Here is a 113334-nt window from a genome sequence, read left to right on the forward strand (position 1 = left end):
CGAGCAGGGCGACGTGTACCTGCTCGGCGGCGGCGAGGACCGGCCGCAGATCCTGGCGGCCCAGCGGCTGCGCGCCGACGGCGGCCTGAAGCGGGCCGCGGAGGCCGGCGCCGCGGTGCTCGCGGTGTGCGCGGGCTACCAGATCGTCGGCGAGAGCTTCGGCGACGACGACGACAACCCGCTGGCGGGGGTGGGCATCCTCGACGTGCGCAGCGGACGGGGGCAGACCCGCGCGGTCGGGGAGATCGTCGCCGACGTGGACCCGGCGCTGGGCGCGGGGCGGATCACCGGATTCGAGAACCACCAGGGCCGCACCGCGGTGGGCCCCTCGGCGCGGCCCCTGTCGACGACCGCGACCGGGATCGGCAACGGCGACGGCACCGAGGGCGCCGTCCAGGGGCAGGTGGTCGGCACCTACCTGCACGGCCCCGCCCTGCCGCGCAACCCCGCCCTGGCCGACATGCTGCTGAGCTGGCGGGTGGGCGGCGAGCTCGCCCCGCTGCCGCCGGCCTGGGGCGAGCGCCTGCACGAGGAGCGCCTGGCGGCCGCCCTGGGGTGAGCCGCCGCGGCGTCCCTGCGCCCGCCGTCGTGCCGTCCCCCGCGCCGGCTCCGGGCCCCTCAGACCTCCAGCAGCAGGACCAGCCCGGCCAGCAGGGCGACGGCGGCCGGCAGGACGGTGTAGCCCAGCGCCTCCCGTCCGCGGTCGGCGCGCAGCAGCTCGCGGTGGGTGCGGGCGGACAGGGTGAGCGGGGTCTGCGGGGTGGACGCCAGGTGCACCCCGCCGTCCGCGCCGCGGACCGGCGCCCCGCGCACGAACAGGGTCTGGCCGGGCAGCACCGCCCACTCCCGGTAGGCCACCCCCGGGGTGAGGCCGCTCGGGGCGGCGGCGCTCAGCGTCGCCGTCGGCGCGGGCGGACGGGTGGGCACCTCCTCGCGCCCGGACACCGCCGCGGAGGGCACGAACCGGTCGTAGTGCGGCTCGGCCCCTTCGATGTCGGCACCGGCCGGAACGCAGTGCAGGGTGCCGCGGCCGTCGCGGAGGCGGAACGCCGCGTCGGACTCCTCCAGCAGCAGCCGGTCGGGCTGGAGGCGGTCCCCGGCACTCGAGCGGTAGTGGTGGTGCACCGCCTCGATCCGGTACCACACGCAGGGCGTCCCGGAGTAGGGCGCCCTCAGCGGCCCGTCCGGGCCGGGCTCGGCGGTGGCGCTCACCTCCGCCGCGGGCGGCAGGTCGGTCAGTTCCCTGAGCTCCTGTGTGGTCAGGAACGGCGTGTTCTGCAGCCGGAGGCGGTGGCGTCTGGCCTTGAGCGCCCGCAGCAGCAGAAAGGCGCCCAGGCCGATCAGGGCCAGAGCGATCAGGTGCAGGGTCGCCGCGATTCCGTCCACCGTTGCCTCCGTGGGCCTGTGCAGGTCATGGCCCGTCGGCGATGGCGGGCCCGTTCCCATGCGTATACCCGCGACAGGTGACGGGGCAATGAACCGCGGTGTTCAGGTTTCGCTAAGACGCCTGGAGGGAAGAAAGTGAGGCCGTTCGCGCGCCGCGCGGTGCGTCTCCCCGCGGATTCGTTCACCGGTCCGCCCGCGGCGGCCCCCGGCCGGGACCCGGTGGGGCTCGGTGGGGCTCGGCAGGGCCTCAGCGGGGGGAGCGGCGGAGCCTGATGTCGGCGTTGGCGCCGGTGTCCGGGGGCACGACGACCTCCTGGCCCGCGGCGATGCCGTCCACGGTGAACTCGGCGTCCACCGGGACGTTGCGCTTGACCAGGCCCAGCGCGACGGGCCCCAGCTCGTGGTGGCGGGCGGAGGACCCGACGGCCCCGACCGCGCGCCCGTCCAGCTCGATCGCGGCGCCGCGGGCCGGCAGCCGCTCGGCGGTGCCGTCCAGGTGCAGCATCACCAGCCGGCGCGGGGGGCGCCCCAGGTTGTGCACCCGGGCGACCGTCTCCTGCCCCGGGTAGCAGCCCTTCTCCAGGTGGACGGCGGTGCCCACCCATCCGGCCTCGTGCGGGATCGTGCGCTCGTCGGTGTCCAGCCCCTGGCGCGGGCGGTGGGCGGCGATGCGGGCGGCCTCATAGGCCCACATCCCGGCGGCGCGGGCCCCGCCGCCGGTGAGGGCGCGCGCGGCCGCCGACAGCGCCGGGCGCGGCAGCAGCAGGTCGGTCTCCTCGTCGGCGCGGCGCACCGGGGCCTCGGCGAACGCCTCGGGCGCCGCCTCCCCGGCGGCGGCCAGGGCGGCGTCCCGGTCCGGGCCGGTCACGGTGAGCACGGCCCGCTCGCCGGTCAGGTCCTCGACCTCCACCCGCATCATGAAGCGCATCCGGTCCAGGAAGGCGGCCAGCTCGGCGGCCTGGCCGGGCTCGGTGTGCAGCCACACCGCCGCGCCGTCCTCCAGCACCGCCATGTGGTGCCGGATCCGGCCGTTGGCGTCCATCAGCAGCGCCTCGGAGGCGGTTCCCGGGGCCATGCCCTCCATCGCCTGGCTGGTGAGGCTGTGCAGCAGGGTGAGGCGGTCGGCCCCCGACACCCGCACCACGCCCCGGTCGGAGCGGTCGGTCCAAGCCGCCGCGCGCTCCATGGCGCGGCCTTCCTGCACGGGTTCGCCGTAGTGCGCGGCGACGTCGGCGTCGGGTGCTTCGGCGGGGACCGCCCCGGGGCGGGCCAGCAGCGGAGAGCTCATGTCCCCGAGCCTATGCGTTCGCGTCCGGACCGGCGTCCGCGCACCCGCGGCACAGCCCGTAGACGGTCAGGTGCCGGGCGTCGGCCCGGAAGCCGCTGCGCTCGGCCAGGCCGCGCACCAGCCCGTCCGCCAGCTCCAGCGGCGCGTCGGAGGCGGTGCCGCAGCCCCGGCACACCATGTGCAGGTGGTCGGCGTCCTCGGTGAGGTGGTAGGACGGCGCGCCGTGGCCCAGGTGGGTGTGGGTGACCAGGCCGACCCGCTCCAGCAGGTCCAGGGTGCGGTAGACGGTCGAGGTGTTCAGCCCTTCGGCGGTCTCGCGCACGCGGTTGCCGATGGCCTCGGGGGTGGCGTGCTCCAACTCGCGCACCGCCTGGAGCACCAGCTGCCGCTGGGGCGTGACGCGGTAGCCGCGGGAGCGGAGCTCTTCCCGCCAGGTGCGGTGGGACATGTCACCGAGTCTACGGCGCCCCCGGCACCGCCGGAGCTGCGCGCGGGACGCCGGTCGAGGGGGCGGGCGGGGGCCGGACGCGGCCGGGGAGGGGCGGGAGAAAAACCCTTTGCCCCGCCGAGAACCCCGGACGTAGTGTCGGTCCCACGCAAGAAAGGAGGTGGTCCTGGAGTGGTTTCTTTGAGGACTTGCGAGGTGGCCGCCCGCTAGGGCGAGTCGTTCCACGACGGATCGCCCCGGCGAATCCACAGCGGACACCGAGGCCCCCGGGAGGCCGGACATTGTCCAGCCGACCCCGCCGCCCCAGGCGGAGGAACCCCGGGGGCCTTCTCATGCCTCCTGAGCGCCGCCGTCGGCGCTCTGCGCGGCCTTCCCGTCCTTCCCGTCCGCACCCGTCCGCCGGAGCTGGGCCGACATGTACGAGCGCAGCTCGTGCCCCTGCGCGGCCATGTCCCAGGCGTAGCCCAGGATCTCCCGGTCCTCGCCGAACAGCCCGTACAGGCGGTGCCCCGCGGTGACCTCCAGGCCGGTCTCGGTGCGCAGCACGGCGTCGGTGGACATCTCCACCCGGTTGGCGAACACGTTGCCCAGGTAGACCTCGTTGAAGCCCTCCGGGTGCGCGATCAGCGCCTCGACGTGGACGGGCGGCACGTCCTCCCCCGCGCCCTCGGGGCGCTCGGTGCCCGGCGGGCGCGCCCGCCAGTAGCCGCTCTCGGAGGTGACGTACTCGCCGAGCGTGCCGTCCGGGTTCATCCGCCAGGCCTGGGCGCTGTAGGCCAGGAAGGGGCCGCCTTCGTAGGAGAACTCGACCCGCTGGCCGAACTGGAACTCCTCGGTGCCCTCGTAGCCCGCGACGCCCACGCCCTCCCAGCGGCCGATCAGGAAGGACAGCTTTTCGAGATCGGGGTGTAGATCCGGCTGCATAATGTCCGAGAGTAGCGGCGGCGGAGGCGTGCCCCGGTCATGCCGGACCCGGGCGCGCCGCCGCGGGGCCCGCTATGGCCCGCCCCACAGCGGCCTCCGGGCCTCCGGATGCGCCCGGAGCTGGTAAAGAAGAGGGGCACGGCAGCTGGATACGAGCGGAGGACGGGGACCTGACGATGGTGGTGATCGGTGCGGTCCTCATCGCCGCCGCGGCGGTTCTGGCCGTTCTCGCGGCGCGCGCCCTGCGCCGGTACGCGGAGCAGCGGGGCCTGGAGCGGGTCCGCCCGCGCGCGCTGGCGGCGATGCGGGGCGAGGACGTGACCGTCACCGGGGCGGCGGTGGCCGGCCCCGGCGGGCGGGACGAGTCGCCCCTGGCGCGGCTGGCCTGCGTCTGGCACGGGCACGAGGTGCTGCGGCACTACTGGTCGGTGGAGGCCGACGCGCGGACCGGGGAGCGCGAGCGCCGCGCCGACCCCATCGCCGACTACACCAGCGAGGAGCCGTTCGCCCTGGTCGCCCCGGGCGAGGAGGGGACCTCGGGGCCGGTCCTGGTGGATCCGGCCGACGCCGCCGTCGAGGGCGTGGGGCTCGCCCTGCAGCGCGTGGTCGGGCGCCCCGAGAAGGGTGTGAAGGCGCCCGCCGACGACCTGCTGCCCCGGGTCAAGGGGCGCATCTCCGGGCTCTTCCGCGGCGAGACCATCGAGTTCGAGTACCGGGAGTGGCTGCTGGCCCCCGGCGCCCCGGTGGCGGTGAGCGGCCGGGTGGAGCTGCGCGAGGGGCGGCCGGTGATCGCCGCGCCGCCGGACGGCCGGGTGCGCATCGTGCGGCTGGGCTCGGCCGACGGCGCCCCCGAGGCGGCGCGGAGCCGCCGCCAGGCCCTGCTCCTCGGCGGCGGGACCCTGGCCTCGGCCTGTGCGGGCCTGCTGATGGTCCTCGGCGTGGTCTGAGGGCGCGGATCGGAGGGCGGCCCGCACCCAGGTGCGGGCCCTGGGCCCCGCGCTCCGCTCCGACCGCTCCTACCGCTCCTACCGCTCGGACCGCTCGGACCGCTCGGACCGCGCTGCCGGATCGGCCCGGTCGTCCTCCTCGGGGACGAGGAAGGTCCAGGCGCCCGGGAGGACGCGCCAGGTGCGGGCCGTGACCCCCTCGGCGACCTCCCCGTCGGCGCTCGCCGAGCAGGGTTCCCCCAGGGCGGTGACCGAGACGGTGCGGGCGGGCCGGTGGTGCACCTCGGCCTCGGTCGGGTGGGTCCCCCGGCGGAGCCGCAGGGCGTGGAGCGCCCGTCCGGCCAGGCCCCGGGAGCGGGAGACCACGAGGTCCATCACGCCGCTGTCGGGCGCGGCGCCGGGAAAGACGCGCCCCGCGCCCCCGCCGATGAAGCGCCCGTTGGCCAGGCCGACCATCAGCAGCCGGTGGCCGGAGCCGTCCACCTCCGCTCCGTCGGCCACGATCCGCAGGCGGTACCCCCGGGCGGCCGCGCCGGCGATGGCGCCGCCCACCGGGAAGCTCAGCGGCCCGAGCAGCCTCTTCCAGCGCGCCGCCTCCCGGGTGGAGTCCGCGCCCACGCCCAGGTGCACCGCGTTGACGGTGACCTCGCCGGTGTCGTCGACGATGAGGTCCAGGGGCCGGGGCCGCGCACGGGCGAGGGCGGCCACGGCCGCGGGCACCTCCAAGGGCAGGCCGAGCGTGCGGGCGAAGTCGTTGCCGGTGCCCATGGGCACGAGCCCGACCGTGCGGGAGGCGAGTTCGCCGCGCCGGTACAGGGCGTTGGCCAGCGCGTGCAGGCTGCCGTCGCCGCCGGCGGCCACGACGGTGCCGTGCCCGCCCTCCAGGGCCTCCTCCAGCCCGCGGGGGTCCGAGCAGGAGACGACCTCGGCCCCGTCGAGCTCCTCGGCCGCCGCCGCGCGGAGCATGTCGGTCTCCGCGCTGCCCGCCGCGGTGTTGGTGATGATGAGCATGGCCGTGCTCCGTTCGCTCCGTGGGCGGGGTGCCGCCCGCCGCGGGCCCTGCCGCGGTCCCGCCGCGGCCCGGCCGACCGATGCTACTGCGCGCCGGGCGCCCGGACCCGGCGGGGCGGCGGGGACGGCGGCCGGGCCCGGGTCCGGCCCCCTCGCTAGGGTGGCCCCATGACGCGGACGATGGTGATCAAGGTCACGGCGGGCGAAGAGGCCCCCGAGCGGTGCAATCAGGGCTTCACGGTGGCCGCGGCGGCGGCCGTATCAGGGGCGCGGGTGTCGCTCTGGCTGACCGGGGAGGCGGCCTGGTTCGCCGTCCCCGGCCGGGCGGAGGCCTTCGCGCTGCCGCACGCGGCCCCCTTGGCGGACCTGCTGGAGGGCGTCCTGGCCGCGGGGACGGTGACGGTCTGCACCCAGTGCGCGGCCCGGCGCGAGCTGACCGAGGACGACCTGCGGCCGGGCGTGCGCATCGCGGGCGCCCCCACCTTCGTCGAGGAGACCCTGGCCGAGGGCGCCCAGGCCCTCGTCTACTGATCTCCCGCCGGGCGGGCCCCCGCACCCCTGCCGGAGACCGCGCAGTCGGGCCCGCCGCGCAGTGCGCGGCGGGCCCGTGGCGGTCCCGACGGCGGTTTCGGCGGTGCCCCTCCGGCTCCTACTTGCCCTGGTTCTTGACGGCCTCGATGGCGTCCTCGGCCGCCTCCGGGTCGAGGTACTCGCCGCCGCGCTTGCGCGGGGTGAAGTCGTCGTCGAGCTCGTAGACCAGCGGGATCCCGGTGGGGATGTTCAGCCCGGCGATGGCCTCCTCGGAGATCCCGTCCAGGTGCTTGACCAGCGCACGCAGCGAGTTGCCGTGCGCGGCCACCAGCACCGTGCCCCCGGCCGCCAGCTCCGGGACGATCGCGTCGTACCAGTACGGCAGCATCCGGTCCACGACGTCGGCCAGGCACTCGGTGCGCGGCATCAGCTCCGGAGGGAGGTCGGCGTAGCGCGCGTCGCCGGTCTGCGCGCAGGGGTCGTCGTCGGCGATCGGCGGCGGCGGGGTGTCGTAGGAGCGGCGCCAGACCATGAACTGGTCCTCGCCGTACTCCTCGCGCGTCTGCGCCTTGTCCTTGCCCTGGAGGGCGCCGTAGTGGCGCTCGTTGAGCCGCCAGCTGCGGTGCACCGGGAGCCAGTGCAGGTCGGCGGCGTCCAGCGCGATGTTCGCGGTGCGGATCGCCCGCTTGAGGACCGAGGTGTGCACCGCCTTCGGACGGATCCCCGCCTCGGCGAGGAGCTCGCCGCCCTTGCGGGCCTCGGCCTCCCCGGCGGGGGACAGGTCGACGTCCACCCAGCCGGTGAACAGTCCTTCGGCATTCCAGACACTTTCGCCGTGTCGCAGCAGAACCAGCTTGCCCATGGCCGTCAGCCTAGCGACTCGCCGGCCCGGGGCGCTCGACCGCGCTCCCCGAAGGGGCCGCGCCGTTCGCGCCCCCGCCCTCGGCGGGCTCGGAGACCAGGTGCCGGAAGGCCTCCAGGTTGCGCAGGCTGTACCCGCCCTTGACCCGCCAGGCCCACTCCTTGCGGATGGAGGAGGCGAAGCCCAGCTCCAGCGCGGTGTTGAAGTTGTCGTCGGAGTAGGTGAGCACGCACCCCAGCAGCCGGTCGACCTCCTCGGGGGTGACCGCGGCCAGCGGCAGCCGCCCGGTGATGTAGACGTCCCCCGCCTCGTCGGCGGAGAACGCCATGCCGTAGGTGTCCTCGTTGCGCCCCAGGAGCCAGCGGTAGAAGCCGCCCTCGTTCTCGTCGGGGCGGCGGCAGAAGAACGACTTCACCAGCAGGCTGTGCGCGCCCACGTCGAGCCAGACCAGCGTCTTGAGCTTGCGCCGGCCCGGCAGTGTGACCAGGAACGCGCCCGGCCGGGGCCGCTCGCATTCCAGCTCGGCCTCGCGCACCGCCGCGTCGACGGCCTCGGCCGCCCGGCGTTGCGGAGTGTGGGTCCCCTCCATGTCCTGCATGCCCTCCATGGTGCCCGTCCGGGTGCCCGCGCCGGTCATCCGGCCCTCGCCTCGGAGGCGGCGGGGGACGCGGGCGCCGGCGCGGCGGCCGCGCGGTAGGCGCGCAGCAGGCCCTCGGCCGTCGCCGACCAGCTCAGCCCGGCGGCGTGCGCCACGCCGGCCCGGCCCATCGCCGCGCCCAGCCGCGGCCGCTCGACCAGGGTGTGCAGCGCCCGCGCGTAGTCGTCGGGGTCGTGGCCGTCGATGAGCACCCCCGAGGCGCCGTCGGCGACCGCGGTGGGCAGCCCGCCCACCCGGGAGGCCACCACCGGCGTGCCGCAGGCCTGGGACTCCACCGCGACCAGCCCGAAGGACTCCGAGTAGGAGGGGACCACGGTGGCGGTCGCCGCCCGGTAGTACTCGGCCAGCCCGGCGCGGCCGCGCGGCGGCTCCAGCCGCACCGCGTCGGCGATGCCCAGCGAGCGGGCCAGGTCGGCCAGGCGCCGCGGCTCGGCGGCGCCGCTGCCGGACAGTCCGCCGACCACCGCCACCACCAGGCGGCGGCGCAGCGCGGGGTCGCGCTCCAGCAGCCGCGCGGCGGCCCGCAGCAGCACGTCGGGGGCCTTGAGGGGCTGCACCCGCCCGACGAACAGCAGCAGCACGGTGTCCTCGGGCATGCCCAGGCGGCGCAGCGCGGCGGCCCGGTCGCCGGGGGTGAACACGTCCAGGTCCACCCCGGGCGGGACCACCGCGACCCGGTGCGGGTCGGCCCCGTAGTACTCGGTGAGCTGGCCGGCCTCGTCGTCGGTGTTGGCCACCAGCAGGTCCGACCAGCGGGCGAGCTGGTCCTCGCCGCGCACCCGCAGCTCCGGCTCGGGGGCGTCGCCGGCGGCCAGCGAGCGGTTCTTGACCCGGGCCAGGGTGTGCATCGACTGCACCAGCGGCACCCCCCACCGGTGGGCCACGGCCAGCCCGGCGCGGCCGGAGAGCCAGTAGTGGCCGTGCACCGCGTCGTAGTGGCCCATGGGCTGGCCGGCCTCGGCGCGCAGCACCCCGAAGGTGAAGGGGCACAGGTAGCGGGCCAGGTCGAGCTTGTCGAGGGGGCCGTAGGGGCCGGCGGCCACGTGCCGCACGGCGGCGCCGGGCGCCAGCTCGGCCACCGGGGGCAGGCCGGGCGTGGTGGCGCGGGTGAACACGTCCACCTGGGCGCCGCGCTCGGCCAGGCGCTTGGCGACCTCCACGATGTAGACGTTCATGCCCCCGGCGTCGCCGGTGCCGGGCTGGTCGAGGGGCGAGGTGTGCATGCTGAGCATGGCCACGCGCAGGCGGCCGCCGGTGTCGGCGCGGTCCGCGGCGCCCGGTCTGTCCGGCTCCACTGTCCTGTCGTCCCCCTTCTCCCAGCGGCACCGGAGGTGCCGTGCCCCGCGGGTGCGGGCCCTTCCGCACAACAGGGCGCAACCACACGCTGTTCCCATCATGGACAGGGTGCGGGGGCGGGTGTGCACCCGGGGTCGGGAGAGGAGGCCGGAGGGTGCGGTCGCCGAGGGGGTCAGTCCCCGCTCTCGGCCCCGGTCGCGGGCCGGCGGGTCCATCCTTCTGTGAGGAAGTCCACGGCCTGCGGGAACGTGGGCAGCCAGGCGTCGTAGGTGTGCGCCCCCTCGGGGAAGAGCGTCTCCACCTCCATGTCGCGCTCCTCCAGCAGTCCGGCGAAGCGCTCGGCCTCGCCGTGGATGCTGCCCTCCTGGAGCGGGGTGCGGTCCTGCTTCCCCTCGATGAGCATGAAGCGGATGTCCTGCACCTCGGGGTCGTCCAGGAGCCGGTCCGGTGCGTGCTCCTCGGGGGCGTCGCCGAAGGTCCCGCTGGGGTCGTCCACTTTGAAGTACCCGGCCCAGCTGACGGCCTGGGAGTACAGGCCGGGGTGGCGCAGCGGGAGTGCGGCGGCCCCGTAGCCGCCCATGGAGAACCCGCCGATGGCGCGCAGCGCGCGCGGGCGGCGCAGGTCGCCCTCGACCGCCTCGACGGCCTTGCGGGTCACGAACGTCTCGATCCGGTAGTCGTCGTCGACCGCGTCGCCCCACTCGGTGTCGGCGCCCCCGGTCTCCTGGCCGAACGGGGCGGCGATCACGAACTCGACGCCCGCGCGGCACATCTGCTCGTCCATCCGGGGTCCGATGCCGGCGTCCTTGAGGTCGGTGTGGGTGCCGGTGGAGCCGTGCAGCAGGTACAGCACGGGCAGGTCGGCGCTGTCCGGGCCGGGCGGGCGGCGCACCCAGATCGGGCGGCCCTCCTCCGGCGCGGCGGGGTCGGGCACGCGGACGATCTCGTCGGTGCCGGGCTCGTCGCACACGGCCACCGACCCCGGGCGCGGGTGCACGGCGGGGCCGTCCGGCACGGGCCCGTGCAGGGCGCTGCCGGCCGCGGTCCGGGCGTCCTGGGCGGGCGCCGGGCCGTGCTCGCCCTGCACGGCGGCGAGCGTGGCGGCGGTCGCCACGACGAGTGAGGAGGCCGCGAGCGCGGTCGCTCTGCGGGACAGCGAGCTGAACACACCGTGATCCTAGGGCCCAGACGGCGAACTGCGGGCAGGGCGCGGCAAGGCCCGGGCGAAATGTCGGTACATGGGATGAGGGGCCGATCGGCCGGGCCGCGCGGCGGTGCCCGGCGGCGCGTCCGGCCACGGGTTCCGGCGCGCCCGGCGGCGCAGGGGAAGGCGAGCCTGACCGGGGGGTGCCACACGGGGTAGTACTACCCGCCGTAGACTCAGCGGTATGAATCGGCTCGGCGACCTTGAACGCGCGGTGATGGAGGTACTGTGGCAGCGGAGCGCGCCCATGACGGTACGCGAGGTCGGTCGCGCTCTGGCTGAACGGGACCTGGCGCACACGACCGTGATGACGGTCCTGGACCGCTTGGCGAAGAAGGGCGTCGTGGACCGGACCCGGGAGGGCAGGGCGTGGCGCTACCGCCCGGCCGCCAGCCGGGAGAACTACGTGTCGGAGCTGATGTTCGACGCACTCGGGCAGACCGGCGACCGCGACGCGGCGCTGGCCGCCTTCGTGCGCTCGATGAGCGACGAGGAGGCCGAGGCCCTGCGCCGCGCACTCGAGGGAAACGACGAGCAGAGGACGTAGCCGTATGGTCAGTGCCGCACTCCTCTCCGCGATCGCGGTCGGCTGCTTCGCAGCCGCGGCACGACTCCGGCGGGCCCAGTGGCCCTTCCGCGGCCCCTATGTGGCCGTCATCGCCTGGCAGGCCCTGGGGCTGGCCTGGGGGGTGTCCACGATCGGGGCGCTGCTCGCCTTCGGCCTGGACCCCTACGGCCGCGGCGTCTTCGGCGGTCTGGCCGCCGTGGCCCGGGACGCCGCCGAGCACGGGCTGCACCTGGCGGTCACCGCGGCCAGCCCCTTCGGCCCGGCCCAGGTGGCGGCGATCCTGCTGGCCCTGGGGCTGACCCTGCTCCTGTTCTGCTGCCTGGTGGCCTCCTTCGTGCAGGTGGTGCGCACCCGGCGGCGCCACCGCGACCTGCTGCACCTGGTCGGCCGGGACGACCCCGGCGTGCCCGGGGCGCGCATCCTGGACCACCCCGCGGCGGCCGCCTACTGCCTGCCCGGGGTGCTGCGCTCGGAGGTGGTGATCAGCGCCGGAGCCCTGGAGGTGCTGGACTCCAGCGAGCTGGCCGCGGTCATCGCCCACGAGCACGCCCACCTGCGCCAGCGCCACGACCTGGTGCTGCTGCCCTTCTCCTCGCTCAAGCGCGCCTTCCCCCGGCTGGGGATGATGCGCGCCTACTACCGCACCGTCTCGCTGCTGATCGAGATGTGCGCCGACGACCAGGCCCGCCGCGAGCGCTCCGCCCGCGAGCTGGCCACCGCGCTGATGCGGTTCGGCGAGCGCGGCGCCTCCGCGCCGGCCGGGGCGCTGGCCGCCACCGCCGAGCACACCGACGTGCTGGCCCGGGTGCGCCGCCTGCTGCAGCCCGGCCGCGCCCTGACCCGCGCCCAGAGCGCCGCCGTGCTGGGGTCGGCCGGCCTGCTCATGGCCACCACGGTCTCCCTGTGGCACCTGCCCATGTGACGCGCCCCTCCCGCGGGCGCTGGGCACGATCGGGCCCACTGCCGCGTTTACCCTGAGACGACCAGGACGCGACCAGGACGGGCGGGGACTCCCATGGTTCTGATGGGCTATCTGTACCAGGCCATCTACATCGCCATCTTCGTGACGACGCTGTACGCCCTGATCGAGGCCGCGCGCACGCCGGCCGAGGCCTATACCGCCATGGACAAGCAGACCAAGACGCTGTGGGTGGCGATCCTGGGCGTGGGAACCGGCCTGTCGCTGCTGGCGGCGCTGGGCATGGGGGGCTTTTTGACCTTCCTATCCCTGGTCGCCGCGCTCATCTTCATCCTCGACGTGCGCCCCGCCGTCCGCGGCATCGGGCGCGGCGGCGGCAGCGGGCCCTACGGTCCCTGGTAGGAGCAGCGCCGTCGCCTCCCGGACCGCGTCGGCGTAGGCCGGGTCCAGCACGTAGAACGAGTGCCCCAGGATCTCCGGGTACAGCGCCTCCCCGGCCGGGATGTCGTAGCGCCGCGGGTCCGGGATCGGCTCGGCGTCCTCCAGGGTCCGGGCGCCCTCCGGGGCGGTGTGCACCGGGCCGCCGATCGCGTCGGTCACCCGCCACAGGTTCCGCCACCGGGCCACCCGCCCCTGCGCGTCGGCCAGCGCCGCCGGCCCGAAGTAGGCCGGGAAGTAGCGGGTGTAGAGCCGGTGCAGCGGAGAGCCGTGGGTCACCAGCGCCACCGAGGGGCGCACGTGCGGCGGGAGCTGCCAGACCGTGGCCGCGGCCAGCACCGAGCCCTGGGAGTGCCCGGAGAGCACCACCCCCCGGCCGGCCTCGGCGGTCGCGGCCACCCGCGCCACCAGCTGCGGCACCGCCCGCTCGGCGTAGGAGGGCGGGGCTAGCGGGTGGGCCACCCGGGGCCAGAACGTCCCCACGTCCCACAGCACCCCCACCGCCTGGCGGACCGGGCGCCGCCGGTAGGCGCTGAAGCCGACGCCGAACAGCGCCGCCAGCATCAGCGTGCCCAGCCAGGAGCCCGCGGTGACCAGCACCCCCGCGGCGCCGTGCAGCGCCTCCTCGGCGCCCGGCCGCCCGGCCGCGCGGGCGGCCACCAGCACGGCCAGGGCCAGGCCGGGCACGAGCACCGCCGCCAGCGCCACCGGCAGCGACTCGGTCATCCGGCCCATCGCCCGCGCGCGGGCGATCATCCGGGTCCGGTAGGCGTCGCGCCGCCGCCCGTACAGGGCGGCGGCCGCCGACACCTCCTCGGCGGTGCGCCGGCGCAGCCGCAGCCACAGCCACAGCGCGACGCCCGCCACGACCACCGCCTCCAGTGCGAAGGCCAGCTGCAGCCAGGAGTAGGGGGCGGGGGTGGCCAGCGGGACGCATCCGGCCCGCTCGGCGCCGGGGTAGTGGCAGCCGCCCAGGAAGCCCGCGCTCTGGTAGACCACCGCCGAGGAGAACACCCCGCCCAGCAGCAGCCCGACCGCGGCCGCCGACGGCCCGGCCAGGCCGCGCATCGCGGTGTCCCGCTTGAGCGGGGTGCGCGCGTACAGCGCCGCGGCGGCCGCGAACAGCACCAGCACCAGCAGCCCCAGGGCCGCCAGGAGCCCGGTCAGCCCGTCGGCGTACCCGGGCAGCCGCCCCTGGGCGGTCCACCCCGGCCGCGGCCAGGCGGTGTAGAGCACGGTGGCGGCGAGCAGGCCCAGGGCGGTGTCGCGCAGCCGCGCGCACACCCGGTCGGCGCTGCGGTTCCACCGGTGGGCGGTGCCGGGCACCAGGGCCATCAGCGACGCGCCGGCGAGCACCGCGCCGAGCAGGCCGACGAGCCCGGCGCCGACCGGCGGAGCCCCCGCGGCGGCGTCGAAGCGCGCGGCCGGGACCGCCGCCACCAGCCCCACCGCGCCCACCGCCACCGCGATGTGCACCGACCGCAGCCGTCCCATGATCATGCTGTTGCGCCAGAAGTGCGGCCGGCTCAGCGGCGCCGCGGCCGACGGCGTCGGCGCCGTTCCCTGGGCGGCCGCCTCGTAGACGCTGGTGGTGCGCCGGGACAGCCGCCACAGCAGGGCCACCACCGCCAGCGGCAGCAGGGCGCCGGCCGCCAGCGACAGCCCGGGGCGGGCCAGCAGCCCGCCGGGGGCCGAGAGCGCGCCCAGCAGCGGCCGCAGCGCGGCGCAGCGCTCCCCGTAGGCCGGGCACTGCCAGCCGACCAGGTCCATGCCGACGCCGGCCGCGGCCAGCACCAGGAGCACCGTCAGGCCCAGCGCCAGCAGCCGCGAGGCCGACCCGTAGGCCAGGTCGGCGGCGCGGTGCAGGCGGGAGGGCGGGGCGCCCTCCTGCGGCGGCGCCGGGCGCATCCAGTAGGCGATGTTGACCAGGATGAAGGGGAGCAGGAGCAGCCACAGTGCACGTGAGGCCCGCCCGGAGGTGAGGTTGCCCCAGGCGAAGATCTCCCGGGGCACGCCGGGCACCGTCCGCGTGTCGGGGGCGCGGCGCCAGCGGAAGAACCCGGCCAGCCGGTCGCCGCCCACCCGCACCGCGGGCTCGACGTCCAGCAGCTCCTCGGCCTGCCCGCCGCTGACCCCGTGGATCCTCAGCTCCACGACGCTCGCGTCACGGGGGTCGCATGCGTTACAGGCGGGACGGGCGCGGTCCTCGGGCATGCTCGGATTGTCCCACGCGGCCCCCGGCCGCACGGGGCGGTGTGCGGGGACGGGAGCGGCCGGCACCGGCCGCCGCGCCCGGTTCCGGTCACTGCACCAGGGCCGGCTCCGCCGTCCAGGTGTTGCAGGAGCCGGGGGACTGCCCCTCCAGGCCGCGCTCGGTCCACGCGCGGCTGTTGGCCTGCGACCCGTGGGTGCGGTCCTCCTCGGGGCCGTCCGGCCGGTCGGCGGTGGCCTCGGCGTCCTCCAGGACCGCCGCGGTGTCCCGCTCCTCCAGCGGGTAGGAGACCGCCACCGACCCCAGGAAGGCCCCGGCCAGGCAGTTGGCCTGCAGCTCGGACCGGCGCGTCCAGGCGTTCTGCGCCCTGCGGCCGGACTCCCGTCCGCGCCGCTCGTGGTAGTACTCCAGCAGGCCGGACTCGCCCTGCACGTGGTGGGCGTACTCGTGGGCGAGCAGCGAGGCGTACACCGCCCCGTTGGTCTCGCCCTGCCACTTGCGCACCACGTCCTCGGTGCCGATGTACACGCTCTGGTTCGTGCGGCAGTAGAAGGCGCCCGCCTCGGAGGGGTAGTCGCGGCAGGGGCTGCTGCCGGGCTCGGTCCAGAACACCCGGGACGGCGGGTCGTAGGGCAGCCCCGCCTGGGCGAACTGGGTCGACCACGCCTGGTCGAGGCAGTCGGCCACCGTGTCGAGGAAGCGCTCCATGGACGCCGGGTCCTCCACGTCCGGGTCGGGCACAGGACAGGGCAGCGGGGCCAGCCGCCCCGTGTCGTAGAGCGGGTTGTCCACCAGGGCCTCCCGCCCGGCGGGAACCCGGGAGTCCGCGCCGGGCGCGGCGGCCTCGTCGGGGGCGGAGGATCCGCCCCCGGGGGCAGGGGCGGAAGACCCGCCGGCCGCCGTCCACAGCAGCACGAAGAGCGCCACCGACGCCGCGGCCAGGGCCGCGAAGAGCGCGGTGCGCCGCCGGCCCTGCCCCACGTCCACGCTCCTCCTCGCAGCCGCTAGTCGACCAGGCCCTCGTCCGCGCTCCAGGTGTCGCACGCGGCGGGGTCCTTGCGGTCCATCCCGTGCTCGGTCCACAGGGCGCCGCTCTCGGCGGAGCCGTGCGTGCGGTCCTCCACGTCGTAGTCGCCCCGGCGCCCGGCGTCATCGAGGATATGCGCCCGCTCCCGTTCACCGATCGGAAGGCTGGTCTCGACCGACCCCAGGAAGGTGCCGCCCAGGCAGTTGGCCTGCAGCTCGCTGCGGCGGGTGAGCAGGTCGCGCTCCCCGCCGGAGACCGACCCGCGCGCGGCCTGGAAGCGGGCCAGGATCCCGGACTCGCCCTGCACGTGGTGCGCGTACTCGTGGCTGAGCATGAACGTGTAGCTCTCCGGGCGGTCGCTTCGCTGGGAGGAGGCGACGATGTCCTCCACGCCCAGGTAGAGCCCCTTGTTCGCCTGGCAGTAGAAGGCCGCGGTCCCCTCGGCCGGGAAGTCGCCGCAGGGGCTCTGCCCGGAGGCGTACCAGAACACGCGGTTGGGCGGCTCGAACTCCATGTCGCCGGCGGCGAACTGCTCCTGCCACGCCTCGTCCAGGCAGTCGGTGATCTCGTGCAGGAACGCCTCCATCGACCGCTGGTCGTCCGGGTCGACCTCCGGCGCCGGGCACGCCACCTCGGCCATCTCCCCGGTCGCCCGGAGCGGGTCGCCGGCCGCGGAGACGGGCCCGGCGCCCTGCGCACCGGGGGCGGAGGCCTCCTGGGCGGCCGCCGGGCGCACCGGGTCCGCGGCGGCCGGCCGCTCCACCACCTCCGAGATGGTGAGGAACCCGGCCAGCCCCACCGCGCCCAGTCCGGTGAGCAGCACCAGGACCACCGCCGGGCCCATCGGCGGGCGCGGCGGGCGCTCGGGGAGCAGGACGCGCGGCCCCGCGCCCCTCCTGCGGCCCGCGCGTTCGAAGCGCGTCCCCCTGCCGGCCATGCGCCGTCTCACCTCCTGGACCGCCGACGTCCGACGACGACGTCGATTATGACGGGTTTCCGAGGGTCGGCCGGTACGGACCCCCGAGGGGGAGCCGCTAAGCTCGCTTGGCGATGTCCGAGACCGGCCTCCGCGGGCGGGGAGCCCGCCCGGCCGCGGCGGTGTGCGCCGCGGCCCTGGCCGTGCTGCCCTGGACGGTGCCGTCCGGGGCGGCACCGGCGGGAGCGGCGCCGGTACCCGGCCGGGACCGGCAGGAAGAGCGGGACACCACCGACACGCACACCGTCCCCCAGGGGGCCGAGGCCGACGCGACCACCGTCGACATCCGGCTGCGCATCGACGAGGCGGGCGTGGTGCACGCCGAGGAGACCCTCGACTTCGGGGCCGGATCCGGCCGGGAGTTCACCCGCAGCCTGCAGGCCCGCGCGCCCTACGACGCCGACCACGACCGGCTCTACCCGGTCTCCGGGGCCGGCGCCGAGGACCCCTCGGGGCGGGAGCTGGAGGTGCGCACCGAGGAGCGCGGCGACGCCGTGGACCTGGTCGTCGAGCGCGGCGACGCGCCGGCGGCCGTGCTCACCTACACCGTGCGCGGCACGCTGCAGAGCACCGCCGACGGCGTGGAGCTGGAGTGGACCCCGGTGGCCGGGTACAGCGAGGCGGTCACCGAGACCCAGGTGCAGGTGGACGCGCCGCTGCCGCCGGTGGCCCTGTCCTGCACCGCCGGCGACCCGCGCAGCTCCATCTACTGCACCTCCTCGGACATGGGCGGGCACGAGGCGCTCACCGCCCGCTTCCTGCAGGCCAACATGGTGCCCGGACAGCGGCTGTCGATCGTGGCCGCCTACCCGCCCGGCACCGCGCGGGTCGAGCCGGTGCTGGACCGGACCTGGTCGCTGACCTCGGCCTTCGCCATCACCCCGGTCACCGGCTCGGTCTTCGGGGTGCTGCTGATCGGGCTGCTGGGCGGGCTGGCGGCCCTGGTGCGCATCCGCGGCCGGGACGAGCGGGCCCTGCGCACCGAGTCCGGCGCCGCCGACAACGTCCCGCTGGAGCCCGGCCCCGGGCTGCCCGGCGGAATCCGCTTCCGCCCGCCCGACGGCGTGCACCCCGGGCAGATCGGCACGCTGCTGGACGAGCAGGTGGGCGTGGTCGACCTGGCCGCCACCGTGGTGGACCTGGCGGTGCGCGGCCACTACCTGATCGAGGAGCTGCCGCACGAGCACCCGGCCTCGGCCGACTGGCTGCTCAGCAAGCGGGTCCCGCCCGCCGACGAGGAGCTGCTGCCCTACGAGCGCATGCTCATCGACGCGATCTTCGACCGGCGGGTCGAGGTCCGCCTGTCCCGGCTGCGCCGGGACGGCTTCGGCGAACGCCTCGGCGCCGTCCGCGACGAGCTCTACCGCGACATGGTCCGCCTGAAGTGGTTCTCCCGCCGCCCCAACGTCACCCGGAACCGCTGGGCCAGCGCCGGGATCGGGGTGACCGTGGGCGGGGTGGCGCTCACCGCGGTGCTGGCGGCCTTCACCCACGCCGCGTTCACCGGCCTGGCGGTGGTCATCGCCGGTGCCGCCATGACGCTGGGCGCCCAGTACATGCCGGCCAAGACGGCCCGGGGCAGCAGCGTGCTCGCGCACACGATGGGCTTCCGCGCCTTCCTGATGACGGCCGAGGCCGAGCACGTGCCCAAGGAGCGCCGGGTGGAGCTGTTCTCCCGCTACCTGCCCTACGCGCTCATCTTCGACAACGTGGACCGCTGGGCGAGCGTGCTGGCGGCCGCGGGGGCCGGCGAGCAGAGCGCCAACAAGCGCCTGCCGTGGTACGAAGGCCCCGAGGAGTGGCAGGTGGAGGACTTCGCGGAGGCCATCACGTCCTTCGTGCTCACCCTGTCCGGTGTCATCTCCAGCACCCACCACTTCCGGATGCTGGGTTAGGGAGCGAGCGGGAGGAGCGCGGATGCGCGCGGTGCTGCAGCGCGTCGACGGGGCGTCGGTCGAGGTCGAGGGGCGCACGGTCGGGGCGGTCCCGGGGGAGGGGCTGCTGGCCCTGGTGGGGGCGACCCACACCGACACCGGCGGTCAGGCGCGCGCGATGGCGCGCAAGATCTGGAACCTGCGCATCCTGGAGGGCGAGCGCTCGTGCTCCGACGCGGGCGCCCCGGTCCTGGTCGTCAGCCAGTTCACGCTCTACGGGGACGCCCGCAAGGGGCGGCGGCCCACCTGGCAGGCGGCCGCGCCCGGCCCGGTCGCGGAGCCGCTCGTCGACGCCGTCGTCGAGGAGCTCCGCGACCTGGGCGCGCACGTGGAGACCGGCGCGTTCGGCGCCCGGATGCGGGTGGGGCTGACCAACGACGGCCCGTTCACCGTGCTCGTCGAGGTCTGACGGGCAGGCGCGTCCCGCCCGGATGCCCGGGTCAGTCCGCGTCCGGCTCGAACTTGTAGCCCAGACCGCGCACGGTGACGATGTGCCGGGGGGCGCCCGGGTCGGTCTCGATCTTCGCGCGCAGCCGTTTGACGTGCACGTCCAGGGTCTTGGTGTCGCCCACGTAGTCGGCGCCCCAGACCCGGTCGATCAGCTGCATCCGGGTCAGCACCCGGCCGGCGTTGCGCAGCAGCACCTCCAGCAGCTCGAACTCCTTGAGCGGCAGCTGCACGTTGTCGCCGCGCACCGTCACCACGTGCCGCTCCACGTCCATCCGCACCGGGCCGGCCTCCAGGGCGGCGAGCTCGACCGGCTCCTCCTCGCCCTGGCGGCGCAGCACCGCGCGGATCCGGGCCACCAGCTCCCGGGAGGAGAAGGGCTTGGTGACGTAGTCGTCGGCGCCCAGTTCCAGGCCCACGACCTTGTCGATCTCGCCGTCCTTGGCGGTCAGCATGATCACCGGCACGTTGGACTTCTGGCGCAGCGTCCGGCACACCTCGGTTCCGGGGAGCCCGGGCAGCATGAGGTCGAGCAGGACGAGGTCGGCCCCGCTGCGCTCGAACTGCTCCAGCGCCACGGTCCCGGTCTCCGCCACGGCGACCTCGAACCCCTCCTTGCGCAGCATGTACGACAGGGCATCGCTGTAGGATTCCTCGTCCTCAACGACGAGTACACGCGTCACTTTCGCTGCCTCCCAATCGCATTGGGTCGATGCGGCCCGGGGTCATCCGGCGTGTGCCGGGGCCCGCTCCGCGTCCTCGGTCCGGGGCAGGCGCAGTGTGAACGTCGACCCCGAACCCTCCTTGCTCCACACGGTGACTTCACCGCGGTGGTGGGTCATGATGTGCTTGACGATGGCCAGGCCCAGGCCGGTCCCCCCGGTGGCCCTGCTGCGGGCGGCGTCCACCCGGTAAAAGCGCTCGAAGATGCGCTCGAGGTCCTGCGGGGGGATGCCGATGCCCTGGTCGGCGACGCTGATCTCCACGGCGCTCTCGGTCTCCTCGGCCGTGACCGAGATGCGGGTCTGCTTGGGGCTGTAGGCCACGGCGTTGGAGACCAGGTTGCGCAGCGCCGTGGCGAGCAGCCCCTCGTCGCCCAGCACCTCCAGCCCGCCGGCACCGCCCGCGACCAGCTCGATCCGCTTGGCGTCGGCGGCGGTGCGCACCGTGTCCAGGGCCTCCTCGATCACGGCGTCGACCTCCACCTCGGCGGGGTCGGCCATCGGCTCGGCGCCCTGGATCCGGGACAGGGTGATCAGGTCCTGGATGACGTGGGTGAGGCGGCCGGCCTCCTGCTGCATGCGCCCGGTGAAGCGGCGCACCGCCTCCGGGTCGTCGCTGGCGTCGGAGATGGTCTCGGCCAGCAGGGAGAGCGCGCCCACCGGGGTCTTGAGCTCGTGGCTGATGTTGGCGACGAAGTCGCGGCGGACCGCCTCCACGCGCAGCCGCTCGGTCTGGTCCTCGGCCAGCACCAGCACCAGGCCGGTGCCGCCCAGCGGGGCGACGCGCACCGCGAAGGAGGTGGAGTCGGGGCCGAACTTGCGGACCGCGACCTCGATCTCGGTCTCCCGGATCACCCCGTCCCGGCGCACCTGGCGGGCCAGGACCAGCAGGTCGCCGATGACCAGCTCCTCGCCGCGGACGATGCCGTAGGCGCGCGCGGCGGAGCTGGCGCGCAGCACCCGGTCGGCCGGGTCCAGCACCACCGCCGAGGAGGGCAGCGCGGCCAGCACCTCGGCGATCCCGGGCGGGAGGTCGGAGGGTTGCGGAGGGTCGGGGGACGGGGGCGTGCGGCCCCGGCCGAGCGGGAGAGCCAGGCCGGTGCCGAGCCCGACCGCGAGCCCGAGCAGGGCCGCGATCGCGGTCACGAGTTCGCCTTGCACACTTCGATCGTAAGCGGACAGACCGCCTCTTTACCCGTGTGACCATGTGTTACAACCGAGGTTTCGCGAATATTCACCGATGCTTACGGTGACCTTCAACTAGTGGCTGGGACGATTGAGACCATGCGCGACACCTACCACGAGGAGCTGGACGCCCTCGGCGGCCGCCTCATCGAGATGACGCGGCTCGCCCGCCACGCCATCGCACGGGCGACCACGGCCCTGCTCGACGCCGACCTGACCGCGGCCCAGGAGGTGATCTCCGAGGACGAGGAGCTGAACCGCCTCGACGAGGAGATCGAGGCGAGCGTCTTCGACCTGATGGCGCGACAGCAGCCCGTGGCCACCGACCTGCGGACCATCATCACCGCCCTGCACATGTCCGGCGATCTGGAGCGGATGGGCGACCACGCGGTGCACATCGCCAAGATCGCCCGGCGCCGCCACCCCGATTCGGCCATCCCCACCGAGCTGCGCTCCACCGTGCTGGAGATGGGGCACCAGGCCGAGCTCCTGGTCATCAAGGCCGGCGAGGTCGTGGAGAACCGCGACGTGGAATCGGCCCTGGAGCTGGACGGCGACGACGACAGGATGGACAAGCTGCGCCGCAAGCTGCTGCGCCGGATCCTGTCCCCGGAGTGGAAGCACGGGGTGGAGTCGACCATGGACGTCACCCTCGCCGGCCGGTTCTACGAGCGGTTCGGCGACCACGCGGTGCACGTCGCCGACAACCTGGTCTACATGGTGACCGGGGAGAAGCCCAAGGACTTCGAGCCGGAGGCCTGACGCCCCCGGACGGGGCTCCGGGAGGGGGAGCGGACGCGGGGCCGGGAGCGGCCCCGCGGAAAAGTGGCGTATATCACGTCGGAATCCGGCTTCGATCGGAGGGTGTCGCGCGTTGAACGTGTACGCAGGGCGTTCCCTCCCTTCTGGGGCGGGCGGGCGGTGCAGGGCGCGGGCGGACCGCAAGGGGGTCGACGAGGCGGTCCACAACCCGTCGCAGGGTGTGACCGAACAGGCCCGCCACCCCGTCCCCGACCGGCCGGAACCCGTGCGGGCAGGGGCGCACGGGGTCGCCGCGAGCACCGCCCGATGGCTTTGTCAAGACCTAAAATCCGTCGCTGACCTGCGTTGACGTAAACGGAATAGGTACGTTAAGTCACGGATTCGTGGTACCCTTGTGGTAGCGGAAGGGGTACTTGTCACATGGCTTTCAAGGTCGGCGACACCGTTGTCTACCCCCATCATGGGGCTGCTCGTATTGAGGCGATCGAGACGCGAACCATTAAGGGCGAGGAAAGGACTTACCTCGTTCTCCGGGTCGACAAGGGTGATCTAACGGTACGCGTGCCCGCCGAGAACGCCGAAGAGGTCGGCGTTCGCGACGTGGTGGGCCAGGACGGTCTGGACCGGGTCTTCGAGGTGCTGCGCGCCCCGCACACCGAGGAGCCCACCAACTGGTCCCGCCGGTACAAGGCGAACGTGGAGAAGCTCGCCTCCGGCGACGTGAACAAGGTCGCGGAGGTCGTCCGGGACCTGTGGCGGCGCGACAAGGAGCGCGGACTCTCCGCGGGCGAGAAGCGGATGCTCGCCAAGGCGCGGCAGATTCTGGTGAGTGAGCTCGCCCTCGCGGAAAAGACCAACGAGGATAAGGCCGAGGCCCTTCTCGACGAAGTCCTCACGAGCTGATTCCGGTCACAGAGAACGACAAACGTCCATGATGAGAATGCCGAGGGTGGGCGTCGGAACCGACGTCCACCCTTTCATGTCCGGAAGAATTCTGTTCCTGGCCGGCCTGGAATGGCCGGGCGAGACGGGGGTCAGCGGCCACTCCGACGGCGACGTCGCCGCGCACGCCGCCTGCGACGCGCTGTTCTCCGCCTGCGGCCTGGGGGACCTGGGGTCGCAGTTCGGCACCGGCGACGAGCGCTGGAAAGGCGCCTCGGGCCCCGCGCTGCTCACCGAGGCGGCGGCGCGGGTGCGGGCCGCCGGGTTCGAGATCGGGAACGTGGCGGTGCAGGTGGTCGGGAACCGGCCGAAGTTCGCGCCGCGCCGCGATGAGGCGCAGAAGGTGCTCTCCGAGGCCGTGGGCGCACCGGTGACCGTCTCGGCCACCACCACCGACGGCCTGGGGCTGACCGGGCGCGGTGAGGGCATCGCGGCGGTGGCCACCGCCCTGTGCCTGCCGCCGGAGGGCTGAGGGCCCTCGCCGCAGGCCGGGACGGCCGGCGGCGGCGCCGCGACGCGTACACGAGGGGCGCCCGGGGGAGACCCCGGGCGCCCCTCGTCGTCGTCGCGCATCCGGTGCACGGCCCCCGGCACAGGGGGCACAGGGGGCACAGGGCCCTGGAGAAGCCCCGAACGGGGCCGTGGGCCGTCCCCGGCTAGGGGAGATCTCCCTGCGTGTCCGAGAGGGCACGATTCGGGCGGCGACGACGTCCGATTTTCGGTCCGTCTGGCGGGGTCAGTCGTCCTCGGGGGCGTCCGGCGGGGTCGGCCCGCTGCGGACCCGACCGGCCGGGGGTTCCGCGGCGGCCCCGGGGAACTCCTTCATCGGTGCGCGGCGCGGTTTGAGCACCATCGGGCGCTTGGGCATCGGCTCGGCGCCCGGCGGCGTCCCGAACACACGGCCGTCGGCGTCCGGCGGCGGGACGTCCGTGGGCCCTGCGGCGGCCTCGTCACTGGCGGGGTCGTCGGGGAGCGGGGTGTCGACGAAGCCCTCGTCCGCACCGCGTGCACTGCCCGCACCGTCCAGGCCGCCCGCACCGTCCAGGCCGCCCTCCGGGCCGTCCGCACCGGCGACACCGTCTGCTCCGGTCACGTCTTCCAGGTCGGGCTCCGCGTCCGGGACGGCTCGGTCCCGGACGCCCCCGTCCTCGTCGTCGGGGAGCGGTTCGGGAACGGGGGCGCCGCCCTCGGGGACCGGGGGCTCTTCGGCGGCGCGCTTGATCGGGTTGCCGGCGTCGGGGTCGCGCCTGGGCAGTTCGGGGCGCAGGGAGGTGGTCGGCGAGGCGGCGGGGGCCGAGGCGCCGGGACCGGACGCGTCGTCGGGCTCCTCCGTGTCCTGCTCCTCCCCGGGCTGCTCCGCCTCGGCGAGGCCGCCGGCCCCGGCGCGGTCCTCCCCGTCGTCCCCGTCCTCCCCGTCGTCATCGGTCCGGCCGCGCGGCTCGGATCCGCGGAGCACGCGGACCGCCGCCACCGGGTCGGTGTCCTCGTCGTTGCCGGACAGGGCTGCGGACTCGGCGGAGGGGGCCCCGGTGCCGGTGCGCGCGCCCGCGCGCGGCCAGAGCAGAGTGGGCGCCTCGGGCCCGGCGGGCCCGTCGCCGCCCGGCTTCTCGTTCGGCTCCTCGACCGGCTCGTCCGCGTCCGCCGAAGCCCCCTGGCCGGGGGCGGTCGCCTTCTCCGTCCGCTCCCCGCCGTCTTCGCCGTCCCTCTCGTCCTCCCCGTCCTCGCCGGGGCCCTGACCTGAGCCCTCCGGTGCCGCGCCCTCGGAGGCCGGGCGCGCGGCGCGGCGGGCACGGCGGTCGGGCATCTCCCCGTTCAGGTGCCGCCACACCCGGATGAACAGGACGAACGCCACCAGCAGCGCCACCCAGGGCGCCACGGCGGCCACGACCACCGCGACCGCGCCGACCAGCCGCTGCTCGCTCGCCGAGAGCGCCGCGGCTCCGGCCGCCGCCACGATGAGGAGCAGGATCAGCCCGTCGACCTGGAGGCGCTGCGGGCGCGCGGCCGCGCGCAGCAGGAAGCTGGCCCAGAACGCCAGCAGGAGCAGCAGGGTGAAGACGCCGGGGTACAGGTGCGCCCGGTCCGGGGGCACGTTGCCCTGCAGGGCCAGCTGGTAGATGCCGTTGTAGGAGAGGACGACGGCGCAGGCGGCGATCAGCAGCACGCCCAGGGCGGTGAGCCCGATGGCGGCGGTGCGCGGACCGCGCGGAGCGCGCCGGCCGGGCGGCCCGCCCGCGGGAGGGGGGCCGGCCGCGGGGCGCCGCCGTGCCGGAGAAGGAGCGGAAGAGGAGGATTTCACGGCCATCGTGGGCAGAGACTAGCCCAGCGGCGGCGGGGAACACGAGGATCCGCCCGAAAGTGGCCGAAAGGCCCGGCACGTCGGGAAATCGGCGCCGTCCGCGGGGGGGGCGCCGCGCGGTCCGGCCGGGGCGGGCCGACTGCGCCGAGGGGCCGCGGCGGAGGGCGGGGAGCGGCTACCCTTGGGACCGTGAGTCTGCGCTTCCATGACACCCGAGCCCGCCAGGTCCGCGATTTCACCCCCCTGCACGAGGGGTGTGCCTCGCTGTACCTGTGCGGGGCGACGGTTCAGGCGGCTCCGCACATCGGGCACATCCGCTCCGGGGTCACCTTCGACATCCTGCGGCGCTGGATGACCTACCGCGGGTACAGCGTCACGCTGTGCCGCAACGTCACCGACATCGACGACAAGATCCTGCGCGTCGCCGAGGAGCAGGGCGTGCCCTGGTGGGCGGTGAGCGAGCGCAACCAGCGGGCCTTCACCGCCGCCTACGACGCACTGGGCTGCCTGCCGCCCACGGTGGAGCCGCGGGCGACCGGCCACGTGCCGGAGATGGTCGCGCTGATGCGCCGGCTGATCGACCGCGGCCACGCCTACCCGGCCGAGGACGGCTCCGGCGACGTCTACTTCGACGTGCGCTCCCACCCCGAGTACGGGGCGCTGTCGGGCCAGCGCGTGGAGCACATGCTCGGCGCCGGCGACACCGACTCGGACTCGGCCAAGCGCGACCCGCGCGACTTCGCCCTGTGGAAGGGCGCCAAGCCGGGCGAGCCCAGCTGGGAGACGCCGTGGGGCGAGGGCCGCCCCGGGTGGCACCTGGAGTGCTCGGCGATGGCCACCAAGTACCTCGGCTCCGCCTTCGACATCCACGGCGGCGGGGTGGACCTGGTCTTCCCGCACCACGAGAACGAGCTGGCCCAGTCCCGGGCGGCGGGCGACGGCTTCGCCCGCTACTGGATGCACAACGGACTGCTCACCGTGGGCGGCGAGAAGATGAGCAAGTCGCAGGGCAACTCGCTGCTGATCAAGGACATGGTGCAGCGCGTGCGCCCGGTGGAGCTGCGCTACTACCTGGGCCAGGCGCACTACCGCTCGCTTCTGGACTACTCCGAGGAGGCGCTGGGCGAGGCGGCCGCCGCCTACCAGCGCATCGAGGGGTTCCTCACCCGCACCGCCGAGCTGGCCGGGCCGGTGCGGCCGGCCGCGCGCGTCCCGGACGCCTTCGCCTCCGCGCTCGACGACGACCTGGGCACCGCCCAGGCGCTCGCCGTCGTCCACGGGCACGTGCGCGAGGGCAACACCGCGCTGGGCGAGGGGCGCAAGGAGCGCGCCGCCGAGCTGGCCGCGGAGCTGCGCGCCATGCTCGGGGTGCTGGGCCTGGACCCGGAGTCGCAGCAGTGGTCCGCCGGCGAGGGGCAGGGGCTGCGCGAGGTGGTCGACGCCCTGGTCTCGGTGGCCCTGGAACAGCGGCAGGCGGCGCGGGCCCGCAAGGACTACGCGGCGGCCGACGCCATCCGGGACCGGCTCGCCGAGGCCGGCGTGGCGGTGGAGGACACCCCGCAGGGGCCGCGCTGGGAGCTGCGCCGGGGCTGAGCGCCCCGGCATGCTCGGGCGCCCCCGCCCGCGCGGCGGGGGCACCCGCGTGGAGCGCCTATCATCACAGGTCGGCAGGGGCTTCGCGGCGCCCGGTGCGCGCCGGCCCGAGCGGCCGGGGACCGGCCCGAGCCTCGGCGCGTCCGCGCACGAGCACACCCGACACCGAGCAGAGAAGACGGTCCACCATGCCGGCGAAGAAGAACAAGAAGGGCCCCACCAAGGGCAGCGGGGGCAAGAACCGGCGCTCGCTCGAAGGCAAGAAGACCACCCTGCCCAAGGAGGAGCGGCACTGGTACTCGGGCAAGCAGAAGTCCCGGGCCGCCAAGTCCTCCTCCGCCGGGCGGGCCGGGGCGCCGGGGCCGCAGGGGCGCCCGGACGGCGGCGACGCTCCGCGCCAGGCCCCGGGCGGCGAGCTGCTCATCGGCCGCAACCCGGTGGTCGAGGCGCTGCGCGCGGGGATGCCGGCGGTGCGCCTGTTCGTGGCCAACAGCCTCGACCCGGACGCCCGGGTGAACGAGGCGACCCGGCTGGCCGGGGACGCGGGGCTGGAGATCCACGAGGTCACCCGGGCCGAGCTGGACCGGCGCTGCGACAGCAACGGCCTGCCCGGCGCGGCCCACCAGGGCCTGGCCATGCAGGTGCGCCCCTACCGCTACGCCGACCCTGAGGACCTGGTGGAGCGGGCCCGGGCGGCGGGGCAGGCGCCGCTGATCGTCGCCCTGGACGGGGTGACCGACCCGCACAACCTGGGCGCGATCGCGCGCTCGGCGGCGGCCTTCGGGGCGCACGGCCTGCTCGTGCCCGAGCGCCGGGCGGCGGGCGTGACCATGGCGGCCTGGAAGACCTCGGCGGGGACGCTGGCGAAGCTTCCGGTGGCCCAGGCGGTCAACCTGACCCGGGCGCTGGAGGGCTACAAGCGCGACGGCCTGTTCGCGGTCGGCCTGGACGCCGAGGGGGACGTCCGCCTGGACGCGATCACGCTGGCGGAGGACCCTCTGGTGGTCGTGGTCGGCTCCGAGGGCAAGGGGCTGTCCCGCCTGGTGCGGGAGGCTTGCGACACGGTGGCGGGCATCCCGATCACCGGGGCGGAGTCGCTCAACGCGTCCGTCGCCGCGGGGGTCGCCCTCTACGAGGTCGCCCGGCGCCGGTCGCCCGTGCAGTAGGCGCGAACCGGTACCATTCGACTGGGTGTCGGCGGCCCCGCCGACGACGCCGGCCGGCGTAGCTCAATCGGCAGAGCAATCGCCTTGTAAGCGATAGGTTAGGGGTTCGATTCCCCTCGCCGGCTCCGAACACGGCGGACCTGGGACGACGCTCCGGCGACGGAGGGCGGTCTCCCGGGTTCGCCTTACGTGGGCAGGACACCGAAAGCCCGGGTGAGCGGCGACGACGAGGACGCGGGGCGGTTCCCCTGCGCCGTGGGTCGCCCGCCGGGATCCTCGCGCTCCAGGAGAAGACGCTGCCCACGGCCCGACCGCTACCCCGCTCTCGGGCCCCGGCCGGGTGGCGGGCCGCCGGAGTGCCAGGGGGAGGCGGCGGCGACGATGGCAGGGCGGTTCCCCGGTGCCTCCGGTCGGCCGCGGGGCCTCTCGCGGTCCGGGAACAGCGGCAACGACGGGACGGCCGGTGCCCCGCTCACGCCTGCCTGCCGGGCGCCAGGGACCTCCGGCGCAGGGAGATGAGCAGCGACGACAGGGGGAAGCGGTTTCCCGGTGCCGCCGGCCGGCCGCCGGGTGGTCGGTGGTCCGGGGGAGGTGGCGGGGTCGTGTCCGCCGGCGTGGTGGAACTCTGCGGGCCCCAGTCCGCCCCCGGGGGAGCACTGCCCGCCGCCCGCACCGACACCCTTGTTGATCTCGGGGAAGTCGGGGTAATACCCGCCGGTATTACCCCGACTTGCCCGAGATCAACGGCAAGAATGAGGGGGCGCGCACCCGGGGCGGGGTCTCCGATCGCGCCGCAGCGGCCGCACCGCTCACAAGGACGCGGCCGAAAGCTCCACCACTCCACCGGACACGACCTGGGGGAACCGCCCCGCTTCCTCGTCGCCGCCCGTTCCCCTGGCACCGAAGGGCCCCGCCGCCCGGCCGACAGGCGTGAGCGGGGCACCAGCCGTGCCGTCGCCGCCATCGCCCCGGACCACCGGCCACCCGGCGGCCGACCGGCAACACCGGGGAACCACCGCCCCGCTTCGTCGCCGCCTTCCTCCTGGCACTCCGGCGACCCGCCGCCCGGCAAGCAGGCGTGAGCGGGGCACCGGCCGACCGTCGTTGCTGCTCATCGCCGGTACCCCCGGGGCGCCGGCACCCGGCCGCGGCGAGTGAGCGGGGTACCGGCTGCGCCGTCGTTGCCGCTGATCACCCGGACCGCGAGAGGCCCGGCGGCCGACCGGCGACCCTGGGGAACCGCCCCGCTTCCTCGTCGCCGCCCTCCCCCTGGCACTCCGTCGACCCGCGGCCCGGCCGGGGCCCATGAGCGGGGCGCCCGCTGTTCCGTCGCCGCTCTCGACCAGGGCCCCGCGGCCCCGGGGCTTTCCGCGCGATTCCCGGGTCGGGGTGGTGGTGCAGAGGATTCTCCGACAATTCCATGAACTGTTTTCCGATGCATTCTTCCCGCCGCGGAATGTGGCCCCCAGTGTTCGCGGGGCGGCCGCGGGGCGGTCGAGTCCGGGGTGTCTTCCCTGGTAGGGGCCGTGTGTGATCCGGAGACGGTAGGATCGCCGCATGGCCGACCTGGAAACGATCACGAGTAAATCCGACCCCGCCGTGCAGCGGATCGCCGATGTCACCAAAGGCTCGCGGTCGAATATCAAGACCACGCTCATCGAAGACGTGGAACCCCTCATGCAGAGCATCGCCGCCGGGGTCGAGTTCATCGAGATCTACAGCAGCGACGCCGCCCCCTTCCCGCCCGAGCTCCTGGAACTGTGCGAGCGCGAGGGCGTTCCGGCCCGGCTCATGGAGAGCGGGATCGTCAACCAGCTGTTCAAGGGCGAGCGCAAGGCCAAGACCTTCGGCATCGCGCGGGTCCCGCGCCCGGCGAAGTTCGCCGACATCGCCCGGCGCTCCGGCGACGTGGTGATCCTCGACGGGGTCAAGATCGTCGGCAACATCGGCGCGATCGTGCGCACCTCGCTGGCGCTGGGCGCGGCCGGGATCGTCCTGGTCGACAGCGACCTGTCCACCATCGCCGACCGGCGGCTGCTGCGCTCCAGCCGGGGCTACGTCTTCTCCCTCCCGGTGGTGCTGGCCGACCGGGAGCAGGCGGTGGACTTCGTGCGCGGCGCCGAGGACATGTCGCTGGCGGTCATGGACGCCCACGGCGACCTCCCGGTGCGCGGCCTGGGCGACCTGCGCGGCCGGCTGGCGCTGCTCTTCGGCAGTGAGAAGGGCGGGCCGTCCGACCCCTTCCGGGACGTCGCGGCCGCCACGGTCACCATTCCGATGTTCAGTTCCACCGAATCGCTCAACGTCTCGGTGTCGGTCGGCATCACCCTGCACGAGCGCACGCAGCGCAATTTCGCGGTCGGCCGCTGAGGCCCGGCGCCCGGTCCGCCCCGCGCCGCACGGCGCAGCGGCGCGCGGCGGCCCCGGGATGATTGACTGGAATCGTGGAATTCGCCGCGTCTGACTCAGAGCACCGCGAACCGCGGCCCGGGGCCGCGGAGGACGGTCGCGCGACGGAACCGGAGGGCGCGGGCGGGGCGCCGGACGCCCCCGGGGAGCGGTCGCAGGAGGCCTTCGCCCCGCCCGAGGGCACGGCGTGGACCCGGGTCCTGCCGGCGCTCGACGCCTACCGCCGGGTGGTCGCCGCCGCGGTGGCGGTGCCCTGCGGGGTCGTCGGCGCCGTGGCCGCCGGGCTGTGGCTGGGCCCCGGCGCCGCCGCCGTCCCCGCCGCCGCGGCCCTGCTGGCGCTGGCCGCCGCCTGGTTCACCGCCGGGGCGGCCCGCCGGTCCTGGGGCTACGCCGAGGGCCCCACCGACCTGTACCTGACCCACGGCACGGCGGTCCGCCAGCTCGTCGTGGTCCCCTACGGGCGCATGCAGGTGGTGGACGTGACCGCCGACCTGCTGGAGCAGGCGCTGGGCATCGCCACGGTGCGCGTCCGCACGGCGGCCACCACCGCCGACACCCGCATCCCCGGCCTGGGCCTGGACGACGCGGTGCTGCTGCGCGACCGGCTGGCCGCGCGCAGCGAGACCTTCTCGACGGGACTGTGACGCGTGAGCGACCCCGAAGCCGAAGAGCACGCCCGGCCCCCGCGCGGACCGGGGGCGACGCAGGGCCCGGCGGGACCGGAGCCGCGGCCCCTGCGGGAGGTCACCGGTCCCACCGAGACCAACGCGGTCGAGCAGGTGGCGCCCCCGCGGGTCGACCCCGGACGGCTGCGCGGCGGGGGAGCGGGCCCGCAGGGCCGCCCCGCGCCGCTGTGGGCGCCGCACGCCTCGGCCCCGCACGCCGCCCCGCCCCCGCCGGGGCCGCCCCACCCCGAGCGGCACCCGCCGCAGGCCGCGGCCGCCGGGCCGCCCGGCCCGCCTCCGCCTCCGCCGCCCGGCCACGGGCCGTCCCCGTTCGGGGGCGGCGGCAACGTCCGCTTCCTGCCGCCCGGCGCCCCCGGTGGACCGGGCGGCCCCCCGGGACCGCCCCCGCACCCGCCCGGGCCGCCGCCGCGCCCCGGTGAGGACGTGGTGCACGGGCCGCAGCGCCCGCACTGGGGCTCGGCGGCCTTCCGCACCGCCGTGTCCACCGTGGTCTTCCTGGCGGTGCTGGGGCCGGTGCTGCTGCCCTTCGGGGTGGCCTGGTCCGCGCTGGCGGTGCTGGCGGTCGCCTGCGGTTCGGCCGCCCACGCGATGCTGTCCTGGTGGAACAGCGGCTTCGAGCTGCGGGGCGACCACCTGGTGGTGCACGAGGGCCTGGTGCGCCGGCTCTCCCGCGAGGTGCCGCTGAGCCGGCTGCAGGCGGTGGACGTGGTCCGGCCGGTGCTGGCCCAGGTGTTCGGTCTGGCCGAGCTGCGGATCGAGCTCGCCGGGGGCGACACCGGGGAGGTGCGGCTGCGCTACCTCGCCCGCCCCCGCGCCGAACGGCTGCGCGCGGCCCTGCTCGCGCACGCCGCCGGCCTGGCCCGGAACGCGCCCGAGGCGCCCGAGCGCCCGCTGTACCGGCTGCCGTTCGGGCTGCTGCTGGGGGCGCTGGCCTTCCGGCTCCCCGTGCTCGCCGCGTTCCTGGCGTTCATGCTGCTCATGGTCGCCGGGTTCGCGTTCGCGGAGCCGGGGGTGCTGGGCGGCGCGGTCCCGCTGCTGCTCGGGCTGGTGCGGGGCTTCCTCGGGCCGCTCATCCGCTACACCGACTTCTACGCCTCCCTCTCCCCGGACGGGCTGCGGCTGCGCTACGGGGCGTTCCAGGCGCGGATGCAGACGGTGCCGCCGGGGCGGGTGCAGGCGGTGCGCGTGGTCGAGCCGGTGCTGTGGCGGTCGCTGGGCGTGGTGCGGGTCGAGGCCAACGTGGCCGGGTACGTGGGCGAGCGCCAGATGGACTCCTCGACGCTGCTCCCGGTGGCGCCGCGGGGCCTGGCCTACGCCCTGCTCGACGAGGCGTTCCCGGGCACGCGCGCGGCCGAGGTGCCGCTGCGCCCGGCCCGGGGGCGCCGCCCCGCAGGCCCGGCGATGGGCTTCGACGACCGGCTGTTCGCCACCCGGCGCGGGGTGCTGTGCACGGTCACCGAGTACGTGCCGCACGCCCGGCTGCAGAGCGTGCGGATGGAGGCCGGCCCTCTGGGCCGGCGCCTGGGCCGGGCCACGGTGGCGGTGGACACCCCGCCGGGGCCGGTGCGCGCGTGGGCGGCCGGCCGCGACGCCGCCGAGGCGCGCCGCGCGGTGGACGCGCTGTCCCGGCTCGGCCAGGAGGCCCGGACCCGCGCCGGCGGTCCCGAGCGCTGGGCCACCCGCAGCGACCCGTCCTGAGGTCCGCCTGAGGCCCGTTCCCGGCCGGGGCCGCCGACGGAAACCGGCGGAATCGCCGGACCGGAACCGGGTCGGAACTCTTCGAGCCGAAACGCCCCGGAAGGAGGGCGTGAAACCACCCCGAACCGGTGTGCCCTGGATCACATCGCCGGCCGCCACTGCCGGGGAAAGTCCGGAAAAGTCGCCTCACAGTGCGTCCAGAGACAGGTGCGCACGGTGATGAATGCAGGTGGACGCCTATGAAACGCGGCGTTCTCGTGGGTAGATGGTGCTCGAGCCTGCGCAGGACTCGAGCGAAGTACCCACACTCTCGCCGGCCGGAGATCCCCCCGTCCGGCACGCAAAGGAGACAGCCAGTGCTGAAGAAGACCCTCGCCGCCGGTGCCGTCGCCGCCGCCTCCGCCGCCGTCCTGGCCGCCGGCGCGCCCGCCTTCGCCGACGTGAACAGCGGCTCGTCCGGCAACGGCTCGGTCGTCAGCGGCAACGTCGCCCACATCGACGCCAACGTGGGCGCCAACGGCTGCGGCAACGCCACGGCCATCCTGGGACAGGCCAACGGCAACTGCTGGAACTCCGGGGTGATGGTCATCAACGGGTGACCCCGGGCCCGCCGTGCGCGGGTCGACGACCCCCCTCCCCGCGGTGGCGCCCCGCGGGGCGGAACCGGCGCCGGTCCGCTTCGGACCGGCGCCGGCGCCGTGTGCTGGGGCGCGCCGACCGGGCGCCCCGGGAGGAGAAGTAAGCTTGGCCGACAGCGTCCGGTACCCGCCAGGGACCGGAACCGAGCAGGCCAGGTGTTGTGAGGACCGACCATGAGCGCAAGCGAGGACACGCGGGACCGCCCGGCCCGGCTCGCCGTCGGTGTCATCGGCCCCGGGCGGGTCGGGTCGGCGGTGGGCGCCGCGCTGGAGCGCGCGGGGCACCGGGTGGTGGCCGCCACCGCCGTCTCCGAGGCGTCCCGGTGGCGGGTGGCCGAGCGGCTGTCCGATGCCCGGGTGATGGAGCCGGCCGAGGTGGTCGCCGCCAGCGGGCTGGTGCTGCTGACCGTCCCCGACGACGCGCTGGAGCCGCTCGTGCGGGGGCTGGCCGAGACCGGCGCCCCCCTGGAGGGGCGCCTGCTGGCGCATACCAGCGGCAGCCGCGGCCACGGCGTGCTGGCCCCGGCCACCGACGCCGGTGCGCTGCCGATGGCGCTGCACCCGGTGATGACCTTCACCGGCCGCCCCGAGGACCTGGACCGCCTGGCCAGCTGCAGCTTCGGGGTGAGCGCCCCGGAGGCGCTGCGCCCCATCGCCGAGGCGCTGGTGGTGGAGATGGGCGCCGAGCCGGTCTGGATCGCCGAGGAGCGCCGCGGCCTCTACCACGCCGCCCTCACCGGGGGCGCCAACCACCTGGTCACCCTGGTCGCCGAGAGCCGGGAGCAGCTGCGCGCCGCCGGCGTCGCCGACCCCGGCCGGATGCTCGGCCCGCTCCTGGGGGCCGCGCTGGACAACGCCCTGCGCCTGGGCATCGACGGGCTCAGCGGCCCGGTGCTGCGCGGCGACGCCGGCACCGTCCAGGGGCACCTGGCCCGGTTGCGCGCCCACGCCCCCGAGAGCGTGCCGGCCTACGTCGCCCTGGCGCGGCTGACCGCCGACCGCGCCCTGGAGGCGGGCCTGCTCAAGCCGCACGACGCCGAACGCCTGCTGGACGTCCTCCAGGCGTGAGGACCGCCCCCCGCGACCGCACCCCGCACACGACCGTGAGGACTCCCCCATGACCGCACCCGACCGCGCCCCGGTCGTCGCCCGCACCCCCGAGGAGCTGGCCCGCATCCGCGCCGGGCTGGGCCGCACCGCCCTGGTGCCCACCATGGGCGCCCTGCACTCCGGGCACCGCGGGCTGATCGCCGCGGCCCGCGGGCGCGCCGAGGCGGTCGTGGTCAGCATCTTCGTCAACCCGCTGCAGTTCGGCCCCGGCGAGGACTTCGAGCGCTACCCGCGCGCCTTCGAGGACGACCTGCGCACCTGCGCCGAGGAGGGCGTCGACGTGGTCTACGCCCCCGCGGTCGAGGCGATGTACCCCGGCGAGCAGCTGGTCACCGTCGACCCGGGCCCGATGGGGCACGTGCTGGAGGGCGCCTCGCGCCCGGGGCACTTCGCCGGCGTGCTCACCGTGGTCGCCAAGCTCTTCCACATGGTCCGCCCGGACGTGGCGGTCTTCGGCCAGAAGGACGCCCAGCAGCTGGCCGTCATCCGGCGCATGGTGCGCGACCTGGCGTTCGGCGTGACCGTGGTGGGCGTGCCCACCGTCCGCGACTCCGACGGCCTGGCCACCTCCAGCCGCAACGTCTACCTCTCGCCGGCCGAGCGGACCGGCGCGCTGGCGCTCTCCCGCGCGCTGCTGGCCGGGGCCGACGCCTCGGTCACCGGCCCGGTCGGCATCCTGGACGCCGCCCGCGAGGTGCTCCGCGAGGCGGCCTCCGGCGAGGCGCCGGTGGAGCTGGACTACCTGGCGCTGGTCGACGCGCACACCTTCGCCGAGGTCGGGCCCGACCACCGGGGCGAGGCCGTGCTGCTGGTGGCCGCCCGGGTCGGGAGCACCCGGCTGATCGACAACGTGCCGCTCACCCTGTGAGCACCGCCGTCCCAGGAGGAGGCCCGACCGTGACCACCGCACCGCCCCCCGGCAGACTCGCCGCCCCGGACCCGGGGTGGACCGCCGAGGCCGACGCCGTCATCGTGGGCTCCGGCGTCGCCGGGCTCAGCACCGCGCTCGGCCTCGTCGGCCGCGCCCCCGGCGCCCGCGCCGTCCTGGTCACCAAGGACCTGCTGGAGGCGGGGTCCACCCGGTGGGCCCAGGGCGGCATCGCCGCCGCCGTCGGCCCCGGCGACGACCCGGTGGCGCACATGGCCGACACCCTGGAGGCCGGGGCGGGCATGTGCGATCCGCTGGCCGTGCACCTGCTGGCCGAGGAGGGGCCGGCCGCGCTGGAGCGGCTCGTCGCCCTGGGCGCCGGCTTCGACCGGGACGGCGCCGGCCGGCTGGAGCTCACCCGGGAGGGCGGGCACCGCGCCGACCGGATCGCGCACGCCGGGGGCGACGCCACCGGCGCCGAGATCATCCGCGCCCTGGTGGAGGCGGTCCGCGCCGAGCCCCGGATCGAGGTGATCGAGCACGCCCTGGTCCTGGACGCGCTGCCCGGCACCGCCCCGGACGGCGGCCCCGCCGTGCGCGGGGTGACCCTGCACGTGATGGGGGAGGGCGACCGCGACGGGGTGGGCGCGGTGCTGGCCCCGGCCGTGGTGCTCGCCGCCGGCGGCCTGGGCCAGGTCTTCGCCTCCACCACCAACCCCGAGGTCTCCACCGGCGACGGCGCGGCGCTGGCCGCCCGCGCCGGGGCGCCCCTGGCCGACCTGGAGTTCGTCCAGTTCCACCCCACCGTGCTGTGGACCGGGCCGCAGGCGCGCGGCCGCCGCCCGCTGGTGTCGGAGGCGGTGCGCGGCGAGGGCGCCTTCCTCACCGACGTCCGCGGCCGCCGCATCATGGAGGGCGTGCACGAGCTGGGCGACCTGGCCCCGCGCGACGTGGTGGCGCACACCGCCGCCCGCGCCATGGCCGACACCGGCGCCGACCACGTGCTGCTGGACGGGCGCGCCTTCGGCGCCGAGCTCTGGGAGCGCCGCTTCCCCACCATCCTGGCCGCCTGCCGGGCCGACGGCATCGACCCGGTCACCGAGCCGGTCCCGGTCGCCCCGGCCGCCCACTACGCCTCCGGCGGGGTGGAGACCGGCACCGACGGGCGCACCGCGGTGCACGGGCTCTACGCCGTCGGCGAGAGCGCCCGCACCGGCGTGCACGGCGCCAACCGGCTGGCCTCCAACTCCCTGCTGGAGGGGGTGGTCTTCGCCGAGCGCATCGCCGCGGGCCTGGCCGCCGGGCCGCCCGCGCCGGCGGCCCCGGGCGCCCCCGGCCCCGCCGGGCCCACCGCCCTGGCCGACCCCGAGGGGCTGGAGGAGCTGCGCACCCTGATGTCCCGGCACGCCGGGGTGCTGCGCGACGCCGAGGGCCTGGCCCGCATCGAGGAGCACACCGCCGCCATGTTCGCCGCCGGGGCCGCCGATCCGCCCCGTCCGTGCGTTCGGACCTGGGAGGCCACCAACCTGGCGACCGTGGCCGCCCTGGTGGTCCGGGCCGCCCGGGAGCGCGGCGAGAGCCGCGGCGCGCACCGCCGGTCCGACCGGCCCGCCCCCGACCCCCGGCTGCGCGGCCGCCCGGTCCGCCTGGAGCTGGCCGCCGACGGGGTGCGGGCCCGGCTCGGCGAGCGCCCCGCGGACGGCTCGCCGCCCCCGGAGCTGCGCGCCGAACTGGAGGCGATCGGCGCCCCGGTGGCCCCGGGGCCCGCACCCGGGGCCCGTCCGGAACTGGTGCTGCCGTGGCGCACGGCGGCCCAGGCGCACGTGCGCACGGTGCTCACCGCCCTGGGCGAGGACCTGACCCACGGCGCGCAGACCGACGTGACCACCGCCGCGACCGTGCCCGCCGCCCAGATCAGCACCGCCGACGTGGTGGCCCGCGCCGACGGAGTGGTGGCCGGGCTGCCCCTGGCCGAGCTGGCCTTCTGGCTCGCCGCCGAGGGGGCGGTGCGGGTGCGCCGGCGCGCCGCCGACGGCGACCGGGCCGCCCGCGGCGACGTGCTGATGACCGTCACCGGGCGCACCCGGGACCTGCTCACCGCCGAGCGCACCGCGCTCAACCTGCTCACCCACCTGTCCGGGATCGCCACCGCCACCCGGGCCTGGACCGAGGCCGTGGCCGGCACCGGCGCCCGGGTCCGGGACAGCCGCAAGACCCTGCCCGGGCTGCGGGCGCTGGAGAAGTACGCGGTGCGGTGCGGCGGGGGCGAGAACCACCGGATGGCGCTCTCGGACGCCGCGCTGGTCAAGGACAACCACGTGGTCGCCGCCGGCGGGGTGGAGGAGGCGGTGCACGCGGTGCGCGCGGCCTTCCCCGGGGTGCCGCTGGAGGTCGAGGTGGACCGGACGGACCAGATCGAGCCGGCGCTCAAGGCCGGCGCCGAGGAGATCCTGCTGGACAACTTCGGCCCCGACCGGCTGCGCGCCGCGGTCGCGCTGGTGGCCGGGCGCGCCCGGCTGGAGGCCAGCGGCGGCCTGACCCTGGAGACGGCCGCGGAGGTGGCCGCCACCGGGGTGGACTACCTGGCGGTGGGGGCGCTGACGCACTCCTCGCCCGCCCTGGACATCGCCCTGGACCTGCGCCCGGTGTGACCGGGTGCGCCCCGGTGCGCCCCGGCGCGATGCCGCCCGCCCCCGACCCGAGTCCGTGCGACCGAGTGAGGACCCCCCGAATGCTCCTGGCGATCGACGTCGGCAACTCCCACACCGTCTTCGGCCTGTTCCGCGGCGAGGAGCTGGTCGACCACTGGCGGGTGGCCACCGACGCCCACCGCACCGCCGACGAGTGGGCGGTGCTGATGGGCGGGCTGATCGGCGCCTCGGCCACCGGCGGCGGGGTCGAGGGCATCGCCATGTGCTGCTCGGTGCCCGGCGTGCTGCACGAGATGCGGGAGATGTTCGGCCGCCGCCACCCCGGCGTGCCCGTGGTCGTGGTGGAGCCGGGGGTGCGCACCGGCATCCCGGTGCGGATGGACAACCCCAAGGAGGTCGGCGGGGACCGGATCATCAACGCGCTGGCGGCGGTGCGGCTCTACGGCGGCCCGGCGGTGGTGGTGGACTTCGGCACCGCCACCACCTTCGACGCGGTCAGCGCGCGGGGCGAGTACATCGGCGGCGCGATCGCCCCGGGCATCGACATCTCGGTCGAGGCGCTGTCCCGGCGCGGCGCCCAGCTGCACATGGTGGAGATCACCACGCCCCGCTCGGTGATCGCCAAGAACACCGCCGAGGCGCTGCGCTCGGGGGTCGTCTTCGGCTTCGCCGGGCAGGTCGACGGGGTGGTGGACCGGATGGCCACCGAGCTGGCCGACCCGGCCGCGGGGGTCGGCGCCGACGACGTCACCGTGGTGGCCACCGGCGGCCTGGCGCCGCTGGTGGTCTCCGAGTGCGAGACGGTCGACGTGCACGAGCCCTGGCTCACCCTGGTCGGGCTGCGCCTGGTCTTCGAGCGCAACAACGGCTGAGCAGGCGGCCGCGGGGGCGGGTGTGCGCCGGGGCAGTGCGGCCGCGCCGTTAAGATGAAGTGCGTGACTGACGTGCGCTACGACGACCTGCCCGAGCAGATGCGGGTCCGCCGCGAGAAGCTGGACCGCCTGCGCGCCGAGGGCGTCGACCCCTACCCGGTCGGCTACCCCCGCACCGACGCGATCGGCGACGTCCGCCGCGAACACGGCGGCCTGGAGCCGGACACCGCGACGGGGCACCGGGTGAGGATCACCGGCCGCGTCATGCTCTACCGCACCGGCGGCAAACTCTGCTTCGCCACGCTGCGCGACGACTCCGGCGACCTCCAGGTGATGATGTCCCTGGACCGGCTGGGCGCCGAGTCGCTGGAGGCGTGGAAGGGCGACGTCGACCTGGGCGACCACGTCGGCGTGGAGGGGGAGGTGATCACCTCCCGCCGCGGCGAGCTGTCGGTGATGGCCGACTCCTGGGCGCTGACCTCCAAGTGCCTGCGCCCGCTGCCGGAGAAGCACAAGGGGCTCACCGACCCCGAGGCGCGGGTCCGGCAGCGCTACGTCGACCTGATCGTCAACCCCGAGTCGCGGGAGATGGTGCGCCGGCGCTCGGCGGCCGTCCGCTCGATCCGCCGCACGCTGGAGGACCGCGGCTTCATCGAGGTCGAGACGCCGATGCTGCAGCAGGTGCACGGCGGCGCCACCGCCCGCCCGTTCACCACCCGCATCAACGCCTACGATCTCGACCTGTTCCTGCGCATCGCGCCGGAGCTGTACCTCAAGCGGCTGGTCGTGGGCGGCATCGAGAAGGTCTTCGAGGTCAACCGGAACTTCCGGAACGAGGGCGCGGACTCCACGCACAACCCCGAGTTCACGATGCTGGAGTTCTACCAGGCCTACGCCGACTACGACACGATGGCCGAGGTCACCCGGGAGCTGATCCAGGGCGCGGCGCGCGCGGTGTTCGGCTCGACCGCGGTGCGCCGCGGCGAGGAGGAGTTCGACCTGTCGGGGGAGTGGCCGCAGGTCACCCTCTACGGCGCGGTCTCCGGCGCGCTGGGCGAGGAGGTCACCCCGCGCACGCCCCTGGAGCAGGTCCGCAAGCTGGCCGACGGCCGCGGTGTGGAGTGGAGCCCCGACTGGGGCCAGGGCAAGCTGGTCGAGCACCTGTTCGAGGAGCTGGTCGAGCACACCATTGTGCAGCCCACCTTCGTGCGCGACTACCCGGTGGAGACCAGCCCGCTGACCCGGCAGCACCGCGAGGACCCGCTGCTCACCGAGAAGTGGGACCTGATCGGCTTCGGCATGGAGCTGGGCACCGGCTACTCCGAGCTGGTCGACCCGGTGGAGGAGCGCCGCCGGCTCACCGAGCAGTCGCTGCTGGCCGCCGGGGGCGACCCCGAGGCGATGCAGCTCGACGAGGACTTCCTGCGGGCCCTGGAGTACGGCATGCCGCCCACGGGCGGCGTCGGGGTGGGCATCGACCGGCTGCTGATGGCCTTCACCGGCCGCAACATCCGCGACACCATCCTGTTCCCGCTGGTCAAGCCGGAGTGAACGGTCCGGGCCGCCCCCGCCGGGGCGGTCCGCCCTCCGCGCCCACTGTTACGCCATCGTGATGTAACGAGCGGGTGGCACCGTGCTGACCTGGGGCGGGAGCCTCCCCGGGGGGCCGTGCGGTGCTCCGGCGCCCCTCTCTAGAGGAGTCGCAGGTCACGGAGGTTCTTTGCGCAGGTCAGTCCCGCGCTGGAAATGATCTGCGGCGTGCTGTGTTCACGTTGCGCCTCTGTGGTGTCGCTTAGGGTGATTTGATGGACCTTGACGCCCTCTCTCCCTCCGCTTAGCGTTTTCCAGGCGAGCGGAGTTGTCCGCGCGCCCGACGCAGCAGAAGAGTTCGACGCGAGTGGGGATGGCCGGGAGCGGCCCGTTCGTCACCGTCCCTCCCCAGGTGCGCGCCCGTCGCGGTCTGTCCGTCCCAGACCGCGCACACCGGGGCACGCGCCGCCGGGCTTGTGCTCCGTGTGCCAGGAGGGCACAGGCACGGTCCCTCGTCCGGGCTTTCGTTGCGGCGGCCCGATGTTCCGCGCTCACCACGGATGAGGGAGGACGGAGTGGAACAGGCAACACTGGAACGGCGTGCCGTGAAGGCCCCTGGGGCCCATCTGCGCGACGGGGGGATGGTGCCCGCCCCCGCGATGCCCCGCGACACCGGCCAGCACCTGCCCGCGGCGCAGAGCCTCACCGAGGACGAGATCCAGCTCCTCGCCGAGATCGCCACCGGGGTCACCACCGACGTCGCCGCCCGCCGACTCGAACTCAGCGCTCGGACGCTGCGCCGCCGGCTGCGCGCCATCTGCGACCAGCTGGGGGTCAACACCCCGATCGAGGCGGTGGTCTGGGCCGCCCGCAAGCAGCTGATCTGAGCCCGAGGCCCACGACCGCACGGTGCCCGGCGCCCGGTCCGCCCCGTCGCCGCACGGCGAGGGGGCGGGGCGCCGGGCACCGCCGCGTGCCGGGCGCTAGGCTGGCGCCCCATGGACCCCGCCCAGGAAGGGGCACGGGCGCCGGAGGACCGCGTCACCGTCCGCCGCGCCCGGACCCGCGACGTCGCGCGCATCCGCGGTCTGATCGACACCTACAGCCCCGAGCGCCGGGTGCTCTCCAAGAGCACCGTCAACCTCTACGAGGACATCCAGGAGTTCTGCGTCGCCGAGCTGGCGGAGATCCCCGCCGTGGGCGAGGCCCCGCTCGGCCCGCGCCGGGTGGTCGGCTGCGGCGCCCTGCACGTGCTCTGGGAGGACCTGGCCGAGGTGCGCACCGTGGCGGTGGACCCGGTGGCCCGCGGCCGCGGCATCGGCCACGGCATCGTCGGCGAACTCCTCTCCCGCGCCCGCGAGCTGGGCGTGCGCCGGGTGTTCTGCCTCACCTTCGAGACCGCCTTCTTCGCCCGCCACGGCTTCGAGCCGATCCAGGGCACCCCCGTCTCGCCGCGCGTCTACGAGGAACTGCTGCGCTCCTACGACGAGGGCGTCGCCGAGTTCCTGGACCTGGAGCGGGTCAAGCCCAACACCCTGGGCAACACGCGCATGCTGCTGCACCTCAACGCGCCGGGGGCGCCCCGCGCCTGAGCGGCCGCCGGGCATGCGGGCGCGGTTCTGCCGCGCAGCGGTGAGATCAGGTCCCGACCACCGCGGAGAACACCTTCGACGACGTCGGAAGCGTGGCGATCAGAACCGGGAACGGCCCCGCGACCCTGTTCAGACAGTCGGACGGGACGCCCGGCGCACCGTCTCGCCCCCGTGCGCCATCGCGGTCTCGACGGAGGTCTCTACCGATCGTGTCCATGTGTTCCCCGGCCCCCGGCACCCGACCGTGTGACGAGCGGCTGATGGTTCCCTGAACCAGGGGCGCGCCCTGACCGGTGGGCGCCGACCGTGTCGGGATCGGGCGCCGGGGACGCCCGCCGCCGGGGCGGGGGCGGGAGCCGCCGCGAGCGGGCCGTGGAGTCCGCGTGGGCGGTGCGGGCCTACATCAGCCGCAGCTGGCGGTCCTTGGGGCGGCGGCGGGCCGCCGACTCCTCGTCCACGGGCATCGTCAGCTCCCCGGGGACCGACGCCAGGAACGGCGAGGGCGCGCTGTCGGCCGCGGCGCCCCTGCGGGTGCGGCGCGCGGCCCGGGACAGGTACAGGCGCCGCTGTGCGCGCGTCAGGCCCACGAAGAACAGCCGGCGCTCCTCCGCCTCGGCCGCGGCGTCGCGGTCCTCACCCGGGAAGCGGAACGGCAGCACCCCGTCCTCGCAGCCGACCAGGAAGACCACCGGGAACTCCAGCCCCTTGGCGGCGTGCAGGGTCAGCAGGGACACCCGGTCGGCGCGCGGGTCCAGGGCGTCCACCTCGGCGCCCAGCGCCAGCTCCGCCAGGAAGCGCTCCAGGTCCGGCCCGCACCGGCGGGCCAGGGGCAGCACCAGCTCGCCCGCGGTCCGGGCGGCGGTGGCGGCCTCCTCGTCGCCCGCGGACCGCTCGGCGAGCGCCGCGGCCGCCGTGCGCACCCGGTCGGCGACCCCCTCGCCCGGCGTCAGCGGCAGCTCGGCGGCGAGCGCCCGCACCCCCGGCCGGGCGGACAGCCGGTCGTGCGTGCGCTTCTGGAACGGCACCCCGGAGGCGTCGAAGGCGCTCATCACCGCCTCGGCCTGCGCCGAGGTGCGGTAGAGCACGCAGATGTCGGAGAAGGAGAGCTCCCCATCGCCCTGTCCGTCGGCCCGGCCGCTGTCCAGCGAGTGCAGCGAGGTGCCGCCCAGCAGCCGGTCGATCGCCCGCGCCACGAACGCCGCCTCGGCGCGCTCGTCGGCGGCCGCGTGCACCCCGATGCGCGGGGGGTCGGAGAAGTCGCCGACCGCGCGCAGCTCGCGCCCGGGCACCAGCGACCCCGGGGCGATCGCCGCCACGGCGGCGTCCACGATGGTGGCGTTGGAGCGGTAGTTGCGGGACAGGCGCACCGCGGCGGCGCCCGGGTGGTCCTGCTCGAAGCGCAGGAAGTGGCCCACGTCGGCGCCGCGGAAGCGGTAGATGGCCTGGTCGGGGTCGCCGATGGCGGTGATGTCCCCCTGCGGGCCGCTGAGCAGCCGCAGCAGCGCGTACTGGGCCGGGTCCACGTCCTGGTACTCGTCGACGCTCACCGATGTCCAGCGGCGCCGGTAGGCCTCGGCCAGGCCGGGGTCCTCCGACAGCAGGCGCACGGGCAGGGCGACCAGGTCGGCGAAGTCCACCAGGTCGTGCTCGCGCAGCCGCTTGCGGTAGGCCTCCGCCTCCTCGTCGGGCTCTGCGGCGGGGGTGTCCCGGCGGGCCAGCAGCGCCCGCGCGGCCTTCTCGGACCCGGTGGCCTCCACGGCGACCTCCAGCGCCCGCTCGGCGTCGGCGACGCCGAACCGCTCACCGAGCCCGGCGCGCTCGTGCTGTTCGCGCAGGACCGTCAGGCCCAGCCCGTGGAAGGTGGTCACGGTGACGGGGTCGGCGTGCGCGCCGAGCAGGTCCTCCAGCCGCTCGCGGAGCTCGGCGGCGGCACGGCGGGTGAAGGTGATGGCCAGGCAGCGCTCCGGCGGCAGGCCGCGCTCGGCCACCTTGTGCGCGATGCGGCGGGTGAGCGTGCGCGTCTTGCCGGTCCCGGGCCCGGCGACGATCAGCAGGGGGCCGTCGGGGTGCTCGGCCGCGGCGCGCTGCTCGGGGTCGAGCCCGTCGAGGAGGCCCCGGCAGGACGGGTGGTCGGCACCGGGGCCGTCCGGGAACAGGGGCGGGGCGTCGGCGCCGCCGTCCGCGGGCGCCTTTCCGGAGGCAGGGCCCGTGGGGGAGGGGGGCGCGGAGCCCGCGGAGGCCTCGGAGGCCTCAGAGGCCTCGCAACCGGGCTCGTCGAAGAGGAGCGCGGGGGCGGAGGCCTCCCGCGTCCCGGGGTGACGGCCGCCTGAAGGCGCACCGGTCCGGGAATCCGGCGTCCCCTGCGCCTTCCTCCGATCCTTGCGCTCCTCCTTCTGCGGCTCCGTCTCGGCGCCCGGGGCGCCCGGGGCGCCGTCCGCCCCCGCCGTCGGCTTCGCGCCGCTGTCGGCAGCGCCACCGGCGGGGCCACCGGGGCCGACCGTGCCACCGGTGCCGCCACCGCCGCCCGTGGGCACGTCGAACAGGGCCGCCTCGGCCGGGGCGGCCAGCTCCTCGGGGCGGAACATGCGGATCACGCCGTACTCGCCGTCGAACCCGGCGTCCCGGATCACCTCGTCGCGGCGGAGCCGGGCCACGGCCTCGCCCAGCCGCTCGCCGCCGTGCCGGCGCACCTCCTCCAGCGGGCTGCGGGTGAGGATCTCCAGCTCCGGGCCGAGCGCGGCGACCAGCCGGTCCACCTCGCCGCGGACCCGTTTGCTCTTGGGACCCACCCCGACGATCTCGCTCACCATCTCCGGCAGCGGGACCAGGCTGGTGAAGCCGGCCGCGCCCTGCGGGCGGTACCCCTCGGGCCGCGCGGCCAGCTCGCGCACGCGGTGGGCGACCCCGACCGTCAGCGGGCGCCCGCACTCCGGGCAGCGGCCGTCCAGGCCCCGGGTGGCCTCCGGTTCCAGCCGCACCCCGCACTTGCGGTGCCCGTCCATGTGGTACTTGCCGTGCTCGGGGAAGAACTCAACGGTCCCGCGGTAGCCCTGGCCGGTCTCCAGGGCGCGCCGCACCGCGTAGTAGTCCAGGTCGGTGTCGAAGCGGGTGGCCTCCCGCGCCAGCATCGGCGGGGAGTGCGCGTCGGAGTGGCTGACCTGGGTGTAGCGGTCCAGCGTCGGGACGGTCCAGTTCATCGCCGGGTCGCTGGAGAGCCCCGTCTCCACGGCGAAGACGTGGTCGGCCAGGTCGGCGTAGCAGTCCTCCACCCGGTCGAAGCCGGACTTGGAGCCCAGGACCGCGAACCAGGGCGTCCACACGTGCGCGGGGACCAGGTAGGAGCCCGGGTCGCTGGACAGGGTGATCTCCAGCAGGTCGCGCGAGTCCAACCCGAGGATGGGCCGGCCGTCGGAGGCGAGATTGCCGATGCGGGCCAAATCGGCGGTGATCGCCTCGGCCGCCTCCATGGACGGGGCGTAGAGCAAATGGTGCACCTTTCGGGTGCGTTCGCCCCTTTTATAGATGGTGGAGATCTCCACGGAGAGCATGAAGCGCGGCGGTTTCCGACATGCGGGCGGCAGGGTGCGCAGCACCCGGCGCTCGATTTCGGGCGCCAGCCGGAACAGCCCCGGCTCGGCCGGGACCAGGTGCGAGCGCAACTCCTCGCGCCACGCCGGGTGAGTGAAATCACCGGTGCCGACCACGTCGACGCCCTTGCGCGCCGCCCACCAGGCGAGGTGTTCCAGGTCGCAATCCCTGCTGCACGCCCGCGAGTACTTGGAGTGAATATGCAGATCGGCGTGGAACTCCACGACAGGTCCTTCCCACCAATGCCCGCAGTGGCAGGGCGCGGGCGATCCCGAAGCCGCCGCGCGATGGCGGGCGCGGCCGCCGGTGCCACCATCCCACAACCGCGGACCGCCGATGCACCATATGCGAGCCCGCGTTCGGCCGGTGTAAAGAGCCGGGTAATCTTGCCGGTGCCATGGAGAACCCGCACCCCCGGTTCCCGCTCCGGGCCGTGGGGGAGAGGAGGGCTCTGATATACCGGCGGTGACCGCTTCGGGGTCAAACGCTACGAAGAGTCGTCAATTCGGTCCCGATTCGGCTGCGACACCCGTGGTTAAGGGAGATCGGGAACGCATCACCGTCCCGGCGCGTTATCCGTCCGCCGCCATACCGATGCCGTAATGGGCCCGCCGGGGGCGTGCGGCACCGACAGGTCCGCCGAGGTGTCTATGATGTCGGGGTCCCCACCCGTCAATCCCGGGTATCGCGGGGCGTGCGCGCCGGTTGCCGCGCTTGCGGCCCAGGCGGAGGCCGCCGACCCTCTCCGTGGGGTAATTGCTGCATAAAGTAACAACAAGGAAGGGTGTGCGTCCGATGGGCGACGTTTTGTCGGCGCTGATCCCCCCCGCTGTTGTCGCGACGGTCTTCTGTACGTTCGTCGTCAAGCTGCTCCGCAAGGAGATGGCGCCCCGGACGTCGGACGGCAGGCTGGTGAGCGAGGCCCGGGCCGATGCGGCCGCGAGCGCCCCGCCCGATGCCGGGCGTCCGGCCGGAACCGGCGAGGAAGCCGCTGCGCACACGTGTCCGGAGGAGGACGGCTCCGCCGGGGAAGAGGGATCGGAGCGCCCGCGCCGGGACCGGTAGCGGGGCCGGGTGGCCGCCGTATACCGGCCCGTCGCAGGCGTGTCGCGGGCCCGAATCGGACGCCGCGGCGATCTTTTCCGCCCGGGGCGCGGACCTCGGCGATTTTCATCGCGTCGAGAATTGTCTTCCGTCCCGGGGGCGGATAGCTTTATATTCAGGTGCCGACGCACCGCACTGCTGAAAGGTCTACATCCATGGCACAAAAGGTTCAGGTGCTTCTCGTCGACGATCTGGACGGCGGAGAGGCCGACGAGACGGTCGCGTTCGGGGTCGACGGAACGAGTTATGAAATCGACCTGAGTACCGACAACGCCTCCAAGCTCCGCGAGCTCCTGGCCCCGTACGTGTCGGCGGCGCGCAAGGCCCCGGCCAAGACCGGGCGCAGCGGTCGGCGGCAGCAGCGCAGCGCCCCCAGCCGTGAGCGCAGCGCCGAGATCCGGGCCTGGGCCAAGGCCCAGGGCAAGCAGGTGAACGAGCGGGGCCGCATCCCGGCCGCGATCGTCGCCGAGTACGAGGCGGCGCAGGGCCGCTAGACCCCGGTCGCGGACCCTCCCCGGTCGGGTCCGACCCGGCCCGGGGAGCGCCGGGTCCGGCCGTGCGCCGGGCCGCGCGGGTGCGCCCGTGCGGCGCCGGGGCCGGGCCGGCGCGGCCCGGGGCGGCCCTGTTCGCTCAGAGCACATCCGAAGGAATGCACAGGCGGTCCGTGCGCCCCGCGAATGCGGAGGGCGCGCGGGCCGTTCGCTTGCGGCGTAGTCGGAACACCGAAGGCCCGATTGGTAGTTGGATGAGGGTGAACGCCCTATCGTCGGGGAAAGTCTCTGGCAACGATGGTCGGAGGCAACCGGACGATGCGGGTGCGTCCTCCGGTCGGCGGGTGTCCGGCGGCGCGGGGGACGGGTGCGGCAGCGCCCTCCGAGGGCTTTCACCCCCCGAAGGGCCGAAAAGCGGAAAAGCGTGAGGGTCGGAACTTCCGCCCCTGCCTGACCGCTCTGTGAGGAGCGACGAGACATGTTCGAGAGGTTTACCGACCGCGCACGGCGCGTGGTGGTCCTGGCCCAGGAAGAGGCCAGGATGCTCAACCACAACTACATCGGTACGGAGCACATCCTGCTCGGCCTCATCCACGAGGGTGAGGGCGTCGCTGCGAAGGCTCTGGAGAGCCTGGGGATCAGCCTCGAAGCGGTCCGGCAGCAGGTCGAAGAGATCATCGGCCAGGGGCAGCAGGCCCCCTCCGGCCACATCCCCTTCACCCCGCGCGCCAAGAAGGTCCTGGAGCTGTCCCTGCGCGAGGCGCTCCAGCTCGGCCACAACTACATCGGCACCGAGCACATCCTGCTCGGGCTGATCCGCGAGGGCGAGGGCGTGGCGGCCCAGGTGCTGGTCAAGCTCGGCGCCGACCTGAACCGGGTGCGCCAGCAGGTGATCCAGCTGCTCCACGGGTACCAGGGCAAGGAGCCGCAGGCCACCGGGGCCTCCTCGGAGTCGGCCCCCTCCACTTCCCTGGTGCTGGACCAGTTCGGCCGCAACCTGACCCAGGCGGCGCGGGAGAGCAAGCTCGACCCGGTCATCGGCCGGGACAACGAGATCGAGCGGGTCATGCAGGTCCTGTCCCGCAGGACCAAGAACAACCCGGTGCTCATCGGCGAGCCCGGCGTCGGCAAGACCGCGGTGGTCGAGGGGCTGGCCCAGAAGATCGTCAAGGGCGAGATCCCCGAGACGCTCAAGGACAAGCAGCTCTACACGCTCGACCTGGGCGCGCTGGTGGCCGGCAGCCGGTACCGCGGCGACTTCGAGGAGCGCCTCAAGAAGGTGCTCAAGGAGATCAAGACCCGCGGCGACATCATCCTGTTCATCGACGAGCTGCACACGCTGGTCGGCGCGGGCGCGGCGGAGGGCGCGATAGACGCCGCCTCCATCCTCAAGCCCATGCTGGCCCGGGGTGAGCTGCAGACCATCGGTGCGACCACGCTGGACGAGTACCGCAAGCACCTGGAGAAGGACGCCGCCCTGGAGCGGCGGTTCCAGCCCATCCAGGTCGACGAGCCCACCATCGCGCACACCATCGAGATCCTGAAGGGGCTGCGCGACCGCTACGAGGCGCACCACCGGGTCTCCATCACCGACAGCGCGCTGGTGGCCTCGGCCCAGCTGGCCGACCGCTACATCAGCGACCGGTTCCTGCCGGACAAGGCGATCGACCTGATCGACGAGGCCGGCTCGCGGATGCGCATCCGCCGCATGACCGCCCCGCCGGACCTGCGCGAGTTCGACGACAAGATCGCCGACGTCCGCAAGGACAAGGAGTCGGCCATCGACGCGCAGGACTTCGAGAAGGCCGCCTCGCTGCGCGACGATGAGAAGAAGCTGCTCAACTCCAAGGCCCAGCGGGAGAAGGAGTGGAAGGCCGGCGACATGGACGTCGTCGCCGAGGTGGGCGAGGAGCTCATCGCCGAGGTCCTGGCGGCCTCCACCGGCATCCCGGTCTTCAAGCTCACCGAGGAGGAGAGCTCCCGGCTGCTGCGCATGGAGGACGAGCTGCACAAGCGCGTCATCGGCCAGGAGGACGCCATCAAGGCGCTCTCCCAGGCGATCCGGCGCACGCGTGCGGGCCTGAAGGACCCCAAGCGCCCCGGCGGCTCGTTCATCTTCGCCGGCCCGTCCGGCGTCGGTAAGACCGAGCTGTCCAAGACGCTGGCGGAGTTCCTGTTCGGCGACGAGGACTCGCTGATCCAGCTCGACATGAGCGAGTTCATGGAGAAGCACACCGTCTCCCGGCTGTTCGGCTCGCCTCCCGGCTACGTCGGCTACGAGGAGGGCGGCCAGCTCACCGAGAAGGTGCGCCGCAAGCCGTTCTCCGTGGTCCTCTTCGACGAGATCGAGAAGGCCCACGGCGACATCTTCAACTCGCTGCTGCAGGTCCTGGAGGAGGGCCGGCTCACCGACGCCCAGGGTCGCAACGTCGACTTCAAGAACACGGTCATCATCATGACCACCAACCTGGGCACCCGGGACATCTCCAAGGGCGCGGCGATGGGCTTCGCCAAGGAGGACGACGAGAAGACCAACTACGACCGGATGAAGGCCAAGGTCCAGGAAGAGCTCAAGCAGAACTTCCGGCCCGAGTTCCTCAACCGCGTCGACGACGTCATCGTCTTCCACCAGCTGTCCGAGAAGGAGATCATCGACATCGTCGACCTGATGGTCGCCAATCTGGACGGCCGGCTCAAGGACCGCGACATGGGCCTGGAGCTGCGGTCGAACGCCAAGAAGGTGCTCGCCTCCCGCGGCTACGACCCGGTGCTGGGCGCCCGGCCGCTGCGCCGGACCATCCAGCGCGAGATCGAGGACCAGCTCTCGGAGAAGATCCTCTACAACGAGCTGCGGCCCGGACAGATCGTGGTGATCGACGCCGAGGGCGAGGGCGCCGACGCCCGGTTCACCTTCACCGGGGTGCCCAAGCCCGACTCGGTCCCCGACGCCCCGCAGGTGGAGGAGACCGCGGCGGGTTCGTCGGAGTAGCCCGGCACCAGCCGCACAGAGCGGCCGGGCCGCACCGCACCCGCCCGTCCCGTCCGCAGGAGCACCGTGGGCCCCGCCTCATCGAGGCGGGGCCCGCTTTCGTGTGCCCGGGGGCGGGCGCCGGGGGCCCAGGCGCGGTGCGGGTCCGGGCGCAGCTCAGGCCGGGGTGCCGCGCAGGCCGGGGGAAATCCGGCCGCGTGCCCTGAAGCCGGTGCGGTGTCCGATTCGGCGAAGGGGTGGCGTCGCCCGCGGCCCTGACCGACGATGATCACGACGCACCAGGGCCAGGGAGGGCATATGAAGCTGAGGTTCATCGGCACCACGTCCCAGGGCAGCGGCTGCCCCAGCCTCTACGAGACCGACGGCGGGGAGTACGTCGTGCAGGGGCGCCGGCTCACCGACCCCGAGGCCCTGGCCCAGGTGAGGAATGTCCTGGAAGGGGAAGAATTCGTCGTCGTACCCCGTGAGCTCCTGACACGATACGCCCCCAAGGAGTGACGTGGCGGACCTGATCCCCCCGGGCCCGGACCTCGACAGGCTCTTCCGGGACTGCCGCTTCACGGCCTGGCGCCTGGAGACGCGCCGCACCTACGGAGTGGCGGAGGAGGACGGGCCCTATCGGGAGTGGCTCGCCGGGCGCGATCCGGGGATCGGGTGGTTTCTGCCGTGGCTGGAGCTGGTGCGTGCCGAGACGGCGAAGGGCAAGCGTGTGGAGCGGGTCAGGCTGGTCGACGATCCCCCCTCGGACTACCTGAGGTGGGAGCTGTGGGGCACCCCCTACAACCTGGCCGCGGGGGAGGACATCCGCTACCTCCCGCGCGGCCACCCGGTGGTGGGGGAGCTGCCCGCCGATGACTTCTGGGTCTTCGACAGCTCCGCCGTGGCCCGGCTGCGCTTCGAGGGCGACCGGTTCGCGGGGGCCGTCCTCCTCCGGGAGCCCGAGGAGGTGCTCCGGGCCGTCCGGGCGCGCGACGCCGCGTGGCACCACGCGCTCCCCTACACCCGGTACCTGTCCACACTCATCCGATGAACGACTACCAGACGGCGCGGCACGCCCTCGGGAGGCGTCTGCGCGAACTGCGCACCGAGGCCGGCCTGTCCGGCCGCTCCCTGGCCGAGGCGCTGGACTGGGCGCCCTCGAAGGTGAGCAAGCTGGAGCACGGGCGCCAGACCGCCTCCTCGGCCGACCTGCGCGGCTGGGCGGCGGTCTGCGGCGCACCGGAGGCGGCGGGGGAGCTCATCGCCCAGCGGCGGGCCATGGAGACCCACTACGCGAGCTGGCGGCGCCAGCTCGCGGCCGGCACCCGCGCCCGGCAGCGGGCGTTCGGCCAGGACGAGAGCGCCTCGGGGCGCATCCGGGTCTTCGAGTCGGCGTGCGTGCCGGGGCTGCTGCAGACCCCCGAGTACGCCCGGCACATGCTGCGCCGCACGGTCGAGCTGCACCGCGCGCCCGACGGCGACGTCGAGGAGGGGGTGCGCGCCCGCATCCGCCGCCAGGAGGTGCTCTACCGGCCGCACCACCGGGTGGAGGTGCTGCTGTGGGAGCCGGCGCTGCGCATGCTGATCTGCCCGGAGGAGGTGATGGCCGGGCAGCTGGACCGGATCGCGGGGATGGTGGGCATGCGGGCGGTGGACATCGCGATCGTCCCCACCGGCGCGCGGGTGCGGGTGGTGCCCTCGCACGGGTTCTGGATCTTCGACGAGCGGCTCGTGATCGTGGAGACCATCGGCGCGGAGCTGCGCCTGGACGACCCGGAGGCGGTGGTGCCCTACCGGGCGGTCTTCGAGGCGCTGTCCGCGGCGGCGGTGCGGGAGGCGGCGGCGCACCGGCTGCTGGCCCGCATCCGCGGCGACCTGTTCCGCCCGAACGGCCGGTGAGGGGCGTCGTGAGAAATTTCGAGAAACCTCGGGGACGCCGGGAATGGCCGCGCCCTAGCGTCGTGCCCCGGACGGACCGGACCGGCGGGGCCCGCAGCCGCGGTCCGGCGGATCACGGTCGGCGGGCGCGGAGAGGGGGAGCGGTGGGTGCGGGGTGGTCCGGCTGGCGGTTCGGGACGCGGCGCGGCTTCTACAGCGGGGCGGAGGTCTACACGGCCTCGCGGCCGCACCCCGAGGCGCCGGGGCGCACCGAGGAGGTGGAGGCCGCCGACCGGGACGAGCTGGCCGCGGCACTGGAGGTGCACGCGCTGCTGGACGCGCTGCGCGCGCGGTACGGGCGCGACTGGTCGATCGGTGCGGAGGGGGCCACCGCGGGACGCCCCCGGTGGGTCTGGGCGGCGCCGCGGCGGCCGGGCCGGACCGCCCCCCGGCCGATGCAACCGGCGGAACTGGCCGCATGGCTCGACGAGCACGGCGGCGGTGAGGACGGCGGAGCGGACCCGGGGGCGGGCGGCGGCGAACGGGACGGCGAGAACGGCGGCGCGCGCGGAGGCGGGCCGGCGAGGGCCCTGGACGGCGACGGCCGACTTCCCCATCCAGGGCCTCCGCGGGCCCCTCGTCCACGCACCGGAGGCCGCTGACGAGGGCGCCCGCCCCGCCGGCTCCGCCCGCCCCCGTCGGCAAGGGCGCGCGGTCCCGGCGGAGGTCTAGCCGGGCAGGGCGTAGCGGCCGTCGTCCAGCGGGTCGATGAGGCCGTCGGCGATGAGGGCGTCCAGGGCGCGCTCGCGCTGGACCGGCTCGTCCCACACCGCGTCCAGGGCGGGCTTGTCCACGGGCCCGGGAGCGGCCCGCAGCACAGCCAGCAGGCGGCCGCGGACCTGGCGGTCGGTCCCGGCGTAGCGCTGTCCGCGGCGGGGCGGGCCGTCGTAGGCGGGGTGGCCGGCCGCCCGCCACGCGCACCGGTCGGCGATCGGGCAGTCGGCGCAGGCGGGGGAGCGGGCGGTGCACACCAGCGCCCCCAGCTCCATGACGGCCACGCTCCACCGGACCGCGGTGGGCGCGTCCGGCGGGAGCAGCTCCTCGGCCAGCGCCGTCTCGCCCCGGGTGGCGGCCTTCGGCGGGTACTGGACCCCCGTGACCGCCCGGGCCAGAACCCGGCGCACGTTGGTGTCCAGAACCGCGTGCCGCTGCCCGTAGGCGAAGCTCGCCACCGCGGCCGCGGTGTAGGAGCCCACCCCGGGCAGCGCGAGCAGTTCGGCGTGGTCGCGGGGCACCTCGCCGTCGTGGCGCTCGGTGATCGCCCGAGCGCACGCGTGCAGGTTGAGGGCGCGGCGCGGGTAGCCCAGGCGGTTCCACATCCGCACCGCCTCCCCGGAGGGCTCGGCGGCCAGATCGGCCGGGGTCGGCCAGCGGCGCATCCAAGCCTCCCAGGCGGGCAGCACCCGCACGACCGGGGTCTGCTGCAGCATGACCTCGCTCACCAGCACCGACCAGGGCGATGCCCCGTCGGCGCGCCAGGGCAGGTCGCGCGCGTTCCGCTCGTACCAGGCGAGAACCGCGGTGGAATAAGGGTTGTCGATCATGCCCATTCGTGGTCGGAATACGGCGGGTTGAGTATGTGACACGCCGGGGGAACCGGAATACTACGCCCATGGCGTCAAGTGCTGGACACCCGGGACCGGTCAGCCCCGGGACGTATTGGAAGCGGCGTGTCTTCGTACTGGTGGGCCTGCTGGCGGTGGTGACTCTGATCGCCTACGCCTGCCGCCCGTCGGCCTCCGATACCGACAACGCGGCCGGGACGTCCCCGGACGCCGCGCCGTCGGCGGAGTCCTCACCCAGTGTCGCACCGTCTCCGACGCCCAGCACCTCGTCCGACGACGGCGGCGACGAGGACGAGAAGGACGACGAGGACGGCGACGACGACTCCTCCGGGGACGGCTCCGGAGGGGACGCGGACGAGGGGTCCGGCGGCGACTCGGACTCCGAGGACGGCGGGGACGGCAAGGACGGCGAGGACGAGGAGTTCCCCGCGCCGAAGAAGGCGGGCGACCCCTGCCGCCCCTCCGACGTCGTCGTGACGGTGGAGACCGACAGGAGCGACTACGCCTGGGACGCCAAGCCGAAGATCGAGCTGACCGCCGTCAACACCGCCGAACAGACCTGCACCGTGGACCTGGGCCCCGAGGCCATGGAGGTGCGGATCACCTCCGGGGACGACCGGGTCTTCTCCACCGCCGATTGCGCGGAGCGCAAGGACGAGAACAAGGTCGAGCTGGAGCGCGGCGTCCCGGAGAAGAGCACGTTCACCTGGGACCGCAAGCGGTCCTGGAAGGACTGCCGGGACGGCGACGTCACGGCGAAGCGCCCCGGGACCTACGTGGCCGCCCTGGAGGGCGACTACTCCTCCGGCAAGGAGCGGGAGCGCCAGGTCTTCCGCCTGAACTGAGCCCGGATCGTCGAGGGGCCGGGGTTGCCGCCGGGCGCGCTGATGGGCGTCCGCGGCCGTCTGCCGCCGCAGGCCCGGAAGCCGGTTCGCGCCGCGTGTCCGTAGGGAACGCGGTGCGCTCCCCGCACCCCGGCCCGCGCCGGAGGCGGCGGACCCCGCCTCCTCCGGCGCCGCGGTCCTGCACGGCCGGCCGAGCGAGAAGCCGGGCGGTTCCCCGGCCGCCCGATTCACCCGATTCCGCGTTGATCTCGGGAAAAACGACCCTAAAAACGGGCGGGAAGGGTCGCTTTTCCCGAGATCAACGAGAGAACCAGGCAAGCCGGGCGGCCGACCCGGCGCGCCGCCTGCCCGGACCGCGAGAGGCTCGGCGGCCGACCGGGGTGCCCGGGGAATCGCCCGGTCTCCTCGTCGTTGCTGCTTTCTCCCTTGCACCGCAGGGCCCCGCCGCCCGGCAAGCAGGCCGGAGCGGGCTGCGGGGCCGAGGTCCGCCTCGGACTGGCCGCCCCACGGTCCCCGGTCGTCACGGCCGGGGACCGTGGCCGGGCGGTTTCCGGTTCCGGAGCGTGCGCGGTCAGGCCGAGCGGCGGCGCCGGGCGGGCAGGGCCGTGGCGAGGGCCTCGGACACGTCGTCCACCCCGACCACCTCGATGCCCTCGACCGGCACCTCGCTGTGCCGGGGGACGATGGCCCGGGTGAAGCCCAGTCGCTGCGCCTCCATCAGGCGGCGCTCCACGCCGTCCACGGCGCGCACCTCCCCGGCCAGGCCCACCTCCCCCAGGGCGGTCAGGCCTCGGGGCAGCGCCTCGTCCCGCGCCGAGCCCGCGACCGCCAGCGCCAGGCCCAGGTCGACCGAGGGCTCGCCCAGCCGCACCCCGCCCACCGTGGACAGGTACACGTCGGCGTTGGCCAGGCGCACCCCGGCCCGCCGTTCCAGCACCGCCAGCACCATGTTCACCCGGGCCTGGTCCAGCCCGGAGGTGGCCCGCCGCGGCTGCGGCAGGTTGGTGGGGGCCACCAGCGCCTGCACCTCGGCGATCAGCGGGCGGCGCCCCTCCAGGGTGACCGTCACACAGGTGCCGGGGACCGGCTGGTCGCGCCGGGTCAGGAACAGGCCGCTGGGGTCGGGCATGCCGATGATCCCGGCCTCGCCCAGGTCGAAGCAGCCGATCTCGTCGGTGGGGCCGTACCGGTTCTTGACCGCGCGCAGCATCCGCAGCCGGGAGTGGCGGTCGCCCTCGAACTGCAGCACCACGTCGACCAGGTGCTCCAGCAGGCGCGGCCCGGCGATCGAGCCGTCCTTGGTGACGTGCCCGACCAGCACCGTGGCGATGCCGCGCTCCTTGGCGATGCGGATCAGCGCCCCGGCCACCTCCCGCACCTGGGTCACGCCGCCGGGCACGCCGGACACCTCGGGGGCGCTCATCGTCTGCACCGAGTCCACGATGAGCAGCGAGGGGGCGACCGCGTCCACGTGCGAGGCGACCGCGCCGACGGTGGTCTCGGCGGCGAGGAAGAGCTTGGGGGAGAGCGCGCCCAGCCGCTCGGCGCGCAGCCGCACCTGGCCGGTGGACTCCTCCCCGGTGATGTAGAGGACCGGCCCGGTGTCCGCGCAGAGCGCGGCGACCTCCAGCAGCAGCGTCGACTTGCCGACCCCGGGCTCCCCGGCCAGCAGCATCACGCCGCCGGGCACCACCCCGCCGCCGAGCACCCGGTCCATCTCGTCCAGCCCCGTGGGGGAGGCGTGCGCGGACTCCACGTCGATCTCGGTGATCGGGCGCGCGGCGGTCGCCACCCGGGTGGGGGCCACGGCGGTCGCGGCGGGGGACCCGGCCTCCTCGACGGTGCCCCAGGCCTGGCACTCCCCGCACCGGCCCACCCACTTCAGGGTGGTCCAGCCGCACTCGCCGCACCGGAACGTACTCTTCGCGCTCTTCGCCATGACTGCACGCTAGCCCCTCGGGGCGACAGGGCGGGCCCGGTTTCACCCCGCTGTGGACGGCCGTGGACGGGGCCGCCGGGGACCCGGCACGGAAGCGGCACGGATCCGGAACCAGGCGGCCGACCGGTGAGTCACACCGGGCGAGGCAGGGCCGGGCGCGGGCAGGGGCGTCCGGCGGGCGCACCCGGGGGCGGGAGGCGCGGACGAGGCACTTGGGAGGGACGGCCGTGGAACCACCGATGAGCACCCTGGTCCGCAGGGCGGTCACGGCGCTCGCCTGTGCGGGCGCCGTGACCGCCGCGTCCGCGTGCGGACTGGTCGCCTACGTCAAGGACGGCGAGCTCCCGCCCGACCGGGACGGACCGGCCGCCTCCGCTCCGGAGCCGACCGCCTCCCCGACGCCCGATCCGTCCGCCCCGGCGGACGGCGGCCCGACGGACGGCGCGTCCCCGGGGGCGACGCCGGGCGGGGCCTCGCCGGCCGGGGAGTTCCGCGACGGGCCGGTCCCGGCCGAGGAGCCGTCCTTCGACGAGGGCAGCCTCGGGCCCGCACCGCCCCCGGGCGACTTCACCGCGTCGGTGGAGTACGAGATCAAGCGGTTCGTCAACGCGTTCGGCATGGAGTACGACCCGGAGTCGTCCGTGGAGTGCGGGGAGCTGCGCGCCGAGGAGGGCGCCACCGGGAGCTGCGACGCGACCTACGCGGGCCACCGCGCGGTGTTCGAGGTGACCGTCACCGGCCCGGACGCCTTCGAGTACGAGACGGGCCGGCTCCCGGTGTCGCGGGAGGCGGTCGAGGAGCGCTACCGCTACCGCACCGGGCAGGAGCGGGTCCGCTGCGACATGGAGGAGTACGCGATGGTCACCTCCGCCTCCAGCGGCATCGTGTGCGCGTCGGCGGCCGGCGACCGGGCGCAGGTGGAGGTCTCCTCGGACGGCTCGGGCGTGGCCTTCGACGAGCGGTGAGGTGCGGCGCCCTCAGTACTCGCGCCACCAGAGGTTGACCGCGTAGTCCACCTCCAGGCCGGGGTGGGAGGCGGTGATCTCGGCGGCCAGCGCGGGCGGGAACTCGATGCCCGCCACGGCCTCGAAGTCGGCGCGGCGCTCGAACCGCCACCGGATCTCCAGCGGTTCCCGGACGAACCCCTGGGCGGCCCAGAAGCGCTCGACGTCGTCGGGGTCGTAGCGGGGCAGGAAGCGGCGGAACCAGGAGCCGAAGGTGCTGCGGGTGGCGTCGTTGTCGATGATGAACGCGGCCCCGCCGCGGCGCACCACCCGGGACAGCTCGCGCAGGCCGGGCTCGCAGCCGCGGCCGAAGAAGTAGGCCCAGCGGGCGTGGGCCACGTCGACCGAGGCGTCGGGGACCGGCAGGCGCTGCGCCACCCCGGTGCGCACGGCGGTGTTCTCCAGACCGGCGGTGCGGGCGCGGGCCGCGGCGGCCAGCTCCCCGTGCGGCTCGACCCCGGTCACCCGGTCCGCCGCGGCGGCGAAGCCCGGCAGGTAGTACCCGGTGCCGCAGCCGATGTCGAGCACGTGCGCGCCGGCCAGGGGGCGGATGCGCTCCATGGCGGCGGCGATGCGCCCGTCCGGGTCCACCGCCGCGTTCTCCAGCTCGTAGACCCGGGGGCTGTTCCAGATGTTGGGGCTGGGGATCGCCCCCTGAAGTGCGGCTCTCACCCCGGGCAGGCTAGCCGCGCCGCGGGGGGCCGGGCGAATCCGGCCGCCCACCGCATAGGGTTGACCGGGTGAGCGCTATCGAGGTCCCCGACGCGCCGGTGGTCCTGTCGACCGCCTCGGTCTTCCCGGAGAAGACGCCCGCCGCCTTCGAGATCGCCGCCGAGCTCGGCTACGACGGCATCGAGGTCCTGGTCTCCTCCGACCCGGTCAGCCAGGACACCGACATGCTGCGCCGGCTCTCCGACTACCACGGCGTCCCCGTCACCGCGGTGCACTCCCCGTGCCTGATCTTCACCCAGCGGGTGTGGGGGCGCGACCCCTGGGAGAAGCTGGTCCGCTCCAAGTCCATGGCCGAGGCGCTGGGCGCCACGGCGATCGTGGTGCACCCCGCCTTCCGCTGGCAGCGCGAGTACGCCCGGGCCTTCGAGGAGGGCATCGCCCGCATGCAGGAGGAGACCGACGTGGTCTTCGCCGTGGAGAACATGTACCCGGTCCACATGGGGGACCGGGAGGTGGTGCCCTACGCCCCCAGCTGGAACCCGCTGGACCGGGACTACCCGGACGTCACCCTGGACCTGTCGCACACCGCGATGTCGCGTTCGGACGCCATGGACATGGCCAAGCGGCTGGGCGGGCGGCTGTCCCACGTGCACCTGGCCGACGGGGTCGGCGGGCAGAACCTGGACGAGCACCTGATCCCCGGGCGCGGCACCCAGCCCTGCGCCGAGGTGCTGGAGCACCTGGCCACGACCGGCTACGACGGGCAGATCGTGCTGGAGGTCAACACCCGCAAGGCGGCCGACCGCGAGGCGCGCAAGCTGGAGCTGGCCGAGGCGCTGGCGTTCAGCCGGCTGCACTTCGCGGGCGCCTCGGACGGCGGGACCGGGCGCGGCGGCTCCGCGGGGGCCAGTCGCTCCGAGGGCTCCGAGGGGCCCGGCCGCCCGGACCGGCGCGAGCGGATCGCGCTGCGCCGGCGCGCCCCGGCCGCGCCCGAGCGCACCTTCGTCGTCGACCCCGGCGGCACGGCCGAGGAGGAGGGGGCGGACGGGCGCTGACCCGCCGCGGCCGCCCCGCGGGGCGTAGGCTCGAAAGGGGAGAGGGCCGTCCACCCGGGAGGCGTGTCGTGGTGTTCAGACGTACCGTTCTCGCGGCCGCCGGAAGCGGGCGGCTCCGGTCCGCCGCCGAGGGCTCCGGCGCCACCCGGGCCCTGGCCGGGCGCTTCATCGCCGGGGAGACGCTCGACGACGCCGTGCGCACCGTGCGCGCCCTGGCCGCCGCGGGCCTGTCCGCCACCGTCGACCACCTCGGCGAGGACGTCGACCACCCGGCCCGGGCCGGGGCGGTCGCCCGCGCCTACGGCGTGCTGCTGGAGCGGCTCGGGGAGGAGGGCCTCACCGGTACCGCCGAGGTGTCGGTCAAGCCCACCGCGGTCGGCCTGGGGCTCGGCGGCGAGGGGGAGGCCCTCGCCGAGGAGAACATCGCGCGCATCTGCGCCGCCGCGGAGGAGGCCGGGACCACCGCCACCCTCGACATGGAGGCCGAGTGGACGGTGGCGCCGACGCTGCGCATCGCCGACCGCCTCCGCGCGCGCCACCCCGGCCTCGGCATCGTCCTGCAGAGCCGCCTGCGGCGCACCGAGGACGACGTCCGCCGGTACGCCGCCCTGCCCGGCGCGCGCGTGCGCCTGGTCAAGGGCGCCTACGCGCCGTCCCCGGACGCCGCCCACCGGACCCGCGGCGCCGTCGACGCCGCCTACGTGCGCTGCCTGCACACGCTCATGGCCGGACCGGCCCGCCCGCTGGTCGCCACCCACGACCCCCGCCTGATCGCCATCGCCCGCACCCTCGCCCTGCGCCACGGCCGCGCCCCCGGCGACCACGAGTTCCAGATGGTGTACGGCGCGCGCCCCGCCGAACAGGAGCGCCTGGCCGGGCTCGGCGAGCGGGTGCGGGTCTACGTCCCCTACGGCCGCGAGTGGTACGGCTACCTCCTGCGCCGCCTCGCCGAGCGCCCCGCCTACGCCGCCTTCGCCGCACGCTCCCTGCTCACCCGGTCCTGAGGCCGGGCCCGCACCCGCGTTCGGGAGGGACGCGTCACGCTGCGTTCCGTGACCGGCCTACAGTGGAATGCGTCCGAAAGGGTGAGTGGATGATCGCGATCATTGGCGCGGGCAAGATGGGCGAGGCGCTGCTCGCCGGCCTGCTGAGCACCGGGCACGGCCCGGACGACGTACTGGTCACCGAGCCCCGTGAGGAGCACGCCGCCGAACTGCGCGAGCGCTACGGGGTGCGCACGGTCCCGGCGGCCGAGGCCGCGGGCGCCGACGCGCTGGTCCTGGCGGTCAAGCCGCAGGACATGGTCGACCTCCTCGACGGGCTGAGCCCCTACGTCGGCGGGGGCACCACGGTCGTCTCCGTGGCGGCCGGCATCACCACCGCGGTGCTGGAGAAGCACCTGGGCGACGGCGTCCCGGTGGTGCGGGCCATGCCGAACACCCCGGCGCTGGTCGGCAAGGGCATGACCGCGATCACCGGCGGCCGCGCCGCCGACGAGGGCCACCTGGAGCGCGCCGAGCGGCTGCTGCGCGCGGTCGGCGAGGTGGAGGTCGTCGCCGAGCGGCACATGGACACCGTCACCGCCATCTCCGGCAGCGGCCCGGCCTACTTCTACTTCATCGCCGAGACCATGGTCGAGGCCGGCGTGGCCATGGGCATGCCCCGCGCCACCGCCCAGCGCCTGGTGCGCCAGACCATCTCCGGCGCCTCGGCGATGCTCGGCGAGTCCGGCGAGCACCCGGTGGTGCTGCGCGAGGCCGTCACCTCCCCGGGCGGCACCACCGCGGCCGCCGTGCGGGAGCTGGACCGCCACGGCGTGCGCACCGCCTTCACCGACGCCATCGAGGCGGCCCGGGACCGCAGCCGCGCGCTGTCGGAGGGGTGAGCACGGGGACGGGTGCGCGCCCGGATCGCACCGCTGCGTCCGGATGTGCTTGAGTATGTGTGTCACCGGACACACGCGTGGACCGCACCAACGCCAGGGGGAGGGCGCATGGCCTGTTCGCTGCACGTCGCCTGGGACGACGGGCTGACCGGCTACAACTTCGGCCCCGAGCACCCGCTCAACCCGGTGCGGGTGGAGCTGACGATGGCGCTCGCCCGCGAGCTCGGCGTGTTCGACGCCCCCGGCATCTCCTTCATCCCGGTCGAGCCGGCCTCCGACGACCTGTTGAAGCTCGTCCACGACCCCGGCTACATCGAGGCGGTCAAGCGGGCCGGGCGGACCCTGGAGCCGGACGAGGCGCACTCCCTGGGCACCGCCGACAACCCGGTCTTCCCGGACATGCACGACGCGGCGTCGCTCGTGGCGGGCGCCTCGGTGGCCGCGGCCCGCGCCGTGTGGCAGGGCGAGAGCGAGCACGCCGCCAACATCGCCGGCGGCCTGCACCACGCCATGCCCGGCAACGCCTGGGGCTTCTGCGTCTACAACGACGCCTCGCTGGCCATCGCCTGGCTGCTGGAGCAGGGCGCCAAGCGGGTCGCCTACGTCGACGTCGACGTGCACCACGGCGACGGCGTGCAGGCCATGTTCTACGACGACCCGCGGGTGATGACGATCAGCCTGCACGAGTCGCCGCTCACGCTCTTCCCCGGCACCGGCCGCCCCTCCGAGAGCGGCGGCCCGGGCGCCGAGGGGTACTCCGTCAACGTCGCGCTGCCGGCCGGCACCGACGACGCCCGCTGGCTGCGCGCCTTCGACGCGGTGGTGCCGCCGCTGCTGCGCGAGTTCCAGCCCGAGGTGCTGGTCACCCAGCACGGGGCGGACGCGCACGCGCTGGACCCGCTGGCCAACCTGATGCTCAGCCTGGACGGCCAGCGCCGCGTCTACCGGGAGCTGCACGAGCTGGCCAAGACCACCGCCGGCGGCCGCTGGGTGGTGCTGGGCGGAGGAGGCTACGAGCTGGTGCAGGTCGTGCCGCGGGCCTGGACCCACCTGCTGGCCGAGGCCGCCGGGGGCGGGGTCGACCCGGAGGCGGCCACCCCCGAGGAGTGGCGCGGGCTCGTGCGCCGGCGCACCGGCGACGTTCCGCCGCTGTACATGACCGACGGACGCACCCCCCGGTTCACCCCGTTCGAGGCGGGCTTCGACCCCGCCGACCCGGTGGACCAGGCGATCCAGGCCACCCGCAGGGCGGTCTTCCCCAGCCAGGGGATCGACCCGAGCCTGTAGCGCACGCACGAGAGGGGACCACGGACCGGGCCGAGCGGCCGCCAGGCCCACACGGAAGGGGAGAACGGGTGACGCCGCCTTCGCGCAGCGAGCTCATCGCGCACATGGTCAGGACCGGGATCGCCGGGCACGTGGACACCCCGCGCCAGGGGAACCTGCGGCACTACCGCAGGCTCGCCGAGCGCGACCCGTACCACATGTTCGGCCTCACCTTCGCCCGCGAGTGGGCCTACCCGGACATCCTGGCGCTGATGGCCAAGCGCTGCGGTGTGGTGGCCGACCCCGCCCACGAGTCCGGGGTGGACACCATCGACCCCGACCTGACCGCCGACGCGCTGGAGGCGCTGGCCGAGCGGATGGCGCGCGCCGCCCGCGACCGCGAGCGCGTCATGGTCGCCACCGGCCACCCGGTGAACCTGCACGCCACCTACCGGGGCTTCAAGCGCGCCCTGGAGCGCAGCGGCTGCCCGGTCGTCACGGCGGGCGAGGGCTTCTCCTACGCCACCGACAGCGGCCACCTGCCCGGGGAGCGGGTCCTGGTCTGGCGGGACGGCGTCGGGATGGTCACCGACACCGAGGGCGAGCCCCGGCACAGCCACCACCCCTTCGCGATGGAGGCCGCGCTGGAGGACCTGCGCCGCCGCGGCGAGCCGTGGCCGCAGCTGGTCATCGCCGACCACGGTTTCGCGGGTGCCGCCGGGGAGGCGGGCGTCTCGGCGGTGGGGTTCGCCGACTGTAACGATCCCGCACTCTTCCTCGCCGAAGACGAGGGAAAGCTGCACGCCACGGTCCCGCTGGACGACGGATACTCGACCGAGGACTACCGGCCGCTGTCGGCGTACGTGCTGTACAAGGCGGGCCTGGAGGACCGGTGAGGACCCCGCTGACGGGGGCCGGGCGCTTTTATACCCATCCCCTAAACCTCACGGGACCCGTCGCCCCCGTATAGCTGCAGGGACAGCAAACCCGGCCTTTCAATGCCGTGAACGCGGATCTACCCTGAAAACGGACGTGTCAGCAGTTACTTCAACGACACCCCGGCGCGGTGGCGGGGTCGGCGGCGCACCCAGGGCGCGCCGCTCCTGACGGGCCTCCGCGGCGGGGAGAGGCAGGGACACCGACGCGCACGTCCGGAAGTGAGGGCGTTCCGAACATGAACAGGAGTAAGGCTCCCCTGGAAGAGGTCAGGTTCCTGACCGTGGCCGAGGTGGCCACGATCATGCGAGTGTCCAAGATGACCGTCTACCGGATGGTCCACTCCGGTGCACTCCCCGCGATCCGGGTGGGCCGGTCCTACCGGGTCCCCGAGCGCGCCGTGCACGACTACCTCCGAGAGGCCTTCGTCGAGGCCGGCTGACCGGTCGCGGTGCCTCCCCGGCACCGGATGCAGTGCCTCCCCGGCACCGGATGCGGTGTCTCCCCGGCACTGGATGAAGGCCCACCCGAAGGGGGCGGTGCAGCCCCGCCCATCGCCCTCCGGGTGAGCTCCCCGTGGGCCCCCGGGCGCCCGCGCCCCGAGCGCGCCGAGCGGGCGCGCCTGAGCGCGGCCGCGCCGTGAGTGCGCTCACAGCGCCGCGCGGCGGACCCCCCTCCGGCCGCCCGTCCGGCCCGCCCCATGCCGCATTCCTCGGAACCTCCCCCCTGTCCGTGCATGTCACGGCCATAGCGAGCCCCGGCGGGCAGGGGGCGGGAGGCTCTACTACACTTCGTCGTTGTCGACGTTCGTGCCCGCCTCACCCGTGTGTTCCGAGGTTCCTTGATGCCCTCACGCAGATCCGGCGCCCTGCGCCGTGCCGGGCGGCTGCCCGCCGCGGCGCTGGCCGCCGCGCTGGCCGCCGCCGGGTGCGCGTCCGACCCCGCCGAGACGGCCGACGGCGGCTCCGACGACAGCCGCTACATCGCCGGTGACGGGACCGCCACCGAGTTCGCCCCCGAGGAGCGGGTGGAGGCCCCCGACCACAGCGGCGAGACGCTCGACGGCGAGGAGGTCGCCCTCTCCGACTACGAGGGCGGCGTCCTGGTGCTCAACGTCTGGGCCAGCTGGTGCGGGCCCTGCCGTTCGGAGACCCCCGTCCTCAACGAGGTGCACGGCGACTTCGCCGACCGGGACGTGGAGTTCCTCGGCGTCAACATCAAGGACGACCGCACCGCCGCCGAGGCCTTCGAGCGCAAGCAGGAGGTGGACTACCCCAGCCTGTACGACCAGCCGGGCGAGGTCCCCCAGGCCTTCCGCGACACCGTGCCGCCCCAGGCCATCCCCAGCACCCTGGTGATCGACCGCGAAGGGCGCATCGCCGCGCGGGTCATCGGCGAGACCGACTACGACCAGCTCACCGGGCTGGTGCAGACGGTCGTCGAGGAGGACGGATGATCGCCGAGACGGTGATCCAGGGGTCGCTGCTGCTGGCGGTCCCGCTCGCGGTCGCCGCCGGGCTGGTCTCCTTCCTCTCCCCGTGCGTGCTGCCGCTGGTGCCGGGCTACCTGTCCTACGTCACCGGCCTGTCCGGCGCCGACATGGCCGCCCGGAACCGGGCCGCCCGCGAGGCCGGGGCGGGCGCCGCGGGGGCGGACGGCGGGGCCGGCACCGCGACCGCGGTGCGCTCGGCCGACGAGGAGCTGCAGGCCCGCAAGTGGAGCATGCTGGCCGGGAGCCTGCTGTTCATCGCCGGCTTCACCTTCGTGTTCGTCGCGGTGGGGGTGTTCATCGGCGGCGTCGGCGGGCTGCTCATCGACCACGCCGAGACCATCACCCGGGTGCTGGGCGTACTCACCATCGCGCTGGGCCTGGCCTTCATGGGCGTGCTGCCCGGCATGAACCGCGAGTTCCGCTTCCACCGGCTGCCCGGCGCCGGGCTGGCCGGGGCCCCGCTGCTGGGCGTGCTGTTCGGCCTGGGGTGGACGCCCTGCATCGGCCCGACCCTGGCCGCCGTGCAGACGCTGGCCTTCACCGAGGGCAGCGCCGGGCGCGGCGCCCTGCTGTCGCTGGCCTACTGCGTGGGCCTGGGCCTGCCGTTCGTGCTCTCCTCCCTGGCCTACCGGCGCGCCCTGGGCGCGTTCGCCTGGGCGCGCAGGCACACCCGCGCGATCACCGCGGTCGGCGGGGGCATGCTCGTCCTGGTGGGACTGCTCCTGGTCACCGGGGTGTGGGCGGACATCACGGCCGTCATGCAGGGATGGACCGAAGGCTTCGAGACGGTGATCTGACCCATGGCCACCACGACCACCGACGGCGGTGCCGGAACGGGCGCCGGAGAGGACCGGGGGCCCGGCGCCCCGGACGGCGGCCCCGCGCCGGGGGCGCTCTCCCCGGCCGGATGGGCCCGGTGGACCTGGCGGGTCCTGACCTCCATGCGCACCGCGCTCATCCTGCTGTTCCTGCTGGCCCTGGGCGCGATCCCGGGCTCCATGCTCCCCCAGCGCGTGGTCAACCCGGACGAGGTCGCCCAGTACTACACCGAGAACCCGGCGGTGGCCCCCTGGCTCGACCGCCTCTACCTGTTCGACGTGTACTCCTCGCCCTGGTACGCGGCGATCTACCTGCTGCTCTTCGTGTCCCTCACCGGGTGCGTGATCCCGCGCGCCCGGGCCCACCTGCGCCTGATGCGGGCCCGGCCGCCCCGGACGCCGCGCCACCTGGGCCGGATGCCCTACTCGGCGCGCTTCACCACCGGTGCCGCGCCCGAACAGGTGCTGGAGCAGGGCCGCACCGTCTTCAAGCGCTACCGGCTGGAGCGCTACGGCGACTCGCTCTCGGGGGAGACCGGGTACCTGCGCGAGGCCGGCAACGTCGTCTTCCACGTCGCGCTGCTGGGCCTGCTCGTCGCCCTGGCCGCGGGGTACGCCTTCGGCTACCGCGGCAACATGCTCGTGGTGGAGGGCGACGGCTTCGCCAACACGCTGACCTCCTACGACTCCTTCTACCCCGGGGTCGCGGCCGACGAGGACGACCTGGCGCCCTTCTCGTTCACGCTGCACGACTTCCAGGCCGACTTCGTCGAGGACGGCGGGTTCAGCGGCCAGGCCGAGTCCTTCTCCGGCGAGCTGACCTACAGGGACGCCCCGGGCGCCGAGGAGCGCACGCACACCCTGGAGGTCAACGAGCCGCTGTCGGTGGGCGGGGTGCAGGTGTACCTGCTCGGCCACGGCTACGCCCCCGAGTTCGAGGTCCGCGACGGCGAGGGCGAGGTCGTCTTCGACCAGCCGGTGCCGTTCCTGCCGCGCAACGGCGACCCGGGCCGGACGGCGGACGGCGTGGTCAAGGTCCCCGACGCGCTGCCGGAGGGGCTGGGGTTCGAGGGCGTCTTCCTGCCGACCGCGGGGGAGCGCACCGGCGAGGACGGCGAGACCGGGCTGGCCTCCACCTTCCCCGCCCCCAAGGACCCGGCGGTCACCCTCACCGCCTACACCGGGGACCTGAACATGCGCCAGGCGCAGTCGGTGTACCAGCTGGACACCTCCCGGATGGAGGAGGCAGGCGAGTCGGAGGTGCTGCGCCCCGGGGACAGCTGGGAGCTGCCGGACGGCGCGGGGGAGGTCACCTTCACCGGGTACGAGGACTTCGCGACCCTGCAGATGACCCACAACCCGGGACGACTGCCCGCCCTGCTGTTCTCCTCGCTGGCGGTGCTGGGGCTGCTGGGCACCCTGTTCGTGCGCCCGCGCCGGGCGTGGGTGCGCGCATCGGCCGGAGCGGACGGGCGTACCGTTGTCGAGGTGGCGGGGCTGGGCAAGACCGAGTCGACCGCCAACGGCCAGGAGTTCCACCGCCTGGCGACCGAGCTCAGAGACCGGCTGCGGGACGTGCCCGCGGCCGACGGACCCGCATCGTCGAAGGAGTAGCCGGTGGTGTACCAGCTCGCCGCGGAGGCGGCGGTGGACCAGGACCTGGCGTCGCTCAGCGACCACCTGATCATCGCGATGATCGTGGCCTATGCCGCGGCCCTGTTCCTGTTCGCGCTGGAGGCGGCCTACGGCCGCCGGACGGCCCTGAAGAACAACCGCCTGGTGCCGCTCGCCGCGGGCGCCCCCGGAGCGGCGGCCCCGGCGGCGGTGGGCGGCTCCTCCACCGTGGACCTGGACGCCGACCCGCCGTCGGGGGCCTCCGGCGGTGACGGCCTGGAGGTGTCCGTCCGCGACTCCGAGCCGCGGGCCTCGGCCTCGCGCAGCGTGCTGGGCACGGTGGCGCTGGTCGTGTCCGTGGCCGGGTTCCTGCTCAACCTGGGCCAGATCGTCACCCGGGGCCTGGCGGCCGACCGCTGGCCCTGGGGCAACATGTTCGAGTTCGTGGTGGCGATCTGCCTGTGCGCCGTGGCCGCCTTCCTGTACGCGGCCTTCCGCTACCAGGCCCGCTACCTGGGCACCTTCGTGCTGCTCCCGGTGGTGCTGCTGCTGGGCATCGCCGCCCGCTGGCTGTACAGCGAGGCCGGCCCGCTGGTCCCGGCGCTGCACTCGTACTGGATCGCGATCCACGTCTCCGCGGCGATCGTGGCCACCGGGGCGTTCATGGTCTCCGGTGCCGCCGCCATCACCTACCTGGTGGCCCACCGGACCGAGGTCAAGCGCGCGGCGGGCGAGCGGGTGGCCGGCATCGCCGCCAAGCTGCCCAGCCCCGAGCTGCTGGACCGGGTCTCGCACCGCTTCGTGGTGATCGCCTTCCCGCTGTGGACCTTCGCCATCATCGCCGGGGCGGTCTGGGCGGACGAGGCCTGGGGCCGTTTCTGGGGGTGGGACCCCAAGGAGGTCTGGTCCTTCATCACCTGGGTGGTCTACGCTGCCTACCTGCACTCGCGCGCGACCGCCGGCTGGAAGGGCACCCGCTCGGCCTGGATCGGCGTGATCGGCTTCGCCTGCCTGATGTTCAACTTCTTCGGCGTGAACTACATGTTCAGCGGCCTGCACAGCTACGCCTGACACGTCTGCCCGGCCCGCCTGAGGGCCGCGCACCGCACACGGGTCCGCCCCCGCCTCTGTGTCGAGGCGGGGGCGGACCCGTACCGTGCGGGGCGCCGTGCGCGTCCACGGCGCCCTGAGGGACGGCGCCGCGGCCGCGAGGCCGCCCGTGGTGCTCAGTCGTCCGGGTTGATGCGCCTGTTCAGGCGGCGCAGGAACTCGGGGTCGTCGTCGGGGCCGATCGGGCCGGGGTGCCCCGGATCGGCGTGGGCGTCGGACGGGTCGGCGTCCGCGAACGAGGGCGCGGGGCGCTCGGGCGCGGCCGGGCCGGGGGCCGCCTCCGGGATCCGCGGGCGGCCGAGAAAGAGCCAGAGCAGCGGACCGATGGGGGTGAACACGACGATCGCGATCAGCCACAGGAGTTTGGGCAGGTTGCGGACCTCCGATGCCGGGGTGGTGAGCGCGTCGAAGAACGCGTACACCCAGAGCACGATCGTGAGCAGCGTGAACAGGCCAGCGAGCCACACCATGGATCCAGCCTATCCGCGATCCGCCGCGGGTGTGCGGGGAGCGCCGTGTCGGGCGTCGCGCCTGATGGGGGCGCGCGCCTGCGGGGGAGCGGGCGTCGCCGGGCGTGCGGCCCGGGCCTCAGGGGGCGGACTCGGTGGTCTCGCCATGGAGCAGTGCCCGGACCTCGGACTCGCGGAACCTCCGGTGGCCGCCGGGGGTGCGGATGCTGCTGATGCGCCCGGATGCGGCCCACCGGGTGACGGTCTTGGGGTCGACCCGGAAGAGGGAGGCGACCTCTCCGGGAGTCAGTAGCCGTTCGCTTCCTCTTTCCACCTTCACAATCCCCCTTCGGGGCCCGCCGTGTGGTCTGGGGGAGGCGGGCGATTGATCCCCTAGTGTGCACGAGATAGTCCGTTTCCTCCCTAGTTTTCGTAAAAACTGGGGGGAGGAGGGGGAGTGTGCGCGATATGTGATCGGACCGTGACCTTCAAAAGGCGGTGTCGACTTGATTCGTCCCATCATCCGCGGCAGGTCTCCCCGCGGGCGCAGCGCCGATCGGCCCCTTTATCCTGGACGGGGCGGTCGGCGATGCCGCCGACCCCCACGATAGTGAACCAGACCACCCCATGTGAGGCAGTTTCATGCGCAGCGTCCTCGCCTACACCGCCGCACGGCTCCTGCTGTTCGGGGTCGCCTTCGGTCTCCTCTACCTGCTGGGGGCCCGCGGCGCGCTCGCGCTGATCCTCGCCGCCCTGGTCAGCGGCCTGGTGAGCTACATCGTGCTCTCCCGCCAGCGCGACGCGGTCTCGGAGCGGATCACCGCCCGGACCGACCGGATGAGCCGCCGGCTGGAAGAGGGCGCCGCCCACGAGGACGCCGCCCAGGCCGCCGGAGCGGCTCCGCGGCCTGCGCCGTCGCCGAAAGCGGCCGGATCCGGCCGCGCCGGGGCCGAGGACGCGGACGGCGCCGGCACGACGGGCGCCGGGAACGGCGACGGGGCCCGCCCCGAAGAGCAGGCCCCGGCCGCGCAGTAGCCCGGTGCCCGGCTAGCCGAGCGGGAACATCCCCAGCCGGGCCCGGTCCCGCTCGCCCAGGCGCGTGGTGTCGCTGCCCACGTACAGCCCGTCCTCGGTGGCCAGGAAGGCCTCGACCCCGTGGCCCCGGCTGCGGCCCGGGTTCCACGCCAGCGCCCGGCCCGTGGCCGGGTCGACCGCCGCGATGCCCTCGCGCTCGACCGCGCCGGGCCCCGCGTCGTGCTCCCCGTGCCGGTTGTCCATCCAGCGCTGGTGCCCCCCGGCGTAGACCGCGGCCCCGGTGGCCTCCACCGCGTACAGCGAGTCGCCCCCGGTGTGGTTGGTCCAGGTCGGCCGCGCGCCGGGGCGGTCGGTGCTCTCCCAGCGCGCCACCGTCTTGCACAGCCCCGGCTTGATCTGCGGGCCGCCCGCGGTGACCACCGCGAAGTAGGAGCCGTCGGGCGCGAAGTCGATCTGGCGCATGTAGGTGTGCATCCGCGAGTAGTCGCACTCGGCGGCGTAGGCCTCGGTCGACCACGGGCTGAGCCGGGCGGGCGAGGCGCCGGTGTCCACGACCGCGATCTGCGGGCGCCGCTCGCCCTCGACCTCCATGAAGGTCCCGGCGATGACCAGCCGCCCGCCGTCCGGGCTGAGCGCCAGGTCCTGCACGCGCAGGGTCCCCCGGCGCTCCCGGCCGATCGCGATGGAGAAGCCGCCGTCCGCGTCCCCCGTGCGGGCGTCCAGTCGGGCGAGCCCGCGCTCGCCCCCGCCGCCGGCGGAGGAGAACGAGCCCCCGGCGTACAGGTCGTCGCCGTGCCGGGCCAGGCGGTACACGCTGCCGCCGGTGATCCGTGCGTCGAACCCCCGGTCCACCCGCCCGTCGGGGCCGACCAGCGCCGCGCCGCGCACCGGCCGCGCGCCCATCCGGGTGAACGCGCCGCCGACGTACACCCCGTCGCCGGCCTCGCCCGCCGGGACGACCGAGGCGACCGTGGCGTCCGGGTCGGGGGAGAAGTCGAGCACGCGGCCGGTGCCGTGCTCGAAGGCGAACAGGTTGCTGCGCCGGTAGGTGGTGGTGCGGTCCGGCGAGGCCACGCGCTGGAAGGAGCCGCCGACGTAGACGGTGCCGCCCACCTTGGCGATGGACGTGACCCTGCCGTCCAGCACGTGCGGGGTCCAGGCCACGGGCCGCTCGCCCACCACCCCCGGGTGCCCGGTGTGCTCCGCCGGGGCGGCGGCCGCCGGGGGCGCGGCGATCGGCAGGCTCAGCGCGAGCGCGCTCAGAGCGACGGCGAGTGGTCGGCGGCGGTGAGTGGAGGCCACGGGCGCCCTTCTTCCCATCCGTACGTTCGGTCATGTATCGGCTTCGTACAGTAACCGTAATGGGGGTGTCGGCGTGACCGGAATCGCCGGGCGTCACCGACCCGCCGGAGCGGGCTTAGGCTGGGCGCATGACCCGCGCCGAACTCGACAAGTCGCCCGCCGACGTCGCCGCGATGTTCGACAGCATCGCCGGCCGCTACGACCTGCTCAACGACGTGCTCTCGCTCGGACAGGACCGCCAGTGGCGGCGGGCCGCCGTGCGGGCGGTCGAGGCCTACAGCGGCGAGCTGGTGCTCGACCTGGCCGCCGGCACGGGCACCTCCTCCGAGGCGCTGACCGGGAACGGCGCGCGGGTGATCGCCTGCGACTTCTCCCAGGGCATGCTGAGCGAGGGCGCCCGCCGGCGCGGCGGGGCGGTGTCGGGGGGCGTGGCCTGCGTGGCCGGGGACGCCCTGGAGCTGCCCTTCGAGGACGCCGCCTTCGACGCGGTCACCATCTCCTTCGGGCTGCGCAACGTGCAGGACACCGACCGCGCCCTGCGCGAGATGTACCGGGTGACCAAGCCCGGCGGGCGGGTCGTGATCTGCGAGTTCAGCCATATCCCGGTGCGCGCGGTGGACCGGGTCTACTCCGGGTACCTGATGGCCGCGCTGCCCCGGATCGCCGGGCTGTTCTCGGACAACACGGGGGCCTACGGCTACCTGTCGGAGTCGATCATGGACTGGCCGGACCAGCCGGGGCTGGCCGCGCGGATGCAGCGCGCCGGGTGGACCCGGGTGGCCTGGCGGAACCTGACCCTGGGCGTGGTGGCGCTGCACCGCGGCTACCGCCCGGCCGAGCTGTACTGACCACTGAGGTCGGTGACACCATCCCCGGCCCCTCCCCGTTGATCTCGGGAAAAACGCCCCTAAACCCGCCCTTGTAGGGTCGCTTTTCCCGAGATCAACGGGGATCCGTGCCGGGGGAGCCGGACGGGGGCCGGGTCTCGGCGCGTCGGCCCCTATCTTTCCCACCCGTCACTCCAGCAACAAAGGCACCAGAACTGATGTTCTGGTGCCTTTCGTGTTTCTGAAGGATGAAGGTGATTTCGGAGGATGAAACGGACGTAGGTTGACCTTAGTAACCCTGGTAAAAGCCGATCTGCCCGGTTTGCGACTGAAAATGCCCGGACGAGATGAATGGCAGATGGGGGTCGCCCCTGGAACGCGAAAGGTCTAGACTTCGGGGCGAGGCCTTGTGAAGGGCTTCACAAGGGTACGTGTCGTGGGTAACTCCGGACACCCTCGTACGGCCCGCCCCAGAAGCGCACAAAGCGCCCATACCGCGCACCCCCACAGCCACAGGGACCACTCGTGAGCGCCACCGCACCCGACGCCCCCTCCGGGCGGGCCACCGCAGACCTCGAAGCCGACGTGATCATCGTCGGGGCCGGGCCCGCCGGCTCCGCCGCGGCCTGCCACATGGCCAGTGCCGGCCTGGACGTGCTGCTGCTGGAGAAGACCTCCTTCCCCCGCGAGAAGGTGTGCGGCGACGGGCTCACCCCGCGGGCGGTCAAGCAGCTCGCCGCGCTGGGCGTGCCCTTCGACGGCGACGGCTGGATCCGCAACCGCGGCCTGCGCATCATCGGCGGCGGCGTGCGCCTGGAACTGCCCTGGCCCGAGCTGGCCTCCTACCCCGGTTTCGGGCTCGTGCGCACCCGCTACGACTTCGACCTCATCCTGGCCGAGCGCGCCCGGGCCTGCGGCGCCAAGCTGCTGGAGCGCACCAACGTGCGCGAGCCCCTGGTGGACGAGCGCACCGGCCGGGTGCAGGGCGTGGTGGCCACCGGCCCCGACGGCGAGCAGGTGCGCTACCGGGCGCCGCTGGTGGTCGCCGCGGACGGCAACGCCTCCCGGCTGTCGGTGGCCCTGGGCATCCGCAAGCGCGACGACCGCCCGATGGGCGTGGCCGTGCGCACCTACTTCGACAGCCCCCGCCACGACGACGACTACCTGGAGTCCTGGCTGGAGCTGTGGGACGACACCGGCGGCAGACGCACGCTGCTGCCCGGCTACGGCTGGGTCTTCGGCGTCGGCGACGGCACCTGCAACGTCGGCCTGGGCATCCTCAACTCCACGTCGGCCTTCCAGGAGGTCGACTACCGGAGCCTGCTCAAGCGCTGGACGCAGAGCATGCCCGAGGAGTGGGGCTTCACCGAGGAGAACCGGCGCGGGGGCGTGCGCGGTGCCGCCCTGCCCATGGGCTTCAACCGTACGCCGCACTACTCGCGCGGGCTGATGCTGGTCGGCGATGCGGGCGGCATGGTCAACCCCTTCAACGGCGAGGGCATCGCCTACGCGCTGGAGGCCGGGGCGATCGCCGCCGACGTGGCCGTGCAGGCGCTGTCCCGCCCGACCGTGCAGACCCGCGAGCGCACCCTGATGCGCTACCCCGACGTGCTCCGCGACGCCTACGGCGGCTACTACACGCTGGGCCGGTACTTCGTGAAGATGATCGGCAACCCCGAGTTCATGAAGTACGCGACCCGCTACGGCCTGCCCCAGCGCACCCTGATGCGGTTCGCGCTGAAGATGCTGGCCAACCTCACCGAACCGTCCCACGGGGACGCCATGGACCGCGTCATCAACGGCATGTCGCGGATGGCGCCCACGTCCTAGGAGGGGCGATGGCGAGCGAGGGGCCCACGCCGGCCGCCCACGTGAAAGCGATCACAAGCGGGCGTGCATCCGCACGCCCGTCATGAAGGGGACGTCCACCGATGGAGCTGTACACACCCGTATTCGTGCTCGGCGGGATCGGCGCCGCGTTCGTGGTCGTATCGATGGTCGTCGGCAGCATCGCCGGCCCCAAGCGGTACAACCGCGCCAAGCTCCAGGCCTACGAGTGCGGGATCGAGCCGACCCCGCAGCCCGCGGGCGGCGGCCGGTTCACCATCAAGTACTACCTCACGGCGATGCTCTTCATCGTCTTCGACATCGAGATCATCTTCCTCTACCCGTGGGCGGTCCATTTCGACGCGCTCGGCCTGTTCGGCCTCATCGCGATGGTCCTCTTCCTGGTGAACGTCTCGATCGCCTACGCCTACGAATGGCGCCGCGGAGGCCTGGAATGGGACTGATCCGGCAGGCGCCGCCCCGCACGGCGCGCACGGGAAACGGACAAGGGGGTTCGCCTCATGGGACTTGAGGAGAAACTGCCGAGCGGTGTCATGCTCGGCACCGTCGAGCAGGTGGTGGGGCTGGCCCGCAAGAGCTCGATGTGGCCGGCCACCTTCGGGCTGGCCTGCTGCGCCATCGAGATGATGTCGGTCGGCGGTCCGCACTACGACCTGGCCCGGTTCGGCATGGAGAAGTTCGGCGCCACGCCGCGCCAGGCCGACCTGATGATCGTGGCCGGCCGGGTGAGCCAGAAGATGGCCCCGGTCCTGCGCCAGATCTACGACCAGATGCCCGAGCCCAAGTGGGTCATCGCGATGGGGGTGTGCGCCTCCAGCGGCGGCATGTTCAACAACTACGCCGTGGTGCAGGGCGTGGACCACGTGGTGCCGGTTGACATGTACCTGCCCGGCTGCCCGCCCCGGCCCGAGATGCTGCTGGACGCCGTGCTCAAGCTGCACGACAAGGTGCAGAACACCAAGCTCGGCGCGCACCGCCAGCGCGAGATCGAGGAGGAGGAGCAGCGGCGGCTGCGCCGCTCGCTCCCGCTGGTCGACCAGAACGAGGGGGGCGGGCGATGAGCATGTCCAACGGGGCCGGCCACACGCCCGCCGACGACCTGCCCGAGCGCGCCGGACGCGAGCGGCTCGAGGCGCCGGTCACGCGCACCGGCATGTTCGGCGCCGGCGACACCGGTGACACCTCCGGCTACGGCCGGCTGCGGGTCCGCCGCACCGTGGCGCCCGGCGCCGAGCGGCCCTACACCGACCCCGGCGACCCGCGCACCGCCGGCTTCGACGCGGTGGCCGACGCCCTGGAGCAGGCGCTGGCCGACGCCCCCGCCGGCTACGGCGGGGCCGTGGAGCGGGTGGTGGTCGACCGCGGCGAGATCACCTTCCATGTGCGCCGGGAGCACCTGCCCGAGGTGCTGCGCCGCTTCCGCGACGCCGAGGACCTGCGCTTCGAGCTGTGCCTGGGGGTGACCGGGGTGCACTACCCCGACGACACCGGGCGCGAGCTGCACGCGACCTACATCCTGCGGTCGATCACCCACAACCGCGAGGTGCGGGTGGAGACCTGCTGCCCCGACGCCGACCCGCACATCCCCTCGGCGACCGGGGTGTACCCGACCAACGACTGGCACGAGCGGGAGGCCTGGGACTTCTTCGGGATCGTCTTCGACGGCCACCCCGCCCTGACCCGGATCGAGATGCCCGACGACTGGCACGGCCACCCGCAGCGCAAGGACTACCCCTTGGGCGGCATCCCGGTGGAGTACCGCGGGGCGACCGTTCCCCCGCCGGACGAGCGGAGGTCCTACGCATGAGCACCCCACGCGAGCACGACCGGGCGAGGAGGGAGGCGCGGCCATGAGCGCACAGGCCACCGAGGAGCACGTGGACGCCACCGGCGGCGACTGGGACGAGGTCGTCGCGGCGGCGCAGGCGAGCTCGGCCGAGCGGCTGGTGGTGAACATGGGGCCGCAGCACCCCTCCACCCACGGGGTGCTCCGGCTCATCCTCACCCTCGACGGCGAGACCGTCACCGAGGCGCGCGTCGGCATCGGCTACCTGCACACCGGCATCGAGAAGAACATGGAGTTCCGGACGTGGACCCAGGGGACCACGTTCGTGACCCGCATGGACTACCTCACGCCGATCTTCAACGAGACGGCGTACTGCCTGGCCGTGGAGAAGCTGCTGGGCATCACCGACGAGATCCCCGAGCGGGCCAACGTCATCCGGGTGCTGATGATGGAGCTCAACCGGATGTCCTCGCACTTCGTGGCGATGGCGACGTTCGGCATGGAGCTGGGCGCCACCACGGTGATGACCAACGGCTTCCGTGAGCGGGAGATGGTGCTCGACATCTTCGAGCTCATCACCGGGCTGCGGATGAACCACGCCTACATCCGCCCCGGAGGGGTCTCCCAGGACCTGCCCTCCGGCGCCGTGGGCAAGATCCGCGAGCTGCTCAAGGAGATGCCCGAGCGCATCGCGACCCTGCGCAAGCTGCTCGACGCCAACCCGCTCTACCTGGCCCGCACCCGCGACGTGGCCCACCTGGACCTGGCCGGGTGCATGGCGCTGGGCGTGACCGGGCCGCTGGTGCGCGCCTCGGGCCTGCCCTGGGACCTGCGCAAGGCGCAGCCCTACTGCGGCTACGAGGACTACGAGTTCGACATCCCGGTCTCCGAGGGCGGCGACGTCTACGCCCGCTACCGGGTGCGCGTGGCCGAGCTGGAGCAGAGCCTGCGGATCATCGAGCAGTGCCTGGACAAGCTGGAGCCCGGCCCGGTCATGGTGGACGACCCCAAGATCGGCTGGCCCGCCAAGCTCGCCCTGGGCGCCGACGGCCTGGGCAACTCCCCGGACCACATCGCGCACATCATGGGCGGCTCCATGGAGGCGCTCATCCACCACTTCAAGCTGGTCACCGAGGGCTTCCGCGTGCCCTCGGGCCAGGCCTACTCCGCCGTGGAGAGCGCTAAGGGCGAGTTGGGCTGCCACGCGGTCAGCGACGGCGGCACCCGGCCCCACCGGGTGCACTTCCGCGACCCCTCGTTCACCCACCTGCAGGCGGTGGCGGCGATGTGCGAGGGCGGGACGGTCGCCGACGTGATCGCCGCGGTGGCCAGCATCGACCCCGTGATGGGAGGCGTGGACCGGTGACGGAGCCAGCGGAGAGGGGAGGGCCCCGATGACGAGGACCTTCGACGAGGAGACCAGGGCGCGGCTGGAGGTCGACGCCAAGGAGATCATCGCCCGCTACCCCAAGGCGCGCTCGGCGCTGCTGCCCCTGCTCCACCTGGTGCAGGCCGAGGAGGGGCACGTCAGCACCGCCGGGATCGGCTTCTGCGCCGATCAGCTGGGGCTGACCGCGGCCGAGGTCACGGCGGTGGCGACCTTCTACACCATGTACAAGCGCCGCCCGGTGGGCGACTACCACGTGGGCGTGTGCACCAACACCCTGTGCGCGGTGATGGGCGGCGACGAGATCTTCTCCGCCCTCAAGGAGCACCTGGGGGTGGGCAACGACGAGACCACCGAGGACGGCAAGGTCACGCTGGAGCACGTGGAGTGCAACGCGGCCTGCGACTTCGCCCCGGTCGTGATGGTCAACTGGGAGTTCTTCGACAACCAGACCCCCGACAGTGCCAAGGAGCTGGTCGACGGCCTGCGCCTGGGCCGGGACGTACGCCCCACCCGCGGCCCGGGGTCGGTCTGCACCTGGAAGGAGGCCTCCCGGGTGCTCGCCGGGTTCTCCGACGGGCGCGCCGACGAGGGCCCGCAGGCGGCGGGGCCGTCCCTGGAGGGGCTGCGGCTGGCCCGCGAGCGCGGCTGGACCGCGCCCGCCCCGGGCGACGCCGGCGCCGGTGAGGAGGCCGGACAGTGACGACGACGCTCACCCCCGTCCTCTCCGACAACTGGGACCGCCCCGACGCCCCCACCCTGGAGGGCTACCGGGCCGCCGGCGGCTACCGGGCGCTGCGCACCGCCCTGTCGATGGAGCCCGACACCCTGGTGGAGAAGGTCAAGACCTCGGGCCTGCGCGGCCGCGGCGGCGCCGGGTTCCCCACCGGTATGAAGTGGGGCTTCCTGCCGGCGGACAACCCCAACCCGCGCTACCTGGTGGTCAACGCCGACGAGTCCGAGCCGGGCACCTGCAAGGACATCCCGCTGATGATGGCCAGCCCGCACACCCTGCTGGAGGGGGTGATCATCTCCTCCTACGCCATCCGCAGCAACCAGGCCTTCATCTACGTGCGCGGCGAGGTGCTGCACGTCATCCGGCGGCTGCGGCGCGCCGTGGAGGAGGCCTACGCCGCGGGGCTGCTGGGCACCGACATCCTCGGCAGCGGCTTCGACCTGGACGTGGTGGTGCACGCCGGGGCCGGGGCCTACATCTGCGGCGAGGAGACCGCGCTGCTGGACTCGCTGGAGGGCTACCGCGGCCAGCCGCGGCTCAAGCCGCCCTTCCCCGCGGTGGCCGGGCTCTACGCCTCGCCGACCGTGGTCAACAACGTGGAGTCCATCGCCACGGTGCCCGCGATCGTGGCCAACGGCGCCGAGTGGTTCACCTCCATGGGCACCGAGAAGTCCGCCGGGTTCGGGTTCTTCTCGCTGTCCGGCCACGTCACGCGGCCCGGCCAGTACGAGGCCCCGCTGGGGGTGACCCTGCGCGAGCTGCTGGACATGGCCGGGGGGATCCGCGCCGGGCACGAGCTGAAGTTCTGGACCCCCGGCGGCTCGTCCACCCCGATCTTCACCGACGAGCACCTGGACACCCCGCTGGACTTCGAGTCGGTGGGCGCGGCCGGGTCCATGCTCGGCACCCGGGCGCTGCAGATCTTCGACGAGACCACCTGCGTGGTCCGGGCGGTGGGCCGGTGGATCGCCTTCTACGCCCACGAGTCCTGCGGCAAGTGCACGCCCTGCCGCGAGGGCAACTACTGGATGGTCCAGGTCCTGGACCGGCTGGAGGCCGGCGAGGGCTCCGAGGCCGACCTGGAGAAGCTGCTGGACATCTGCGACAACCTGCTGGGCCGCTCCTTCTGCGCCCTCGGGGACGGCGCCACCAGCCCGGTGATGTCGTCGATCAAGTACTTCCGGCAGGAGTACATCGACCACTTCGAACAGGGCGGGTGCCCGTTCGACCATGCCAAGTCGACCGTGTGGGGAGGTGCGTGATGGCGATCGCCGACAGGGACCCCTCCGGGGGGTCCGGGGGGTCGCTCCCCCGCGCTGCAGAACACCGGACCGTGTGGGGAGGGAACACGTGACCGTCACGACCGACGCCTCGTCCGGGGGCACCCCCGCGGTTCCGCCGGAGGACCTGGTCACCGTCACCATCGACGGGTTCCGGATCCAGGTGCCCAAGGGAACGCTGGTGATCCGCGCGGCCGAGCTGCTGGGCATCCAGATCCCCCGGTTCTGCGACCACCCGCTGCTCGAGCCGGTCGGGGCCTGCCGCCAGTGCCTGGTGGAGATCCCCGACGCCGGGAACGGCCGGGCGATGCCCAAGCCGCAGGCCTCCTGCACCATCACGGTGATGGAGGGCATGGTCGTCAAGACCCAGCTCACCTCGCCGACCGCGGAGAAGGCCCAGCGCGGGATCATGGAGTTCCTGCTGGTCAACCATCCGCTGGACTGCCCGGTCTGCGACAAGGGCGGCGAGTGCCCGCTGCAGAACCAGGCGATGTCCGCCGGGCAGGGGGAGACCCGCTTCACCGGGACCAAGCGCACCTTCCCCAAGCCGGTGCCGCTCTCCAGCCAGGTGCTGCTGGACCGGGAGCGCTGCATCCAGTGCGCCCGCTGCACCCGGTTCTCCGCGCAGATCGCCGGCGACCCCTTCATCGAGCTGCTGGAGCGCGGCGCCGACGAGCAGGTCGGCATCGCCGAGGGGGAGCCCTTCCAGTCCTACTTCTCCGGCAACACCGTGCAGATCTGCCCGGTGGGCGCGCTGACCGGCGCCGCCTACCGGTTCCGCTCGCGCCCCTTCGACCTGGTGAGCACGCCGAGCGTGTGCGAGCACTGCGCCGCCGGCTGCGCCCAGCGCACCGACCACCGGCGGGGCAAGGTCACCCGCCGCCTGGCCGGGGACGACCCGCAGGTCAACGAGGAGTGGAACTGCGACAAGGGCCGGTGGGCCTTCACCTACGCCACCCGGCCCGACCGGCTCTCGCGCCCCCTGGTGCGCGACGAGGAGAGCCGGGCCCTGGAGTTCGCATCCTGGCCCGAGGCGCTGACCATGGCGGCCGAGGGGCTGTCCCGGGCGCGCCGCACGGCGGTGCTCGCCGGCGGGCGGCTCACCCTGGAGGACGCCTACGCCTACGCCAAGTTCGCCCGCGTCGCGCTCAAGACCAACGACGTGGACATGCGGGCCCGCGCGCACTCCGAGGAGGAGGCCGAGTTCCTGGCCGCCCGGGTGGCCGGGACCGGCCTGGGGGTCACCTACGCCGACCTGGAGTCGGCGCCCGCGGTGCTGCTGGCCGGGTTCGAGCCCGAGGACGAGTCGCCGGTGGTGTTCCTGCGGCTGCGCAAGGCCCACCGGGCCGGGAACGGGCGGGTCTTCTCCGTGGCCCCCTTCGCCAGCCGCGGCCTGGACAAGGCCGGGGGCACCCTGGTCCCGGCCGCGCCCGGGGAGGAGGCGCGGACCCTGGACGCCCTGGCCGAGGCGGCCCCCGAGGCCGACGCGGCGCTGCGCGCCGAGGGGGCGGTGCTGCTGGCCGGGGAGCGGCTGGCGCAGAGCCCGGGCGCTCTGTCCGCGCTGACCCGGCTGGCCGACCGCACCGGGGCCCGCCTGGCCTGGGTGCCGCGCCGCGCCGGTGAGCGCGGCGCGGTCGACGCCGGTGCGCTGCCCAACCTGCTGCCGGGCGGCCGCCCGGTGGGCGACGCCCGTGCCCGCGCCGAGACCGCCCGGGTCTGGGACGTGGCCGCGCTGCCCGAGCGCGAGGGCCGCGACACCGCCGCCGTGCTGGAGGCCGCGGCCGCCGGGGAGCTGGACGCCCTGGTCGTGGCCGGCGTCGAGCTGGACGACCTGCCCGACCCGGAGGCGGCCCGCGAGGCCCTGGCCCGGGTGCCGTTCATCGTCTCCCTGGAGCTGCGGGCCGGCGACGTCACCGATCGCGCCGACGTGGTGCTGCCGGTGGCCGCCGTCGCCGAGAAGTCCGGGACCTTCGTGGACTGGGAGGGGCGGCACCGCCCCTTCGACGACGCGCTGAAGGTGCCCGGGGCCCTGTCGGACCTGCGGGTGCTGGCGGCGGTCGCCGACGAGATGGACGTCCACCTGGGGCTGCCGGACGCCGCCGCGGCCCGCCGCGAGCTGGCCGAGCTCGGCGCCTGGCGGGGCGAGCGGGTCCCGGACCCGGCCACCGCACCGGAGCCGGCCGCCGCCCCCGGGCGGGGCGAGGCGGTGCTGGCCACCTGGCGCCAGCTGCTGGGCAACGGGCGGATGGAGGACGGCGAGCCCTACCTGGCCGGGACCGCCCGGCCGGCCCTGGCCCGCGTCTCGGCCGCCACGGCCGCCGAGGCCGGCCTGGCCGACGGCGGTGAGCTGCGGGTGAGCGGGCCGCGGGGCGCCGTCACCGTTCCCGCGGTCGTCGCCGCCGCGATGCCCGACCGTGTGGTCTGGCTGCCCGCCAACGCCCGCGAGTGCGACGTCCGCCGCGACCTGGGGGCCGCCGCGGGCGACACCGTCCGCCTGGAGGCGGTCCCTGCGGCCCGGACCGCCACGAGTGCTGGGAGCCCACAGTGAAGCCCGACGCTGCGACGGCGGCCGCCTGGCAGGCGGCCCAGGCCGCCGATCCCGCGCTGGAGGCCTTCGGCGGCGATCCCTGGTGGATCACCCTGATCAAGGCCCTGGCCGTGTTCGTCTTCCTGATGCTGTCCGTGCTGATGATGATCATGGCCGACCGCAAGGTCATGGGCCGCATGCAGCAGCGGCACGGCCCCAACCGGATGGGCCCCTGGGGGCTGCTGCAGTCCCTGTTCGACGGCGTGAAGCTGTCGCTCAAGGAGGACGTGATCCCGCGCAACGTGGACCGCCTGGTCTACATCGCGGCGCCGATGATCGCGGCGGTCCCGGCCTTCATCGGCTTCTCGGTGATCCCGATCGGGCCCGAGGTGTCGATGTTCGGCGTGACCACGCCGCTGCAGCTGACCGACCTGCCGGTGGCGGCCCTGGTGGTGCTGGGCACCGCCGCGATCGGGGTGTACGGCATCGTGCTGGGCGGCTGGGCCTCCCAGTCGCCCTACGCGCTGCTCGGCGGCCTGCGCGCCTCGGCGCAGGTGATCAGCTACGAGATCGCCATGGGGCTGAGCTTCGTGGCGGTGTTCATGCTCTCGGGCACGCTCACCACCTCCGGCATCGTCGACGCCCAGCAGGACCTGTGGTTCGCCGTGGTGCTGCTGCCGTCGTTCCTGATCTACCTGGTCACCATGGTCGGCGAGACCAACCGCCTGCCCTTCGACCTGGCCGAGGGGGAGGGGGAGATCGTCGGCGGCTTCATGACCGAGTACGGGTCGATGAAGTTCACCATGTTCTTCCTGGCCGAGTACGTGAACATGGTGACCGTCGCCGCGGTGTCGGTGACCTTCTTCCTGGGCGGCTGGTACGCGCCGCCGCCGCTGACCGCCGTGTGGGAGGGCGCCAACGCCGGGTACTGGCCGGCGCTGTGGTGGCTGCTCAAGTTCATGGCGGTCATGTTCCTGTTCATCTGGCTGCGCGGCTCGCTGCCGCGGATCCGCTACGACCAGCTGATGAAGCTGGGGTGGAAGGTCCTCATCCCGATCCAGCTGGTGTGGATCACCGCGGTGGCCGCCGTGCGGCTGATGGTCAACGAGGACGCCCCGGTGGCCGCCACGGCCGCCGTCGGCGCCGCCTTCGCACTGGTCACCGCGGCCGCTCTGGCCGCCTGGGTGCGCGCCGCCAAGCGCCGTGCGGCCGCCGAGGCGGCCGAGCGCGCCGAGGAGCTGCGCGCCATGGCCGAGGACCCCGCCCGCGGCGGGTTCCCGGTGCCGCCGCTGCGCGCCGCGCACTACGGCAGCAGCGTCCCCGCGGAGCCGTCCCCGACCGCACCGGCCCCGGCCGGCAAGCCCGCCAAGCGTGAGGAGGTTACCGGTGCTTGACTGGCTCAACCCCGTCAAAGGGTTCGGCGTCACCTTCCACACCATGTTCACGAAGGTGCCGACCATCGAGTACCCGGAGGTGAAGCGCCCCACGGCGCCGCGCTTCCACGGACGCCACCGGCTCAACCGGTGGCCCGACGGCCTGGAGAAGTGCATCGGCTGCGAGCTGTGCGCCTGGGCCTGCCCCGCCGACGCCATCTACGTCGAGGCGGGGGACAACGAAGAGGACGAGCGGTACTCGCCCGGCGAGCGGTACGGCCGGGTGTACCAGATCAACTACCTGCGGTGCATCCTGTGCGGCCTGTGCGTGGAGGCCTGCCCCACCCGGGCGCTGACCATGACCAACGAGTACGAGCTCGCCGACGACGACCGCGAGAGCCTCATCTACACCAAGGAGCAGCTCCTGGCCGGGCTGACCGAGGACATGGAGGCCCCGCCGCACCCGATGCGCCTCGGCGACACCGAGGAGGACTACTACCGGAACCACGGCGAGGCCGCGCGGCGCCAGACCCCGGCGCCCGAGGCCGCCCGGAGCACCGGCGCCGCCGGTGAGCCGGCGCCGGAGGCGGCCGGGCAGAGCGGGGCGGTCCGATGAGCGAGGCCGTCGCGTTCTGGACCATCGGCGCCCTCGTGCTGGCCGCCGCCGCGGGGGTGGTGCTCTCCCGCAAAGCCGTCTACTCGGCGCTGATGATGGCCGTGGTCATGCTGGGCCTGGCCGTGTTCTACGGGATGAACCAGGCGCCGTTCCTCATGGTCGTGCAGATCGTCGTCTACACCGGCGCCGTGCTGATGCTGTTCCTGTTCGTGCTGATGCTCGTCGGCGTCAGCTCGGCGGACTCGCTGGTGGAGACCATCCGCGGGCAGCGGGTGCTGGCCGGGGCGGTCGCCGCGTGCTTCCTGTTCGCCCTGGGCCTGGGGCTGACCCGGATCGCCGGCGTGGAGCCGGTCGGCCTGGGCGCCGCCGCGGCCGCCGGGGGCACCGTGCCCGCGATCGCCTCGGAGGTGATCTTCCGCTACGTGATCGCCTTCGAGGCCACCGGTGCCCTGCTGATCACCGCGGTGCTGGGGGCGCTGGTGCTGGCGCACTCCGCACGCACCGGCGAGCGGCGCAGCCAGCGGCGGCAGGCCCGCGAGCGGGTCCTGAGCGGATACCCCACCCCGCTGCCGGGGCCGGGCACCTACGCCCGGCACAACGCCATCGACATGCCGGCGCTGCTGCCCGACGGGTCGGTGTCGCGGCTCTCGCTCAACCCGGTGCTCACCGCCCGCGACCCCGAACTGCAGTCCGGGGTCCCCGAGGACATCCGGCTGGGCACCGTGCCCGAGGCCGGCGGCGCCTCGGACTCGGCCGCCTCCAAGGAGGGGCGCGCCGCCGGGGAGGAGCCCGCCGCGCAGGCGGAGGGGGCCGGCGCCGAGGGCGGCGGCCAGGGCGCCGACGGACCGTCCGACGGACAGGAGGCTGAGCGCTCGTGGACCCGATGAACTACATCGCGCTGGCCGCGCTCCTGTTCACCATCGGAGCGGTGGGGGTGCTCGTCCGGCGCAACGCGATCATCGTCTTCATGTGCGTGGAGCTCATGCTCAACGCCTGCAACCTGGCGTTCGTCGCCTTCGCGCGCATGCACGGCGACATCGAGGGGCAGGTCATCGCGTTCTTCGTGATGGTCGTCGCCGCCGCCGAGGTCGTCGTGGGGCTCGCGATCATCATGCAGATCTTCCGGACCCGCAGGTCGGCGTCGGTCGACGACGCGAACCTGCTCAAGTACTAGAAGGCGGCGCGACCGTGTCTGACAACTCCCTCGTGCTCGGCGGCGCCTGGATGCTCATCGCGCTGCCCCTGCTGGGCGCGGCCGTCCTGCTGCTGGGCGGCCGGCGCACCGACGGGTGGGGCCACTGGCTCGCGGTGGCGCTGCCCGCGGGAAGCTTCGTGTGGGCGGTGCTCGCCCTGGTCGAGATGCTCGGCCGCGGCGAACACGAGCGCAGCATCGCGGTGCCGGTCTACACCTGGTTCTCCTCCGGGGACCTGAGCATCGGCGCCGACCTGCTGCTGGACCCGCTCTCGATCAGCTTCGTGCTGCTCATCACCGGGGTGGGCACGCTCATCCACGTCTACTCCGTGGGCTACATGGCCCACGACGAGCGGCGGCGCCGGTTCTTCGCCTACCTGAACCTGTTCGTGGCCGCGATGCTGGTGCTGGTGCTGGCCGACAACTTCGTGCTGCTCTTCCTGGGCTGGGAGGGCGTGGGCCTGGCCTCCTACCTGCTCATCGGGTTCTGGCAGCACAAGACCTCGGCGGCGGTGGCGGCCAAGAAGGCCTTCCTGGTCAACCGGGTCGGCGACATGGGCCTGCTGATCGCCGTCATGGTGATGTTCTCCACCTTCGGCACCGTGACCTTCTCCGAGGTGTTCGCGCGCCTGGACGGGGCCGGGCAGGGCGTGCTGACCGCCGTCGGGCTGCTCCTGCTGCTCGGCGCCTGCGGCAAGTCCGCCCAGCTGCCGCTGCAGTCCTGGCTGCTGGACGCCATGGAGGGCCCCACCCCGGTGTCCGCGCTGATCCACGCGGCGACCATGGTCACCGCCGGGGTCTACCTGATCGTGCGGGCGGGCCCGGTCTTCGAGGCGGCGCCCGCCGCACAGGCGACCGTGGCGGTGGTCGGCGCGGCCACCCTGCTGGCCGGGGCGGTCATCGGGTGCGCCAAGGACGACATCAAGAAGGCCCTGGCCGGGTCGACCATGAGCCAGATCGGCTACATGACGCTGGCCGCCGGGCTGGGCCCGGCCGGGTACGCGGTCGCCATCGCGCACCTGGTCACCCACGGCTTCTTCAAGGCCGGGCTGTTCCTGGGCGCCGGGTCGGTCATGCACGGCATGAACGACGAGGTGGACATGCGCCGCTACGGCGGCCTGCGCCGGGCCATGCCGGTCACCTTCGCCACCTTCGGCCTGGGCTACCTCGCCATCATCGGGTTCCCGCTGATGTCGGGCTGGTGGACCAAGGAGGGGATCATCGAGGCGGCCTTCGGGGCCGGCGGCGCCATGGGCCAGGTCCTGGGCTGGTGCGCGCTGGCCGGCGCCGGGCTCACCGCGTTCTACATGACGCGCGTGATGATCATGACCTTCTTCGGCGAGAAGCGCTGGGACGAGGGCGTGCACCCGCACGAGTCCCCGGTCTCGATGACCGCGCCCATGGTGGTGCTGGCCGTCGGGTCGGTGGGGCTGGGGGCCGTGCTCGTCTACGGCTACCGCTTCGCCCACTTCCTGGAGCCGGCCGTGGGCGCCCCCGAGAAGCACCACGAGTTCCACTTCGCGGCGCTGTTCACCAGCGGGCCGGCGCTGGCCGCGCTGGGCCTGATGGTCGCCGGCGCCGCGGTGGCGTGGTTCATGTACGGGCGCGCCCCGGTGCCGCGCACCGCCCCGGCGGGCAATCTCGTCACCGTGGCCGCGCGCAACGAGCTCTACGGCAACCAGATCAACGAGGGCCTGCTCATGCGTCCGGGGCAGGCCGTCACCGAGGCGCTGGTCGCCATCGACACCCACGTCGTCGACGGTGCGGTGCGGGGGGTGGCCTCGGGGGTCCGGGACACCTCCGGCGGGCTCCGGCGCGCCCAGACCGGGTTCGCCCGCACCTATGCGCTGACCATGCTGTTCGGCGCCGCCGTCGTCGTCGCCACGCTGGCAGTGAGGATTTGAGCCGATGACCGACATCCCCTGGCTGACACTGGGACTGGCACTGCCGGCGCTGGGCGCGCTGGCCGTGGCGCTGGTCCCGCGCGGGGCCCCCGGGCTGGCCAAGCGCATCGCGCTGGGCGTGTCCCTGGGCACGCTGGCGCTGATGGCCGCGATGGCGTCGAACTTCTCCACGGCCGCCGCCGACCGGCTGCAGTTCCAGGAGGTGCACCCCTGGATCCCCCGGTTCGGGATCAACTACGCCCTGGGCGTGGACGGCATCGCGCTGATGCTGATCCTGATGTCGGCGGTGCTGGTGCCGCTGGTGATCCTGGCCGCCTGGCACGAGTGCGACGACGCCGACGACGGGGACAAGGGCTACTTCGGCCTGATCCTGCTCCTGGAAGCGATGATGATCGGCGTCTTCGCGGCGACCGACGTCTTCCTGTTCTACGTCTTCTTCGAGGCCATGCTGATCCCGGTCTACTTCATGATCGGGCGCTACGGGCGGGGCGCCGAGCGGCGCCGGGCCGCGGTCACGTTCCTGCTCTACAGCCTGGCCGGCGGACTGCTGATGCTGGTCGCGGTCATCGGGGTGTACGTCTACGGCGGCACCTTCCTGTGGAGCGACCTGGCCGGCGGCGCGCTGGCCCAGGTCGACCCGGCCGCGGCGCGCTGGCTCTTCCTCGGCTTCTTCATCGCCTTCGCGATCAAGGCGCCGATGTGGCCGCTGCACAGCTGGCTGCCGAGCGCGGCGGCCTCCTCCCGGCCGGGCACCGCGGTGCTGCTGGTCGGGGTGCTGGACAAGGTCGGCACCTACGGCATGCTCCGGTACTGCCTGGAGCTGTTCCCCGGGGCCGCCACCTGGTTCGTGTGGCCGGCGGTGGCGCTGAGCCTGGTCAGCATCGTCTACGGCGCGGTGCTGGCGATCGGGCAGAGCGACATGATGCGGCTGATCGCCTTCACCTCGGTCTCCCACTTCGGGTTCATCACCCTGGGGATCTTCGCGATGACCACCCAGGCCCAGTCCGGTGCGGCCCTGTACATGATCAACCACGGCTTCGCGACCGGGGCGCTGTTCCTGATCGTCGGGTTCCTGCTCGCCCGCCGGGGGTCGGCGGCGATCGGCGACTACCAGGGGGTGCAGAAGGTGGCCCCGGTACTGGCGGGGACCTTCCTGCTGGCCGGGCTCGCCGGGCTGGCGCTGCCCGGGCTGGCGCCGTTCGTCAGCGAGTTCCTGGTGTTCGTCGGCACCTACGCCTTCAACCCGGTCCCGGCGGTCATCGCCGCGGTCGGGGTGGTGCTGGCGGCCCTCTACATCCTGTGGATGTACCAGCGCACCATGACCGGCCCGGTCCCCGAGCGGCTGGCCGGCCTGCGCGACCTCGATGCGCGGGAGGTGGCGGCGATCGCCCCGCTCGCCGCGCTCATCGTGCTGCTGGGCGTCTACCCGCAGCCGATGCTGGACGCCGCCGAGCCCGCGGTGGAGCGCACCATGGTCCAGCTGGACGCCGTCGACCCCGCGCCCGCGGTCGACGGGGCGGGCCCCGTCGCGGGCGGCGAGGAAGGAGCCCACGAGTGATCACCGACGCACCACCGGCCATCGACTACTGGCTGCTCGCCCCGATGCTGACCGTCTTCGGGGCGGGGGTGCTCGCCGTCCTGGTGGAGGCCTTCGCCCCCAAGGCGCGGCGGCGCCCGGTGCAGCTGGGGCTGACCGCGGCCGCGCTGGTCGCGGCGTTCGTGCTGACCGTGCTGCAGGTCGGCTCGGTGCCCGCGGAGGGCACCACGCTGGCCATGGGCGCGGTGGCGGTCGACCGCCCGGCGCTGTTCTTCCAGGGCACGATCCTGGTGATGGCCGCGATCGCGCTGCTGCTGATCGCCGAGCGGCGGGAGGGCGAGGACGCGTTCGCCGCGCAGGCGGCGGCGGTCCCCGGCAGCGAGGAGGAGCGCGCGCACGTGCTCGCCGGCTCCGAGCACACCGAGGTCTACCCCCTGGTGCTGTTCGCGGTGCTGGGCATGCTGCTGTTCCCGGCCGCCAACGACTTCCTCACCCTGTTCATCGCCCTGGAGGTGATGAGCCTCCCGCTGTACCTGCTGTGCGGGCTGGCGCGGCGCCGCCGGCTGTTCTCCCAGGAGGCGGCGGTCAAGTACTTCCTGCTGGGCGCGTTCTCCTCGGCGTTCTTCCTGTTCGGCATCGCGCTGGTGTACGGGTTCTCCGGGACGGTGAACTACGCCGGGGTCGCCGAGGCGGTCCGGGCCGGCGGGGGCGGCGCGTTCGAGGGCGGCGGCGGGGAGCCGCTGCTGCTGCTCGGGATCGCCCTGGTCGGGGCGGGGCTGCTGTTCAAGGTCGGCGCGGTGCCCTTCCACAACTGGAAGCCCGACGTCTACCAGGGGGCGCCCACCCCGATCACCGCGCTGATGGCCTCGGGCACCCTGGTCGCGGCCTTCGGGGCGCTGCTGCGGGTGTTCTTCACCGCCTTCGGGGACACCGCCGAGGCCTGGCGGCCGATGATCTGGGTGGTGGCGATCCTCACCATGGTGCTGGCCGCGGTGGTGGCCGTGACCCAGCGCGACATCAAGCGGCTGCTGGCCTACTCCTCGGTGGTGCACGCCGGGTTCGTGCTGACCGCGGTGGTCGCCGCGGACTCCGCGGGGCTGGCCGGGGCCATGTTCTACCTGGCGGCCTACGGCTTCACCACCGTCGGCGCCTTCGCCGTGGTCACCCTGGTGCGCACGCACGAGGGCGGCCCCGAGGCGGGGGACCTGTCCCGGTGGGCCGGGCTGGGCCGCACCTCCCCGGCGCTGGCCGGCGCCCTGGCGCTGTTCCTGCTGGCCTTCGCCGGCATCCCGCTGACCAGCGGGTTCATCGGCAAGTTCGCGGTGTTCGAGGCGGCGGTGGCCGCCGGCGCGGTGCCGCTGGTGGTGGTCGGCGTGCTCAGCAGCGCGGTGACCGCGTTCTTCTACGTGCGCATCATCGTGCTGATGTACTTCGCCGAACCGTCCGCCGAGGGGACGGTGCACACCGCCCGGGCCGGGGCGCTCACCGGTACCGCGATCGGCGTGGGCGTGGCCGCCACCCTGGTGCTGGGGATCTACCCCACACCGGTCCTGGACCACCTGGTGCCCGAGCCCGGGCAGGAGGCGGTGGCCACCGCCGGGGTCTTCACACGGTGACACCGCTCGGGCGGCGCGGACCCGCCGGTGCCCGGGCGGCGCCGGGGGGTCCGCGCCGCAGGAGGTCACCGGCGGTTCACGGGCGGTGGGTGGCTTTGGCTCTTCAACCCGGGTCCGATAACTTGGCAAGTCGGTCGATGTTCATCCCGAGAGCGCGCGATATGCCGGACCGGCGCCAGGCCGGATCCGGGGTGGTGCGCGCCCCGTTGACGTGTGGAGCTTTCTGGTGAGCGGTGCTGTCCCGAGCGGTTTCCTCGCTCTGCCGAGTATCGACCCGGTGCTCGCCCAAGAGGTCCAGGCCGACCTGGTGCGGGTCGAGGAGACGCTGCGGGACACGGTGGCCGCCAGCGACCCGCTGCTCCGGGAGGCCGCCGCCCACCTGCTGGAGGCGGGGGGCAAGCGGTTCCGGGCGACGCTGGTGCTGCTGTCCGCGCGGTTCGGCGGGGCGGCCGGCAACCCCGAGCTGGTCCCGGCCGCGGCCGTGGTCGAGCTCACCCACGTGGCCACGCTCTACCACGACGACGTGATGGACGAGGCGGAGATGCGCCGCGGCCACACCAGTGCCAACCAGCGCTGGGGCAACTCCGTGGCGATCCTCACCGGGGACTTCGTCTTCGCCCGGGCCTCGGAGATGCTGGCCGACCTGGGCACCGACGCGGTGCGGCTGCAGGCGCAGACCTTCGGGCGCCTGGTGCAGGGGCAGATCCTGGAGACCGCCGGGCCGGCCGAGGGCACCGACCCGCTCGACCACTACATGCAGGTGATCGCGGACAAGACGGCCTCGCTCATCGCCTCCTCGGCGCGGTTCGGCGCGATCTTCGGCAAGGCCGACCCCGACGTGATCGAGGCGCTCACCAGCGCGGGCGAGGCACTGGGCATGGCCTTCCAGCTCTCCGACGACATCCTGGACGTGGCCGGGGACCCCCGCGACTCGGGCAAGACCCCCGGCACCGACCTGCGCGAGGGCGTGCTCACTCTGCCCATGTTCTACGCGCTGCGCGGCACCGACCCCGCCGACGCGCGCCTGCGCTCGCTGCTGGGCCGCCCCTTGGACGAGGAGGAGGCGCACGAGGCGCTGGGGCTGCTGCGCGCGCACACGGCCATGGAGCAGGCGCGCGCGGAGATGCGCGGCTGGGCGGACCGGGCGCGCACCGAGCTGGCCCCGCTGCCCAAGGGTCCGGCGCGGGAGGCGTTCGAGGCGCTGTGCGACTACGTGGTGGAGCGCACGGGCTGAGCCGGTCGAGCGTCCTGAGCGGCCTGTCGCAGAGCCCGCCGGGTCACGCCCCGTCCCCGGGTGCGTAAGGCCCTGGCAATCCCCGGCATGAACCCCCGGTGCGGAGGGAAGCACCGCATCTGACCTGGCAGGACGCCGGGCAGAGGCACCGGGGGGTGGACGCCGTGGCGGACTATTCGGGGGCGCGGCGGCTGGTCGGGAACCGGCTGCTGGACTCCGGCGGCACCGTGGTGGGCCGGATCGGGCAGGTGTTCTTCGACGACCGGACCCGCGAACCGGCCTGGGTGACCGTGCGCACCGGGGTGTTCGGGACCGGGGAGAGCTTCGTCCCGCTGCGCGGGGCGCACGTGGTCGACGAGGGGCTGCAGGTGCCCTTCGACGCCGAGACCGTGCGCAGCGCGCCGAGCTTCGCCGTCGACCGGCACATCTCGGTCGAGCAGGAGGACGCCGTCTTCGCGCACTACGGGCTGGCGCCGGAGGTGCCCGTACCACGAGCGGAGGACCGGCCCCGGGGCCGGCACCGCAAGCCGGACCCGGGGGACGTGGGCGAGGAGCACGTCGATCAGTTGGGCTGAGCGTCGGGCTGGGCGCCGGGTCGGGCGGTCTGCTCCGGCTCGGGCTCGGGCCGCGGGGTGCGCCGGGCGTTGCGGAGCATGTCCGTGGCGAAGACGACGAGGGCGACCCAGACGACCCCGAAGCCGATCCAGCGGCTGAGCGGCAGCGGCTCGTCGAAGACCAGCCAGGCGAAGAGGAACTGCATCACCGGGACGACGAACTGCAGCAGCCCGATCATGCTGAGCGGGATGCGGCGGTTGGCCGCGCCGAAGCACATGAGCGGCACGGCGGTGGCGATGCCGCTGCCCACCAGCAGCAGGGTGTGCGCGGGGGACAGGGAGGCGAAGGTCCCGGCTCCCGACGACTCCAGGTGGACCACGTAGGCCACCGCGGGCAGGAGCATCAGCAGCGTCTCGACGGTGAGGCTCTGCAGGCCGTCGAGCGTGGTGAAGCGCTTGACCAGGCCGTAGGTGGCGAAGGAGAACGCCATCCCGAGCGAGTACCAGGGGACGCCGCCGTAGGCGTAGGTGAGCACCGCGACCGCGACGGCGCCCAGCGCGATGGCGGTCCACTGGGCGGGGCGCAGTCGCTCGGCGAAGACGAGCACCCCCAGCACCACGCTGACCAGGGGGTTGATGAAGTAGCCGAGGGCGGCCTGGGAGGTCTGGCCGGAGTTCACGGCGACGATGAACAGGCCCCAGTTGACGGAGATGACCGCCGCCGCGGCGGTGAGCACGAGCAGCTGCCGCGGGGTGCGCAGCGCCGCCAGCACCGGCCGCCAGCTCCGCCGCAGGGACACGAGCACCCCCACGACCAGCAGGGACCACACCATCCGGTGGGCGAGGATCTCCAGCGGAGCGGAGGGTTCGAGCAGGGGCCAGTAGAGGGTGGTCAGGCCCCACATGAGGTAGGCGCTGGCCCCGAGGAGCACGCCGCGATCGGTCTCGGACACCCCAGCAGAGTAGGGGAAACATCCGATGAGCGGTAGTTAGATCTGCTAACGACCGGCATTAGCCGCGTTGACGGGTGAATTCCCAGGTCGAACGGGGTCTTCCCGGCGAGGGGCGTCACCGTCGTCCGGGCGTCGTCACCCCGGCGCCGACGGCGGCCGAGTAGAGGGGCGACCGCTGACCGTCCGCTCGATTCCGGTGGGCGGTGCCATCGGGCCGTCGACCGTGGCGGTATCACCACTATCGGCGGTCTGACGTGGTGAGACCACCACGATCGATGCCCTCTCCCGGCCGGCAGAAGGGGCGAAGAGGGGGATCGGCCGTACTCCTGCCCCGCGGGGCGGCCCCGGGCAGAGGGAGCGGGACACCACGCCCGATGCCGTGAACCCGAACGGGCCCCGCCGTCCGTTCCGGACGGCGGGGCCCGCAGCGGCGGCCCGAGGCGCGCCCTCAGCCCCCCGGCAGGACCGTGAAGCCGTAGGCCAGGGCGAGGGCCGACAGCACCCCCAGTGCCGCGACCACCAGGGTGTAGTGCACCCGCGCGGCCGGCCCCCACCAGCCGCGTACCCAGGCGGGCACGGCGAGGACCGCCGCCGCGGCCGTCAGCGGGAGCGCCGCCGTCATCGGGGCCGTCAGCAGCGGCGGGTACGGCGGGAAGAGCGCCGTACCCGGGCCGATCCCCTGCAGTACCAGGGCGGCGCCGGAGCCCGCCACCAGGGCGACGGCCAGGGCCGACGCCAGCCCCGCAACGAAGCGTGCGCCGACGGCCAGGGGCGACGCCGCTCCGGCGCGGTGCCCCTGCGACCGGCGGCCCCGGAGGCGGCGCACCGCGGCGCCGACCGGCCACACGAGCGTCGACAGCGCCAGCGCGAGGGAGGCCGCCGCCGCGGCGCCCTGGACCAGGGCGTCGCGGTACCAGGGCACCCGTTCGAAGGCGTTGGACGGGATGTGGTCCATGCCCATGGCCGTGACCCGGCCGTCCTCCTCGATGAAGACCAGCCTGAAGCCCTGCTCGGCGGCGTCGCCCCCGACCGCGTGGAAGACGCCCTCCCCGGCGGGGCGCCACTCCGCCGCCCCGGACAGCGGGTCGACCGTGCGCAGGCGGTCCCCGTGCGCGCTCACCCGGGTCTGCAGGGCGGCGTAGAGCGCCTCGGCGGGTTCGCGGTGGGGGATGCGCGTCATCGAGTAGGTGCCCGCATAGCGCTCCAGTCCGCCGTCCTGCCCCCCGCCTCCGGCCTCCGGCGGCCCGGCGCCGTGGAACCGCTCCAGGTACGCGCGGACGAGGTCGTCCCGGAGGGTGAACATGCCCTCGGAGGTCCCGTCGCCGTTGGCGGCCACGAAGATCCCGGCGCCGTCCTCGGGGACGAGCGCGTACTGGGTGTGCACGCCGGGGCCGTCGCCGCCGTGGCCGATCGCGCGCGGGTCGTCCGTGCGCAGCTCCCACGCCCCGTAGCCGCTCCCGGTCAGGCGCGGATCGTTGGCCGCCTGGCGGCCGAGCATCGCCTCCACCGCGCCGTCGGTGAGCACGTCCCCGCCGGCGGGGCGCTCGCGCAGCAGCTCCAGCATGAAGACCGCCATGTCGGCGGGGGTGGAGAAGGCGCTCCCGGCCGGGGCGCCGTTGATGTACTCGTACTCCAGGCGCTCGCGGCCGTCCTGCCCGGAGCCGTACAGGGCCGGAAGGTCCAGGCGTGCGCCGACCGTGTCGGGTCCGCCGAACGCGGTGTGCTCCATGCCGAGCGGTTCGAAGAGGGTCCGCTCGATGTAGGGGCCGAAGGGCTCCCCGGTCACCTGCTCCACGACCCGGCCGGCCACCACGTAGCCGTAGTTGGAGTATCCGGTGTAGCGGCCCGGCGGGTGGATGCGATCGGGGCGCAGGTCGGCGACGTAGCGGCCGAGCGGGAGGATCTCCGCCTCGGAGGGGGCGCGCAGGCCGTCGAGCTGCTCGGCGAACCCGGCGGTGTGGGTGAGCAGGTGGTGCAGGGTGACCGGCCCGCGGGGGTCGTCCGGGAGCCGTTCGTCCTCGGGCAGGTAGGTGTTGACGTCCGCGTCCAGGTCGACCTCGCCGCGCTCGGCCAGCTCCACGACCGCCGCGGCGGTGAAGGACTTGGCGATCGACGCCGTGGGGAAGGCGGTGCGGCCGGGGTCCACCGGCTCGCCCGCCTCCAGGTCGGCGCCGCCGTAGCCCTCGGCGGCCAGGACCTCCCCGCCGCCGACGACGGAGACGCCGGCGCCGGGGACGCCGTGCTCCTCCATGAGCGCGGGCACGCGCTCGTCGAGGAAGGCGCGCACCTCCTCGGAGTCCGGGGTGTCCGGGGTGTCCGCCCGCGCCTGCACTGCGTCGGCGGGCCCGGCGGGGGCGGTGGACGAGGGGGCCCCGGGCAGCGCGGGGGCCGTGGGGATCGCGACGGCGAGCAGCACCGCGGCCGCCGCCGGTATGCGGAACGGGAAAGGCATCGGGGGCCTCCGGTGGGGGTCGGCGCACGATCGGGGCTCGTTCCCCACGAACGTAGGCACCGGCCCGGGCCCCGGTCAGTGCGCCAGGGGCCCGTCTCCGGGTGGGCCAGGCCCTACCCGCAACCCTGGGGCCAGGGCGAGCGGGCGGATACCGTGGAGGCATGTTCGGGCAGAAGAGCACCATGATCGACCCGGAGCGGGCGCTGCCCGGCCGGGACACACCGATGCCGGTTCCGGAGCGCCACGAGGTCCTGGGGACCCCGCTCGCGCCGCCCTACCCCGAGGGGAGCAGCATCGCCGACTTCGGCATGGGCTGCTTCTGGGGTGTGGAGCGCACGTTCTGGCGGCTGGGCGCCGAGCGCGGCATCATCACCACGGCCGTCGGCTACCAGGGCGGCTACACGCCCAACCCCACCTACGAAGAGGTCTGCTCCGGGCGCACCGGCCACACCGAGGCGGTGCGCGTGGTCTTCGACCCGCGGAAGATCACCTACGAGGAGCTGCTGAAGGTGTTCTGGGAGGGCCACGACCCGACCCAGGGCATGCGCCAGGGCAACGACGTGGGCACCCAGTACCGGTCCATGATCCTGTACCACGACGAGCCCCAGCGCGCGGCGGCCGAGGCGTCCCGCGACGCCTTCCAGCCGGTCCTGACCCGCTCCGGTTACGGCCCCATCACCACCGAGATCGTGGAGGCGGGCCCGTTCTACTTCGCCGAGCCCTTCCACCAGCAGTACCTGAGCGACGCGAAGAACCCCAACGGCTATTGCGGGGTGGGAGGCACGGGCGCCTCCTGCCCGATCGGTGTGGCGCGCACCGACGGGTGAGAGCCGACGCAGGCCCCCGGCGCAACGGTGTCGGGGGCCTGCCGCATGTTCGGCTAGAAGCGCTCGCTTCGGAGGTCCTGGAGGAAGGCCCCCCACTCGCCCACGGGGAACGAGAGGTGCCCGGCGTCCCTGTGCTTGGTGTCGCGGAGGTCGGCACCGTGTGCGTACTCGCGGACTTCGACGCAGTCATTGGTACCGCCGCTGTAGCTGGACTTGTGCCATTCAGCAGACATCGCTAGTCAATCCTCATCATCTCTTCGTGAACCGCCCTCACGGACGCTTCCGGGTCCAATGCCACGCCCTGTAGGGCCGCGAACAGCATGCGACGCCGGGCTACTGCTGTCGAACTCGTGAGGGTCCGTCCTTCTTCTGCGCTCTCTACGTACGCCATGTCGGGGCCATCTCGCATGGTGAGCACTCGGAAGGCCCCGGCGTTGCCGGGGTGCTTTGGGTGGTCTATAGGCACGACTTGAAGTGTCAGACGCTCCCGCTCAGCGAGAGCCGCGACGTATGCCAGCTGCTCTCGCGACGCTTCGGAGCCTCCGTAGCGTCGCTTCAGTAGTGACTCGTCGACGACGAGCCACAGCATAGGCCGCAGGCTTTCCTGCATGCTGTGTGCCCGTTCGACCCGCTCCTTCGTACGGGTGTCGAGTTCGTCCGGAGACATCCACGGGGCGGCATGCCGGATGACGGCGCGGGCGTAGGAGCCTGTCTGCAGATAACTCGGGAACGCCAAGGCCTGGTACTCGTAGACGGCGTCCGCATCCCTGATCGCCGCTGCGATCTCGTCAAGCCACTCGGGCCGTCCGTCCCCGGTGAGGTCGTCCCACACACGGCTCAATCGGCCATCACCGATCGCCTCGTCCAGGGCCGCGCGGAGCTTCTTGGACGGGTCCGCCTTCCCGTTCTCCAGGTTGGAGATCTGCGTCTTGCTGCTCCGGACCCGTCTGGCCAACGCGGCCTGTGTATACCCGGCGTCGTTACGGGCGCGTCGGACTTCGCGACCGTACTTCTCAAGCATGTGCGGCGGAGCGGTGCGCTGCTCGGGGGGCATGCTCATACCACAGCACATCTCCGGTGTCAGCGGAACTTTTTCCCGGAAATTTCAACTCGCAGGGAACGCCGTCGGACCCTGAACAACCCCCTTCACCTCGGATGTTGTCCCGGCGATGCTCTTGAATATGAACACGACCGGCGTCCGAGGTTCCGCCGAATGAACCCGATCACCGATCCCCGGAACAACCCCCGGCACCCCTGCCCGGAGCTGCGGGACGAGTTCACTCCGCGCGGGTGGCTGTTCTTCCGCACCGACGCCCCCTGCGGCCCCGCGACCTATCACGCGGTGTTCTGCCGCCCCGTCCCGCCGAGGTGCGCCCGCCTCCTCGGCTTCCGTGAGCACGCCAAGGGACCGATCCCGCTGCTCCGCCTGCTGGTCCGCGAGCGGGCCGGCGTGATCGAGGCGCACGCCGCTACCTGCGCCCGCTGTGCGTTCGCACTGGCGGCCGCGAAACGCGACGCCGCCCTCGCCCGGTGACGCCCGGAGCCTCACCGACTCGATCCCGGCCCGTGCGGAACGAGGGGGCCGCACGGTCCGCGGGTGCCCCGGTGCACTTCCCCGTACCGGGGCACCCGCAGACCGGCCCGAGCGCCGGGCCCCTCCCGCGACGGGAGGCACTGACCAGCGAATACCCGCGAACGACCGCGCCCCGCGACCGCTCCCACGGCCGGGGAGCGCGCCCGCAGGACACCGAGGAGCCGACGACATGTCCCTCACCACGACGAAGCCCGCCCCGAGCACGACGCGTTGGGGGCGTTCGCCGGAGCACGCCGACGCCCACGCCGCCGCTGCGCGGCTGCAGGCCCGGTACCCGCAGTTGGTGATCTGGTTCGGGGAGACCTCCGGCCGCTTCTACGCGATGGACGCCTCCGGCCTGTATGAGCGCCCGACGCTCGACGCGATCACGATGCTCGTCTGGCAACGCACCAACCGCCCCCGCCCGCGCGGACGGGGGGCGGCACCCCGGACCCCCACCCGGACGAACCCGTGTTGATCTCGGGGAAGTCGGGGTAATACCGGCCGGTACAAGGCCGACTTCCCCGAGATCAACACGACCTGTCCGCGTGGCCTCGTAATTGCGGCCAACGCGAATGACCCGTTCTGCTGGACTCGGAGAGGAATGGGCATGGTCCCGAAGTCGCTCGTGCCCGCTGCGGGCGAGGCGGAGGCTGCAAGGGAGGCGCTGCCGAGGGCCGTCGACGGGCTCTCGGCGCTGACCAGGGAGCTGGGAGTCGACTCACACGGCCTTTATCGCCGTATCGGGTGGTCCGGTGTATCGGGGATGCGTCGTACCGCTCTCGGTAAGGCGTTCGGCGGGCTGTTCGTCAAGGGGGAGCGAGGAGCCGTTCTGCCAGGTGGAGCCGGCGCTCGGTCCTGGCGGTCAGGGGCGGCAGGATGAGTGCGGCCATGCGCAGGGCGGTGGCGCCGCCGTCGTGGGTGTACCGGTCGCCGACCATCAGGGCCTCGCCCGGGCAGGCGCCCACCATGCTCAAGGCCGCTTCGAACAGGCGCAGGTCGGGCTTCTCGGCGCCGTGCTCGTACGACAGCGCGTAGCCGTCGACATGGACGTCGCTGACGACCGCGATCCGGACGCCGGAGGCGCGGGTCCGGGCCAGGAAATCGGGTGCGTCGTCGGCGACCAGCTCGTTGAGCGGGTCGGATTCCACCTCGTACAGGGCCTCGGACAGGTCCGGGTCGAGGCCGGCGTCCGAGAGGACGTCCGTGAACACGCGCCGATGCATTTCGGGATCAGCGTCCATGCCGGGGGTGAGCAGGCGCCTCCCGGCATCTGCTGCGGCGAGGCAGGCTGAGACCGATGCGATGTCCGAAGGGGCCGCCGGTCTCGACGGCAGTCCCAATGCTGCGCCGATCCACTGTTCTTCGGTCAGGGGCACCGCCAGGGTGCCGCGCCAGTCCACCAGTAGCGCCGAGAACATGCCGCCCCGCCCCCCTCCTGGAACGTGATACGTCGCGCACGCTATAGGAGGGGAGCGGGTACGGGGCCGGACGGGCCTGGGGCCCGCCCGGCGGGCGTCCGGGGCTCGTCGAGGGGTCAGACGTCCAGGTTCTCCTCGACGCCCTTGAGGCGGTGGCGGGCCAGGGCGAGGTTGGAGCGGTCGCGGTCCAGCGCCAGGTACAGGAAGAGCCCTTGCCCCTTGCGCCCGGTCAGCGGCCGGATGATGTGGTACTGGGTGGACAGCGTGATCAGGATGTCGTCGATCGCGTCCTGGAGTCCCAGGTCGCTCATGGTCCGCATCTTGGCCCGGACGACCTCGGTGTTGCCGGCCGAGGCGACCGTCAGGTCGAGCTGGGAGGTCGAGCTGAGCGACCCCAGCGGCATCCCGCTGCCGTAATCGACCACCGCGGCGCCGATCGCGCCGTCGATCGCCATCATGTCCTTCAGGCCGGTCTCGATGTTGGGCATCTGCCTCACTCCAATACGTGTTCTCCGGAAAAAGCCCGATAGCCCCGCCTTGTCGCCCAGTGCGGCCAAGCGAGAGGGCAGGGTGTGACGAGGGGAGCGGGTCAAAGGGCCACCGCCTCCTGGGTCGGCGGAACGTCCGCGTTCAGATCCCGAAGACCGTTGAGCACGCGTTCGAGGACGGTCCGATCGTCCATGACCCGTACGGGTGACCCGGGGGAGTGGTCGCGAGCCGTGCGGCGCCGTCGAGGAGGCGCGGGCACCGATGCGGACGCGAGTTCCCGCAGTCGGCGCATGGCGAGGCCGAGGTGGCCCTCGCAGCGATCCATACGGACCTGCACGCACAGATCGCCGTCGTCCAGCGGCGCCACCAGGAGGTGGTGCTCCCGGTCGGTGACCACCAGCTGCTCGATACCGTCTCCGGCGTAGGCGGGGCCCTCCCGGGCCGCTCGGAGCAGAGCGGCAGCCTCCGGGGCGGGTTCCGGGGCCGCGTCGCCCGCGGCCACGATCTCGTGGCCTTCGGAGACCCGGACCAGGCCGACCCGGCTCACCCCGGGGATGGACAGAACCTTCCGCATCCGGTCCTCGATCGCGACCACGGCGCCTCTCCGCGTTCGTGGACATCCGCTACCGCCCGCCTGTGGACGGGCCGTTGCTCTCGTGCATGCCACGACATTAGTGATGTTCCGTTGATACGACCGAGTTTTCCGAGATTTCCGTCATGGGAGTGCGGGTGATCGGTGCATTCCTCGACCCGTCTGGGAGTGCTGGAGGCGAACGCGCCGATTGTCCGTGGAATCAGGCCCTGCTGTTCGGATGAGGGGTTCTTTCGCGCGCATGGAATTCAGGACGTAGGGCCCGTATATCCGATTGTGTGCGCAACCTTCCTCATGGAGAGGTGAAGATCGTCGCCCTTTCCGGCAAGTCGTGCCTGACGTCTCATGGACCCCGACCGTCCCGAGGGGTTTCGGAAACAAGAACCGGGCCGGTTCGATGAGGGAGTGGGATGAGCGGATGTTTCGGGAGGGCTCGGGGAGGTGGGGCGGGGCGGCACGGAGGCCCGTGCCGCCCCGCGCTTCCGACCGCCCTCGGAGGAGCGCCGGTCAGTCGATCTCTTCGCCGTACACCCGCTCGACGCTCATCGTCATCAGGACCCGGCGCTCGGACACCATCACCGACCGGTACTCGTCCCAGTCCGGGTGCTCGCCGGCGGCCCTGCGGTAGTAGTCGACCAGGGCCTCGACCTCCGGCCCGTGCGGGTCGCTCCCGGGGCCGGCCAGCGTCACCGGGCCCTCGGCGGTGCCCCAGGCCCGCCCGTCGGACCGCGTCACCTCCAGCGCCGCCCGCGGGTCCCGGCGCAGGTTCGCCGTCTTCGCCCGGCCCTCGGTCATCGACACCTGCAGCGTGCCGGCCTCCCGGTCGTAGTACGGCATCACGGGGGAGAGCTGCGGAAGGCCGTCCGCCTTGATCGTGGCGAGGACGCCGAGCCTGCTCTGCGCCAGCAGCCCGTGCGGGTCGAATCCGGCCGTGTCCTGCTTTTGGGCGGTCACATCTGCTCCCTTGACGTCGGTCCCCGATGACAGCATCCTCGACCTTCATACCGGTGTGAAGGTCAAGGAGGACCGGCGTGTTGATCGGAGAGCTGAGCCGCCGCACCGGGGTCCGGCCGCACCTGCTGCGCTACTACGAGGCCCAGGGCCTGCTGGACCCGGACCGCACCGGCGGCGGCTACCGCGCGTACGGGGAGGACGCCGTCACGCGGGTCGTCCAGATCCGCAGGCTCCTGGACGCGGGCCTGTCGACCCAGGACATCACCTTCATCCTGCCCTGCGCCACCGGGGCCGCCCCCGACCTGGCCCCCTGCCGCGAGCTCGTGGACGCCCTGCACGCCCGCCTCGACGACATCGAGGGCCGCATCGCGACCCTCACCCGCTCCCGGACGGCGCTGCGCGCCTACATCGAGGCCGCCGAGAGCCGGATCCCCGCGTCCGGGCCCGCCGCCCCCGCCTGAGCCGGACACGCGAAAGGCCCGCGCACGGAGGTGTGCGCGGGCCCAGGCGGTCGGCCGCGAAGGGGGCTGCCGGTCCTCCTACTGCCCGTACCCCGGGTACTGCTGGCCGTAGCCCTGCTGGGGCTGCTGCCCGTAACCCGGGTACTGCTGCGGCTGCTGGCCGTACCCGTAGCCCTGCTGGGGCTGCTGCCCGTAGCCCGGGTACTGCTGCTGGCCGTAGCCCTGCTGGGGCTGCTGCCCGTACTGCTGCTGGTAGGCCTGCTGCTGTCCGGTCTGGTACTGGTAGGCCGCGTAGGGGTCCTGCGGCTGCCCCCCGGTGGGGTGCTGCTGGTAGGCCTGCTGCTGTCCGGTGTGCTGCTGGGCGGCCTCCGGGGCCTGCTCCTCGGCGGCGGCCGCCGCCTTCCGGCCGCCGGAGCCGGCCGGGCGGAACAGGCACAGGTGCAGCGCCTCGCCCTCCGAGCCGGTGACCGGGGTCATCTGGTCGAGGTGCCAGCCGGCCTCCTCGATCCCTTCAAGGATGCGGGTCAGCCCCGGCCGGACCTTGCTGGAGCCCTCGTCGAACCCGCCGACGTCCAGCTGGACGATGAACATCCGGCGGTTCTGCTGCGCCGCCACCTTGGCGTGCTCGACGACGGTGCTGTCTCTGACGACCTGCGTGACGCTCATGGAATGAACCGTACCTATCTGCTCTGCCTGCTCTGCCCTCGCGGCGCTGCGGAGCAAGAGGTCCGCGGGGCCGTCCGCGTCCGCCCCATCATGCCGCCTGGGGGTCCGCTCTGGCCAGAAGGGCCCGGAAGCGGCCGAACAGGCCGGAACCGGCCGGTCCGGCCGCTCCCGGACACACGGCGCCGCACACGGCACGCCGGACACGCGGGACCGGATCGCGGGGCCGGACACACCGCGTCCGGGCCGGGCCGCCCGGTCAGGCCAGAGCGGCCTCCACCGCCTCGGGGACGGGGTCGTCGCCGCCGACCAGTTCGAGCGTGCGGCCGACGGACGCCGTCGAGGCCGGCTCGGCCAGCAGCGCCGCCAGCACCTCGGCGACGTCGTCCCGCGGCACCTCGGCCTTGTCCACCGACGCGGCCAGGCGGACCCGCCCGGTGCCCGGCTCGTCGGTCAGCCGCCCCGGCCGCAGGATCGTCCAGTCCAACGCCTCCGAGCGTTCCCGCAGGTCGGCGTCGGCGTCCCGCTTGGCCTCCACATAGGCCGCCCACACCGGATCCGACCCCGGGGCCGGACCGTCGTCCACGCCGATCGCCGACACCATCACATAGCGCCGCACACCGGCCAGCGAGGCCGCGTCCGCCAGCAGCGCCGCGGCCGCCCGGTCCACCGTCCCCTTGCGCTCGGCGCCGCTGCCCGGACCGGCTCCGGCGGCGAACACCACCGCGTCGGCGTCCATCACCTTCTCCGAGAGCTCGGTCACGGTGGCCTTCTCCAGGTCGGCCACGACCGGCTCGGCACCGGCCGCCCGCACGTCGTCGGCCTGCCCCGGGTCGCGGATCAGGGCCACGGGAGTGTCGCCGCGCGCCGAGAGCAGCCGCTCCAGGCGCAGCGCGATCTTGCCGTGGCCACCGGCAATCACAATTCGCATAGGGGCAGGCTACGCCGCCCGGCGGGCCCAGGAGGGAAGGATCGGCCGCCCCGCCGGGGTGCGCCGCCTCACGCCGCCGCGCCGCCGCACCGTCACTGCGGCTGCGTGCCCTTGGGCTCGTCGCCGGTGCCCAGCTCCTCCCGCAGGATCCTCTTGAGCAGCTTGCCGCTGGCGTTGCGCGGCAGGTCCTCCACCAGGTGCACCTGCTTGGGCACCTTGAACCCGGCCAGGTGCCGCCGGGTGAACGCGATCAGCTCGTCCCCGGCGACCCGCGCCCGCGGCACCACCACCGCGGTCACCGCCTCGCCCCACCTGTCGTCCGGCAGCGCGATCACCGCCGCCTCGGCCACCGAGGGGTGCCGGTAGAGCACCTCCTCCACCTCGCGGGAGGCCACCAGCACCCCGCCGGTGTTGATCACGTCCTTGACCCGGTCGACCACGGTGAAGTACCCGTCGGCGTCGCGCCGGGCCAGGTCGCCGGAGTGGAACCAGCCGCCGCGGAAGGCCTCGGCGGTCTCCTCCGGCTTGTCCCAGTACCCCTCGCACAGCTGCGGGGAGCGGTAGACCACCTCCCCGGTCTCGCCGGGCCCGGCCTCGCCGCCGTCCTCCAGCACCACCCGCGCCTCCACGTTCAGCACCGGCCGCCCGCACGAGCCCATCCGCGCCGGGACGTGCTCCTCGGGCCGCAGCACCGTGGCCAGCGGCCCGATCTCGCTCTGCCCGAAGCAGTTGTAGAAGCCGATCCCCGGCTGCCGGCGGCGGATGTCCTCCAGCACCGGCACCGGCATCGCCGCCGCGCCGTAGTACCCCTTGGCCAGCGTCGACAGGTCGCGGGCGTCGAAGTCGGGATGGTCGCGCAGCGCCAGCCACACGGTCGGCGGGGCGAAGAAGGAGGTCGCCCGCTCCTCTTCGATCCTGCGCAGCACGTCGCCGGGGTCGGGGGACTCGGCGAGCGTGTTGCGCGCCCCCGCGGCCAGCCCCGGCATCAGGAAGACGTGCATCTGCGCCGAGTGGTAGAGCGGGAGCGCGTGCAGGATCCGGTCGTCCTCGCCGATGTCGAGGGCGTGCAGGCAGCTGGCGTACTCGTGCACCAGCGCCCGGTGGGTCAGCATCGCCCCCTTGGGGGAGGAGGTGGTGCCCGAGGTGTAGAGCAGCTGGGCCAGGTCGGTGTCGGAGACCTCGGTCACCGGTCCGGTGGGGGCGTGCGGGTCGCGGGCCACCTCCAGCACCGACTCCAGGGCCCCGCGCAGGGCCAGCACGTCCCGGGCCGGGACGGAGGGGCGCACCTCTTCCACCCGGCCGGCCAGCCGGGGGTCGGCCAGCACCACGATCGAGGAGGACTGCGAGAGCACGTAGGCCAGCTCCTCGCGGCGCAGCGCCGGGTTGACCGGCACGTGCACCAGCCCCGCCCGCGCGCAGCCCAGGAAGGCCAGCACGTAGGCGTCGGAGTTGCCGCCGAAGGCGGCGACCCGGTCGCCCCGGGTCAGCCCCAGTCCCAGCAGCCAGGCGGCCACCCGGCTCGCCCCCCGGTCCAGTTCGGCGTAGCTCCAGTTCCGGCCGCCGAACCGCAGCGCGGTCCCCTCCGGGGTGCGCGCCGCCGCGCGCCTGACGACCCCGTCGACCGTGCTCGCCGTGACCGCGGCTTCCCGCTCCATCGCGCCTCCCGCTGCCCTCACCCGCGTGATGTACCTCACCACGGTAGGTGCGGGCGGGCGGGTTCGCCAGCAGAGCGCGGACCCCGCCGGGCGCACGGCCGCCCGGCGGGGTCCGGCGGGGTCCGGACCGGGGCGGTTCAGCCCCGGTGCGGCGCCCCGGGCCTCACTCCACGGTCCAGGTGTCGCCGCTGGCCAGGAGGGCCCCCAGGTCCCCCTCGCCCTGCGCCGAGCGGGCCTCGGCCACCTGCTCGTTCATCAGGGCGTCGTAGGCGGGCCTGCGGACGTCCCGGAACACCCCGATCGGGACATGCTCGAACGCCGGGAGGTCCAGCCGGGACAGCGCGAAGGCGTACCCGGGGTCCTCGCGGTGCGCGTCGTGCCGCAGCACCGCGTCCTCGCCGACCTCCTCCACGTCGACCGTGCGCAGTCCGCCGAAGCCGTCGGAGACCACGCCGCGCCCGCCCGTGGTGAGCGGCTCGCCGTGCTCCAGCCGCAGCAGCCGCAGGTCCCGCTCGGCGGGGTCCTTCAGCGGCTCGAACGCGTCGTCGTTGAAGATCGGGCAGTTCTGGTAGATCTCCACGAACGACGACCCCTCGTGCGCGGCGGCCGCGCGCAGCACCGAGGTCAGGTGCTTGCGGTCGGAGTCGACCGTGCGCGCTACGAACGAGGCCTCCGCCCCCAGCGCCAGCGACACCGGGTTGAACGGGGAGTCCAGCGACCCCATCGGCGAGGACTTGGTCACCATGCCCGGCTCGGAGGTGGGCGAGTACTGGCCCTTGGTCAGCCCGTAGATGCGGTTGTTGAACAGCAGGATGTTGACGTTGACGTTGCGCCGCAGCGCGTGGATCAGGTGGTTGCCGCCGATCGACAGCCCGTCGCCGTCGCCGGTGACCACCCAGACCGACAGGTCCGGGCGGGAGGCGGCCAGCCCGGTGGCGATCGCCGGCGCCCGGCCGTGGATCGAGTGCATCCCGTAGGTGCTCAGGTAGTAGGGGAACCGGGAGGAGCACCCGATGCCCGAGACGATGACCACGTTCTCCCGCGGCACCCCCAGCTCGGGCAGGAACCCCTGGAAGGCGGCGAGGATCGCGTAGTCCCCGCACCCGGGGCACCAGCGCACCTCCTGGTCGGACTTGAAGTCCTTGGCCTTGTACTCCTGCTGCGCCGACGGCACCAGCGCCAGCCCGGGGAAGGAGGGGGCGGCGGAGCCGTTCGCGGCGGATCCGTTCTCACTCGGCACGATCGATGACCTCCTGGATGACGCCCGCCAGCTCCTCGGCCTTGAACGGCAGGCCCCGCACCTTGTTGTAGCCCGTGATGTCGGCGCCGAAGCGGCCGCGCAGCAGCAGCGAGAGCTGGCCCAGGTTGATCTCGGGCACCAGCACCCGGTCGTAGCGCTCCAGCGCCTCGCCCAGGCCGGGCGGGAAGGGGTTGAGGTGGCGCAGGTGGGCCTGGGCGACCTTGCCGCCGGCGCGGCGCACCCGGCGCACGCCTGCGGCGATCGACCCGTAGGTGCCGCCCCAGCCGAGCACCAGCACGCGGGCGTCGCCCGAGGGGTCGTCCACCTCCAGCGGGTCCAGGCCGCGGGCGATCGCGTCCACCTTGCCCTGGCGCGAGCGCACCATCAGGTCGTGGTTGGCGGGGCTGTAGGAGATGTCGCCGCGGCCGTCGCTCTTCTCGATGCCGCCGATGCGGTGCTCCAGCCCGGGGGTGCCCGGCACCGCCCAGGGGCGCGCCAGCGTCTCGGGGTCGCGCCGGTAGGGCAGGAACTCCCCGCCGTCGTCCCCGGGCCCCTCGGCGAACTCGACGGAGAGGTCCGGAAGGGAGGCCACGTCCGGGATGCGCCAGGGCTCGGACCCGTTGGCCAGGTAGCCGTCGGAGAGCACGATCACCGGCGTGCGGTAGGCGGTGGCGATGCGCGCCGCCTCCACCGCGATGTCGAAGCAGTCCGCGGGCGAGCGCGGCGCCAGCACCGGCACCGGCGACTCGCCGTTGCGGCCGTACAGCGCCAGCATCAGGTCGGCCTGCTCGGTCTTGGTGGGCATGCCGGTGCTGGGCCCGGCCCGCTGCACGTCCACCACGATCAGCGGCAGCTCGGTCATCACCGCCAGGCCCAGGGTCTCGCCCTTGAGCACCATGCCCGGCCCGGAGGTGGTGGTCACGCCCAGCGACCCGCCGAAGGCGGCGCCCAGGGCGGCGCCCACCCCGGCGATCTCGTCCTCGGCCTGGAAGGTGCGCACGCCGAAGCGCTTGTGCCGGGAGAGCTCGTGCAGGATGTCGGAGGCCGGGGTGATGGGGTAGGAGCCCAGGAACAGCGGCAGCCCGGTCAGCCGGGAGGCGGCCACCAGCCCGTAGGAGATCGCCAGGTTCCCGGTGATGTTCCGGTAGGTGCCCGGGGGCAGCGAGGCCGGCTTGACCTCGTAGGACACGGCGAAGTCCTCGGTGGTCTCGCCGAAGTTCCACCCGGCCTGGAACGCCGCGAGGTTGGCGGCGAGGATCTCCGGCTTGCCCGCGAACTTGGACTTCAAAAAGCCCTGCGTGCCCTCGGTGGGCCGGTTGTACATCCAGGACAGCAGGCCCAGGGCGAACATGTTCTTGGCCCGCTGGGCGTCCTTCTTGGAGACGTCGAACTCCTCGACGGCCTTGACCGTCATCGACGTCAGCGGGACCCGGCTCACCTTGTACGACTCCAGCGACCCGTCCTCCAACGGGTCGGACCCGTAGCCGACCTTGGCCAGGCTGCGCTTGGTGAACTCGTCGGTGTTGGCGATGATCGTGGCGCCCCGGGGCAGGTCCTCCACGTTGGCCTTGAGCGCGGCCGGGTTCATCGCCACCAGCACGTCGGGGGCGTCACCGGGGGTCATGATGTCGTGGTCGGCGAAGTGGAGCTGGAAGCTCGACACGCCGGGCAGGGTTCCGGCAGGGGCGCGGATCTCCGCCGGGAAGTTGGGAAGGGTGGAAAGGTCGTTCCCGAACGACGCCGTCTCCTGGGTGAAGCGATCGCCCGTCAGCTGCATCCCGTCGCCGGAGTCTCCCGCGAACCGGATGATGACGCGATCGACACGTTGGACCTTCTTGGTCACTGAGATCGCCGACCTCCTCGACGAGCCCCCGCGGGCGCGCGGAGGCTCAGGTTGCCTCGGCCCTCGCCGCCAGACTACGCACCGCACCGCTCGCCGAGCGGCCGCGTGGTGGCCGGCGCAGGGCCCCAACGGTTGCCAATGGGATCAGTGGGGACCTGATGGGCGGCGCCTGGCGGGCGCCGCTGGGTGAGGGCCGGGCCCACACCCCCTTTCCGGGAACGGCCGCGCCGCCCCTCGGCGGCGCCCCCGTGCCGGGGTCAGGGGCGACACAGGGCGCTTTCCACCCGTGCCAGGTCGACGTGGCGCCGACCGGTCAGCAGGGCACCGGGGAGGCGGTGCGGAGTGATTACGGCCACGTCCGCCACTATAGGCCTCCGGCCCGGCGCGCGCGGCGGGCGGGGGCGGGCCGATCAGGTCGGCGCCGCCCCGGGCCCGGTCGGCGGGGTCGCGGCGCCGGACGGGAACGGACCGGCGGGGCCCACACGTTCCTATCGGTGGACGGGCCCGCGAAGCGCGGCCCGGCCGGGAGGACTGTCGGGCGGACGAAGGAGGGCGGGACCGCCGTGCACCCCAATCCGATCCGGGCCCTCGCCCTGCTCGCCGGACTGGCGGCCCTGATCGTGCTCGCCGGATGGGTGTGCGCCGGCCACGAGGGGGTGCGCGCCGCGGCGGTGGTCGTGCTCGGGGTGACCGGGCTGGTCTGCTTCTTCGGCGACTCGCTGGCGCTGCGTGCGATGCGGGCCCGGCCGGTGGGCGAATTCGAGCAGCCCGAACTGCACCGGGTGGTGCGCGACCTGGCCACCCGGGCGCGCCAGCCGATGCCCCGGCTCTACCTGTCGCCCACGGCGGCGCCCAACGCCTTCGCGGTGGGGCGCGGCCCGCGCTCGGCGGGGATCTGCTGCACCACCGGCCTGCTGCGGCTGCTGGACGACCGGGAGCTGCGCGCGGTGGTCGCGCACGAGCTGGCCCACGTGCGCACCCGGGACACCCTGGTCTCGGCGGTGGCGGTGGGGCTGGCCACGATCATCACCTCGCTGACCGCGCTGGCGCTGCTGCTGCCGCTGGACGACGGCGACGACGAGGGGCCCGGACTGCTCGAGGGGCTGCTCTTCCTGGTGCTGGGGCCGCTGGCGGCGACGGTGATCCACGCCGGGGTCGGGCGCCGCCGGGAGTTCCGCGCCGACGAGGCGGCGGCCCGGCTCACCGGCGACCCGCTGGCGCTGGCATCGGCCCTGCGCAAGATCGAGGCGGGGGCGCGCACCCACCCGCTGCCGACCGAGCGCCGGCTGCTGGCCGCGGGTCACCAGATGATCGCCAACCCGTTCCCCAAGCGGGGGATGTGCCGACTGTTCGACGCCCACCCTCCCGCGGCGGAGCGCATCCGCCGCCTGCGCGCGCTGGAGGAGGAGTGGCGCCTGGAGTGAGGGGCGCGGCGGCCGTCCACCGGCCGCCGCGTACCGCGCCTCGGGGCTCCGCCGGCTCTAGCGGTAGTTGATGAACTGGATCGCCAGGTCGAAGTCCTTCTCCTTGACCAGCTGCATGACGGCCTGGAGGTCGTCCTTCTTCTTGCCGCTCACCCGCAGCTCGTCGCCCTGGATCTGCGCCTTGACGCCCTTGGGGCCCTCGTCGCGGATGAGCTTGGAGATCTTCTTGGCGTCGTCGGAGGAGATGCCCTCCTTCAGGGCGACCGGCAGGCGGTACTCCTTGCCCGAGGCCTTGGGCTTCTCGGGGACGTCCAGGACCTTCAGGGAGACCTTGCGCTTGATCAGCTTCTCCTTGAACACGTCCAGGGCGGCCGTGACGCGCTCCTCGGAGTTGGCCCTGACCTCGATGCCCTGCTCGCCGGACCAGGCGAGGGAGGCGTTGGTGCCCCTGAAGTCGAAGCGCTGGGACAGCTCCTTCTCGGCCTGCTTCAGCGCGTTGTCGACCTCCTGCCGGTCGAGCTTGGAGACGATGTCGAAACTGGATTCAGCGGCCACGTGCGCTCACACTCTCGGGGTTCGGGTCGGTTCCGGCAGGCGGCCGCGGTCCCGGGCCGGGCCGGCCGCGGCGGCACAGAGCTTACCGATTCGCGAGCGCGCCGCTTGTCCGCTATTCTCTTTCACGTCGCCGCGCCCCGACGAGGGCGCAGCACTCCCAGGCAGGTTGCCCGAGTGGCCAAAGGGAGCGGTCTGTAAAACCGCCGGCTCAGCCTACGCAGGTTCGAACCCTGCACCTGCCACCCACGGAGAACGCCCCCTGACCAGCGTGAGCGCGGTCAGGGGGCGTTTTCGTTCGGTCCGGCGGCGTCCGGGCGTGTCCCGCCGCAGACGGCCATCTGTGGGGAATACGTGGGGAAGTTTTGCGGCCCCACGGTCGGCTACTCCCCGGGCGGCGCTTCGGCCCCCTCGCTGAAGCCCTGGCCGGGGCCTCTTCGCTTGCTGCCTGGCAGGCCTTCGATGTCGGGGCCATCGAACGGCGTGGCGCCATTACGAGCTCGCCAAGACCTCCGCCCGGGAGGCCGAGCAGCCGAAGTTCCTCGTGCATGCCATGGGGGAGCAGGCCTACGTCCTCGCGTACTCGGAGAAGCCGGAGGTCGCCCTCCAACTCGTCCAGGAGGCGGTGCGCCATGCGGAGGGCAAGGTGTCGCCGCGGCTGATGGCGTGGTTATACGCGGCTGAAGCCGAGTTCCTGGTGCTGAACGGGGATCTCGCCGCGTGCCACGAGCGACTGGGGCAGGCGGAACGCGTCATGCCGGCGGACGACCTGCTGCGGGACCCGGATATGCCGAGCATCTTCCTGACCTCGGCCCATCTGACCCGTTGGAGGGAGCACACGCTTGCGCTCGCCGGAGACGACCAGGCGGTCACGGACCTCTACGGCGTCCTGGAGGCCATGGATCCGACCTTCACACGGGCCGAGGCGGGCGTGAGGAGCAACCTCGCCCACGCCCACCTCGTGCGGAAGGAGTACGCGGAGGCCATGAGCCAGCTGCAGAAGGCGCGGCTCCTGGCCAACCGCACGGGATCAGTCCGCCACCGGAGGCGGATCGATCAACTCAACGGTCTTCTGTGACGGTCTCGCCGGGGATCCCCATGGCCATGATCTGGAGGAGGCCGACGAGGGTGCCGGCGCCGAGTACCTCGTCCCGTTCGATCAGGCCGGGAACCTCTTTGAGGGGGATCCACGCGACGGTTCCGGCCTCTTCGCCGTCGGTAGGGGCGTCGGAGACGCGTTCGGCGCCCCTACCGACCAGGACGCCGTGAGGGGAGTCGACCATGCCGACCATCGGCTGGAAGGTCGTGAGGTGCTTGAGGCCTGTGGTCGGCCTCCAGCCGGTCTCTTCTTCGACCTCGCGGGCGGCGGCGCCGGCGGGGTCCTCGCCGGGGTCGATGATGCCGCCGGGCAGTTCCCAGCCCCACTTGTCCGGGACGAAGCGGTACCGCCGGAGCATAAGGACTCGGTCGGGGGAGTTGCCACGGACGAGCTGGCCACGACATCGGCCGCGAAGGAGAAGGCCGAGCAGGTGATCGGCCAGTTCGCCGACCACCTGGGGATCGCTCTCAAGAAGAAGGAGACCGGCCCGGTCGAGCCGTGACGGTCAGGTCACCACTCCGGCCGTGTGGCCTCCACGACGCGTACCAGCGCCCGCCGGGCCCGCTCCTCGGCATCGTCCCCCGCCTCGGCGCGGTGGATCCGCCCGGCCCACCGACCGACCCACAGCGCCAGCGGGATCCCCTCCACCGCAGCGTCGGCCTCCTCGGCCAGGATCGGGCAGGGTGGTCTCGGCTGAGGCCGGGGCGGCCAGGCCCAGCGCGCCGGTGAACGCCCCGGCGACGGCGGCTGCTTGCAGAGTCTTCACAACCTCCTCCTGCCATCGGCCCTCTCAACCCACCAGTGGGCACAGCAGGACCAGAAGGGCCCCCGCTCCCAGGGGGGCGCCACCGCCGCGACCTCTCCTGGTGCGATGCCTGCCTTCAAGAGGCGTCGGTCAGCGGGGGCGGCCGGAGCCGGTCACTGCGTGTCGGCACAGCCGCTAACGTCGGATGCACTCGATTCCCTTCGGAACACGCGCCTCGCCCCCCGAGTCCACGGGTTCCTAGCGGGTGGTCACGATGTCGGCCAGGCGGTCGTAGGCGGTGCGGGTGGCGCGCTTGAGCTTGTCGCGCACGATGACGCCGCCCTGGTCCAGGTGCTTGTCGTACGGGACGGCCACCACGGGGTGGGCCTGGGCGGCGAAGGCCTTCTCGGCCTGGCGCAGCTCCGGGGCGCGGCGGGTGCGCTGGCAGATCACGAACACGCAGGTGTGGGCCAGGGCCGGGTGGGTGGCGGCCAGGTGGTTCAGTGTGGCCTGGGCCGCGGCGAGTCCGTCGGTGCTGGGCTCCATCACGATCAGGCACTGCGTGGCGCGCTCCAGGACCGCCTTGGTGACGGTGTCGTCCAGGTCGGTGCGGCAGTCGGCGACCACGGTGTCGGTGTGGTTCTCCACCATCGCGGCGGCGGCCTCGTAGGCGGCCGCGCCGCCCCCGCCGGCCAGGGCGTGCAAGCGCTGGGGGTTGGAGGCCAGGAAGCGGCGCAGGGCCGCCCAGCCCTGGACGCGGCCGCCGGCGGCGGCCAGCTCCGCGGCGCCCATCTCGGCCTGCTGGGGCATGCGGGCGGTCAGGGTGCCGAAGTGGTTGGCGTCCACGGCGATGACGTTCTCGGTGTGGCGCACGGCCAGTGCGGTGCCCAGGCCGATGGCGGTGGTGGTCTTGCCGACGCCGCCCTTGAGGCTGAGCACGGCGATGGTGCGCGAGATGGCCTGGTTGTGCTCGGCGATGGCCTCGTGCCACAGGTGCCGGGCCGCCTCGGGCTCGGGACGCGCGGGCTCGGGCGGGGCCTGGCCGCGCAGGGAGGGGGTGCCCGGCGGGGTCCACAGCGGCTGCGGCGGGCCCTGCGGCGCCGGTGCGGGGTGCGGTCGGGGCGGCTGGGCCGGGCGCGGTGGCTGCGGGGCGGCGGGCACGGCCCGGGGCGGTGCCGCGGCCGCAGGCGGGCCTGCGGGAGGGCGGTGGCCCTGGTCGGGGCGGTCGGCCAGGTGGCGGGGCGGCAGCGGCCGCCGCTCGCCCCCGGCGGGGTGGGGGGCCTGGCGCTGTTCGTCGGCCCGAGGGCGGGCGGGTGCTGGAGTTGGCGGGGCCGGGGGAGCGGACGGGGGCGCCTGGCCGGAGGCGGGGGCGACGTCCACCGAGCCCGCCAGCCGTTCCGGCGCGGAGTCCGGGGGCGATGGCGTGGGAGAGGGCGCAGGTGCCGGCGGGGCCTCGGCGGCCACCGCCTCCGCGCGCTCGGCTCGACCGTGGGGGTGGGCATCCTGGTCCGCGCCGGGGTTTTCCGAAGGGGGGTCGGGCTCTGCGTGAGGGGCGGGTGCCGGTGGAGGCGGGGCGGTGTCTTCAGGGGCGCTCTCCTGTGCGGGGTCGTCCCCGGGGGCCTTGCCCGCTCCGGTCTCCTCGGGGGCGGGTTCGACGCCGCCGTCGGGGCGGACCAGGATCCGCCAGCTGCGCCCGTCGGGGTCGCCGGCCTCGACCAGCAGCGCCCGGCCCTCGTCGGCGGCACGGGCCATGACCATCTCCATGATGCGAGAGCGCGCCCGGTCCACGCCGGACTCGGTGATGCGGTGTTCGCTGCCCCCGATGGAGAGCACGCCGGTGCCGTCGGCGCTCACCTGCGCGCTGATCTGCGGTGTCGTGGTCACCGGCTCACCTTCCGTTCTTGTAGTACCACGGCCCGGTCGACAGGTGGATGTGGTCGACGTGGGCGAACGTGTTGCCGTGCTCGGAGGCCTTGGCGTGCTCGCGCTTGACCTCCTCCCACGGGCCGTGGGCGTCCTTGGCGGGGTTCCAGATGTGCTCGTCGTAGATGATGTACTTCACTTCCAGGGCTTCGTGGTGGGTCATGATCCACTGCACGATTTCGATGGCGCGCTGGTCCATGGCGGGGGTGGGGACCTGCTCGGGGGGCGCCATCATGTAGTCGCAG

General features: G+C 74.1%; 109 protein-coding genes and 2 tRNA genes (2 of these 111 running past the window's edge). 70 read left to right on the plus strand and 41 right to left on the minus strand.

Annotation, left to right across the window (positions count from 1 at the left end; genetic code table 11):
* A protein-coding gene (locus tag C892_RS0115460; protein ID WP_026124383.1) for a type 1 glutamine amidotransferase crosses the window boundary here: on the plus strand, positions 1–559 show its 3' portion. The gene continues 158 nt to the left of window position 1, outside the view; the window shows 559 of its 717 coding nt (coding positions 159–717); its start codon lies beyond the left edge, outside the window; the stop codon is at positions 557–559.
* Positions 560–618: 59 nt separating this feature from the next.
* Here the strand turns inward: C892_RS0115460 and C892_RS0115465 are convergent, their stop codons facing one another.
* The 4 genes from C892_RS0115465 to C892_RS0115480 all read right to left on the minus strand — a co-directional run bounded on the left by C892_RS0115465 (position 619) and on the right by C892_RS0115480 (position 4046).
* The gene (locus tag C892_RS0115465) at positions 619–1386 is read right to left on the minus strand and encodes a GIDE domain-containing protein (RefSeq protein WP_017538162.1); all 768 of its coding nucleotides are present in this window, start codon (positions 1384–1386) and stop codon (positions 619–621) included.
* A gap of 247 nt (positions 1387–1633) precedes the next feature.
* A complete protein-coding gene (gene ygfZ, locus C892_RS0115470; protein WP_017538161.1) occupies positions 1634–2674 on the minus strand; it encodes a CAF17-like 4Fe-4S cluster assembly/insertion protein YgfZ in 1041 nt (346 codons plus the stop codon).
* 10 nt (positions 2675–2684) lie between these two features.
* Entirely contained in the window at positions 2685–3122 is a 438-nt protein-coding gene (locus C892_RS0115475) for a Fur family transcriptional regulator (protein WP_017538160.1), read from the minus strand.
* Positions 3123–3452: 330 nt separating this feature from the next.
* Positions 3453–4046 (minus strand): nitrobindin family protein, encoded by a 594-nt coding sequence (locus C892_RS0115480; protein WP_017557953.1) that lies wholly within the window; start codon positions 4044–4046, stop codon positions 3453–3455.
* Between the two features lie 176 nt (positions 4047–4222).
* On the opposite strand from C892_RS0115480, the gene C892_RS0115485 reads away from it, so the two are divergent.
* Entirely contained in the window at positions 4223–4993 is a 771-nt protein-coding gene (locus C892_RS0115485; RefSeq protein WP_017557954.1) for a GIDE domain-containing protein, read from the plus strand.
* A 78-nt stretch (positions 4994–5071) separates the two neighbouring features.
* On the opposite strand, the gene C892_RS0115490 is transcribed toward C892_RS0115485, so the two are convergent.
* Entirely contained in the window at positions 5072–6004 is a 933-nt protein-coding gene (locus tag C892_RS0115490) for a diacylglycerol/lipid kinase family protein (RefSeq protein WP_017557955.1), read from the minus strand.
* A 168-nt stretch (positions 6005–6172) separates the two neighbouring features.
* On the opposite strand from C892_RS0115490, the gene C892_RS0115495 reads away from it, so the two are divergent.
* On the plus strand, positions 6173–6535 hold the full coding sequence (locus C892_RS0115495) for a DsrE family protein (protein ID WP_026124384.1): 363 nt from the start codon (positions 6173–6175) through the stop codon (positions 6533–6535).
* A gap of 118 nt (positions 6536–6653) precedes the next feature.
* On the opposite strand, the gene C892_RS0115500 is transcribed toward C892_RS0115495, so the two are convergent.
* The 4 genes from C892_RS0115500 to C892_RS0115515 form a co-directional block, all read right to left on the minus strand.
* Positions 6654–7397 (minus strand): phosphoglyceromutase, encoded by a 744-nt coding sequence (locus C892_RS0115500; RefSeq protein ID WP_017557957.1) that lies wholly within the window; start codon positions 7395–7397, stop codon positions 6654–6656.
* Between the two features lie 10 nt (positions 7398–7407).
* Positions 7408–8034 (minus strand): YbjN domain-containing protein, encoded by a 627-nt coding sequence (locus tag C892_RS0115505; RefSeq protein WP_017557958.1) that lies wholly within the window; start codon positions 8032–8034, stop codon positions 7408–7410.
* Entirely contained in the window at positions 8031–9350 is a 1320-nt protein-coding gene (gene mshA, locus C892_RS0115510; protein WP_017557959.1) for a D-inositol-3-phosphate glycosyltransferase, read from the minus strand. The genes C892_RS0115505 and mshA overlap by 4 nt, the downstream gene beginning before the upstream one ends.
* Positions 9351–9523: 173 nt before the next feature.
* On the minus strand, positions 9524–10519 hold the full coding sequence (locus tag C892_RS0115515; protein WP_017557960.1) for an alpha/beta hydrolase: 996 nt from the start codon (positions 10517–10519) through the stop codon (positions 9524–9526).
* 220 nt (positions 10520–10739) lie between these two features.
* On the opposite strand from C892_RS0115515, the gene C892_RS0115520 reads away from it, so the two are divergent.
* The 3 genes from C892_RS0115520 to C892_RS0115530 all read left to right on the plus strand — a co-directional run bounded on the left by C892_RS0115520 (position 10740) and on the right by C892_RS0115530 (position 12444).
* A complete protein-coding gene (locus C892_RS0115520) occupies positions 10740–11102 on the plus strand; it encodes a BlaI/MecI/CopY family transcriptional regulator (RefSeq protein WP_083932578.1) in 363 nt (120 codons plus the stop codon).
* Between the two features lie 4 nt (positions 11103–11106).
* Complete coding sequence (locus C892_RS0115525; RefSeq protein WP_017538150.1) at positions 11107–12045, plus strand: M56 family metallopeptidase; 939 nt, start codon at positions 11107–11109, stop codon at positions 12043–12045.
* 93 nt (positions 12046–12138) lie between these two features.
* A complete protein-coding gene (locus C892_RS0115530) occupies positions 12139–12444 on the plus strand; it encodes a DUF2516 family protein (protein ID WP_017557961.1) in 306 nt (101 codons plus the stop codon).
* On the opposite strand, the gene C892_RS29025 is transcribed toward C892_RS0115530, so the two are convergent.
* The 3 genes from C892_RS29025 to C892_RS0115545 form a co-directional block, all read right to left on the minus strand.
* On the minus strand, positions 12346–14694 hold the full coding sequence (locus C892_RS29025; protein WP_152513401.1) for a hypothetical protein: 2349 nt from the start codon (positions 14692–14694) through the stop codon (positions 12346–12348). The two genes, C892_RS0115530 and C892_RS29025, sit on opposite strands and share 99 nt — an antisense overlap.
* A gap of 88 nt (positions 14695–14782) precedes the next feature.
* On the minus strand, positions 14783–15679 hold the full coding sequence (locus C892_RS0115540) for a neutral zinc metallopeptidase (protein WP_017557963.1): 897 nt from the start codon (positions 15677–15679) through the stop codon (positions 14783–14785).
* Positions 15680–15696: 17 nt separating this feature from the next.
* Positions 15697–16656, minus strand: coding sequence for a neutral zinc metallopeptidase (locus C892_RS0115545; RefSeq protein WP_017557964.1), 960 nt, complete (start codon positions 16654–16656; stop codon positions 15697–15699).
* A gap of 113 nt (positions 16657–16769) precedes the next feature.
* Between C892_RS0115545 and C892_RS0115550 the strand changes: the two genes are divergently transcribed.
* A complete protein-coding gene (locus C892_RS0115550; RefSeq protein WP_017557965.1) occupies positions 16770–18590 on the plus strand; it encodes a DUF2207 domain-containing protein in 1821 nt (606 codons plus the stop codon).
* Between the two features lie 22 nt (positions 18591–18612).
* The gene (gene dtd / locus C892_RS0115555) at positions 18613–19038 is read left to right on the plus strand and encodes a D-aminoacyl-tRNA deacylase (protein ID WP_017538143.1); all 426 of its coding nucleotides are present in this window, start codon (positions 18613–18615) and stop codon (positions 19036–19038) included.
* Between the two features lie 31 nt (positions 19039–19069).
* Here the strand turns inward: dtd and C892_RS0115560 are convergent, their stop codons facing one another.
* Together C892_RS0115560 and C892_RS0115565 are read right to left on the minus strand one after the other, a co-directional pair.
* Positions 19070–19759: a response regulator gene (locus C892_RS0115560; protein ID WP_026124385.1), complete on the minus strand. Its 690-nt coding sequence runs from the start codon at positions 19757–19759 to the stop codon at positions 19070–19072.
* Between the two features lie 42 nt (positions 19760–19801).
* Positions 19802–20959, minus strand: a complete 1158-nt coding sequence (locus C892_RS0115565) for a sensor histidine kinase (RefSeq protein WP_026124386.1) — start codon at positions 20957–20959, stop codon at positions 19802–19804.
* A gap of 123 nt (positions 20960–21082) precedes the next feature.
* Between C892_RS0115565 and phoU the strand changes: the two genes are divergently transcribed.
* The 3 genes from phoU to ispF all read left to right on the plus strand — a co-directional run bounded on the left by phoU (position 21083) and on the right by ispF (position 23159).
* Entirely contained in the window at positions 21083–21745 is a 663-nt protein-coding gene (gene phoU / locus C892_RS0115570) for a phosphate signaling complex protein PhoU (RefSeq protein WP_017557968.1), read from the plus strand.
* A 420-nt stretch (positions 21746–22165) separates the two neighbouring features.
* Positions 22166–22648, plus strand: a complete 483-nt coding sequence (locus C892_RS0115575) for a CarD family transcriptional regulator (protein ID WP_026124387.1) — start codon at positions 22166–22168, stop codon at positions 22646–22648.
* Between the two features lie 37 nt (positions 22649–22685).
* On the plus strand, positions 22686–23159 hold the full coding sequence (ispF, locus tag C892_RS0115580; protein WP_193374783.1) for a 2-C-methyl-D-erythritol 2,4-cyclodiphosphate synthase: 474 nt from the start codon (positions 22686–22688) through the stop codon (positions 23157–23159).
* A 264-nt stretch (positions 23160–23423) separates the two neighbouring features.
* Here ispF and C892_RS0115585 read toward each other — a convergent pair whose 3' ends face one another.
* Complete coding sequence (locus C892_RS0115585; RefSeq protein ID WP_083934393.1) at positions 23424–24992, minus strand: DUF2637 domain-containing protein; 1569 nt, start codon at positions 24990–24992, stop codon at positions 23424–23426.
* A gap of 183 nt (positions 24993–25175) precedes the next feature.
* On the opposite strand from C892_RS0115585, the gene cysS reads away from it, so the two are divergent.
* The 14 genes from cysS (at position 25176) to C892_RS0115655 (ending at position 41799) form a co-directional block, all read left to right on the plus strand.
* Positions 25176–26579, plus strand: a complete 1404-nt coding sequence (gene cysS, locus C892_RS0115590) for a cysteine--tRNA ligase (RefSeq protein WP_017557969.1) — start codon at positions 25176–25178, stop codon at positions 26577–26579.
* A 188-nt stretch (positions 26580–26767) separates the two neighbouring features.
* Complete coding sequence (gene rlmB / locus C892_RS0115595) at positions 26768–27745, plus strand: 23S rRNA (guanosine(2251)-2'-O)-methyltransferase RlmB (RefSeq protein WP_017557970.1); 978 nt, start codon at positions 26768–26770, stop codon at positions 27743–27745.
* 52 nt (positions 27746–27797) lie between these two features.
* Positions 27798–27870, plus strand: a tRNA-Thr gene (locus C892_RS0115600).
* Between the two features lie 1432 nt (positions 27871–29302).
* The gene (gene nshR / locus C892_RS0115605; protein WP_017557971.1) at positions 29303–30115 is read left to right on the plus strand and encodes an NshR/TsnR family 23S rRNA methyltransferase; all 813 of its coding nucleotides are present in this window, start codon (positions 29303–29305) and stop codon (positions 30113–30115) included.
* A 74-nt stretch (positions 30116–30189) separates the two neighbouring features.
* On the plus strand, positions 30190–30798 hold the full coding sequence (locus tag C892_RS0115610) for a PH domain-containing protein (RefSeq protein ID WP_017557972.1): 609 nt from the start codon (positions 30190–30192) through the stop codon (positions 30796–30798).
* A gap of 3 nt (positions 30799–30801) precedes the next feature.
* Positions 30802–32538, plus strand: a complete 1737-nt coding sequence (locus C892_RS0115615; RefSeq protein WP_017557973.1) for a PH domain-containing protein — start codon at positions 30802–30804, stop codon at positions 32536–32538.
* 356 nt (positions 32539–32894) lie between these two features.
* Positions 32895–33137, plus strand: coding sequence for a hypothetical protein (locus C892_RS0115620; protein WP_017538132.1), 243 nt, complete (start codon positions 32895–32897; stop codon positions 33135–33137).
* Between the two features lie 213 nt (positions 33138–33350).
* Positions 33351–34244, plus strand: a complete 894-nt coding sequence (locus C892_RS0115625; protein ID WP_017557974.1) for a Rossmann-like and DUF2520 domain-containing protein — start codon at positions 33351–33353, stop codon at positions 34242–34244.
* Positions 34245–34293: 49 nt separating this feature from the next.
* The gene (panC, locus tag C892_RS0115630) at positions 34294–35154 is read left to right on the plus strand and encodes a pantoate--beta-alanine ligase (protein ID WP_017557975.1); all 861 of its coding nucleotides are present in this window, start codon (positions 34294–34296) and stop codon (positions 35152–35154) included.
* A gap of 29 nt (positions 35155–35183) precedes the next feature.
* Positions 35184–37805: an L-aspartate oxidase gene (locus C892_RS0115635; protein WP_017557976.1), complete on the plus strand. Its 2622-nt coding sequence runs from the start codon at positions 35184–35186 to the stop codon at positions 37803–37805.
* Between the two features lie 80 nt (positions 37806–37885).
* Positions 37886–38677: a type III pantothenate kinase gene (locus C892_RS0115640; RefSeq protein ID WP_017557977.1), complete on the plus strand. Its 792-nt coding sequence runs from the start codon at positions 37886–37888 to the stop codon at positions 38675–38677.
* Between the two features lie 72 nt (positions 38678–38749).
* Positions 38750–40228 (plus strand): bifunctional lysylphosphatidylglycerol synthetase/lysine--tRNA ligase LysX, encoded by a 1479-nt coding sequence (gene lysX / locus C892_RS0115645; RefSeq protein ID WP_017538127.1) that lies wholly within the window; start codon positions 38750–38752, stop codon positions 40226–40228.
* A gap of 638 nt (positions 40229–40866) precedes the next feature.
* Complete coding sequence (locus C892_RS0115650) at positions 40867–41094, plus strand: LuxR C-terminal-related transcriptional regulator (protein ID WP_394296678.1); 228 nt, start codon at positions 40867–40869, stop codon at positions 41092–41094.
* A 111-nt stretch (positions 41095–41205) separates the two neighbouring features.
* Positions 41206–41799: an amino-acid N-acetyltransferase gene (locus C892_RS0115655; protein ID WP_017557978.1), complete on the plus strand. Its 594-nt coding sequence runs from the start codon at positions 41206–41208 to the stop codon at positions 41797–41799.
* A gap of 398 nt (positions 41800–42197) precedes the next feature.
* On the opposite strand, the gene C892_RS0115660 is transcribed toward C892_RS0115655, so the two are convergent.
* Entirely contained in the window at positions 42198–45611 is a 3414-nt protein-coding gene (locus tag C892_RS0115660; protein WP_017557979.1) for a UvrD-helicase domain-containing protein, read from the minus strand.
* A 571-nt stretch (positions 45612–46182) separates the two neighbouring features.
* On the opposite strand from C892_RS0115660, the gene C892_RS29030 reads away from it, so the two are divergent.
* The 7 genes from C892_RS29030 to C892_RS31845 all read left to right on the plus strand — a co-directional run bounded on the left by C892_RS29030 (position 46183) and on the right by C892_RS31845 (position 52490).
* Positions 46183–46452 (plus strand): hypothetical protein, encoded by a 270-nt coding sequence (locus C892_RS29030; protein WP_017557980.1) that lies wholly within the window; start codon positions 46183–46185, stop codon positions 46450–46452.
* A gap of 194 nt (positions 46453–46646) precedes the next feature.
* On the plus strand, positions 46647–46985 hold the full coding sequence (locus C892_RS0115670) for a histone-like nucleoid-structuring protein Lsr2 (RefSeq protein ID WP_026124390.1): 339 nt from the start codon (positions 46647–46649) through the stop codon (positions 46983–46985).
* Between the two features lie 475 nt (positions 46986–47460).
* Positions 47461–49971, plus strand: a complete 2511-nt coding sequence (locus C892_RS0115675; RefSeq protein WP_017538121.1) for an ATP-dependent Clp protease ATP-binding subunit — start codon at positions 47461–47463, stop codon at positions 49969–49971.
* 297 nt (positions 49972–50268) lie between these two features.
* Positions 50269–50469: a hypothetical protein gene (locus C892_RS0115680; protein WP_017557981.1), complete on the plus strand. Its 201-nt coding sequence runs from the start codon at positions 50269–50271 to the stop codon at positions 50467–50469.
* Position 50470: 1 nt separating this feature from the next.
* Positions 50471–51001, plus strand: coding sequence for a DUF6879 family protein (locus tag C892_RS0115685; RefSeq protein WP_017557982.1), 531 nt, complete (start codon positions 50471–50473; stop codon positions 50999–51001).
* Entirely contained in the window at positions 50998–51849 is an 852-nt protein-coding gene (locus C892_RS0115690; protein ID WP_017538118.1) for a helix-turn-helix domain-containing protein, read from the plus strand. Before C892_RS0115685 ends, C892_RS0115690 begins: the two co-directional genes overlap by 4 nt.
* Positions 51850–51992: 143 nt before the next feature.
* Positions 51993–52490, plus strand: coding sequence for a hypothetical protein (locus C892_RS31845; protein WP_083934394.1), 498 nt, complete (start codon positions 51993–51995; stop codon positions 52488–52490).
* A gap of 66 nt (positions 52491–52556) precedes the next feature.
* Here C892_RS31845 and C892_RS0115700 read toward each other — a convergent pair whose 3' ends face one another.
* Positions 52557–53432 (minus strand): iron-sulfur binding domain-containing protein, encoded by an 876-nt coding sequence (locus tag C892_RS0115700; protein WP_017557983.1) that lies wholly within the window; start codon positions 53430–53432, stop codon positions 52557–52559.
* A 140-nt stretch (positions 53433–53572) separates the two neighbouring features.
* Between C892_RS0115700 and C892_RS0115705 the strand changes: the two genes are divergently transcribed.
* Positions 53573–54298 (plus strand): hypothetical protein, encoded by a 726-nt coding sequence (locus tag C892_RS0115705; protein ID WP_017557984.1) that lies wholly within the window; start codon positions 53573–53575, stop codon positions 54296–54298.
* 571 nt (positions 54299–54869) lie between these two features.
* On the opposite strand, the gene radA is transcribed toward C892_RS0115705, so the two are convergent.
* Positions 54870–56237 carry a DNA repair protein RadA gene (gene radA / locus C892_RS0115710; RefSeq protein ID WP_017557985.1) on the minus strand — a complete coding sequence of 456 codons (1368 nt, stop codon included), beginning with the start codon at positions 56235–56237 and terminating at the stop codon, positions 54870–54872.
* Between the two features lie 239 nt (positions 56238–56476).
* Between radA and C892_RS0115715 the strand changes: the two genes are divergently transcribed.
* On the plus strand, positions 56477–57202 hold the full coding sequence (locus C892_RS0115715; protein WP_239647406.1) for a hypothetical protein: 726 nt from the start codon (positions 56477–56479) through the stop codon (positions 57200–57202).
* A 12-nt stretch (positions 57203–57214) separates the two neighbouring features.
* Here C892_RS0115715 and C892_RS0115720 read toward each other — a convergent pair whose 3' ends face one another.
* Complete coding sequence (locus tag C892_RS0115720; RefSeq protein WP_017557986.1) at positions 57215–57832, minus strand: class I SAM-dependent methyltransferase; 618 nt, start codon at positions 57830–57832, stop codon at positions 57215–57217.
* A gap of 149 nt (positions 57833–57981) precedes the next feature.
* On the opposite strand from C892_RS0115720, the gene C892_RS0115725 reads away from it, so the two are divergent.
* The 10 genes from C892_RS0115725 to ccsB all read left to right on the plus strand — a co-directional run bounded on the left by C892_RS0115725 (position 57982) and on the right by ccsB (position 68050).
* Positions 57982–58968 carry a sugar phosphate isomerase/epimerase family protein gene (locus C892_RS0115725; protein ID WP_017557987.1) on the plus strand — a complete coding sequence of 329 codons (987 nt, stop codon included), beginning with the start codon at positions 57982–57984 and terminating at the stop codon, positions 58966–58968.
* A 68-nt stretch (positions 58969–59036) separates the two neighbouring features.
* Positions 59037–59972, plus strand: a complete 936-nt coding sequence (locus C892_RS0115730; protein ID WP_017557988.1) for a proline dehydrogenase family protein — start codon at positions 59037–59039, stop codon at positions 59970–59972.
* A gap of 89 nt (positions 59973–60061) precedes the next feature.
* Positions 60062–60853 carry a pyrroline-5-carboxylate reductase gene (gene proC, locus C892_RS0115735; protein WP_017538110.1) on the plus strand — a complete coding sequence of 264 codons (792 nt, stop codon included), beginning with the start codon at positions 60062–60064 and terminating at the stop codon, positions 60851–60853.
* Positions 60854–60961: 108 nt separating this feature from the next.
* Complete coding sequence (locus C892_RS0115740) at positions 60962–62140, plus strand: acetoin utilization protein AcuC (RefSeq protein WP_017557989.1); 1179 nt, start codon at positions 60962–60964, stop codon at positions 62138–62140.
* 68 nt (positions 62141–62208) lie between these two features.
* On the plus strand, positions 62209–63015 hold the full coding sequence (locus C892_RS0115745) for a phosphatase (protein WP_017557990.1): 807 nt from the start codon (positions 62209–62211) through the stop codon (positions 63013–63015).
* A 278-nt stretch (positions 63016–63293) separates the two neighbouring features.
* Positions 63294–63497 carry a helix-turn-helix domain-containing protein gene (locus C892_RS0115750; protein ID WP_017538107.1) on the plus strand — a complete coding sequence of 68 codons (204 nt, stop codon included), beginning with the start codon at positions 63294–63296 and terminating at the stop codon, positions 63495–63497.
* Between the two features lie 402 nt (positions 63498–63899).
* A complete protein-coding gene (locus C892_RS0115755) occupies positions 63900–64511 on the plus strand; it encodes a TlpA family protein disulfide reductase (RefSeq protein ID WP_017538106.1) in 612 nt (203 codons plus the stop codon).
* On the plus strand, positions 64508–65344 hold the full coding sequence (locus C892_RS0115760) for a cytochrome c biogenesis CcdA family protein (protein WP_017557991.1): 837 nt from the start codon (positions 64508–64510) through the stop codon (positions 65342–65344). The genes C892_RS0115755 and C892_RS0115760 overlap by 4 nt, the downstream gene beginning before the upstream one ends.
* Before the next feature lie 3 nt (positions 65345–65347).
* On the plus strand, positions 65348–66979 hold the full coding sequence (resB, locus tag C892_RS0115765; protein WP_017557992.1) for a cytochrome c biogenesis protein ResB: 1632 nt from the start codon (positions 65348–65350) through the stop codon (positions 66977–66979).
* 3 nt (positions 66980–66982) lie between these two features.
* Positions 66983–68050, plus strand: a complete 1068-nt coding sequence (gene ccsB / locus C892_RS0115770) for a c-type cytochrome biogenesis protein CcsB (RefSeq protein WP_017557993.1) — start codon at positions 66983–66985, stop codon at positions 68048–68050.
* A 155-nt stretch (positions 68051–68205) separates the two neighbouring features.
* Here the strand turns inward: ccsB and C892_RS0115780 are convergent, their stop codons facing one another.
* On the minus strand, positions 68206–68559 hold the full coding sequence (locus C892_RS0115780; protein ID WP_017538102.1) for a PLD nuclease N-terminal domain-containing protein: 354 nt from the start codon (positions 68557–68559) through the stop codon (positions 68206–68208).
* A 118-nt stretch (positions 68560–68677) separates the two neighbouring features.
* Complete coding sequence (locus C892_RS0115785; protein WP_017538101.1) at positions 68678–68878, minus strand: BldC family transcriptional regulator; 201 nt, start codon at positions 68876–68878, stop codon at positions 68678–68680.
* Between the two features lie 302 nt (positions 68879–69180).
* Here C892_RS0115785 and C892_RS0115790 point away from each other — a divergent pair, with 302 nt between their 5' ends.
* Entirely contained in the window at positions 69181–69573 is a 393-nt protein-coding gene (locus C892_RS0115790; RefSeq protein WP_017557994.1) for a DUF4229 domain-containing protein, read from the plus strand.
* A 12-nt stretch (positions 69574–69585) separates the two neighbouring features.
* Here C892_RS0115790 and C892_RS0115795 read toward each other — a convergent pair whose 3' ends face one another.
* Positions 69586–70875, minus strand: coding sequence for a hypothetical protein (locus C892_RS0115795; RefSeq protein ID WP_017557995.1), 1290 nt, complete (start codon positions 70873–70875; stop codon positions 69586–69588).
* A gap of 128 nt (positions 70876–71003) precedes the next feature.
* Between C892_RS0115795 and C892_RS0115800 the strand changes: the two genes are divergently transcribed.
* The 18 genes from C892_RS0115800 (at position 71004) to C892_RS0115885 (ending at position 91313) form a co-directional block, all read left to right on the plus strand.
* On the plus strand, positions 71004–71723 hold the full coding sequence (locus C892_RS0115800) for a demethylmenaquinone methyltransferase (RefSeq protein WP_017557996.1): 720 nt from the start codon (positions 71004–71006) through the stop codon (positions 71721–71723).
* A gap of 504 nt (positions 71724–72227) precedes the next feature.
* Entirely contained in the window at positions 72228–73532 is a 1305-nt protein-coding gene (locus C892_RS0115805; RefSeq protein WP_017538097.1) for a geranylgeranyl reductase family protein, read from the plus strand.
* Between the two features lie 101 nt (positions 73533–73633).
* Positions 73634–73993: an NADH-quinone oxidoreductase subunit A gene (locus tag C892_RS0115810; RefSeq protein ID WP_017538096.1), complete on the plus strand. Its 360-nt coding sequence runs from the start codon at positions 73634–73636 to the stop codon at positions 73991–73993.
* A 57-nt stretch (positions 73994–74050) separates the two neighbouring features.
* Positions 74051–74611 carry a NuoB/complex I 20 kDa subunit family protein gene (locus tag C892_RS0115815; RefSeq protein WP_026124393.1) on the plus strand — a complete coding sequence of 187 codons (561 nt, stop codon included), beginning with the start codon at positions 74051–74053 and terminating at the stop codon, positions 74609–74611.
* Positions 74608–75357, plus strand: coding sequence for an NADH-quinone oxidoreductase subunit C (locus tag C892_RS0115820; protein ID WP_017557997.1), 750 nt, complete (start codon positions 74608–74610; stop codon positions 75355–75357). Before C892_RS0115815 ends, C892_RS0115820 begins: the two co-directional genes overlap by 4 nt.
* 43 nt (positions 75358–75400) lie before the next feature.
* Entirely contained in the window at positions 75401–76702 is a 1302-nt protein-coding gene (locus C892_RS0115825; RefSeq protein ID WP_017538093.1) for an NADH-quinone oxidoreductase subunit D, read from the plus strand.
* A 28-nt stretch (positions 76703–76730) separates the two neighbouring features.
* Positions 76731–77426, plus strand: coding sequence for an NADH-quinone oxidoreductase subunit NuoE (gene nuoE / locus C892_RS0115830; protein WP_017538092.1), 696 nt, complete (start codon positions 76731–76733; stop codon positions 77424–77426).
* On the plus strand, positions 77423–78721 hold the full coding sequence (gene nuoF, locus C892_RS0115835) for an NADH-quinone oxidoreductase subunit NuoF (RefSeq protein WP_017557998.1): 1299 nt from the start codon (positions 77423–77425) through the stop codon (positions 78719–78721). Before nuoE ends, nuoF begins: the two co-directional genes overlap by 4 nt.
* Positions 78722–78809: 88 nt before the next feature.
* Entirely contained in the window at positions 78810–81287 is a 2478-nt protein-coding gene (locus C892_RS0115840) for an NADH-quinone oxidoreductase subunit G (RefSeq protein ID WP_017557999.1), read from the plus strand.
* Positions 81284–82660, plus strand: a complete 1377-nt coding sequence (gene nuoH / locus C892_RS0115845) for an NADH-quinone oxidoreductase subunit NuoH (RefSeq protein WP_017538089.1) — start codon at positions 81284–81286, stop codon at positions 82658–82660. The genes C892_RS0115840 and nuoH overlap by 4 nt, the downstream gene beginning before the upstream one ends.
* On the plus strand, positions 82653–83255 hold the full coding sequence (nuoI, locus tag C892_RS0115850; protein WP_017538088.1) for an NADH-quinone oxidoreductase subunit NuoI: 603 nt from the start codon (positions 82653–82655) through the stop codon (positions 83253–83255). The genes nuoH and nuoI overlap by 8 nt, the downstream gene beginning before the upstream one ends.
* Positions 83252–84142, plus strand: a complete 891-nt coding sequence (locus tag C892_RS0115855; RefSeq protein WP_017558000.1) for an NADH-quinone oxidoreductase subunit J — start codon at positions 83252–83254, stop codon at positions 84140–84142. Before nuoI ends, C892_RS0115855 begins: the two co-directional genes overlap by 4 nt.
* Entirely contained in the window at positions 84130–84429 is a 300-nt protein-coding gene (nuoK, locus tag C892_RS0115860) for an NADH-quinone oxidoreductase subunit NuoK (RefSeq protein ID WP_017538086.1), read from the plus strand. The genes C892_RS0115855 and nuoK overlap by 13 nt, the downstream gene beginning before the upstream one ends.
* A 50-nt stretch (positions 84430–84479) precedes the next feature.
* Positions 84480–86351, plus strand: coding sequence for an NADH-quinone oxidoreductase subunit L (gene nuoL, locus C892_RS0115865; RefSeq protein WP_239647417.1), 1872 nt, complete (start codon positions 84480–84482; stop codon positions 86349–86351).
* Between the two features lie 4 nt (positions 86352–86355).
* Complete coding sequence (locus C892_RS0115870; protein WP_017558002.1) at positions 86356–87909, plus strand: NADH-quinone oxidoreductase subunit M; 1554 nt, start codon at positions 86356–86358, stop codon at positions 87907–87909.
* The gene (nuoN, locus tag C892_RS0115875) at positions 87906–89504 is read left to right on the plus strand and encodes an NADH-quinone oxidoreductase subunit NuoN (protein ID WP_017558003.1); all 1599 of its coding nucleotides are present in this window, start codon (positions 87906–87908) and stop codon (positions 89502–89504) included. Before C892_RS0115870 ends, nuoN begins: the two co-directional genes overlap by 4 nt.
* Before the next feature lie 226 nt (positions 89505–89730).
* Positions 89731–90738, plus strand: a complete 1008-nt coding sequence (locus C892_RS0115880; protein WP_026124395.1) for a polyprenyl synthetase family protein — start codon at positions 89731–89733, stop codon at positions 90736–90738.
* A gap of 98 nt (positions 90739–90836) precedes the next feature.
* On the plus strand, positions 90837–91313 hold the full coding sequence (locus C892_RS0115885) for a PRC-barrel domain-containing protein (protein ID WP_239647407.1): 477 nt from the start codon (positions 90837–90839) through the stop codon (positions 91311–91313).
* On the opposite strand, the gene rarD is transcribed toward C892_RS0115885, so the two are convergent.
* Together rarD and C892_RS0115895 are read right to left on the minus strand one after the other, a co-directional pair.
* Positions 91301–92245, minus strand: a complete 945-nt coding sequence (rarD, locus tag C892_RS0115890; protein WP_017558006.1) for an EamA family transporter RarD — start codon at positions 92243–92245, stop codon at positions 91301–91303. The genes C892_RS0115885 and rarD overlap by 13 nt on opposite strands.
* A 448-nt stretch (positions 92246–92693) precedes the next feature.
* A complete protein-coding gene (locus tag C892_RS0115895) occupies positions 92694–94697 on the minus strand; it encodes a serine hydrolase domain-containing protein (RefSeq protein ID WP_017558007.1) in 2004 nt (667 codons plus the stop codon).
* Positions 94698–94858: 161 nt separating this feature from the next.
* Here C892_RS0115895 and msrA point away from each other — a divergent pair, with 161 nt between their 5' ends.
* Positions 94859–95524, plus strand: coding sequence for a peptide-methionine (S)-S-oxide reductase MsrA (msrA, locus tag C892_RS0115900; protein ID WP_017558008.1), 666 nt, complete (start codon positions 94859–94861; stop codon positions 95522–95524).
* A 53-nt stretch (positions 95525–95577) separates the two neighbouring features.
* On the opposite strand, the gene C892_RS0115905 is transcribed toward msrA, so the two are convergent.
* Positions 95578–95757 (minus strand): DUF397 domain-containing protein, encoded by a 180-nt coding sequence (locus tag C892_RS0115905; protein ID WP_017558009.1) that lies wholly within the window; start codon positions 95755–95757, stop codon positions 95578–95580.
* A 2-nt stretch (positions 95758–95759) separates the two neighbouring features.
* The gene (locus C892_RS0115910) at positions 95760–96584 is read right to left on the minus strand and encodes a helix-turn-helix domain-containing protein (RefSeq protein ID WP_017558010.1); all 825 of its coding nucleotides are present in this window, start codon (positions 96582–96584) and stop codon (positions 95760–95762) included.
* 153 nt (positions 96585–96737) lie between these two features.
* Between C892_RS0115910 and C892_RS0115915 the strand changes: the two genes are divergently transcribed.
* The gene (locus tag C892_RS0115915; protein ID WP_017558011.1) at positions 96738–97058 is read left to right on the plus strand and encodes a hypothetical protein; all 321 of its coding nucleotides are present in this window, start codon (positions 96738–96740) and stop codon (positions 97056–97058) included.
* Between the two features lie 229 nt (positions 97059–97287).
* Positions 97288–97575 carry a hypothetical protein gene (locus C892_RS29040; protein ID WP_017558012.1) on the plus strand — a complete coding sequence of 96 codons (288 nt, stop codon included), beginning with the start codon at positions 97288–97290 and terminating at the stop codon, positions 97573–97575.
* 331 nt (positions 97576–97906) lie between these two features.
* Here C892_RS29040 and C892_RS29045 read toward each other — a convergent pair whose 3' ends face one another.
* The 4 genes from C892_RS29045 to C892_RS0115940 all read right to left on the minus strand — a co-directional run bounded on the left by C892_RS29045 (position 97907) and on the right by C892_RS0115940 (position 100553).
* A complete protein-coding gene (locus C892_RS29045; protein WP_338040864.1) occupies positions 97907–98518 on the minus strand; it encodes an HAD family hydrolase in 612 nt (203 codons plus the stop codon).
* A 116-nt stretch (positions 98519–98634) separates the two neighbouring features.
* Positions 98635–99006 carry a hypothetical protein gene (locus tag C892_RS0115930; protein ID WP_017558014.1) on the minus strand — a complete coding sequence of 124 codons (372 nt, stop codon included), beginning with the start codon at positions 99004–99006 and terminating at the stop codon, positions 98635–98637.
* A 101-nt stretch (positions 99007–99107) separates the two neighbouring features.
* Positions 99108–99602, minus strand: a complete 495-nt coding sequence (locus tag C892_RS0115935; protein ID WP_017558015.1) for a hypothetical protein — start codon at positions 99600–99602, stop codon at positions 99108–99110.
* Positions 99603–100106: 504 nt separating this feature from the next.
* Positions 100107–100553 (minus strand): PPOX class F420-dependent oxidoreductase, encoded by a 447-nt coding sequence (locus tag C892_RS0115940; protein ID WP_017558016.1) that lies wholly within the window; start codon positions 100551–100553, stop codon positions 100107–100109.
* 77 nt (positions 100554–100630) lie between these two features.
* Between C892_RS0115940 and C892_RS0115945 the strand changes: the two genes are divergently transcribed.
* Positions 100631–101014, plus strand: coding sequence for a MerR family transcriptional regulator (locus C892_RS0115945; RefSeq protein WP_017558017.1), 384 nt, complete (start codon positions 100631–100633; stop codon positions 101012–101014).
* Between the two features lie 78 nt (positions 101015–101092).
* Here the strand turns inward: C892_RS0115945 and C892_RS0115950 are convergent, their stop codons facing one another.
* The 6 genes from C892_RS0115950 to C892_RS32795 form a co-directional block, all read right to left on the minus strand.
* The gene (locus tag C892_RS0115950; RefSeq protein ID WP_017538066.1) at positions 101093–101680 is read right to left on the minus strand and encodes a hypothetical protein; all 588 of its coding nucleotides are present in this window, start codon (positions 101678–101680) and stop codon (positions 101093–101095) included.
* A gap of 256 nt (positions 101681–101936) precedes the next feature.
* Positions 101937–102608: an NAD(P)H-binding protein gene (locus C892_RS0115955; RefSeq protein WP_026124396.1), complete on the minus strand. Its 672-nt coding sequence runs from the start codon at positions 102606–102608 to the stop codon at positions 101937–101939.
* Positions 102609–102700: 92 nt separating this feature from the next.
* A complete protein-coding gene (locus tag C892_RS0115960; protein WP_017558018.1) occupies positions 102701–104263 on the minus strand; it encodes a fatty acyl-CoA synthetase in 1563 nt (520 codons plus the stop codon).
* Between the two features lie 163 nt (positions 104264–104426).
* Positions 104427–105503, minus strand: a complete 1077-nt coding sequence (locus tag C892_RS0115965) for a 2-oxoacid:ferredoxin oxidoreductase subunit beta (protein WP_017558019.1) — start codon at positions 105501–105503, stop codon at positions 104427–104429.
* Entirely contained in the window at positions 105493–107346 is a 1854-nt protein-coding gene (locus C892_RS0115970; RefSeq protein WP_017558020.1) for a 2-oxoacid:acceptor oxidoreductase subunit alpha, read from the minus strand. The genes C892_RS0115965 and C892_RS0115970 overlap by 11 nt, the downstream gene beginning before the upstream one ends.
* A 257-nt stretch (positions 107347–107603) precedes the next feature.
* Positions 107604–107711: a putative leader peptide gene (locus tag C892_RS32795; RefSeq protein ID WP_394296677.1), complete on the minus strand. Its 108-nt coding sequence runs from the start codon at positions 107709–107711 to the stop codon at positions 107604–107606.
* A gap of 198 nt (positions 107712–107909) precedes the next feature.
* Between C892_RS32795 and C892_RS0115975 the strand changes: the two genes are divergently transcribed.
* Entirely contained in the window at positions 107910–108770 is an 861-nt protein-coding gene (locus C892_RS0115975) for a M48 family metalloprotease (protein WP_017558021.1), read from the plus strand.
* Positions 108771–108827: 57 nt separating this feature from the next.
* Here the strand turns inward: C892_RS0115975 and C892_RS0115980 are convergent, their stop codons facing one another.
* Positions 108828–109325, minus strand: a complete 498-nt coding sequence (locus C892_RS0115980) for a YajQ family cyclic di-GMP-binding protein (RefSeq protein WP_017558022.1) — start codon at positions 109323–109325, stop codon at positions 108828–108830.
* A gap of 160 nt (positions 109326–109485) precedes the next feature.
* On the opposite strand from C892_RS0115980, the gene C892_RS0115985 reads away from it, so the two are divergent.
* A tRNA-Tyr gene (locus C892_RS0115985) sits at positions 109486–109567 on the plus strand.
* Between the two features lie 308 nt (positions 109568–109875).
* Positions 109876–110400 (plus strand): hypothetical protein, encoded by a 525-nt coding sequence (locus C892_RS29050; protein ID WP_193374784.1) that lies wholly within the window; start codon positions 109876–109878, stop codon positions 110398–110400.
* Here the strand turns inward: C892_RS29050 and C892_RS29055 are convergent.
* From C892_RS29055 to C892_RS30040, 4 genes are all read right to left on the minus strand, one after another.
* Positions 110384–110875 (minus strand): NUDIX hydrolase, encoded by a 492-nt coding sequence (locus C892_RS29055; protein ID WP_275041829.1) that lies wholly within the window; start codon positions 110873–110875, stop codon positions 110384–110386. The genes C892_RS29050 and C892_RS29055 overlap by 17 nt on opposite strands.
* Before the next feature lie 56 nt (positions 110876–110931).
* Positions 110932–111069, minus strand: coding sequence for a hypothetical protein (locus C892_RS31610; RefSeq protein WP_017558025.1), 138 nt, complete (start codon positions 111067–111069; stop codon positions 110932–110934).
* 355 nt (positions 111070–111424) lie between these two features.
* Entirely contained in the window at positions 111425–113050 is a 1626-nt protein-coding gene (locus C892_RS32625; protein ID WP_017558026.1) for a nucleotide-binding protein, read from the minus strand.
* Between the two features lie 4 nt (positions 113051–113054).
* Positions 113055–113334, minus strand: partial view of a VldE C-terminal domain-containing protein gene (locus tag C892_RS30040; RefSeq protein ID WP_152513402.1) — the final stretch only. 794 nt of this gene lie beyond the right edge of the window; only the last 280 of its 1074 coding nucleotides appear in the window; the start codon falls outside the window, past its right edge — the gene reads right to left on this strand; its stop codon occupies positions 113055–113057.

Origin of the sequence: Nocardiopsis baichengensis YIM 90130 (assembly GCF_000341205.1) — a bacterium.
Lineage (GTDB): Bacteria > Actinomycetota > Actinomycetes > Streptosporangiales > Streptosporangiaceae > Nocardiopsis_A > Nocardiopsis_A halophila.

Excerpts from the sequence above, each read along its gene's own strand:
- ygfZ (WP_017538161.1), bottom strand. The coding sequence starts at position 2,674 with ATGAGCTCTCCGCTGCTGGCCCGCCCCGGGGCGGTCCCCGCCGAAGCA.
- C892_RS0115475 (WP_017538160.1), bottom strand. The coding sequence starts at position 3,122 with ATGTCCCACCGCACCTGGCGGGAAGAGCTCCGCTCCCGCGGCTACCGC.
- C892_RS0115480 (WP_017557953.1), bottom strand. The coding sequence starts at position 4,046 with ATGCAGCCGGATCTACACCCCGATCTCGAAAAGCTGTCCTTCCTGATC.
- C892_RS0115485 (WP_017557954.1), top strand. The coding sequence starts at position 4,223 with ATGGTGGTGATCGGTGCGGTCCTCATCGCCGCCGCGGCGGTTCTGGCC.
- C892_RS0115490 (WP_017557955.1), bottom strand. The coding sequence starts at position 6,004 with ATGCTCATCATCACCAACACCGCGGCGGGCAGCGCGGAGACCGACATG.
- C892_RS0115495 (WP_026124384.1), top strand. The coding sequence starts at position 6,173 with ATGACGCGGACGATGGTGATCAAGGTCACGGCGGGCGAAGAGGCCCCC.
- C892_RS0115500 (WP_017557957.1), bottom strand. The coding sequence starts at position 7,397 with ATGGGCAAGCTGGTTCTGCTGCGACACGGCGAAAGTGTCTGGAATGCC.
- C892_RS0115505 (WP_017557958.1), bottom strand. The coding sequence starts at position 8,034 with ATGACCGGCGCGGGCACCCGGACGGGCACCATGGAGGGCATGCAGGAC.
- C892_RS0115520 (WP_083932578.1), top strand. The coding sequence starts at position 10,740 with ATGAATCGGCTCGGCGACCTTGAACGCGCGGTGATGGAGGTACTGTGG.
- C892_RS0115525 (WP_017538150.1), top strand. The coding sequence starts at position 11,107 with ATGGTCAGTGCCGCACTCCTCTCCGCGATCGCGGTCGGCTGCTTCGCA.
- C892_RS0115530 (WP_017557961.1), top strand. The coding sequence starts at position 12,139 with ATGGTTCTGATGGGCTATCTGTACCAGGCCATCTACATCGCCATCTTC.
- C892_RS29025 (WP_152513401.1), bottom strand. The coding sequence starts at position 14,694 with ATGCCCGAGGACCGCGCCCGTCCCGCCTGTAACGCATGCGACCCCCGT.
- C892_RS0115545 (WP_017557964.1), bottom strand. The coding sequence starts at position 16,656 with ATGGCCGGCAGGGGGACGCGCTTCGAACGCGCGGGCCGCAGGAGGGGC.
- C892_RS0115550 (WP_017557965.1), top strand. The coding sequence starts at position 16,770 with ATGTCCGAGACCGGCCTCCGCGGGCGGGGAGCCCGCCCGGCCGCGGCG.
- dtd (WP_017538143.1), top strand. The coding sequence starts at position 18,613 with ATGCGCGCGGTGCTGCAGCGCGTCGACGGGGCGTCGGTCGAGGTCGAG.
- phoU (WP_017557968.1), top strand. The coding sequence starts at position 21,083 with ATGCGCGACACCTACCACGAGGAGCTGGACGCCCTCGGCGGCCGCCTC.
- C892_RS0115575 (WP_026124387.1), top strand. The coding sequence starts at position 22,166 with ATGGCTTTCAAGGTCGGCGACACCGTTGTCTACCCCCATCATGGGGCT.
- ispF (WP_193374783.1), top strand. The coding sequence starts at position 22,686 with ATGCCGAGGGTGGGCGTCGGAACCGACGTCCACCCTTTCATGTCCGGA.
- C892_RS0115585 (WP_083934393.1), bottom strand. The coding sequence starts at position 24,992 with ATGGCCGTGAAATCCTCCTCTTCCGCTCCTTCTCCGGCACGGCGGCGC.
- rlmB (WP_017557970.1), top strand. The coding sequence starts at position 26,768 with ATGCCGGCGAAGAAGAACAAGAAGGGCCCCACCAAGGGCAGCGGGGGC.
- nshR (WP_017557971.1), top strand. The coding sequence starts at position 29,303 with ATGGCCGACCTGGAAACGATCACGAGTAAATCCGACCCCGCCGTGCAG.
- C892_RS0115625 (WP_017557974.1), top strand. The coding sequence starts at position 33,351 with ATGAGCGCAAGCGAGGACACGCGGGACCGCCCGGCCCGGCTCGCCGTC.
- panC (WP_017557975.1), top strand. The coding sequence starts at position 34,294 with ATGACCGCACCCGACCGCGCCCCGGTCGTCGCCCGCACCCCCGAGGAG.
- C892_RS0115640 (WP_017557977.1), top strand. The coding sequence starts at position 37,886 with ATGCTCCTGGCGATCGACGTCGGCAACTCCCACACCGTCTTCGGCCTG.
- C892_RS0115650 (WP_394296678.1), top strand. The coding sequence starts at position 40,867 with ATGCCCCGCGACACCGGCCAGCACCTGCCCGCGGCGCAGAGCCTCACC.
- C892_RS0115655 (WP_017557978.1), top strand. The coding sequence starts at position 41,206 with ATGGACCCCGCCCAGGAAGGGGCACGGGCGCCGGAGGACCGCGTCACC.
- C892_RS29030 (WP_017557980.1), top strand. The coding sequence starts at position 46,183 with ATGGGCGACGTTTTGTCGGCGCTGATCCCCCCCGCTGTTGTCGCGACG.
- C892_RS0115670 (WP_026124390.1), top strand. The coding sequence starts at position 46,647 with ATGGCACAAAAGGTTCAGGTGCTTCTCGTCGACGATCTGGACGGCGGA.
- C892_RS0115675 (WP_017538121.1), top strand. The coding sequence starts at position 47,461 with ATGTTCGAGAGGTTTACCGACCGCGCACGGCGCGTGGTGGTCCTGGCC.
- C892_RS0115680 (WP_017557981.1), top strand. The coding sequence starts at position 50,269 with ATGAAGCTGAGGTTCATCGGCACCACGTCCCAGGGCAGCGGCTGCCCC.
- C892_RS0115690 (WP_017538118.1), top strand. The coding sequence starts at position 50,998 with ATGAACGACTACCAGACGGCGCGGCACGCCCTCGGGAGGCGTCTGCGC.
- C892_RS0115700 (WP_017557983.1), bottom strand. The coding sequence starts at position 53,432 with ATGATCGACAACCCTTATTCCACCGCGGTTCTCGCCTGGTACGAGCGG.
- radA (WP_017557985.1), bottom strand. The coding sequence starts at position 56,237 with ATGGCGAAGAGCGCGAAGAGTACGTTCCGGTGCGGCGAGTGCGGCTGG.
- C892_RS0115715 (WP_239647406.1), top strand. The coding sequence starts at position 56,477 with ATGAGCACCCTGGTCCGCAGGGCGGTCACGGCGCTCGCCTGTGCGGGC.
- proC (WP_017538110.1), top strand. The coding sequence starts at position 60,062 with ATGATCGCGATCATTGGCGCGGGCAAGATGGGCGAGGCGCTGCTCGCC.
- C892_RS0115740 (WP_017557989.1), top strand. The coding sequence starts at position 60,962 with ATGGCCTGTTCGCTGCACGTCGCCTGGGACGACGGGCTGACCGGCTAC.
- C892_RS0115750 (WP_017538107.1), top strand. The coding sequence starts at position 63,294 with ATGAACAGGAGTAAGGCTCCCCTGGAAGAGGTCAGGTTCCTGACCGTG.
- C892_RS0115755 (WP_017538106.1), top strand. The coding sequence starts at position 63,900 with ATGCCCTCACGCAGATCCGGCGCCCTGCGCCGTGCCGGGCGGCTGCCC.
- C892_RS0115760 (WP_017557991.1), top strand. The coding sequence starts at position 64,508 with ATGATCGCCGAGACGGTGATCCAGGGGTCGCTGCTGCTGGCGGTCCCG.
- resB (WP_017557992.1), top strand. The coding sequence starts at position 65,348 with ATGGCCACCACGACCACCGACGGCGGTGCCGGAACGGGCGCCGGAGAG.
- C892_RS0115780 (WP_017538102.1), bottom strand. The coding sequence starts at position 68,559 with ATGGTGTGGCTCGCTGGCCTGTTCACGCTGCTCACGATCGTGCTCTGG.
- C892_RS0115790 (WP_017557994.1), top strand. The coding sequence starts at position 69,181 with ATGCGCAGCGTCCTCGCCTACACCGCCGCACGGCTCCTGCTGTTCGGG.
- C892_RS0115800 (WP_017557996.1), top strand. The coding sequence starts at position 71,004 with ATGACCCGCGCCGAACTCGACAAGTCGCCCGCCGACGTCGCCGCGATG.
- C892_RS0115810 (WP_017538096.1), top strand. The coding sequence starts at position 73,634 with ATGGAGCTGTACACACCCGTATTCGTGCTCGGCGGGATCGGCGCCGCG.
- C892_RS0115815 (WP_026124393.1), top strand. The coding sequence starts at position 74,051 with ATGGGACTTGAGGAGAAACTGCCGAGCGGTGTCATGCTCGGCACCGTC.
- C892_RS0115820 (WP_017557997.1), top strand. The coding sequence starts at position 74,608 with ATGAGCATGTCCAACGGGGCCGGCCACACGCCCGCCGACGACCTGCCC.
- C892_RS0115825 (WP_017538093.1), top strand. The coding sequence starts at position 75,401 with ATGAGCGCACAGGCCACCGAGGAGCACGTGGACGCCACCGGCGGCGAC.
- nuoE (WP_017538092.1), top strand. The coding sequence starts at position 76,731 with ATGACGAGGACCTTCGACGAGGAGACCAGGGCGCGGCTGGAGGTCGAC.
- C892_RS0115855 (WP_017558000.1), top strand. The coding sequence starts at position 83,252 with ATGAGCGAGGCCGTCGCGTTCTGGACCATCGGCGCCCTCGTGCTGGCC.
- nuoL (WP_239647417.1), top strand. The coding sequence starts at position 84,480 with ATGCTCATCGCGCTGCCCCTGCTGGGCGCGGCCGTCCTGCTGCTGGGC.
- C892_RS0115870 (WP_017558002.1), top strand. The coding sequence starts at position 86,356 with ATGACCGACATCCCCTGGCTGACACTGGGACTGGCACTGCCGGCGCTG.
- C892_RS0115895 (WP_017558007.1), bottom strand. The coding sequence starts at position 94,697 with ATGCCTTTCCCGTTCCGCATACCGGCGGCGGCCGCGGTGCTGCTCGCC.
- msrA (WP_017558008.1), top strand. The coding sequence starts at position 94,859 with ATGTTCGGGCAGAAGAGCACCATGATCGACCCGGAGCGGGCGCTGCCC.
- C892_RS0115905 (WP_017558009.1), bottom strand. The coding sequence starts at position 95,757 with ATGTCTGCTGAATGGCACAAGTCCAGCTACAGCGGCGGTACCAATGAC.
- C892_RS0115910 (WP_017558010.1), bottom strand. The coding sequence starts at position 96,584 with ATGAGCATGCCCCCCGAGCAGCGCACCGCTCCGCCGCACATGCTTGAG.
- C892_RS0115915 (WP_017558011.1), top strand. The coding sequence starts at position 96,738 with ATGAACCCGATCACCGATCCCCGGAACAACCCCCGGCACCCCTGCCCG.
- C892_RS29040 (WP_017558012.1), top strand. The coding sequence starts at position 97,288 with ATGTCCCTCACCACGACGAAGCCCGCCCCGAGCACGACGCGTTGGGGG.
- C892_RS29045 (WP_338040864.1), bottom strand. The coding sequence starts at position 98,518 with ATGTTCTCGGCGCTACTGGTGGACTGGCGCGGCACCCTGGCGGTGCCC.
- C892_RS0115930 (WP_017558014.1), bottom strand. The coding sequence starts at position 99,006 with ATGCCCAACATCGAGACCGGCCTGAAGGACATGATGGCGATCGACGGC.
- C892_RS0115950 (WP_017538066.1), bottom strand. The coding sequence starts at position 101,680 with ATGAGCGTCACGCAGGTCGTCAGAGACAGCACCGTCGTCGAGCACGCC.
- C892_RS0115955 (WP_026124396.1), bottom strand. The coding sequence starts at position 102,608 with ATGCGAATTGTGATTGCCGGTGGCCACGGCAAGATCGCGCTGCGCCTG.
- C892_RS0115960 (WP_017558018.1), bottom strand. The coding sequence starts at position 104,263 with ATGGAGCGGGAAGCCGCGGTCACGGCGAGCACGGTCGACGGGGTCGTC.
- C892_RS29050 (WP_193374784.1), top strand. The coding sequence starts at position 109,876 with ATGGGGGAGCAGGCCTACGTCCTCGCGTACTCGGAGAAGCCGGAGGTC.